We start from the raw sequence: 111491 nt of genomic DNA on the forward strand, positions 1-111491 counted from the left end.
GTGGAGCTGACTGGTACTAATAAGCCGATGACTTGATAACACCCTTATTTTCATCAGTTCGAATTCTTTCTGATGCCGCGTCCACTGAGTGGTTCTCGATGTACGGTCGAGAACCGCAAACGAGAACAATACTTTTCGTTATGCGTATGATTGAAACATCAATAGTGTTTCGGCGGCCATAGCGTGAGGGAAACGCCCGGTCACATTCCGAACCCGGAAGCTAAGCCTCACAGCGCCGATGGTACTGCAGGGGGGACCCTGTGGGAGAGTAGGACACCGCCGGACTCCTTTTAGTCAAAATGGCCACCCAACGCAGGGTGGCCATTTTGCGTTAACAGCCGCAAGGCGAACAAGACCAGAGAGGTCTCTCACACATGTCGCGTCGCGTCACCGCAGCATCCGTTCTCGCCATCGCAGCGCTGGCCCTCGCCGGCTGCACGAGCACGGGTGAGACGGCGCCGGAAGGCGGCGACGAGTACGGTCTCGTCACCCCCGGTACGCTGACGGTCGCGACCGAGGGCACGTACCGTCCGTTCAGCTTCCACGAGGGTGACGGCACCGGTGCTCTCGTCGGCTACGACGTGGAGATCATCGAGGCGGTCGCAGAGCAGCTCGACCTCGAGGTCCGTTTCGAAGAGACGCAGTGGGACGCGATCTTCGCCGGCCTCGATGCCGGGCGCTTCGACCTCATCGCCAACCAGGTGACCATCAACGACGAGCGCGAGGCGAACTACCTCTTCAGCGAGCCGTACACGGTCTCGCCGGGTGTCATCGTCGTGAACGCCGACGACGACTCCATCTCGTCCTTCGACGACCTCGACGGCAAGACGACGGCGCAGTCGCTCACGAGCAACTGGAACGAGCTCGCGGTCTCCAGCGGTGCCAAGGTCGAGAACGTCGACGGCTGGGCGCAGGCGATCTCCCTGCTCAAGCAGGGTCGCGTGGATGCCACGATCAATGACAAGCTGACCTTCCTCGACTACGTGCAGACCGAAGGCGACACCTCGGTCAAGATCGCCGCCGAGACCGATGAAGCAGGGCTGTCGGCGTGCGCGTTCACCCAGGACAAGCAGGCTCTCGTCGACGCGATCGACGGAGCGCTCGACGAACTGCGCGCCGACGGCACGCTCGCCGAGCTCAGCGACAAGTACTTCGGCGCCGACGTCACCGAGTAGTCATGGACCTGTGGGATGTGTTCCTCAGCTCGTTGGGGCCCATCGCCCTCGCCGGGCTCGTGAGCACGATCCCGCTTGCACTGATCTCGTTCGCGATCGGTCTCGCCCTCGCGCTCGGTACCGCACTCATGCGGATCTCCGAGCACCGCATCCTCTCGCTGATCGCGCGGGTGTACATCTCGATCATCCGCGGCACGCCTCTGCTGGTGCAGTTGTTCGTCATCTTCTACGGGCTCCCGTCCATCGGCGTGGTCGTCGATCCCTGGCCGAGCGCCGTCATCGCCCTGTCGCTGAACGTCGGCGGCTACGGCGCTGAGGTGATTCGCGCGGCGATCCTGTCTGTCCCGAAGGGGCAGTGGGAGGCCGCGTACACGGTCGGGATGGGGCGGACGCGCACGCTGACGCGCGTCATCCTGCCGCAGGCGGCTCGGGTGTCCGTGCCTCCGTTGTCGAACACCTTCATCTCGCTCGTGAAGGACACCTCGCTCACCTCGCTCATCCTCGTGACCGAGCTCTTCCGCGTCGCCCAGCAGATCGCCGCGTTCAACTACAAGTTCATGGTCGTGTACCTGACCGCAGCGCTCGTGTACTGGGTGTTCTGCCTGGTCCTCTCGGCCGGGCAGAACCTGCTCGAGAGGAGGCTCGATCGCCATGTCGCCGTCTGAGAGCGCAGCTCTTCCGAGCCGCGCAGGCAGCCCGCTGCTCACAGCCCGTGGTCTGCACAAGAGCTTCGGCTCGAACGAGGTCCTGAAAGGTCTCGACCTGACCGTGCACCGCGGCGAGGTCGTCGTGCTGATCGGTCCGAGCGGTTCCGGCAAGACCACGGTGCTCCGCTCGCTGAACGGGCTCGAGACGCCGGATGCCGGCATCCTCACCGTCGAAGGGGGACCGGAGATCGACTTCGCCGCCCGACCGGGCAAGGCCACGCGCTTCGCGCTGCGCGACCGTTCGGCGATGGTGTTCCAGCACCACAATCTCTTCCCGCACTTCACCGTGCTGCAGAACGTCATCGAGGGGCCGTGGCGCGTTCAGGGGCGCCCGAAGGACGAGGCGATCGCGGACGCGCGGATGCTCCTGGCCCGCGTCGGCCTCGCCGACAAGGAGACCGCCTACCCGCACGAGCTCTCCGGCGGTCAGCAGCAGCGCGTCGGCATCGTCCGGGCCCTTGCGCTGCGCCCCGACCTGCTGCTGTTCGACGAGCCCACCAGCGCCCTCGATCCCGAGCTCGTCGGTGAGGTGCTCCTCGTCATCAAGGAGCTCGCCGACGAGGGCTGGACCATGGTGGTCGTCACCCATGAGCTCGCGTTCGCCCGTGAGGCCGCGGATCACGTGCTGTTCCTGGACGGCGGCATCGTGCTCGAGGAGGGGCCGCCGGAGCAGCTGTTCACGGCTCCGCGGCACGAGCGCACCCGACGCTTCCTCGCGAGGATCCTGCGCCCGCTCGACGGCGGCGACGACCTCAGCCGCTGACCGCCTGCACGACGAGGCTCACGGCGATCGCGATCATGATGACGGCGATCGCACCGTCAAGGATGCGCCACGCGCGCGGGGTGTCGAGCCAGCGGCCGAGATGGCGGGCGCCGTACCCGAGGGCTGTGAACCAGAGGATGCTCGCGCACACGGCTCCCGCGGCGAAGACCCACCGCGCGTCGCCGTGCGTCGCTGCGATCGAACCGAGCATCAGGACGGTGTCCAGATACACGTGCGGGTTGAGCCAGGTCAGGGCGAGCACCGTGAGCGCGACCGGTGCGAGGCGGACGCCCGGCTGCGGCCGCGACCCGGCGTCCGTGTGCAGGCCGGCGTCGGAGCCGCGCAGTGCGCGCCGGGCGGCGAGCAGCCCGTACGCGAGCAGGAAGGCGGCGCCCAGCCACTGCGCGACCACGACGAGCCACGGCATCCGTTCGATGACGAATCCGAGGCCCGCGACGCCCGCGACGATCAGCACCGCGTCGGAGAGTGCACAGATGATCACGACGGCGAGGACGTGCTCCCGCCGGATGCCCTGGCGAAGCACATAGGCGTTCTGCGCCCCGATGGCGATGATGAGGGAGAGGCCGAGGCCGAGACCGGAGAAGAACGCGAGCACCCTTCCACGCTAGAAGACGCTATGCATAAGCACCAGCGAACGATTCTCACCTTCCATTAGCATGACTTCATGGCGTCGATCGCTCCGGAACTCGCATCCACGGTGGCCGCGATCGTCGACGGCGGCAGCCTCGAAGCGGCTGCGCGGGCGCTCAGCATCACTCCGTCGGCGGTCAGCCAGCGGTTGAAATCCCTCGAGCAGCAGCTCGGCCGGGTGCTCGTCGTCCGAGGGCGCCCGGCGACGGCCACGCCCTCGGGCGAGGCGGTCGTCCGCATGGCCCGGCAGATCGCGCTCCTCGAGCACGAGACGCTCGCCGGACTCGGGCTCGACGCCGCGGACGGGCGGGCGAGCATGCCGTTGGCCGTCAACGCCGACTCCATGGCGACGTGGTTCCTCGCGCCGCTCGCGCGGCTGAGCGAGACCCACGACATCGACTTCGACCTGCACAGAGACGACCAGAACTTCACCGCTCGACTGCTCGAATCCGGCGAGGTCATGGCGGCCGTCACCGCGGAGTCGACCCCGGTGACCGGTTGCTCCGTCGCGCCGCTGGGCATCCTCGTGTACGAGGCGGTCGCGACGCCGGCGTTCGTCCGACGCTGGTTCGCCGACGGCGTCACCGATGACGCGCTGCGCCGGGCGCCGTTCGTCGACTTCGATCGCCGGGACGCGCTGCAGCAGCAGTGGCTCGCTGCGCGCGGCATCGAGGCTGAGGGCGTGCCACGGCACTACGTACCGGCATCGCACGACTTCGCCGCGGCGGTCGCCCTGGGACTGGGTTGGGGGATGCTGCCCGGCCCGCAGCTCGCCGACGCGCTGGCATCGGGGGCCGTCGTTCCGCTCGGGGGTGAACCGGTCCGGGTGCCGCTGCACTGGCAGCAGTGGAACCTCCGCTCCGCACTGCTCGACGCCGTCGCCGCCGAGGTCGCCGCAGAGGCCGGGGCCGTGCTCGAGCCCTACCGGCACTGATCGCGGGCGGTCCGGTCGGGGCGGGTCAGTCGGCCAGGGCGAGGGCGCGGAAGACGTCGCGCTCGCGAAGGGCCTCGCGACGGGACGGCGTCTCGGGATGCGCGGTCGGCGGCCGGTTGCCCGTCGTCCGGTGGTAGAGCTCGTCGATCAGGCGGGTCGCGAGGCCGACGAGCTGGTCGATCTCGCGCTCGTCGCGGTCGATCCACACACAGCGCGGCTCGTCGTCCACCGGGCGGAAGTCGTCGTGCTCCTCCCAGACGAACAGCGTCCGGTCGGCGCCCAGAACGTGCTGCTGCCACCACACCTGGCGCAGGTACGTGCGCGGGATCGTGCGCCAGTTCTTGTTGGTCGTCTTGATCTCGGCGAGCAGGATGCGCCCGCCGGCATCCTGGACGATGCCGTCCGGAGTTGCGAGATGACGGTGCTCGACCTCGGCGCGGAAGAGCGCGGATGACGGGCGGATGCCGTGCGTCGCGGCCACCCATGCGGCGATCTCCGGCTCGCGCCGACGTCCGTGGTCGGTGTAGGCGTTGCCGCCGAAACGGGCTCCGCCGCCGAGCTTGGCGTCTGCCGCGCGGATGATCGACTTCTCACCGGAGAGCCCGGCGACATCCGTCGCGGTGATGCCGCGTGCTCGCGCCCGGAGCCAGGCGACCCTGTCGCGGGAGTCCGCGACGATTCGAGCCTGAAGTTCCGGGGTCACCTCTCGAGGCTACCTCCCGCCGCGGACCTCCGAGGCTCTGCCGCGCCGGGAGGCAGGCACGCGAGGCGGTCCCGTCAGCCCACGTAGGGCCAGTGCGGCGGTCCGGTCGACCCCGCCGCGTACTCCTCGAGCGGCACCTCGTCAGCGCGCCAGGCATCCAGGATCGGCTGCACGATCCGCCAGCACTGCTCGGCTGCGTCCCCGCGCACGGACAGCATCGGGTCGGCGTCGAGGATGCCGGAGAGCACTTCGGCGTAGGCGAGCAGCTGCCCGGCGCCGAGGTCGGCCGACAGCGTCACCCGCTCCAGCACGAGCGGGTCGTCCGCGCCGTTGAGGTTGAGCTCCAGCGACACCCGGTCCGGTCCCAGTGAGAGCCGCAGCACAGCACCTTCGGCGGAACCGCGCAGCCCCTCCGGTACGTGCCGCACGGCGCGGAAGCGCACGACGATCTCGCGGGCCGGGTCGCCGATCGCCTTGCCGGAGCGCAGTGTGAACGGCACGCCGGCCCAGCGGGCATTGCGCACTTCGAAGGTCGCCTGGGCGAGCGTCTCCGTGCCGCGCTGCGGATCGACATCCGGCTCGTCCACGTACGACGGCTTGTCGGAGCCGTCGACGCTTCCTGCCGTGTACCGCGCTCGCCACGATGACGTCGTCGGATCGTCGTCCCACACACGGGTCGCACGCAGGACGGCCGAGGTCGCCTCCCGGAAGTCGGCTTCGCCGATCGTGGCCGGCTGCTCCATCGCGACGACCGCGAGCACCTGCAGCAGGTGGCTCTGGATCATGTCGACGAGGGCGCCGGCTCCGTCGTAGTACCCCGCTCGTCCCTCGAGACCGAGCTTCTCGTCGTACACGATGCCGACCGATTCGATGCTATCGGCCGACCACAGCGGTTGGAGAAGGCGGTTCGCGAAGCGCGCGCCCAGCAGGTTCAGCGTGGTCGACTTGCCCAGGAAGTGGTCGACGCGGAACACCTGCGTCTCGGGGACCAGCGCTTCCAGACGCTCGTTCAGCGCTCGGGCGCTGGCCTCATCCGTGCCGAACGGCTTCTCGAGGGCGAGCATGGCGCCCTCCGGGAGCATGTCGGCGGTCATCGCCTCGCAGGCGCGCGCGGCGATCGCCGGTGGGACGGCGAAGTAGAGGGCGACCTGACCGTCCAACCCCTTCAGCAGCCGCTTGAGATCGGCGGCCTTCGTGATGTCGGCCCGGTGGTACTCGACGTCGACGCGGTCCAGGGCGGACTCGGCGTCCACCGTCGCGAACGATGCGCGCACCACTTCGGCGAGCCGATCCGTCGTCCATTCCTCGATGCCGGCGCCGATCACGCGGACCGTCCGGTCCTGCTCCGTGACGAGCAGCTGGCCGAGAGCGGGGAGGAGCAGTCGCGAGGCGAGATCGCCCGTGGCTCCGAAGACGACGAGGGTTGTCGCAGCATCCATGCGCCCACGCTAACCCGAGGTCGTGCGCCGCGGCCAGGGTTTGCGCGTCAAATGAGGGCAGACGCGCACCGAGCGGATTTGGGAAGCCGGGTACGGTGAGGTACAGTTGTCGTAACCGAAGACCGCTGGTCATGGGCGTGCGCGCAAGCGCAGGCCGATTGAAGCACTGCACTGCAGGGGCCCGCGCAGGGACATGATCGTTTCTCCAGGTATCTGGATTCCACGCTCCGTCGCTTGCGCCGGAGCGTTTCTGTTTGCATGCGGCGGTTCAGGTCGGTGCCCCACGCACGTGCGGCATCTCGTACCCACCAAGGAGTGACCATGGCGCAGAAGGATGCATCGGTTGCCGAGCTCACGAAGTCATTCGAGAACTCGAACGCCGTCCTGCTGACCGAGTACCGCGGTCTGACGGTTGCCCAGCTCAAGGAGCTGCGCAACAGCATCCGTCAGGACGCTGAGTACGCCGTGGTGAAGAACACGCTGACCAAGATCGCGGCCAACAAGGCTGGGATCTCCGCGCTGGACGACGACCTCAAGGGTCCGTCGGCCGTCGCGTTCGTGCACGGCGACTTCGTCGCCACCGCGAAGGCTCTTCGTGATTTCGCCAAGGCCAACCCGCTTCTCGTGATCAAGGGCGGCGTGTTCGAGGGCAATGCCCTCACCGCCGACGAGGTCAACAAGTACGCCTCGCTCGAGAGCCGTGAGGTTCTGCTGGCGAAGGCTGCGGGCATGATGAAGGCGACGATGGGCAAGGCTGCCGCGACCATCGACGCGCTTCGCGAAAAGCTGGAGACCGCACAGGCCGCGTGAGCGACCCGCGATCTCGTTCCACAAACCCCACCAATCTAGGAGATACATCATGGCGAAGCTCACCACTGAGCAGCTGCTCGAGCAGTTTGCAGACCTGACCCTCGTCGAGCTCAGCGAGTTCGTGAAGGCGTTCGAGGAGAAGTTCGACGTCACCGCTGCTGCCCCCGTCGCCGTTGCCGGCGCCGGCGCTGCAGGCGGCGACGCCGCTGCCGAGGAGGAGAAGGACTCGTTCGACGTCATCCTCGAGGCTGCCGGCGACAAGAAGATCCAGGTCATCAAGGCTGTCCGCGAGCTCACCTCGCTCGGCCTCGGCGAGGCCAAGGCCGTCGTCGACGGTGCTCCCAAGGCCGTCCTCGAGGGCGCCAACAAGGAGACCGCTGACAAGGCGAAGGAGGCCCTGGAGGCCGCCGGCGCCACGGTTACCCTCAAGTAATCGCGTTTTCGCGCAGCACGAAGGCCCCGGGGCATGCCCCGGGGCCTTCGTCGTCCCAGCACTCGGGTTCAGATGGTTGCGTTGTCGTGACCTTCCAATGGTTGTGGGAGCGCTCTCGGGGGAATAGGTTGGCAGCAGGTGGTCATCGCTGACCCCAGCGCAGGAAGATCTCCTGCGTCACTCTAGGAGGCACTCATGAGTCAGTCCAAGCGGCGCGTCCTGCTCGCGTCCCTTGCAATTCCGACGGTTCTGGGGCTCACGCTCGTTGGCTGCGCCGAGGGCGGGTCCGGCGACGGCGGCGGTGACGCCACGAACAAGACCGTCCGCATCTCCGGAGGCATCACGGGAACAGAGGCCGACGACCTCAACGCGTCGTTCGATAAGTTCACCGAGGATACCGGCATCAAGGTGCAGTACACCGGTGACAAGAGCTTCGAGGGCAACATCGTCACCAAGGTGACCGGTGGCGACGCGCCCGACATCGCCATCGTCCCCCAGCCCGGCCTGCTCAAGACTCTCGTCGACACCGGCAAGGTGCTGGCGGCACCCGAGGCAGTCGAGTCCGCCGTCGACGAGAACTGGTCCGCGGACTGGAAGAAGTACGGCACGTTCGACGACACGTTCTACGCAGCGCCGATGCTCGCCAACCTCAAGGGCTACGTCTGGTACTCGCCGACGAAGTTCGCGGAGTGGGGTGTGGAGGTTCCGGAGACCTGGGACGACATGATCGCTCTCACCGACACCATCAAGGAGAAGTCCGGCGAAGCGCCGTGGTGCGCCGGATTCGCCTCCGGCGATGCCTCCGGGTGGCCGGGAACCGACTGGATCGAGGACCTCGTCCTGCGCCAGTCCGGCCCCGACGTGTACGACGACTGGGTGGCCGGCGACGTGAAGTTCACCGACCCCGAGATCGCCGACGCCTTCGAGGCCGTCGGCTCCATCCTGAAGAACCCGGACTACGTCAACGCGGGCTTCGGCGACGTCAAGAGCATCAACTCCACCGCGTTCGCCGATGTCGCGGCCAAGGTCGCCGACGGCACCTGTGCTCTGACGCACCAGGCATCGTTCCTGTCGGCGAACTTCCTCGACGTGAAGAACGCCGATGGAGAGACGCCGACCGTTGCTCCCGACGGCGATGTCTATGCGTTCATCATGCCCGGTGAGACGGCAGGGGAACTGCAGGTCGAGGGCGGCGGCGAGTTCGTCGCCGGCTTCTCCGACGATGAGGCGACCCAGAAGGTGCTGGAGTTCATGGCGTCTCCCGAGTTCGCTGATGCCCGTGTCGAGCTCGGCGGTGTGATCTCGGCCAACAAGAACGCCGACGCGAGCCTGGCATCGAGCGAGTTCCTGCAGGAGGCCATGGCGATCATGCAGGATGACTCGACGGTCTTCCGCTTCGACGCATCCGACCTCATGCCGTCCACGGTCGGCTCTGGCTCGTTCTGGAAGGGCATGGTCGACTGGATCGACGGCAAGGACACCACCCAGGTGCTCTCCGACATCCAGGCTGGTTACGAAAACTAGCAGTGCCTATTCTCGAGATGTGACGGTTCGCGGGGCCGGGCTTCCAGCTCGGTCCCGCGAACCGCTCGAGCCCAGAGCCGTACTCATAAGGAGTGTCCATGTCGCACACTGCCGCCGACGAGGCGCCTGTCGCGGAAACGCACGCGACGAAAGAGGTGTCCGCGAGACTGCACGGCACCGACGCTCGGGGGCGCAGGATCACGCGCGTCGTCGTGATAGCAGCGTTCGTCCTCATCGCAGCACTGGTCTTCCTCCTGCTCATCAGCCAGCCGGTTGAGGACCCGCAGCGCATCACGATCGGCTTCTCGCTCAACAGTCTGTTCGTCTGGATGGGCGGGCTGCATCCGCTGGTGCAGATCCCCGTCGTTCTCGTGCTGTTCGGCGTCGCCGTGGCGGTCCTGCTCGTGCTCATCGAGTACGCACCCCGGCCCGGCCGCGGCTATTTCGTCATGCGCCTGGTCGCCTGCCTGGCCATTCCCGCACTGGCGTTCCTGCTACTGCGCCCGTACTCCAACGCCGTGCTGTACGTCGTCGCGATCGCGCTGCTCGCCGGTGGCCTGCTGTTCTTCGCCGACTACCGCTCCCGTCAGGGAGCCGGGTACCTTTTCCAGCTGATCCTGTTCATGGCGCCGGCCACGATCATGCTGCTGATCGGGCTCATCTACCCGGCGATCTCGACGTTCGTCAAATCGTTCTTCGACAAGAGCGGCGCGAACTTCGTCGGCCTCGACAACTACTTCTGGGTGTTCACCAACCCCACCGGAACGGCGTCGGTCATCAACACACTCATCTGGGCGCTGCTGGCCCCGACTATCGCTGTAGGCATCGGCCTGGCCTACGCGGTGTTCATCGACCGGGCGCGCGGCGAGAAACTGCTGAAGGTGCTCGTGTTCATGCCCGTCGCGATCTCGTTCGTCGGCGCCGGCATCATCTGGAAGTTCATGTACGACTACCGCCAGGGCGACCAGCTGGGTCTGCTCAACGCAATCGTGACGATGTTCGGAGGCGATCCTGTCAACTGGCTTGCCGTGAAGCCGATCATCAACACGCTCATGCTGCTCGTGGTGTTCATCTGGACCCAGACCGGGTTCGCCATGGTGATCCTGTCCGCGGCCATCAAGGCCGTGCCGGCGGAGCAGATGGAGGCGGCCGAACTCGACGGCACGAACGCCTGGCAGCGGTTCACGAACGTCACGGTCCCCGGCATCCGCTCCTCGCTGATCGTCGTACTCACCACGATCACGATCGCATCCTTGAAGGTGTACGACATCGTCGCGGTGATGACCGGCGGCCGTGACGACACCACCGTCCTCGGCTTCGAGATGGTGAACCAGCAGCAGCGCTTCCAGAGCTACGGGCACTCCTCGGCGCTCGCCGTCGTGCTGTTCATCTTCGTGCTGCCGCTGATCATCTACAACGCCCGATCCATGCGCAAGCAGAGGGAGATCCGCTGATGAGTGCCACGCAAGCCGTCGTCACGGATACGCGCACCAAGCGGCAGGTCGCACGCGACACGCGCCGCAATGAGGCGATCGCGCACAAGAAGCTCACCTCGAAGGGCGCCACCCTCGCCGCCGCGATCATCGCGATCTTCTGGACGATTCCGACCTTCGGACTCCTGGTCACCTCGTTCCGACCCGGCGCCGACACGCAGTCGACCGGATGGTGGACAGTCTTCACCGACCCGGAGTTCACCTTCGAGAACTACATCGAGGCGCTGAATGCCGGAGGCACGTCGACGACGCTGGCATCCGCATTCGTGAACTCGCTCGCGATCACGATCCCGGCAACGGTCTTCCCGATCGTCATGGCCGCGCTCGCGGCCTACGCCTTCGCGTGGATCGATTTCAAGGGACGGAGCATGCTCTTCGTCTTCGTGTTCGCCCTGCAGATCGTGCCGCTGCAGATGGCGCTGGTCCCGCTGCTCAGCCTGTTCTCGGACGGACTCACCGTCGGCGATGTGATGATCTTCCCCGGGTTCGGGCTGAACGATGTCAGCTACAGCTTCGCGCGGGTGTGGATCGCGCATGCCATCTTCGCGCTGCCGTTGGCGACATTCATGCTGCACAACTTCATCGCCGAGATCCCCGGCGAGATCGTCGAAGCCGCTCGTGTGGACGGCGCCGGCCACGGACAGGTGTTCTTCCGGATCATCCTGCCGCTGGCCATGCCCGCCATCGCATCCTTCGGCATCTTCCAGTTCCTGTGGGTGTGGAACGACCTGCTCGTGGCGACGATCTTCGCCTCGCCGGGTGCCCTGCCCATCACCCAGGCGCTGAACTCGTTGTCGGGGACATGGGGGAACAGGTGGTTCCTGCAGTCGGCGGGAACATTCATCTCGATCATCGTGCCGCTGATCGTGTTCTTCGCCCTGCAGCGCTTCTTCGTACGCGGTCTGATGGCTGGCGCGACGAAGGGGTAACAGGAGCCCGCAGCGGCACGTCGCCGTCTACGCTGGAGCATATGCAGTACGCCGAGCACATCGCCGACCTCGTCGGCAACACCCCTCTCGTGAAGCTGCAGCACGTCACAGAGGGTGTGGAGTGCACGGTGCTGGTCAAGCTCGAGTACCTCAACCCCGGCGGATCCGCCAAGGACCGCATTGCGCGACGCATCATCGATGCGGCCGAGGAGTCCGGCGACCTGAAGCCCGGCGGCACGATCGTCGAGCCGACCAGCGGCAACACCGGCGTGGGCCTTGCTCTGGTCGCCCAGCAGCGCGGTTACAAGTGCGTGTTCGTCCTGCCCGACAAGGTGGGCGAGGACAAGATCGACGTGCTGCGGGCGTACGGCGCAGAGATCGTCATGACGCCGACGTCGGTGCCCGCCGACAGCCCCGAATCGTACTACAGCGTCAGCGATCGGCTCGCGGCGGAGATCCCCGGCGCGTTCAAGCCGAACCAGTACGAGAACCCGAACGGGCCCCGGAGCCACTACGAGACGACCGGACCCGAGATCTGGCGCGACACCGACGGCCGCATCACCCACTTCGTCGCGGGCGTCGGGACGGGCGGCACGATCACCGGAACGGGGCGCTATCTGCGCGACGTGTCGGACGACCGGGTGAGCATCGTCGGCGTCGATCCCGAGGGAAGCGTGTACTCAGGCGGCACCGGGCGCCCGTACCTCGTCGAAGGCGTGGGCGAGGACATCTGGCCCGGGGCATACGACCCGACGGTTCCGCACGAGATCGTCGCGGTCGACGACGCCGAGTCGTTCGCGATGACGCGCAGGCTCGCGCGCGAGGAGGGGATCCTCGTCGGCGGGTCCAGCGGCATGGCCGTCGCCGGCGCGCTGCGCGTGGCCAAGGACCTCCCCGCGGATGCGGTCATGGTCGTGCTGCTGCCGGACGGCGGCCGCGGGTATCTGTCGAAGATCTTCAACGACTCGTGGATGCGCTCGTACGGCTTCGCCGACGTCTCCGAGGGCGAGACTGTCTCCGAGGTCCTCGAGATGCGTCGGTCGGCGCGGCAGTCCCAGGGCGTCGGCGGTATCCCCGATCTGGTTCACGTGCACCCCAGCGAGACCGTGCACGACGCGATCGCCACGATGACCGAGTTCGCCGTCTCGCAGCTGGTCGTCCTCAGTGCCGAACCGCCCGTGATGATGGGCGAGGTCGTCGGCACCGTCGACGAGCGCGGCCTTCTGGACCTGCTGTTCCGCGGTGACGCGAAGCCCACCGACGCGGTGGGCGCGCACGTCGGTTCGCCGCTGCCCCTCATCGGCATCCACGCGACCGTCGAGCAGGCGCGCACGGCGCTGGCCGAAGCGGACGCGCTGCTGGTGACCGTCGACGGGCGCCCGCACACCGTGCTCACCCGGCAGGACCTCGTCAGCTACCTCGCGCGCTGACGCGAACCGTAACGCAGCAGCCGGGATCCGGGGCCGGACGTAGGCTGAAGACATGTCCGATCACGCCTTCGCCACCCGCGCCATCCATGCCGGTCAGGAACCCGACCCGGTCACCGGAGCGATCATCCCGCCCATCTACCAGTCGTCCACGCACGTGCAGGACGGCATCGGCGGATTCCGCGGCGGCTACGAGTACAACCGGGCGGGAAACCCCACGCGCACCTCGCTCGAGACACAGCTCGCAGCGCTCGAGGGCGGCGTCAGGGCGCTGTCGTTCTCCTCGGGCCTCGCGGCCGAGGACGCGCTGCTGCGCGGCATCCTGCGCCCCGGCGACCACGTCGTGCTCGGCAACGACGTCTACGGCGGAACGTACCGGCTGCTGACCAAGGTGCATGCGGCATGGGGCATCGACTCGACGATCGTCGAGCTCGGCGACGCCGATGCGCTGCGCGGAGCGCTGCGCCCCGAGACGAAGATCGTCTGGATCGAGACGCCCAGCAACCCGCTGCTGAAGGTCGTCGACATCGCGAAGACGGTCGAGATCGCCCACGCCGCCGGCGTCCTCGTCGTCGTCGACAACACGTTCGCGTCGCCGGCCCTGCAGAACCCGCTCGCCCTCGGCGCGGACTTCGTCGTGCACTCGACCACGAAGTATCTCGGCGGGCACTCCGACGTTCTCGGCGGGGCGGTGATCTTCGGCGACGACCGGTTCGTCGATCCGGTGAAGTTCCAGCAGTTCGCCGTGGGCGCCGTCTCCGCGCCGCTTGACGGCTGGCTGACGACCCGCGGCATCAAGACCCTCGCCGTGCGCATGCGTCAGCACAGCGCCAACGCGCAGGCCATCGCCGAATGGGCGGCGGCTCGGCCGGAGTTCGAGACCGTGTACTACCCGGGTCTCGCCTCCCACCCCGGTCACGAGATCGCCGCGTCGCAGATGAGCGGTTTCGGCGGGATGCTCTCTCTCGCACTGGCTGCAGGGCCGCAGGCCGCTCGTGCCTTCGCCGAGTCGACCGAGCTGTTCCAGCTCGCGGAGTCGCTCGGCGGCGTCGAGTCGCTGATCGGCTACCCGCCGGACATGACGCACGCGTCCGTGCGGGGCACGGAGCTCGCCGTCCCCGAGAACGTCGTGCGTCTGTCGGTCGGGATCGAGGACATCGCGGATCTGATCGCCGATCTCGAGCAGGGTCTCGATCGCCCCACACGCTGAGCGGCGTCCCCCGCGTGCGCCCGGGTATCGGGCACAATGGCGGGATGATGCGTCCGGTTCTGCTGTGGTGGGGGAGCGGCGCGCTCCTCGTCGCTATCGTGCTCGGGGTCGTGGTGACCTGGGGCGGCGTCGGAGCCACGGCCGTGGATGTGGCGTGGAACACGCTGATGGGCCAGATCCGCACCCCGGTCCTCCTCGACATCGCGCACGCGCTCGACCGCATCGGCGGAGGGTGGGTCGCGACGTACCTGATCCCGCTCGTGGTCATCGCGGCTCTGCTGCTCGCTCGACGATGGCGGGCCGCCGTGTTCGCCGCAGCGACGATGCTGATCAGTGTGGCTGTGGTGCAACTGCTCAAGAGCGTGTTCGGGCGCGCTCGGCCCGAGGACATGCTTGTCCTGTCGGACTACGGTTCATTCCCGAGCGGGCATACGGCGAACGCCGCGACGCTCGCGACGCTCGCCGTCGTGTTGTTCCCGCGGTTGTGGGTGCTCATCGTCGCCGTCATGTGGGCGCTCGCGATGGCACTTTCGCGCACCCTCGTCTCCGTGCACTGGCTCAGCGATACGCTCGGCGGAATGCTGGTGGGTGCCGGCGTCGTGCTGCTGCTGGGCGGATTCGCGCTGACGTGGGCGCGCTCGCGCGGACGCGAGCCCGACCTGCCGGGGCGGGAGCCGCCGCGGTGACGATCCTCCGCCCCTATCGTTCCGAGGACCGCGAGGAGGAGCGGATCATCGAACTCGCTTACGTGCGCGGAGTCGGGCCGGAGCCGTACGCCGCCGGGTATCCCGCGCACCTGCACATCGATCTGCTGCCGGAGGCGCAGGGGCAGGGGGCGGGGCGCCGCCTCATCCAGACGCTGTTCACCGAACTGCGTCGCCGCGGCGTGCCGGGCCTGCACCTGGGCATGGACCCGGCGAACACCTCAGCCGCGGCGTTCTCTGAGCGTCTCGGGATGCAGCGACTGCCTGGCGCGGACGGTTCGCTGGTCTACGGCATCCGGCTCGCTGCGCTCGTACCGACCCGAATCCGCAGCACTGGATAAATGAATGAAGGGCCCCCGCTGCGCGGAGGCCCTTCATTCATCTGGCGGTGACGGCGGGATTCGAACCCGCGGTTGCTTGCACAACACACGCTTTCCAAGCGTGCTCCTTCGGCCGCTCGGACACGTCACCAGGGAACAACCTGAACAGTCTAGCCGATCGCGTCGGGCACCCGTGACGCTCCCAGGCTCGCGCGGGACGCCCGGATAGGCTGACCGCATGATTCGGCAGTCGCCTCGACGCACGGTCCCCCGCCACGGACTGCAGAAGCCATCCCGGGGGCGGCGGCTGCTCAAGGCGCTCGGCATCGGCATCGCCGTCGTGCTCGTCGCGGCGATCGGCGTGACCGCGTGGCTGTACATCGACCTCAGCGGCACCTTCGGCGAGGACGCCGTCGAGTTGCAGGGCGAACAGCCCCCGGCGTTCTCGGAGTTCGAGGGCAGCGCGAACATCCTCGTCGCCGGCACCGACAACTGCGAACCCGAGTACGCGGCCCAGTTCGGCGACCGCTGCACCGACGCCGAAGACGGCGTCCGCAGCGACGTGCTCATGGTCGTGCACATCTCCGAGCCCCCGCGGCGGGTCACGGTCGTGAGCTTCCCCCGCGACCTGCTCGTGGACATCCCCTCCTGCACGGACGCGAACGGCGACGAGACGTACGAGGCGTACGGGCAGATGATCAACTCGGCGTTCGGCACCGGAGGCCTGGCCTGCTCGGTGGCGACGGTCGAGAACCTCACCGGGCTCGACATCGGGTACGCGGCATCCATCAACTGGGGTGGTGTGATCGATGTCACCAACGCGATCGGCGGCGTCGAGGTGTGCCTGGCGACGGCCATGAAGGATGCCGATTCCGGCATCGACCTGCCCGCAGGCACCCACGAGCTCAAGGGTGCCGAGGCTCTCGCGTTCCTGCGCGCCCGCAAATCGACCACCGACGGCAGCGACACCGCGCGCATCGGCAACCAGCAGCTGTACATGTCGAGCCTCGTTCGCAAGATCACCAGCGAGCAGGTGCTCAGCGACCCGGCGCTGCTTCTGCGCCTCGCCAGGACGATCCTCTCGGCCGTCGACCCCAGCACGAGCCTGACCAACCCGGTCACACTGGCACAGATGGGGCTCGCGCTGAAGGACATCCCGATCAGCGACTACGTGTTCGTGCAGTACCCCGCGACGACCTCCGTCGTCGACGCCAACCGGCTCGACCCGCTCCCTGACGCCGCTGCAGCCCTCTTCGATGCGCTCGAGAGGAACGAGCCGCTGGCGCTCGCCGACGAGGGCGGCGAGACTCCGGACCCCGAGACGCCGGCCCCGGAGGCGCCCGAGACGGGCACGCCCGCGCCCACGGCTTCCGCGACGCCGGACCAGGAGCCCGTCACCCTGCCGGGGGAGGTGACCGGCACCACCGGCGACACCGAGGGATGCGCAACCGGCCGCGTGTACTGAGCTCGAAGCGGGTCCCGAGCCGCGCCGCCTACAATCTCCAGGTGAGCACACCCAAGATCGTCCTGTTCTACGTCTTCGCGCCCCTCGCCGACCCCGAGGCGATCCGGGTGTGGCAGCGCGACGTCGGCGAGGCGCTGGGCCTGCGGGGCCGGGTGCTCATCTCGCAGCACGGCATCAACGGAACGCTCGGCGGCGACCTCCGTGCGTTGAAGAAGTGGGCGCGCTCGTTCCGCTCCTACGGCCCGTTCAAGACCGTGGATCTCAAGTGGGGCGAGGGGACCGGGCTCGACGCCGACGGTCTCAGCGTGGACTTCCCGAAGCTCAGCGTGAAGGTGCGCGACGAGATCGTCTCGTTCGGGGCGCCGGACGAGCTCCGTGTCGACGAGAACGGTGTCGTCGGAGGCGGCATCCACCTCTCGCCCGAGAGCCTCCACGACCTCGTCGAGTCGCGCGATGACGTCGTCTTCTTCGACGGCCGCAACGCGCTCGAGGCCGAGATCGGCCGGTTCCGCGGCGCGGTCGTCCCCGACGTCGAGACGACCCGCGACTTCGTGCGGCTGCTCGACTCGGGCGCGTACGACGACCTCAAGGGCAAGCCGGTGGTCACCTACTGCACGGGCGGCATCCGCTGCGAGGTGCTCTCGAGCCTCATGGTCTCGCGCGGGTTCGGCGAGGTGTACCAGCTCGACGGCGGGATCGTCCGCTATGGCGAGGAGTACGGGGACGACGGCCTGTGGGAGGGGTCGCTGTACGTGTTCGACAGGCGCGGCTCGGTCGACTTCAGCGATCACGCGGCCGTCGTCGGGGTGTGCGCCGGGTGCGGAGCTGCGACCAAGCGCACCGCGAACTGCCCGGATGCATCGTGCCGGAGGCAGTTCGTCGTGTGCGAGCAGTGCGATGCGGTGCCGTGCGCGCAGCACTGTGCCGTTTCGACTCGCTGACGCTCAGCGATCCCGCCTGGCGACGAGCGAGCGGGGGAGCAGGCGCGCGGTGACGCGGTCGCGCGTGTCGACGCTCCGCCGGAGCTGCGCCGTCACCCGGCGAACAGGCCGTAAGAGATCCCCGGTCGCGGCCGCGACCCTGGCGTAGCTCGACCGCTCCACGGCGTCCACGAGCACGTCGACCGCCGCCGGATCGGCACCGCGCTCGACGAGCGTCGCGCCGCGCATGCGCGGAGTGTCGGCATCCGACACCGAGACGCCCACGTCGATGAGCGTCGCGCGCACTTCCTGCCATGCCGCCGCCGCGTCGCCGTGTCGGGCGCGTCCGGAGCGCGCGGCGCCGACGCCGAGACGCACGAGCATGGGCACGAGCAGCAGGAACAGGATGCCGGCGCCGACGAGGACGACAGGCCCCGGGTCCACCCGCTGCAACGAGTCGCCACCCGGCGTCTGCGACGCCCCCGGGTCCTGCTCGGCGCGCGGAGCGGTCGACGGTTCGCTCGACGGAGTCGCCGACGGCTCCGGCAACGTCGGGTCGGACACCGAGCCGCCCCCCGTGTTCGCGGGGAGGAAGCCGGTCGGGTTGCCGAGCGACGCGGTCGGCTCGAACGGCACCCAGCCGATGCCGGCGAAGTGCACCTCGGGCCAAGCGTGCAGCTGATCGCTGCTGACCGTGTAGATCGTCTCGTCGCCGCGCTTCTCATCCGTCATCGATCCGGGCAGGTAACCGACGACGATCCGCACCTGCATGTCGAGGGCCTCGGCCATGAGCGCGAACGCCCCGGAGAAGTGGATGCAGTAGCCCGAGCGGACCTGGAGGAACTCCTCGACGGCATCCGTGCCCGTCCCGTCGAAGTCGCCGTCGACAGGGGCGTCGAGCGAGTACGTGAACTCGGAGCGGAACCAGCTCTGCATCGCGATGAGCCGGTCGTAGTCGTTGGTGGCGCCGGCGGTCACCTCGCTCGCCGTGTCGGCGATGAAGGCGGGAACCTCGATGTCCGCCGGTGTCGCCCCGGCGGCCTGGATCTGCTCGAGCGTGGGGGCGACGACCTCGGAGGTGACGGTGTAGTCCTCGTCGGCGGCATCCCTGATCGCCGAGGTCACGGTGCGGTTGTCGGGCATGATCTGCCATCCGGATGCCACGCCGACGATCTTCGTGGCCGCATACGGAACGGGCAGCCAGGAGCCGGAGATCCCGGTGACGCGGATCGACGTGCGGCTCTGCACCGTCTCGATCTGCTCGGTCCAGTCGGGGTCGCCGAATCCGTCGGTCACAGCCTGCACGTCGCCGTCGTCGGACGACCAGGTCGAGCCGTCGAACTCCGACAGGGTGGCGATCCGCAGATAGGGGGCGGATGCCGCGCTCGTGGCCAGCGTCATCACCGTGAAGGGCGTGGGGCGGCGCAGGTCCTCACCGAGGCGCAACGACGGATCGAGCTGGGTGCTCGTGCCGACCCCCACCCAGGTCGACGAGATCGGGAGCACCGGGGTGACGACGAGTGCGGCGGCGATCGCCGCAGCGCCCGTCGTGACGGCGAGACCGACGGATGCGCGTCGTGGGCGCCGCCTGTCGTGGCGGACGCTGTGCCGCAGGAGGAACAGCGAGATGACCGCGAGCATGACGAACCAGGGCACGTTCGCGTCGCCGAGCGCGACGATCATCGGGATCGCGCCGATCGCGGTGATCAGGATGATCGCAGGCAGGGCGTAACGCGCCGAGATGAGCTGATCGAGCAGGATCGCGGCGAGGGCGAAGCCGACGGCGAGCATGGTGCGCAGACCCGGGGTGTCGGCCAGCGGCGCGGTGCCGAGACGGACCTCGTCGAGCGCCTGGACGGCGAGCCGACCGAACGCGGAGACGGTCGTGCCGGTGGGGATGATGCCGAGCAGTGCGCCCTGCGGCACCAGCAGCAGCGTGAGCGCGCCCGTGCCGACGACCAGCTGCGCGAGGAACGGCAGTGCGCCGTCGGCGAATCGGCCGCCGCGGATCAACCGGACGACCATGCCCGTCGCGACGATCACGACGATCACCGTCACGCTCAGGATCGACCAGGGCCCGGCGACGACGACGGAGGTGTACGGCCACAGGAGCACTATCGCGGCGCAGACGGACAGAACGGCGGCGGCGAGCGTGCGGTCGCGGGGGCGCATCCGTCGCTCGTAGTCGACCGCCGGGCGACCGGCCGCGCGGGGCTCAGCGCGGAACATGCCCGCCCCCGGGTGCCACGTGGCCGGCGATGGCGTGATCCCACGCGGCGGACACGTCGTCGAGCTCGCCGGTGTACCAGCCGGTGGCAGCGGCGGCTTCCAGTGCGCCGGGCAGGGGCTCGGCGGCGAGGAGGATCGGGGTCCCCGCGCCGCCGTGGCGCAGCAGCGCGGCATCCTCTTCGTCGATCCGGCCGGTGATCATCACGAGCGGGCCGGGAGGGGTTCCGTCGAACAGCGAGACGAGGTCGCGCGTCTCGCCCTGCGGTGTCACCATCGCGAGGGCGACGAGGAGGGAATCCCGATCGTCCTCCTGGCCGCGCAGCGTTCCCAGGGTGCTGCCCGCGGAGTCCCGCACATCGACGCTGTACCCCTCCTGCACCAGGTGCAGGGCGGTCGAGGCGCAGGCGGACACGGCCGCTTCGAAGCCGGGGTCGACCTCATCCGAGTGCGGGGCCCAGCGCCGGCTGGCGCGGTCGAGGACGACGATCGCGTCGGGGCTGGACTCCTCCTCTTCCTGACGCACCATGAGGTTGCCACGATGGGCGGTGGCGCGCCAGTGGATGCGCCGCATGGAGTCGCCGGAGACGTAGAGCCGCGGAGACAGGTTGTCGCTGCCCTGGCCGAGCCGTGCGGATGCCGTGTGCGCGGTGCCCCCCGCGGCGCCGGTGTCTCCGGTCAGCGGTGCGAGCGGGACGACCTCGGGGACGACGGTCACAGTGCGGGTGTCGCCGAAGTCCTGCAGGCGCTGTGCGAAGCCGAACGGGTCGATCGTGCGCAGCGACAGCGGGCCGACGGCCCAGACGCCGCGTCGCACTCCGGTCATCGTGTAGCGGATGCTCGTGCCGTTGTCGGTGGGGAAGTCTCCCTCCGCGTCGCCGGTGACGGCATCCGGCAGTTCGTCGCGCCAGGTGCCGAAGGGCACCCGCAGCGCGCGCAGATCGAACCGCACGGCGACCTGCGACGTCTCGCCGACCGTGAGGAGGTCGGTCGAGATGCGCCGGGTCACCGAGCCGCCCCGCCGCGGCACGTGCACGACGAGGATCCCGAGCACGAGGAGCGCGAACAGCAGCACGGCGACGTACAGCAGGACGGGCGCCGCCAGCAGGTTCGCGGCGATCACCAGCAGGACGCCCGTCAACAGCGCGGCGAGGCCGCGCACGGTCAGGGGTCTGCGCGATCGCATGTCGTCAGGCTCGGGCGGTCAGCGGCACGCGCACGCGATCCACGATCTGGCGCAGCACCGCCTCGACCGGTTGCGCGCCTGCCCTGTGCACGCCGCGGGCCGGGAGCAGGCGGTGGGCGAAGACCGGGATGATGAGGTCGGTGAGGTCGTCGGGGATGACGAAGTCGCGTCCGTCCAGCGCCGCCCACACCTTCGCCGCGCGCACGAGCTGCAGCGTCGCCCGCGGGCTCGCGCCCAGGTGCAGGCTCGGGTCGTTGCGGGTCGCCTGGGCGAGGGCGACGGCGTACTCCTCGACGGCGGGGGAGACATGCACGGAGCGCGCCCATCCGATCATGCGGGTGATGGTCTCGGCATCCGCCACGGGTCGGATCGAGGAGAGCGGGTTCACGCTGTCGCGCTGGCGGAGCATGAGGGCTTCCGCGGCGGCATCCGGGTATCCCATCGAGATGCGCATCATGAACCGGTCGCGCTGCGCCTCGGGCAAGGCGTAGGTGCCCTCCATCTCGAGGGGGTTCTGGGTGGCGACGACGAGGAACGGATCGGGGAGCATGTGCGTGCGTCCATCGACGGTGACCTGGCCCTCCTCCATCGCCTCCAGGAGCGCCGACTGCGTCTTGGGCGAGGACCGATTGATCTCGTCGGCCAGCACGATCTGGGCGAACACGGCGCCGGGCTTGAACTCGAACTCGCGGTCGACGGGGTTGTAGACGCTCACGCCTGTCACGTCGCCCGGCAGGAGGTCGGGGGTGAACTGGATGCGGCGGACCGTGGCGTCGACACTCGCGGCCAGTGCACGCGCCAGCATCGTCTTGCCGACGCCGGGCACGTCCTCGATGAGCAGGTGCCCTTCGGCGAGCAGGCACACGAGCGCGCTGCGCACGGCGTCCTCCTTGCCGTCGATCACCTCGCTGATGGATGCCAGGATCGCCGACGTGTGCGTCGCGAACTGCTCGGCGGTGATCGGGCGCTCTGCGCCGTCGAACGGGTCGGGATCGTCCATGCGCTGCCTTTCGCCCGCCGTCGGGTGTCCCTCCGATCGTATCCCGGCCAGGGGCAAGAGGGTCGGCGGTTCTTCGGGCTCCGCCTGAGCAGGTAGACTGGCCTGCGGCTCTCCGCGTGGCAGCATCCAGGCCAATTCCCCCAGGACGGAAACGTAGCAAGGGTAACCGGGCTCTGCTGGGTGCGCGGAGGGTCCTTTCTCTTTTCCGGACGTCTTTCGCGGACGCCGCGCGGGTCACAGGTTCGCCTGCGAGGATCGACGTGTGACCACTTCTGCTCGTCCGCAGCGCTCTGCCGCCTCCCGGTTCGCCCCGCCCGTGCTGCTGGTCGCGCTGATGTGGGCGATCCAGTTCGCCGACGCGGTCCTGCCCGGCTCGTTCACCGGCTTCGGTCTGCGCTCGTGGGATCTCGGGAGTCTGCCCGGTCTCGTGCTCGGTCCGCTGCTGCACGCGAGCTGGGCGCACCTGATCGGCAACACGCTGCCGCTGCTCGTGCTCGGCTGCCTGGTCGCCGTCGAGGGAGCGGGGCGGTTCTGGCTCGTCACGACGGTCGCGGCTCTCGTCGGTGGTCTGGGCACATGGTTCATCAATGCGCCAGGCACGCTGACCGTGGGGGCGAGCGTGCTCGTGTTCGGTTACTTCGCGTACGTGGTCGTCCGCGTGTTCTCGCCGCGGCCGATCGCGCATCGGCTCGTCTACGCCCTCATCGCGCTGATCGTCATCGTTCTGTACGGCGCATCGATGCTCGCCGGCATCATCGGCGCAGGGCCCGGGGTGTCGTGGCAGGCGCACCTGTTCGGGGCGATCGGCGGCGGCGCCGCGGCTCTCGCGGGAGTGCGCGGGGGCGGGGTCCGGTCCGCGTGAGCCGGCGGACGAAGCGCCGACCGGCGCACCGGCGCGGACTGCTGCCCGGCATCCTCATCGGCGTGCTCGCGTTCGCGGCGCTGCTGGCCGTGCTCATCCCGATGGCGTCCTCGCGCGACCCGCTGTCGCTGTGCGCGACCCAGCCGTCGACCTTTCCGGAATCGGGCGGGGCCGGGTGGGACCGGGAGCAGCTCGAGAACGCGGCGATCATCATCACGACCGCCCGCGATCGCGGCTTCGAGCGCGACGGTCAGATCCTCGGAGTCATGGCCGCGATCGGCGAGAGCAGCCTGCACAACATCGACTACGGCGACTGGGAGACCTCGGGCGTCACGAACCCGGACGGCAGCCGCACCAGCAGCATCGGCCTGTTCCAGCAGCAGGACTGGTGGGGGAGCGTCGAGGAGCGCATGGACCCGGCCGCGTCCGCCGGACTCTTCTACGCGCGCCTCGGCCGTCTCGCCGGATGGCAGGACCTCGAGCCGACCATCGCGATCCACCGCGTGCAGATCAACGCCGACCCGCAGCACTACGCCCGTTTCGAGGAGCGCGCCGCCGAACTCGTCGATGCGCTGTCCGGGCCGTGTCCGGGGTAGCGCACAGGGGCGCACTCTGTCGGGCCACAGCATCCGCGCCCTAAGCTGGATGCGTGGCGCGGAGCATCTACATCACCTCGGCCGAAGGCCATTCCGGCAAATCCACCATCGCTCTGGGAGTCCTCGACGCCCTGATGCGCGTATCACCCCGCGTCGGCGTGTTCCGGCCGATCGCCCGATCCGTCGACGAACGCGACGAAGTGCTCGAGCTCATGCTCGCCCACGACGGGGTGAATCTCGACTACGACGACTGCGTCGGCGTCACCTATGACGACGTGCGCGCGAATCCGGATGCGGCGCTCGCCACGATCGTCGATCGCTTCAAGTCGGTCGAATCCCGCTGTGACGCGGTCGTCATCCTCGGCAGCGACTACACGGATGTCGCCAGCCCCGCAGAACTCGGCTACAACGCACGCATCGCGGCGAACCTCGCCGCCCCCGTGCTGCTGGTGCTGTCCGGGCGCGACCAGCAGAACCGGGCCGAGCAGCTCGGCACGACGACCCCGCGCACGCCGGCGCAGATCGCGCAGATCGCCGCGCTCGCGGTCGCCGAACTCACGGCGGAGCGCGCCGAGCTGTTCGCGGTGATCGTCAACCGCGCTGACCCCGACGCGCTGCAGCAGACGATCGAGGCCGTGCACACGGAGCGGACACCCGTGTGGGCAGTGCCTGAGGATCGCGCCCTGGTCGCCCCGTCGATGCGCGACATCATCGCCGCTGTGGACGGACGCCTCATCAAAGGCGACAACGACCTGCTCGATCGCGAGGCGTACGACGTCGTCATCTCGGGCATGTCGATGGTCAACGTGCTGCCGCGCATCACCGAACGCGCGGTGCTCGTGATCGCCGCCGACCGAACCGAGGTGCTTCTCGCCGCCCTACTGGCATCGGCATCGGGGACGTTCCCGGAAGTCGCGGGCATCGTGCTCAACGGCCCGTTCGAGCTGCCGGAGCCGATCGTGACGCTCCTGGACGGATTCGATGTGAACCTCCCGATCATCGCGACCGACCTCGGCACCTTCGACACCGCAGCCCGCATCATGGGCACGCGCGGGAAGATCACAGCATCCGACCGCCGCTACGACGCGGCGCTCGGTCTGTTCCAGACCCACGTCGACATCACCGAGCTGACGATCGAGATGGGGCTCGCCGAGTCGTCCGTGGTCACGCCGCTCATGTTCCAGTACGGGCTCATCGAGCGCGCCCGCGCCGACCGCAAGCGCATCGTGCTGCCCGAGGGCGACGACGACCGCATCCTGCGCGCCGCCGCGATCGTGCTCGCACGCGACGTCGCCGACCTGACCGTTCTCGGCGACGAGGCCGAGATCAGGGCGCGCGGAACATCGCTCGGCATCGACCTGTCGGCAGCTCAGATCCTCAGTCCGACCGATCCGGAGCACGTCGAGCGATTCGCCGAGGAGTACGCACGGCTGCGCGCACACAAGGGCGTCACACTCGGCCAGGCCGCCGACACCGTCACCGACGTGTCGTACTTCGGCACCATGATGGTGCATCTCGGCCTCGCCGACGGCATGGTCTCGGGCGCCGCGCACACGACGGCGCACACGATCCGGCCCTCGTTCGAGATCATCAAGACGAAGCCGGGGGTGGATGTCGTCTCGAGCGTCTTCCTCATGGCGCTCGCCGACCGCGTGCTCGTGTACGGCGACTGCGCCGTCATTCCCGACCCGACCAGCGCCCAGCTCGCCGACATCGCCGTCTCTTCGGCGCAGACGGCCCAGCAGTTCGGCATCGAGCCGCGCATCGCGATGCTGTCGTACTCGACGGGGGAGTCCGGCTCCGGCGCCGACGTCGAGAAGGTCCGCGAAGCCACCGCGCTCGTGCGCGAACGCGCCCCTGAACTGCTGGTGGAGGGACCGATCCAGTACGACGCGGCCGCCGATGCCGCCGTCGCGAAGGCCAAGCTGCCCGATTCGGCCGTCGCCGGGCGCGCGACGGTCTTCATCTTCCCCGACCTCAACACCGGCAACAACACCTACAAGGCCGTGCAGCGCTCGGCCGGCGCCGTCGCGATCGGACCGGTGCTGCAGGGGCTGAACAAGCCCATCAACGACCTGTCCCGCGGGGCTCTCGTCGACGACATCGTCAACACCGTCGCGATCACCGCGATCCAGGCACAGGGAGGCTCCGCGTGAGCGTCGTCCTCGTCATCAACAGCGGCTCGTCCTCGCTGAAGTACAGCCTCATGGACATGGCGCGCGAGGTGCCGCTCGCCGAGGGTCTCATCGAGCGCATCGGCCAGGAATCCAGCGACATCGCGCACACGGTTCGCCGCGTCGCCGACCCGGGCGAGCCCGCCCCGGCGGTGCTGGATGCCACGCATCGCAGTCAGCGGTCCATCGCCGACCACGACGAAGCCGTGCAGGTGATGCTCGAGCAGTTCTCGGAGCACGGCCCGAAGCTGGGCGAGCATCCGCCGGTCGCCGTCGGGCACCGCGTCGTCCACGGCGGCGCGCGCTTCTTCGCCCCGACGCTCATCGACGACCTCGTGGAGATCAACATCGAGGACCTCTCCGCGCTCGCGCCCCTGCACAACCCGGGGGCTGTCGCCGGTATCCGCGCAGGACGCCGCGCCTTCGCAGACGTTCCGCACGTCGCGGTCTTCGACACCGCCTTCCACCAGACGCTGCCGCCTGCGGCGTACACCTACGCGATCGACCGGAAGATCGCCGAGCGGCACCGCATCCGCCGGTACGGGTTCCACGGGACCAGTCACAAGTACGTCTCGGAACAGGCGGCCGCGTTCCTCGACCGGCCGCTGGACGGACTCAAGCAGATCGTCTTCCACCTCGGCAACGGGGCATCGGTCACCGCCGTCGACGGCGGGCGCTCGGTCGAGACGTCGATGGGCATGACGCCGCTCGAAGGCCTCGTCATGGGCACCCGATCGGGTGACATCGACCCGGCCGTCGTGCTGCACCTCGGCCGCGTCGCGGAGCTCGCAGGCAGTGAGATCGACACGCTGCTGAACAAGCAGAGCGGGATGCTGGGTCTCGCCGGCCGTATCGACATGCGCGAGATCCTCGCCGGTGTCGAGGCGGGTGAAGAGGCCGCGTCCCTCGCCTTCGACGTGTACATCCACCGCCTCCGCGCCTATGCCGGGGCGTACATCGCCCAGCTGGGCGGCGTCGATGTGATCTCGTTCACCGCCGGCGTCGGCGAGAACGCGGCACGGGTCAGGGCCGAGGCGCTCGCGACCCTCGGATTCCTCGGCATCCGGATCGACCACGATCGTAACGAGCGACGGGAGCCCGGCATCCGCCGCATCTCCACGGACGCCTCGACGGTCGACGTCCTCGTCGTGCCGACCGACGAAGAGCTCGAGATCGCCCGTCAGGCGCTGAGTCTGACATGATCGCTGTGCATCCGACCGAAACCGCCCCCGAACCGATGGGAGAACCGCGTGCCTGAGAGCCTGCCGGATCTGCGCCGCGCAGAAGGCGTCCTGTTCGATCTCGACGGCGTCCTGACGCCCACGGCCGAGGTGCACATGCGCGCCTGGAAGGCCGTGTTCGACGGCGTCTTCGCCCAGTGGGGAATCACCCCCGAGTACACGGATGCCGACTACTACGCCCATGTCGATGGGAAGAAGCGCTACGACGGGGTCTCGAGCCTGCTGCGCAGCCGCAACATCGAGATCCCCTGGGGAGACGTGAACGACGCGCCCGAGGTCGACTCGATCTGCGGGATCGGCAACCGCAAGAACGCGGCCTTCGCCACGGCTCTGCGCCGTGACGGCATCGCCCCCTACCCTGGCTCCCTCGCCCTGATCCGCCAGCTGAGGGACGCCGGCATCCCGCAGGGCGTGGTGTCCAGCTCGAAGAACGCCGAGGAGGTGCTCGAGAGCGCCGGCATCCGCGACTTCTTCACCGTCGTCATCGACGGGAAGGTGGCCGAGCGGGATGCGCTGGCGTCCAAGCCGGCACCCGACATGTTCCGCGCCGGCGCCGTCGCGCTGAACGTGAACCCCGGCGACAGCGTCGCGGTCGAGGACGCGCTCTCCGGCGTCGCCTCCGCGTCCGCCGCCGGGTTCTCGACGGTCGTCGGCGTCGACCGCGGCGCCGGTGCCGCAGCCCTCCGAGCCGCCGGCGCCACGCACGTCGTCGACGACCTCGACCGCCTGCTCCTTCACCCGCACACCGACCAGGAGAACGCATGATCAATCGCGACCGCTTCCCCGTCGACCCGTGGCGGCTGACCGAGACCCGCTACAGCGAGGACGGCGTCTCCGAGACCCTCTTCGCCGTCGGAAACGGCTACCTCGGCCTCCGCGGCAACCACATCGAGGGGCGCGGCGCTCACGAGCACGGCACCTTCATCAACGGCCTGCACGAGACCTGGCGCATCCGTCACGCCGAGCAGGCGTACGGCTTCGCCGAGGTCGGGCAGACGATCGTCAACGCCCCGGATGCCAAGGTCATGCGCGTCTACGTCGACGACGAGCCCATCTCGTTCGACGAGGCCGAGGTGCGCGAGTACGCCCGCACGCTCGACATGCGCCGGGGCGTGCTCGAGCGCAGCTTCGTATGGGCGACGCCGTCCGGCAAGCGCATCCGGATCCGCGACGAGCGCCTCGTCAGCTTCGAGGAGCGCCACCTCGCCGTCCTGCGCCTCGAGGTCACGGTCGAGAACGCCGACGCGCCCGTCACGGTGAGCTGCCAATTGCTGAACAGGCAGGACGGCGGCGACGTGTACGCCGGGACTCCGACGGTGGCCAAGTCCGCCGGGTTCGACCCGCGCAAGACCGAGAAGATCACCGAGCGTGTGCTCGAACCCGTCGAGTACTGGCAGGACGGCTTGCGCTCCGCGCTGTCCTACCAGGTGGCTAACTCGGGGATGACGGTCGCACTGGTCGCCGACCACGTCATCGCCACCGACAACGAATACAGCGCCAGGACCCTCATCGAGCCGGACATTGCCAAGAACGTGTTCCGCGTGCAGGCCAAGGCCGGGATCCCCATCACGATCACCAAGCTCGTCAGCTACCACACGTCCCGCGGCGTTCCGGCGAGCGAGCTCGTCGACCGCTGCCGCCGGTCCCTCGACCGCGCGGCCGTCGAGGGCATCGATGCGCAGTTCGATCGGCAGAGCGCCTGGCTCGCCGCGTTCTGGGAGCGCTCGGACGTCATCATCGAGGGGCACGGCGACCTGCAGCAGGCCGTCCGCTGGTGCCTGTTCCAGGTGGCGCAGGCGGCGGCGCGCGCCGACGGGGCCGGTGTGCCGGCCAAGGGCGTCTCGGGCTCGGGGTACAGCGGCCACTACTTCTGGGACACCGAGATCTACGTGCTGCCGTTCCTGACGTACACGAGCCCGCAATGGGCGCGCAACGCGCTGCGTGCGCGCGTGCTCATGCTGCCCGCGGCCCGCCGTCGCGCGGCGCAGCTCAACGAGGCGGGGGCTCTGTTCCCGTGGCGCACGATCAACGGCGAAGAGGCATCCGCCTACTACGCGGCAGGCACGGCGCAGTACCACATCAACGCCGACGTCAGCTTCGCGCTGGGCAAGTACGTCCGCGCCACGGGCGATGAGGAGTTCCTCCGCCGTCAGGGCGTCGACATCGCGGTCGAGACGGCGAGGCTCTGGGCGACGCTCGGGTTCTGGCGCGGCGTGAACGGTGACGCGACCTTCCACATCCACGGTGTGACAGGTCCCGACGAGTACACGACGGTCGTCAACGACAACCTCTTCACCAACGTCATGGCACGGTTCAACCTGCGCTTCGCCGCCCGAGTGGTGCGGGAGATCCAGCAGGACGACCCGCAGGCCTACGCCGGCATCGTCGAGCGCACGGGACTGGATGCCGGTGAAGCCGACGCCTGGGACCGGGCGGCCGAGGCGATGTTCATCCCGTTCAGCGAGGGGCTCGGCATCCACCCGCAGGATTCGCTGTTCCTCGAGCGCGAGGTCTGGGATCTCGAGAACACGCCGAACGACCAGCGTCCGCTGCTGCTGCACTTCCACCCGCTGGTGATCTACCGCTTCCAGGTGCTCAAGCAGGCCGATGTCGTGCTCGCCCTGTTCCTGCAGGGCAACCACTTCACGCCCGAGGAGAAGCGGGCCGACTTCGACTACTACGACCCGCTGACCACGGGCGACTCGACGCTCTCGGCCGTCGTCCAGTCCGTGCTGGCGGCCGAGGTCGGCTACCAGGACCTCGCGCTGGAGTACTTCACGCAGTCGCTGTTCGTCGACCTCGGCGATCTGCACCATAACGCCTCGGACGGTGTGCATGTCGCATCGGCGGGAGGGGTGTGGACCGCGCTGGTGTCGGGATTCGGCGGCATGCGCGATCACGGCGGCGAGCTGAGCTTCGACCCCCGGCTGCCGGCGGACTGGCCGTCGCTGTCGTTCCCGCTGCAGTGGCAGCGCTCGGCCCTGCAGATCACCGTGACCCGCGAGGAGCTGCGCGTGCACGTGCGCTCGGGGGAGCCGGTGACGTTCACGGTGCGCGGGGCGGAGTACTGGGCCGCCGTCGGCACCGATGCGGTCATCGCACTCGAGAACCAGGGACCCGTGCTGCCCGACCGTCCGCGTCTCGGACAGTTCGAGGGCGCCCGCCGGGAGGACGGCACGCGGATCTCGGCATCCGTTCCTATCGTCACCAACGCGATCCCGCTGATCGGCGCGTACGAGGACTGATCCTCATGGCCGGACCACGTCCACAGCGATCTCGGTCGAGAAGGGCACGTGTCGGTGGCACGCCGTAGGCTGGGACGGTGACCACAGCCCTGTATCGCCGCTACCGGCCCGAGAACTTCGCGGAGATGATCGGGCAGTCGCAGGTGACCGATCCGCTCATGACGGCTCTGCGCAGCGACCGGGTCGGGCATGCCTACCTGTTCTCCGGCCCGCGCGGGTGCGGAAAGACCACGTCGGCGCGCATTCTCGCCCGATGCCTGAACTGCGCCGAGGGCCCGACGGACACGCCCTGCGGCACCTGCCCGAGCTGTGTCGAGCTGTCGCGATCCGGCGGCGGGTCGCTGGACGTCGTCGAAATCGACGCCGCCAGTCACAACGGCGTCGACGACGCCAGAGACCTGCGCGAGCGCGCCACGTTCGCCCCGAGCCGCGACCGGTTCAAGATCTTCATCCTCGACGAGGCGCACATGGTCACCCCGCAGGGCTTCAACGCCCTGCTCAAGCTCGTCGAAGAGCCACCGGCCCACGTCAAGTTCATCTTCGCGACGACCGAGCCCGACAAGGTGCTCGGCACCATCCGCTCGCGCACCCACCACTACCCGTTCCGTCTCGTCCCGCCCGCGGCGATGCTCGAATACGTCGAGAAGCTCTGCGGTGAAGAGGGCGTGAAGGTCGAGCAGGGCGTGCTGCCCCTCGTCGTGCGCGCCGGCGGTGGATCGCCCCGTGACACGCTCTCGCTGCTCGACCAACTCATCGCCGGCTCCGACGGAGATTCGGTGTCGTACGAGCGCGCCGTGTCGCTGCTCGGATACACGCACGGCGCGCTCCTCGACGAGATCGTCGACGCGCTCGCCGCGGGGGATGCTGCAGCCGCCTTCCCTGCGATCGACCGGGTCGTGCAGACCGGCCAGGATCCGCGCCGCTTCGTCGACGACCTGCTGGAGCGCCTGCGCGACCTCATCGTCATCGCCGCCGTCGGCGACGGGGCCTCTGCCGTGCTGCGCGGTCTCGCCGAGGACGAGCTGGCGCGCATGCGCGCGCAGGCGAACGCCTTCGGCGCCGCGCGCCTGTCGCGGACGGCGGATGTCGTCAGTGCCGCTCTGGACGACATGACCGGGGCCACTTCGCCCCGGCTGCACCTCGAACTCATGATCGCCCGCGTGCTCAACGCCGCCGGGCAGGGGTCTGCGGATGCCGGCTTCGACTCGCCGAGGCCCGCTGAGCCCGTCCCTGAGCCCGTCGAAGGGTCGTCTTCGGTGCCTGCGGCGCCTTCGCTCAACGCCCCGCATCAGGCTCGCGCACAGGCTGATCCCGCACAGGCCGCTCCCGCGCAGGCCGCTCCCGCTGAGGCCGCTCCCGCTGAGACCGCTGAAACTTCTGCACGGGTCGCCCCGCGAGCCGAAGGCGAGACGAAACGGGCTCCGCGAGCGGAGCGAGTCGAAACCTCGACCCCGGCATCCGACGCGCCCGCGGCGCCGGCATCCGCCCCGTCCGGCCCGGTCGATATCGACCGCATCCGCGCCGTGTGGCCGGCGGTGCTCGGCAGGCTCGAGAGCGTCAGCCGCACGTCCTGGCTGCTCGTCACCGCCGTGCAGCCGCTCGACTACGAGGCAGGCACCGAGGTGCTCACCGTCGGTTTCGCGAGTCAGCAGGACCTCGCCAAGTTCAAGGGGCAGACACCCGGCAACGGCGCATCCGATCACCTCCGCGCGGCCATCGAGCAGGAGCTCGGCGTCAAGGTGAAGTACCGGCCGGCTCCACTGCCGCCGACGGCGTTATCCGAGGCGGCTGCAACCGCACCCGTCCGCACCGCCCCGGCTCAACCCGCCCCTGCTCAGTCCGCGCCGTCTCGGCCTTCGCCGTCGACGGCGAAGGCCGAGAGCTCGTCCCCGGCTCCGGTCACCGATTGGGCAGTCGCCGCGATCCCGACGGACGCCCCGGCATCCGCCCCGCAGCAGCAGTTCCCCGTCGACGACGAGCCGGCCGATGTTGAGGCATCCGGACCGCCCTCGCCGCAGGACGGGCTGGTCGACCGCGACGAGCCGCCGCTCCCGGATGACGATGAGGCGCCGCCGCCCGATGACGAGCCGCCGTATGAGCCTCCGCACGAGGCACCCGCGGCCACGGCTCCTGCCGCTCCGGCCGCGCAGGCTCCGGCCGCCCAGGCTCCGTCCCCGCCGGTTCCGTCCCCGCAGGTTCCGTCCCCGCAGACGCCGGCTCGCCAGGCGCCCGCCGTCACGGAGCGTTCGCCCGGGGGCGTGCAGCGATACGGCGAAGCCGTGATCCGCCAGGTGCTCGGCGCGACTTTCGTGCGCGAAGAGCCCTACGAGCCCCCGATGAGGTTCGCCTGATGTACGACGGCATCGTTCAGGAGCTCATCGACGAGTTCGGTCGGCTCCCCGGGATCGGGCCGAAGTCCGCCCAGCGCATCACGTTCCACATCCTGCAGACGCCGTCGTTCGACGTCGCCCGTCTCGCCGAACTCCTCACCGAGGTGCGCGCGCGTGTGCGGTTCTGCGAGATCTGCGGCAACGTCTCCGAGCAGGAGCGGTGCGCGATCTGCCGCGATCCGCGTCGCAACCCGGCCCTCATCTGCGTCGTCGAGGACGCCAAGGACGTCTCCGCGATCGAGCGCACGCGCGAGTTCCGCGGTCTCTACCACGTGCTCGGCGGTGCGATCAGCCCGATCGCCGGTGTCGGCCCCGACGACCTGCGCATCGCCCAGCTCATGTCGCGACTCGCCGACGGCACCGTGCAAGAGGTGATCATCGCCACGAACCCGAACCTCGAGGGCGAGGCGACGGCCAGTTACCTGAGCCGCCTGCTGCTCACGATGCAGATCACCGTGTCGCGGCTGGCGTCCGGTCTGCCCGTCGGCGGCGATCTGGAGTACGCCGACGAGGTCACCCTCGGGCGCGCGTTCGAGGGCCGGCGCACCCTGTGAGCGCACGGTGCTGGTCGGCTGCGCGAGGCGCGAGGCGCCCGGTCGTGACCGTGTGAACGCCCAGGGCGGGTTCACGCGCAAGGGATGGATCCTGTTCGCCGTCATGGCGTTGGTGTGGGGGATCACCTACCTCTTCATCAAAGAGGCCGTGCACTCGATCACGCCGCCGGCCGTCGTCGCCGGGCGCACTCTTCTCGGCGGGCTCGTGCTGCTGCCGTTCGCGCTCCGCAGCGGCGCACTGAAAGCCGCGTGGAAGCACTGGCCGTGGGTGCTCGCCTTCGGCCTCGTCGAGATGGCGGGTCCCTTCCTGCTGCTCAGCCACGCCGAGACGCAGCTGCCCTCGGGCCTGACCGGGCTGCTCGTCGCCACGGTCCCGCTGTTCGCCGTCATCATCGCGCTGCTCCGGGGCGATCGCACGGCGCTCGCCCCGGTGCGTCTGGGCGGGCTGCTGCTCGGGTTCGTCGGTGTCGCGGTCGTCGTCGCGGGCCCCGGACTCTTCCCGAGCGAGTCGGCCAGCGTCGTCGCGATCGGCGAGATCCTGCTCACGGCGGTGCTGTATGCGATCGCGCCGTTCATCATCGCGCACAAGCTGTCGGACGTGCCCTCGATCGGCACGATCACCCTCGCCCTGTTCGCGATCGGCCTGGGCTATCTGCCCGCGGCGCTGCTGACCCAGCACGAGATGCCGACGCTCCGATCGGGCATCTCGCTCATTCTGCTCGGCGTCGTCTGCACCGCCGTTGCGTTCGTGGCATTCTTCGCCCTGATCCGCGAGGTGGGTCCGGTGCGCGCCCCGCTGTTCACCTACGTGAACCCGATCGTCGCGATCGTCCTCGGCACGATCTTCCTGGCGGAGCCCATCACGCCAGGGCTCCTGATCGGCTTCCCGCTGGTCATCGTCGGATGCTGGTTCGCGGGCACCGGCGGAAGGCTGCGCCCTCGCAAGGAGACGCTGCCTCCGCCGCAGATGCCCTGACCGCGCCCGAGCAGGCCGTCACTTCTCGCTGCGGATGCGCGAGAACAGCGAGATCAGCAGCAGCACGAAGCCCGCGCCGACGAGCATATGGCCGAGGCCGGCGATCCCGGCGATCATCTTCGACGATTCCAGGCCCCGCACCTGCAGCATCCCGTGCCAGATCAGCATCGACGAGGTGAGCACGACGCCGGCGTTGTAGATCCAGAAGAACCAGCGGAACAGCCTGCTCGTCGACACGGCGAAGGTCTTCTCCAGAACGAGCACGATCAGGAGCACGATCATGCCGAGCGTCAGGATGTGCGTGTGGGCGAGGCCGAGCTGGCCCGCCATGCCCTCCTCGAAGCCGTTCAGCTTGGTGAACTCGCGGTAGAAGACGCCCGCGGCCAGGCCCAGCACGGTGTACACCGCCACGGCGGTGAGGAGCTGGAGCTGTGCGGAGCGCGTAACGGCGCGCGACGTTGTCGTGGTGGTGTCTGTGGTCATGGATCCAGCCTCCGCTCGCGCGGCCCCCGCCGGATCCATCGAAAGATCGATATCGGCTCCGGGTGTTCCGGCATCCGCTGCGAGAGAATCGGAGCATGTCCTCGTCGCCCGCTTCCGCAGCGCCGGGCGCCGATCCGGCACGGCAGCGGATGCTCACGGTCGCGCGGTTCGCCCTGCACCTGATCACGGCCATCCTGTCGGCGGTCACCGCGTTCCGCGCGATCGCGACCGGCGTGCCGTTGCTGCCGGCCATGCTCGCGGCCGGTGCGTTCCTCGCCTGGTACGCCACCGGCGCAGCGTTCGCCCGCGGTCGGTTCAGCACGTGGTGGCTCGCGGGGCTCGGCGTCCTGTGGGGCGGGATGCTGCTGATCTCCGCCGAGTTCGTCTGGCTCTCCTTCCCGCTGCTGCTGCTCGCGGGGCACGTGCTGCGGCGCTGGAGGTCTGTGGCGTTCGCGCTGCCGGTGCTCGTCGCGGCGATCGCGGCTCCCATCGTGCATCAGGTGCCGATCACCTTCGCGCACATCGCCGGTCCGCTGCTGGGCGGCGGCTTCGCCCTGGCCATCTCGCTCGGCTACGACGCGCTGCTGCGGGATGCCGCCGAGCGCGAGCGCCTGATCGCCTCGCTCGTGCGGACGCAGGACGAGATGGCCGCCGTGCAGGAGGAGCTCGCCCGCACCCAGCGCGACGCCGGAGCCGCGCAGGAGCGCACGCGCCTGGCGCGCGACCTCCACGACACGATCGCGCAGGAGCTCAGCTCGATGGTGCTCATGGCGCGGAGCGGCGACGCGGAACGCCTGCCCGAGATCGAGTCGCTCGCGCAGCACTCGCTCACCGACCTCCGCCGCATCGTCGCCGCTCTCGCGCCGGCCGAGCTGGAGGGTGCGGCGCTCGCCGCGGCGATCGAGCGAATGCTGGATGCCGTGCGCCGCGACACCGGCATCGAGACGTCGTTGCATGCCGACGCCGACCTGCCGCCGCTGTCGACCGCCCACGAGGTCGCGTTCCTCCGGGTCGCGCAATCCGCGCTGGCCAACGTCCGCCAGCACGCAGGGGCAGCAACCGTGAGCGTGGCATTCGCGGCGGATGCCGGGACGGTCACCATGACCGTGACGGACGACGGCGACGGCTTCACCGTGGGCGAGACGGCCGGGTCGACGACGTCCTACGGGCTGTCGGCGATGCGTTCGCGGCTGCGGGAATTCGGCGGAGCGCTGGAGCTGCGCTCAGCGCCGGGCGAGGGCACGACCCTCGTGGCGGCGCTGCCCGCGTTGCCTTCTCCCCCAGGGGCGTTGCCTTCTCCCCGGGCAGGGGACGGGCGATGAGCGCGAGCATCCTGCTGGTCGACGACCATCCCATCGTGCGGGCAGGGCTGCGCTCCGTCATCGAGGCGCGCGGCTTCACCGTCGTCGGCGAGGCGTCGACGGGGGAGGAGGCCGTGGCGCTGGCATCCGCTCTGCATCCCGACGTCGTGCTGTGCGACCTGCGTCTGGGGTCCGGCACGGACGGTGTCGACACGACCGCGCAGCTGCGCCGGATGCCGAACCCGCCGGCCGTCGTCATCCTCACAACTTTCGACCACGACGCGCAGATCATCCGGGCGATCGAGGCGGGCGCGGCCGGCTACCTGCTCAAGGACGTCGACAACGACACGATCGTCTCAGCCATCAGCGACGCCGCCGCGGGCGCCATGGTGCTCACTCCCGGCGGCGACAGCCGGATCATCGCCGCTCTCCGCGCCCCGCGCGTGACCCTCACGGACCGCGAGCGCGACGTCCTGATGCTCGTCGACGAGGGCGCGGCGAACAAGGAGATCGCGTCGCGACTGTTCATCTCGGAGTCCACGGTGAAGACGCACGTCGTGCACCTGCTCGAGAAGCTCGGCGTCGCGAGCAGGGCGGCGGCGGCCAGCGAGGCGCGGCGGCTGGGGCTGCTCTAGCCGTCACATGCGTCAGGGCGCATACGCGTCGAACGTAGAATGACGCGTGGGCGGATCTGCCCGACATCCCTGGGAGTGAACGTGGCCCTCATTGTGCAGAAGTACGGCGGCTCGTCCGTCGCCGACGCCGAGAGCATCAAGCGCGTCGCGAAGCGCATCGTCGACACCCGGCGCGCCGGTCACGACGTCGTCGTCGCGGTCAGCGCCATGGGCGACACCACCGACGAGCTGCTCGACCTCGCGAACGAGGTCGCCCCCATTCCCGCGCCGCGCGAGATGGACATGCTGCTCTCGAGCGGCGAACGCATCTCGATGGCGCTGCTGGCCATGGCGATCCACTCGATGGGCTTCGATGCCCGTTCCTTCACAGGCAGCCAGGCCGGCATGATCACCGACGACCACCACGGTTCGGCCCGCATCGTCGATGTGACGCCGGTGCGTCTGCGCGAGGCGCTCGACGAGGGAGCGATCGTCATCGTCGCCGGTTTCCAGGGGTTCAACCGCGACACCCGCGACATCACGACGCTCGGACGCGGCGGCTCCGACACGACCGCTGTCGCGCTCGCCGCGGCCCTCGACGCAGACGTCTGCGAGATCTACAGCGACGTCGACGGCATCTACACCGCAGACCCGCGTGTCATCCCGCGGGCGCACAAGCTCGACCACGTCTCCAGCGAGGAGATGCTCGAGCTCGCGGCCAACGGCGCGAAGGTGCTGTACATCCGCGCCGTCGAGTTCGCACGCCGGCACGGCGTGCTCATCCACGCGCGCTCGACCTTCTCGTCGAGCGAGGGCACTTATGTTCTGGGCGAGGGCATGAAGAACCCCCGCGAAAATCAGGGAGAAGTCATGGAAGAACCGATCGTCGCGGGCGTGGCCACCGACAAGGGCCAGGCCAAGATCACCGTGACCGGTGTGCCGGACGTGCCGGGCAAGGCCGCCGAGATCTTCAAGATCGTGGCGAAGTCCGGCGCGAACGTCGACATGATCGTGCAGAACGTCTCCGCCGCCGCCACCGGCCTCGCCGACATCTCGTTCACCCTGCCCAAGGCCGACGCAGCCTCCGCGCTCAAGGCGCTTGCCGCCGAGCAGTCCGAGGTGGGCTTCCACAGCCTCGTCCACGACGACCAGATCGGCAAGCTGTCCGTCGTCGGCGCGGGGATGCGCGTGCACTCGGGCGTCTCGGCGACCCTGTTCGAGGCGCTGTCGACCGCCGGCATCAACATCGAGATGATCTCGACGTCCGAGATCCGCATCTCGGTCGTCCTGCGCGACACCGACCTCGCCGACGCCGCTCGCATCGTGCACACCGCCTACGGCCTTGATGCCGAGGACGAGGCTGTCGTGCACGCGGGCACCGGCCGCTAGAACCCCTCCGAACGAAGGACGAACATGACCCGCATCGCAGATTCCGGACACTCCGTCGCCATCGTCGGCGCCACCGGCCAGGTGGGCACCGTGATGCGCGAGATCCTCGCGGAGCGCTCCTTCCCGATCCGTGAGCTGCGGCTGTTCTCGTCGTCGCGGTCTGCCGGCACGGCGATCGACTTCGGCGGCGTCTCTGTCACCGTCGAAGACGTCGAGACCGCTGACCCCGCGGGCATCGAGATCGCCCTGTTCTCGGCCGGCGCGACCGCGAGCCGTGCGTACGCCGACCGCTTCGCCGCAGCCGGCGCCGTCGTGATCGACAACTCCAGCGCGTGGCGCAACGACCCCGAGGTGCCTCTCGTTGTCAGCGAGGTCAACCCGCACGCCATCGACGAGCGTCCGCGTGGCATCATCGCGAATCCGAACTGCACGACGATGGCCGCGATGCCGGTGCTTAAGCCCCTGGCCGAGGCGGCAGGCCTCGAGCGGCTCATCGTCTCCACCTACCAGGCCGTGTCGGGCTCGGGTCTCGCCGGCGCGCAGGAGCTGCTCGGTCAGGTCGAGGGCGTCCTCGCCCAGGGCGACACGCTGCGGCTCGTGCACGACGGCTCTGCCGTCGACTTCCCCCAGCCCGAGAAGTACGTCGCGCCGATCGCCTTCGACGTCATCCCGTTCGCGGGGAGCCTCGTCGACGACGGCGACAACGAGACCGACGAGGAGAAGAAGCTCCGGCACGAAAGCCGCAAGATCCTCGAGCTGCCCGACCTCCGCGTCGCGGGCACCTGCGTGCGCGTGCCGGTCTTCACCGGGCACTCGCTGTCGATCCACGCCGAGTTCCGCGACGACATCACCCCCGACCGCGCTCGGGAGATCCTGGCATCCGCCCCGGGCGTCGTTCTCGAAGAGGTGCCGACCCCGCTCCAGGCCGCAGGCAACGACCCGAGCTACGTCGGCCGCATCCGCGCCGACCAGTCCGCACCCGAGAACAAGGGGCTCGTGCTGTTCATCAGCAACGACAACCTGCGCAAGGGAGCGGCGCTGAACGCCGTGCAGATCGCCGAGCTCGTCGCCGAGCGCCTCGCGTCCTGACCCCCGCCGCGGGCGAACTAGGATGGACGGGTGACTGAATCCGTCGACGTCGTCCTCATCGGTGGTGGCATCATGAGCGCCACCCTCGGCACTCTGCTGCACGAACTCCAGCCGGACTGGAAGATCGTCGCCTTCGAGCGACTGAGCGATGTGGCCCAGGAGAGCTCGAACCCGTGGAACAACGCGGGCACCGGCCACGCGGCCCTCTGCGAGCTGAACTACATGCCGCAGAACGGCGACGGGCCGCTCGACCCGGCCAAGGCGATCTCGATCAACGAGCAGTTCCAGCAGAGCAGGCAGTTCTGGTCGTCTCTGGTCGAGAAGGGCGTGCTCGACGCGCCGTCGAGCTTCATCAACGCCACCCCGCACATGACCTTCGTGCGCGGTGAGAAGGACGTCGCCTACCTCAAGGACCGCTACGAGGTCCTCAAGGAGCAGCCCCTCTTCGAGGGCATCGAGTTCAGCGAGGACTCCCGCGTCATCAACCAGTGGGCGCCGCTGCTCATGCAGAAGCGCCGCAAGGGCGAGCCGTTCGCAGCGACGCGCGTGCCCGCGGGCACCGACGTCGACTTCGGCGCTCTCACCAAGCAGCTCTTCGACCACCTGTCGGACTCCGGCGTCGACGTGCGCACGAACCACGAGGTCCGCTCGCTGAAGAAGCAGAAGGACGGCAGCTGGACCCTGAAGTACCGCAACAGCCTCGGGCGCACCCCCGGCCGCATCAACGCGAAGTTCGTCTTCGTCGGCGCCGGCGGCTGGGCCCTGAAGCTGCTGCAGCGCTCCGGCATCCCCGAGATCAAGGGCTACGGCGTCTTCCCGATCGGCGGGCAGTTCCTCAAGACGACGAACCCGGCCGTCGTCTCGCAGCACAAGGCCAAGGTCTACTCGCAGGCATCCGTCGGGGCCCCACCGATGTCGGTTCCGCACCTGGACACCCGTGTGGTCGACGGCGAGGCGTCGCTGCTGTTCGGACCGTTCGCGACGTTCAGCCCGAAGTTCCTCAAGAACGGCTCGATGCTCGACCTCGTCACGCAGGTGCGCACCCACAACCTGTGGCCGATGCTGCGCGTCGCGTTCGCGAACCCCGACCTCATCACGTACCTCCTCGGCGAGCTCGTCAAGACGCACCGCAAGAAGGTCGACAGTCTGCGCGTGTTCATGCCTACGGCGAAGGACGAGGACTGGACGCTCATCCAGGCCGGTCAGCGCGCGCAGGTCATGAAGAAGGACCCGAAGAAGGGCGGCATCCTGCAGTTCGGCACCGAGGTCGTCTCGGCCGCCGATGGCTCGATCGCCGGACTCCTGGGTGCGTCCCCCGGCGCGTCCACGGCGGTGCCGATCATGCTCCAGCTGCTCAAGAGCTGCTTCCCCGAGCAGTACGAGGGCTGGGAGCCGACGCTGCGTGAGCTCATCCCGACGTACGGCCACACGCTCAACGACGACCCGGCGGCAGCCGAGAAGTCGATGGCGGCGACGGCCGACGTCCTGGCCCTCTCGAAGTGATTCCGCGCCGTGGCGAAGCTGTACTTCCGCTACGGGGCGATGAACTCCGGCAAGTCCACGGCGCTGCTGCAGGTCGCGTACAACTATGAGGAGCGCGGTCAGCACGTGCTGCTGGCCAAGCCCGAGATCGACACCAAAGGCGCATCGCAGATCGAGAGCCGACTCGGCGTCACGCGCGAGGTCGACTTCCTGATCCCCGCGGGCGGCGACGCTCGTGCGCTGTTCCGGGACGAACGCGAGCGGATGCTGCGGCGCAGCGCCGAGGGACTCATTCCCGCAGACCCCGTCGACGTCGCGTGCCTGCTCGTCGACGAGGCGCAGTTCCTGTCCGCGCAGCAGGTCGACGATCTGTTCCGGATCGCTGTCGAGGACGGCATCCCCGTCATGGCGTACGGGATCCGCAACGACTTCCTCACCCACGCGTTCCCGGGCTCCGCGCGGCTGCTCGCGATCGCGCACTCGCTGGAGGAGATGAAGACGATCTGCCGGTGCGGCCGCAAGGCCGTCTTCAATGGCCGCGTCGTCGGCGGCCGCTTCGTCTTCGACGGCGACCAGGTCGCGATCGACGAGGCCGCCGGCGGGGGAGCGGCACCCGACGTGGTCACCTACGAGTCGCTGTGCGGCAACTGCTACCTCGAGGAGTCCGGCGGCCGCCTCGGCTGAGCGCCCTTGCGTGGTCTGACCACACGGGCTACGCTGTGGTCAGACCACAGGAGGATGCTCATGGCAGAACGCGCCTGGCAGACCGTGCTCGAGCACATCGAGCGGGACCTGCTCGAGGGTCGTCTCGGTCCGGGCGACCGTCTGCCGTCCGAACGCGAGCTCGCCGCTGATCTCGGCGTCGGGCGCTCGAGCGTCCGTGAGGCGCTGCGGGTGCTCGAGGTCATGGGCCTCATCCGCACCGCGACGGGCTCAGGGCCCTCCTCCGGCGCGATCGTGATCGCGACGCCCTCCGGGGGCATGTCGGCGCTGCTGCGCCTGCAGGTGGCCGCACAGGGCTTCCCGCTGGCCGATGTCGTGCAGACCAGGCTCGTGCTCGAGGACGCGGTCGCCGCGTCCCTCGCCTCCGCAGACGTGCGCGACACCGCCGATGCGCACCGCATCCTCGACGCCATGGATGCCGACGGACTCGCCGCAGGGGAGTTCCTCGCACTCGATGCGCAGCTGCACCTCGCGCTCGCCGAATCGGCCGGCAACGCGGTGATCGCGTCCATGATGGCGGGGCTGCGCACGGCCGTCGAATCGTACGTCCTCGCCGGATCCGAGCTGATCGACGACTGGGATGCGATGGCCGATCGTCTGCGCGCGGAGCACCGCGCGATCGTCGCCGCCGTCGACGCGGGCGATGCGGATGCTGCGCGCACCCGCATCCACGACCACATCACCGGCTACTACACCGCCACCGGGCTCACCCCCGCCGGCACCGACTGAGAGGAACGCCATGGTCCAGCGCCAGTTGCCCAATCCCGCCGAGCTCCTCGAACTCATGAAGTTCAAGAAGCCAGAGCTCGACGGCCGGAAGCGCCGACTCGACGCCGCGCTGACGATCGGCGATCTGCGGGCGATCGCCAAGCGCCGCACGCCCAAGGCCGCGTTCGACTACACCGACGGCTCTGCCGAGGGTGAGATCTCGCTCGCCCGCGCCCGTCAGGCGTTCGAGGACGTCGAGTTCCACCCCGGCATCCTCAAGCCGGCGCCCGACGTCGACACCTCCGTCGAGATCCTCGGAGGCCCGAGCGCACTGCCTTTCGGGATCGCGCCGACCGGGTTCACACGTCTCATGCAGACCGAGGGCGAGGTCGCTGGCGCCGGAGCGGCCGCGGCCGCCGGCATCCCGTTCACCCTCTCCACGCTCGGCACGACCTCGATCGAGGGTGTGAAGGCGGCCAATCCCGAAGGCCGTAACTGGTTCCAGCTGTACGTCATGCGCGACCGCGAGATCTCCTACGAGCTCACGCGCCGGGCCGCCGCCGCCGGATTCGACACCCTGCACTTCACGGTGGACACCCCGGTCGCAGGAGCCCGCCTGCGCGACAAGCGCAACGGGTTCAGCATCCCGCCCCAGTTGACGCTCGGGACGATCATCAACGCGATCCCGCGCCCCTGGTGGTGGTTCGACTTCCTCACCACGCCCAAGCTCGAGTTCGCCTCGCTCAGCACCACGGGCGGCACGGTCGGAGAGCTGCTGGATGCCGCGATGGACCCGACGATCAGCTACGACGACCTGGCCGTGATCCGCGACCTCTGGCCCGGGAAGATCGTCATCAAGGGGGTGCAGACGGTCGAAGACGCCGTGCGCCTGCGCGATGTGGGCGTCGACGGCATCGTGCTGTCCAACCACGGCGGGCGTCAGCTCGACCGGGCTCCCGTCCCGTTCCACCTGCTGCCGTCCGTCCGCACCGCGGTCGGTGACGACTTCACCGTGATGATCGACACCGGCATCATGAACGGCGCCGACATCGTGGCATCCGTCGCGCTCGGCGCCGACTTCACCCTCATCGGCCGCGCCTACCTCTACGGCCTCATGGCCGGCGGGCGGCAGGGCGTCGATCGGGCGATCGCGATCCTGCGCACCGAGATCGAGCGGACCATGCGTCTGCTCGGGGTCTCGTCGCTCGCCGAGCTCGAGCCGCGGCACGTGACGCAGCTGCAGCGCCTGGTGCCGGTCGCGCGGGATGCCGCGGAGGCCTTCGCGCGGTAACAGACCTCTCGTCAGCGACGAGACCTCTCCGTATTCACGTGGTTACGGAGAGGTCTCGTCGCTACGGAGAGGTCTGTGATCGCGGCGTGGTGACCGACGTCATCGCGGCGCGGCGACCGTGAGCGTCGGGAGCAGGGCGTCGAGCTCGTCCGCCGTGTGCTGCCAATCGTCGACCGCCACAGAGGGCACACCGAGCGCGAGCACGGGGTAGTCGTTGCCGCCCTCGTCGAGACGGTCGCCGTAGAAGAGCATGTCTTCGAGCGGGATACCGGTGTTCTCGGCGAGTGCGGTCATGCCGTACGCCTTGTCGATGCCCGCTCTCGTGATGTCGATCGACGTCGAGCCACCGGCGCGCACCTCGAGCCCGGGAAGGCGGGCGGCGACCGCGTCACGCAGCCGCAGGCGCTTCTCGCCCGAGGGGTCCCAGGCGTGCTTGGCCTGGCCCGGCGCCTGCTGCCCGAGCGCGGAGAATGTGATCTGCGAACCGCGGTCCTCGAGGATCGCGCCCCACGGGTCCGGCTCCCACAGCCCGAGCCGCTCAGCCTCTTCGCGCAGCGCCAGCAGGGCCGCCGCCTTCTCGTCATCCGACAGGTCGTGCGCGTAGACGGCGACGAAGTCCGAGCCGTCGTGGCGCAGGTAGCGTGTACCGCACGTCGGGAGCAGATGCAGGCGCGCGAGCTCGGACGCAGCGGCATCCCCGAGATGGGCGATGACCTGGGAGCGGAACTGCGTCTCGTTGCCGCCCGAGATGATGGCGACGTCCACGACGCGCAGGAGCGCGCGCAGCTGCGCGGCGATGCGCGGGTCGATCGCACTCTTGGACGGTGCGAGCGTGTCGTCGAGGTCGAAGGCGACCAGGCGCGGGGCTGTCGGGCGAGAGGCAGTCATGATGTCTCCAGGATACGGAAGAAGGCCGCCCCTGGAGGGCGGCCTTCCTGCAACGTCGGGGTGACAGGATTTGAACCTGCGGCCTCTTCGTCCCGAACGAAGCGCGCTACCAAGCTGCGCCACACCCCGTTGCAACCGTTCGAGTCTACAGGGAAATATCTGCAGCGCCGAATCGGGGGCCGTGCCGTGATCAGGCGGGCGTGTCCCGTGCGGTCAGGGTCAGCAGCGTCGCCTCCGGGCGGCACGCGAACCGCACCGGGGCGTAGATCGAGTGACCGATGCCGGCGCTGACGTTCAGCGGGATGCTGCGCCCGCCGTGCGTCCACGCGCTGAGGCCCTTCGCCTGCTTCAGGGGGATGTCGCAGTTCGCGACCAGGGTGCCGTAGAACGGCAGGCACACCTGGCCGCCGTGGGTGTGGCCGCCGAAGATCGCCTGCGCGCCGAGGTCGGTGAACCGGTTCAGCACCCGCTGGTACGGGGCGTGCGTGACGCCGAGCAGGGGAGTGGCGGCATCCCGCTCGCCGAGTCGTGCGATGGCGCCGGGGAGCGCATCGAGATCGTCCCACTCGCGGTGCGCGTCGCTCACGCCGAAGAAGTCGAGACGCCGACCGCCCAGCTGCACGCTCGCGGCGGTGTTGTTGAGGTCTGCCCACCCGAGCTCGTCGCTGAGGAAGGCATCGAGAGCGGACGTGTCGAGGTGCTCGGGGGCGACGTGGGTCTTCGACGGACCGGCGAAGTACAGCAGCGGATTCTTCGGGGTCGGCCCGTGCACGTCGTTGGAGCCGTGGACGAACACACCGGGTACCCCGGCGAATGGCTCGAACGCGCGGCGCAGACCTGCGAGTCCGTCGCGGTGGCCGAGGTTGTCGCCGGTGTTGACGATCAGGTCGGGCTCGAGGTCTGCCAACGATGCCAGCCACTGCTGCTTGCGGCGCTGCCACGGTGCCATGTGCGCATCGGAGATGTGCAGCACGCGCAGCGGAGCGGAACCGGGCGGGAGCGCCGCGGCCGTGGCCTCGCGGACCGTGAACAGATAGCGTTCGATGCCGATGCCCCACACGGCGCACGCGACGCCGACGGCCCCCACCGCGCCGAGCGCGGTGAGGGCCGGATGGGCCGGCCTACGGCTCAATCGTTCCCCGCGCACCGCACCGACAGGGTGGACCCGGGGGGCGCGTCCCCGCTCGCGGGGTTCTGCGCGGCCACATCGTCACCGTTCTTGCAGCCGTTGGCATCCACTGAGAAACCGGCATCCTCGATCGCCTTCTTCGCCTGCGCGAACTTCGACCCGACCACGTTCGGCACCGCGGCGGCCTTCGGCGTGCCGCTGCTCGGCGAGATAGTCACTGTCGTGCCAGTGGTGACGCGGCCCGCCCCGGGGCTCTGCTCGGCGATGAGGTCCTTGGCGACGTCACTGTCGACGGCCGCGCCGACAGTCACGGAGAAGCCCGCGTTCCTCAGCGTGTTCGTCGCCTCTTCGATCGACATGCCCACGACGCTGGGCAGGTTCACGTAGATCTGACGGGTGAGGTTCTTGTCCGGCTGCGGGAATGCGTCGCCGCCGCCGAGAGCCTGGTTCGCGGCGCTCTGCATGTCGCGGGCGACGAGGTAGCGGATGTTCTCCAGCAGGTTGCCGTTGTACATGTAGCCCCACATGTTCGCGTCGCCCTGGGTGCGGCCGACGAAGACGGCGGTGGTCGCCTTCGTGCTGGACTCGATCATCATCGTGGTGATCTTGTTGTGCGATCCGGTCTTGCCGATCACGGGCGTGCCGTCCCACGGGTTCGCCTGCGTACCGGTTCCCCCGGAGGCCATGACGCCCTGGAGAGCGTAGGCCGCGGTGGCCGCGACCTCGGGAGTGATCACCTGTGAGCAGTCCGCCTGCGGGACGTCGAGCTCCTCACCCTTCTGGTTGACGATCTTGTCGACAGCACGGGGAGCGCAGTAGACGCCCTTGTTCGCGACCGTGGCGTACGCGCCGGCCATCGCGAGAGGGGAGATGAACTTCGACCCCAGTACCGAAGCGAACGGCCCGTTCTCCTTCTCGTACGTCTTCGACCCGTCCTTAGCGATCGTCACTCCCATGCGGTCGGCGACTTTGTTGATCTCGCAGAGATCGAGCTTCGCCGCCATCGCGAAGTAGCCGGAGTTCAGCGAGTTGCGCGTGAACACCATCGGTGTGCCCCGATAGCCCGGAGCATCCCGGAAGTTCCCGACGCTCTTCGTGTCGAATCGCCCGCCCTCGCCGGTGCACGAGTCGGTCATCGTCAGCACCTGGTTGTTCCCGTTGACATTCTCGTTGACCGAGTGCCCCTTCTCGAGCCAGTCGATCAGCGTGAACAGCTTGTACGCCGACCCCACCGGGAAACCGCCTGACCCGCCGTGCGCGTTGTCGGAGGCGTATACGAGGCTCGAATAGGCCTGGTCGTCCGTGTTGGTCTCACGGAATTCGGTGTTCTGCGTCATCGCCAGCACGCGGCCGGTCGCGGGCTCGACGGTGACGCCCGCGGCACCGAAGTACTGGTTATCGAAGTTCGGCGGAACGCGGTCCTTGAGCGCCGCGACGGCGGGATCCTGGATCCGCAGATCGAGCGACGTGTAGATCTGCAGCCCGTCGCGCTGCAGTGCGCGCGTGCGCTCCGCACGGCTGTCGCCGAGGGTGTCATCCTCGAGGAGGAGCGACTTGACGTACTGGCAGAAGTAGGCATTGTTGCCGGCCGCGCCGCAGCCTTGCGTGGGGGCGTTGATGTTCGGAACGATGTCGGACGCGTCGGCTTCATCGAACTGCGCCTGAGTGATCTTGCCGTCGGCCAGCATGCGGGTCAGCACGTAATGACGGCGATCCTTGGTCAGCGACCAGCCGTCCGCCTCGCCGTTGACGGCCTCGCCGGCGTCGTTGGTCGTCGTGCCGTCCTTGAGGTCGATGCGGAAGGTGTTCGGGTTCTGCACGATGCCGGCGAGCGTCGCGGCCTGGGCCACGGTGAGACTGGCGGCGCTGGTGTTGAAGTAGTAGCTCGCCGCGGCCTCGATGCCGTAGACCGTGCCGCCGAAGCTCGCGATGTTGAGGTACCCGAGCAGGATCTCGTTCTTCGAGTAGTCCTTCTCGATCTGGATGGCGTAGCGCATCTCCTGCAGCTTGCGCTCGATGCCATCCGTTCCCGTAGCGTTCGTGGCATCCAACCAGCACTGCGCGGTCTCGTCCTCGTACTTCTGCTGGGCATCTTCCCCGTCGCCGAGGAGGACGCCCTGTTCGCACTGCTGCACGAGGACGTTCTTGACGTACTGCTGACTGATCGTCGAGGCGCCGCGCGAAGACGTTCCACGAAGGTTGTCGATCACGGCCTTCGCCGTCGCGCCGATGTTGACGCCGCCGTGCTCGTAGTAGCTCTTGTCCTCGCTGGAGAGGATCGCGTCGTACATGACGGGGCTGATCTGGTCGAACTCGACCTGCTGGCGGTTCTGATCGAAGAAGGATGCAAGCTCGACGGGGTTGCCGTCGGCGCCGGTCGCGTAGACGGTGCTCGGCTCCATCGGCTCGTCCGGCTTCAGGTAGGACGGCAGATTCTCGAACAGATCGAGGGCGCTCGAGCCGGCGGCGCCGGCCACCGCGAGAGCCGGAGTGACCGTGGCTGTGATCAGGATGCCGGCGACGGCGCTCAAGCCGACGAGGCCGAGCAGACCGCCGAGCACGCCTGATGCCGTGCGATTCTTCTGGGGCATACGCTTGATGGTAGGGGAGTTCCCTGAATAACCGCCCTTGACGCACGGATGCCGGGCGTCACCGACGCCAGGAGTGCCATGACAACGTGGGAGTACCTCACCACCCCGCTGCTGATCCACAACACCGCCGCGATCCTCAACAACTGGGGTAAGCAGGGGTGGGAGCTCGTTCAGGTCGTCCAGGGCCCTGAAGGCGGGCTCGTCGCCTACTTCAAGCGCCCGGTGACCGCAGACGGCTCGAACACCGCCGGTCTCGCCGCGGCGGAGCAGGCCGCCCGCCAGTTCGACGGAGGTGTCGCATGAGCGTCGCCGCACGCCTCGCAGAACTCGGGATCGAGCTGCCGGAGGTCGCGCCTCCTGTCGCTTCCTATGTCCCCGCCGTCGTGCACGGCGGTCTCGTCTACACCTCCGGTCAGCTCCCGTTCGCTTCGGGTGAGTTGCCGGCGACGGGCAAGGTCGGTGCAGAGGTGCCCGCAGAGGATGCCAAGGGCTATGCCCGCACCTGCGCCCTGAACGCGCTCGCCGCGGCGGCGTCCGCAGCCGGAGGCTTGGAGAAGATCGGCGGCGTGCTGCGCGTCGGCGGGTTCGTGGCATCCGCCCCGTCGTTCACCGGGCAACCGGGCGTCATCAACGGAGCGAGCGAGGTGCTCGGCGAGATCTTCGGCGACGCGGGACGCCATGCTCGTGCCGCCGTCGGCGTCGCCGTGCTGCCCCTCGACACCCCCGTCGAGGTCGAGGTGACCTTCACGCTGGCGTGACGCTGCGCCGCTGAATCGTCAAGGCCGCGCCGAGACAGCGTCGAACCGACGCAGTCTCGGCGCGGCCTTGCAGTCTCGTGGCTACTTCACCTGGCGCCGGCGGCCTCCGTCCGTGTCACCTCATCAGACGCGCGCCCGGCGTCGCGTCCGGAGCGATGAGCCGATCAGCGCGCCCGCTCCGAGCACGAGCAGTGCTGGCCCGACCCAGAGCGCCGGGCTCAACTCGCCTCCGGTCGCGGCGAGTTCATTGCGCTGCACGGTCACCGCGGCAACGACGGTGAGGCCGATGTCGTCGAAGCTGAGGATGAGGTGGTGCTCCCCGTCCGTGACGCCGGTGAGGTTGAAGCTGCCGGTGATGGCGGCGCTGTCCCACTGGACAGTGCCGAGCGATACCGGGGTCGATCGCATGTTGCCGATGATCGACGACCGCGAACCCTGCATCTTCGTCAGGAATGAGGACATCAGGTCGAACGCTTCACTGCGCTTGTCGGTCAAGCCGGCCAGTCGCAGCACATCCATCTGCTGAGCGTTCGTGACGGCGTCGAGTTCGAAGCGCAGCGTTGCGACGAGGTCGGCAGCGGCCGTTCTCACCTCGGTGGAGTCCGACGTCGCCGAAAGGAGAACGTGCGACTCCTCGGCCGGGCGTGCGGCCGCGATCGCAGTGGCCAGCGACTCATCAGTCGGCCCGGCGACGTATGCGTTCAGGGCCGTGATGGCCGCGTTGAGCGTGACCACGCGGGCGTTGCGTTTCTGCACATCTGCGACCTGAGAGGAAAGCTGCTGGTCGAGCAGCTTGACGCGCTGATCCTGGACGGCGTGCAGAGCCCCTTCGAGATCGAACGCGGTGAGCGAGATTTCGTTCACGGTCACACCCGGCAGCCTGGAGACCACCGGCGACAGCAGCTGGGACGCGGCGGCCGCCTCGTTCGTAGACGGCCGCTCCGCGAGGCCGAGCGCCTGTCCCGAGCCGTTGAGGAGAGGGAATGTGACATTCGGTGTGGCCGCCGCGGCCGCGAGCAGGTCGGCAAGCTCGGGCTCCGAGATGCCGCTGAAAGCGCCGGTGAGGCCGACATCGTCCGGGCGCTGGAAGACCGCGATGTAGGCCTGCTGTACCGGGTCGGTGGTGGGGGTGGGTGTCGGTGTCGGGGTGTCTGTGGGGGTGGGTGTCGGGGTGTCTGTGGGGGTGGGTGTCGGGGTGTCTGTGGGGGTGGGTGTCGGTGTCGGGGTGTCTGTGGGGGTGGGTGTCGGTGTCGGGGTATCGGTGGCTGTAGGTGAGGGGGTCGGTGCCGCGGTATCCGAGATGAGCGCGAAGGAGCGGGTCACATCGACGAGGCTGGGACTCTCTTCGCCTCGGGGAAGCGCGAAGGCGGGATTGTCCGACGGCTGCGCATCCGCGAGCGTGAATCCCGTGGCCGGCTCGAAGCGGATGCTGTAATCGTCGGTGGAGGTCGTCGGCAATGAGCCTGATCGGAATGTGCCGTCTGCGGCGACGGCGACGCGCTGCACTGCCGTGCCGCCACTGAGGATGGTGACGCTCGCGCCCGAGAGGTCGGCGAGAGGGGAGGCATCCGATGTCGCGGTCACCGCGCCGCTGATCTCACCGAAGGAGCCCTCCAGCGGGAGGGTGACGGGATCTCCCAGCGTGGGGTTGAACTCCCTCCTCACCGCGGGTTCGAGGAGGTCGCCGACAGCGCCGGGCCAGGATGCCTCGGCGATGAAGCTGGTGTCCGTCGCGGGTATGCGCACCGACACGGTTCCGTCTGCCGAGGTGGTGCCGGTGGCGATGACCTGGTCGAGCTCGCCGGTGGAGAGCACGGTCACCGTCGCGCCGCCGAGCGGAGCGGATGCCGTCCCGTCGGAGAGAGTCGTCGTGATGAGTATGTGGCCTGCTTCGGACTCCGCGGCGCTGGCGATCGCGGGCAGCCCCACCAAGACAAGGCCGGTGGCTACGGACAGCACACCTGCGGTGCGTAGCGGGGAGAGCAGATTCCGACGTCGTCGTGCCGCGGTGTGGGCCATGGTGATCCCTTCTGATGGTTCATGGCTAAGTATGGACTCAGTCCAAACTTTTACGCAACCCAGGAATATTGACCTAGTCTGGGATGAAGGGAGAGGAGGGGCGGCGATGACGGAAGGGCTCCGCGAGAAGAAGATGCGCGTCGCGCGTCGGGCCATGGAGGAGGCCGCAGTCGGAATCGCCTATGAGGAAGGCGTTCACGCTGTGACGGTCGACCGCATCTGCGAAGAGGCGATGGTGTCGCGCAGCACGTTCTTCAACTACTTCCCCTCGCTCGAGCATGCGATCTTCGGATCCGCTCTGGTCTACGACCCTGTGCTCACCGAGCGCATTTTGAGCGCGCACCGAGACGACCTCGTGATCGCCGCCTCGCGGATCGTGATGGAGACCGTCCGCGGGCAGGGTGGCGACGAACTCCTGCGCAAGCGGTTCGCACTTTTTGCCCGAGAGCCGGGCACGACGACGACGGTGTCGTGGGCGGCCGGGACGAGTCGCGCCGGACTGCAGGACGTGATCCAGAACTGGCTGGATGCGCATCCGGCATCGGCTCGCCTGACGGACGCCGATCACGCCACCGAGGCGCGGATGATCGTGAACTTCTCCATCACACTCGGCGACGAGGTTATGCGGCTGGTGGGTGAGGACGGCGGGGACTTCCCGTTCGACCCCGCCGTGTTTCGCACGGTGCGCGAGCGGATGAGGGCGCTGAGCGTACCCGCACGGTGAACCCCCGCACCGCGATCAGCGGCACGAGGTGTTCGGACCGCCGCTACTTGACCTGTGCCGAGATGATGCTCATGACCGCGGTATCGGCGAGCGTGGTGGTGTCTCCCACTTCACGGCCCTCGGCGACGTCGCGCAGCAGCCGTCGCATGATCTTGCCCGAGCGGGTCTTGGGCAGCTCGCCCACGATGTAGACGTCGCGCGGGCGGGCGATCGCGCCGATCTGCTCGCCGACCCAACTGCGCAGCTGCGTGGCGAGACCGGCCGGATCGTGGGCTGCGAGGTAGCTCTCCTTGATGATCACGAAGGCGACGACGGCCTGCCCCGTGGTCTCATCGGATGCGCCGACAACCGCGGCCTCGGCCGTTGCCTCGTGAGCGACGAGCGACGATTCGATCTCGGCGGTCGAAAGCCGGTGCCCGGAGACGTTCATGACGTCGTCGACGCGGCCCAGCAGCCAGAGGTCGCCGTCGGCGTCGAGGCGGGCGCCGTCGCCGGCGAAGTAGTAGCCCTGCTTCTCGAACTTCTCCCAGTAGGTCTCCTTGTAGCGCTCCGGGTCGCCCCAGATGCCGCGCAGCATGCTCGGCCACGGCTCGGTGATCACGAGCAGACCGCCGTTGCCGTTGCCGACCTCTTCGCCGGATTCGTCCACGACGTCGATGGAGATGCCGGGGAGCGGCACCTGCGCTGAACCGGGCTTGGTCGCCGTGACGCCGGGGAGGGGAGAGACCATGATCGCGCCTGTCTCGGTCTGCCACCACGTGTCGACGATCGGGGCGCTGCCGCTGCCGATGACCTCGCGGTACCACATCCACGCCTCCGGGTTGATGGGCTCGCCGACCGAACCGAGCACGCGGATCGACGACAGGTCGAACTTCTGCGGGATCGCGCGCCCCGTCTTCATGAACGAGCGGATCGCCGTGGGCGCGGTGTAGAAGATGCTCACGCCGTACTTCTGGATGATCTCCCACCAGCGCCCCGGGTGCGGGGTGTCGGGCGTTCCCTCGTACAGCACCTGGGTGGCGCCGTTCGCAAGAGGACCGTAGGTGACGTAGCTGTGCCCGGTGATCCATCCGATATCGGCCGTGCACCAGTAGACGTCGCTCTCGGGCTTCAGATCGAAGACGTTCCGGTGCGTGTAGGCGGCCTGGGTCAGGTATCCGCCGGAGGTGTGCAGGATGCCCTTCGGCTTTCCGGTGGTTCCGGACGTGTAGAGGATGAACAGGGGGTTCTCCGCGGGGAAGGGCTCGGCGACGTGCTCGGCGGATGCCGCAGGCACCACATCGTGCCACCACACGTCTCGTCCTTCCACCCAGTCCACCTCGTTCTCGCCGCGCTTGACGACGAGAACGTGCTCAACCGTCTGCTGCTCGCCGAAGCGGTCGTCGCTGAGCGCCTGGTCGACCGCGGGCTTGAGCGGCGACACCTTGCCCTTGCGGTAACCGCCGTCGGCGGTGATGACGACCTTGGCCCCGGCATCGTCGATCCGCGAGCGCAGGCTCTCGGCGCTGAATCCTCCGAAGACGACCGAGTGGATCGCGCCGAGCCTGGCGACCGCGAGCATGGATGCGACCGCCTCGGGGATCATCGGGAGGTAGATGGCGACCCGGTCTCCGGCGCCGACGCCGAAGCTCTCGAGCACGTTGGCGACGCGCTTGACCTCGTCGGTCAGCTCGGCGTACGTGATGCGCCGTTCGTCGCCGGGCTCGCCCTCCCAGAGCAGGGCGACGCGGTCGCCGTTGCCCGCTTCGACATGCCGGTCGAGGCAGTTGTACGCGACGTTGAGCTCGCCGTCGTCGAACCACTTGGCGAACGGAGGTGTCGACCAGTCCAGGACGCGGGTGAAGGGCGTGTGCCAGTGCAGCAGCTCCCGTGCCTGATCGCCCCAGAAGCCGTCGCGGTCGGCCGCGGCGCGCTCGTACAGGTCCGGCTTCGCGACGGCGGACGCGGCGAACTCGTCGGACGGCGGGAACTGACGGCTCTCGTCGAGGAGGTGATCGATCTGGCTGCTCATGGACGCGCTCCTTTGCGGTGGACGAGGTCGTGCACAGGTCACGACTGTGAGGTGAATCTAGTCTCGCGCATGCCGTGCCAGTACCTCCGAAAGTGGGTAGGCGGGCTCAGCGCAGTCGTTCTGCACCGGGCTGTACGCTGCGCTGATTGCGCACAGGCCGCGGGTTTCCGGCCCCGGCGCGGATGCTGTCGCGCCTACCGTCGGGGCATGCCGCAGCCGTTCGTCATCCGTCCCCGCGCATCTGCCGTGGTGCACGCAACCGGCGAGCGTGCACCGCTGCCTCCCGAGCTGGATGCCGCGCTCGGCCCGCTCGCGGAGCACTGCGCCGATCCCCTCGTCACCGACCTGTTCGTCAACGGCACCGACGGACTCTTCGTCGATCGCGGGTCCGGAGCCGAGCGCGTGCGCGACTGGGCGGCGTCCGAGCGTGAGGTGCGAGACCTGGCCGTGGCGCTGATCGGGGCCGGCGGCAGGCACTTGGACGACCAGTCGCCCTGCGTCGATGTGCGGCTCGCCTCCGGCATCCGCGTGCACGCCGTGCTGTCGCCGGTGTCGGCGTCAGGGACGGCGATGTCCATCCGCATCCCGCGCGTCGGGGTGAGCGATCTCGACGCGCTGGCCGCGCTCGGCGCCTTCGACGCGTCGCAGCGGGCATGGCTCGAGTCGCTCGTGGCGGCCAGGGCGAACGTCCTCATCACGGGAGGCACGGGCACGGGCAAGACGACGCTGCTCTCCGCGATGCTGCGCGCCGTTCCTGCCCGCGAGCGGATCGTGACCATCGAGGATGTCGCGGAACTGCGCCCGGAGCATCCGCACCACGTCGCCCTCGAAGCACGGCAGTCGAATCTCGAGGGCGCCGGCGCCATCACGCTCGCGCGCCTCGTGCGGGAGTCGCTGCGCATGCGCCCTGATCGTCTGGTAGTCGGCGAGTGCCGCGGCGAAGAGGTGCGCGAGCTGCTGTCGGCGTTGAACACCGGGCACGACGGCGGTGCGGGCACGATGCACGCCAGCGGCATCGCCGACGTGCCTGCCCGTCTCGAGGCGCTCGGCGCGCTCGCCGGGATGGATGCCACGGCTCTGGCCCGTCAGGTCGTCAGCGCCTTCACCGTCGTCCTCCACCTCGACCGTGATGCCGGCGGCATCCGCCGTCTCGAACAGGCCGGCAGGTTCCTGCTCCGGGGCGAGCGGCTCGACATCGAGGTCGTGCAGCCATGGTGATCGGGCGCCGCGGGTCCGCAGCCGTCGACACCGCCGAGGCGGCTGCCGTCGCCGTCCGGACGCTCGCCGTGCTGCTGCAGGCGGGATCGGTGCCACTGAACGCCTGGCGCCACCTCGCCGACTCCGGCGATGCGAGTGCGCGCCGGGTCGTCGATCGCTGCGGAGAGGGGCTCCCGCTTCCGGCGGCGATCGAAGCCGAGGGCGGAGCGTGGCGTGACGCCGCTGCGGCGTGGGAGGTCGCGACGACGGTCGGCGCGCCGCTCGCGGAGGTGCTGCGCTCCCTCGCCGAGAGCATGCGGGATGCGGCGTCCGCTGCCGACGACGTGCGGATCGCCCTCGCGGAGCCGGCGGGAACCGCGCGTCTGCTGCTGTGGATGCCGCTGGCGGGGCTGCTGCTCGGATTCGCTCTCGGGTTCGACACCCTCGGCATCCTGTTCACGCATCCGATCGGTATCGCCTGCCTGGTCGCCGGGCTCCTGCTCGTGCTCGCGGCCCGGCTCTGGACGCGGCGCCTCCTGCGACGGGCGCAGCCGGATCCGGGGAGCCCCGGGATGCACGCCGAGCTCGTCGCCGTTGCGCTGTCCGGCGGGGCGTCGATCTCCCGGTCGCTGCGGCTCGTCGACGACACCCCCGCCCGAGACCACCTGCAGGGCGATCGCACGGCCGCGGTGCTCGATCTCTCGCGTGCCGCCGGTGTCCCTGCAGGCGAGCTCCTGCGTGCGGCCGCCGCGCAGGAGCGCCACGACGCCCGGGTGCAGGGGCGACTGCGAGCGGCGAGGCTCTCGTCACAGCTGCTGATCCCGCTGGGCGTATGCACTCTCCCCGCATTCCTCCTGCTGGGCGTCGCACCCCTCATCCTCTCCGTCCTCTCATCCACCCCGCTGCCGATCTGACGGCGGCACACCCAGAAAGAAGGAACACATGAACACCGTCCCCACCCTCACCAGACGCCGCGCGGCGTCGCTGTTCACCGACGAGTCGGGAGCGGCGACCGCCGAGTACGCGATCACGACGATGGCGGCTGTAGCACGCTTTGGGCATAGAATCTCGCCATGACCAAGAAGACACTGCGAGCGGCAATCTACGTACGGCAGAGCGTACGGGAAGACCAGGGCATCGCCCAGCAGATCGCAGAGTGCAAGCGCCGCGCGAAGGGCGAAGGCTGGAGCGTCGTAGACATCTACAACGACAACGCCACGTCAGCGACGAAGGAGCGCGGCGAGGGTACGGACTGGGCGCGGATGCTTGCCGACATCGACGCTGGCAAGGTGGACATGATCGTGTCTGTGACAGCCGCTCGGCTGCTTCGTCGCATGGTCGATGTCTACGAGATCACCAAGCCTGTTCGGGATGTCCGGATCGTCACGCTTCGCGACGGCATCGACACGGCAACTCTCGGCGGTCGGCTCATGCTGACCATGCTTGTTCTGTTCGCAGAGGCCGAGGTTGAGGAGAAGGAAGCTCGGGCGATCCCGTACCGTGCCGCGCGGCGCGAGGCAGGGCACCCAGCACCCGGGCTGGTGCCGTACGGCTATCGGTGGATCCCGAAGCTGGAGCGCGACGAGAAGGGCACCCGGTACGCCGTCGTACCTGCCGAAGCCGACGTGCTCCGGTACATGTCCAAGGAGCTTCTCGGCGGCGCCAAGCTCGGTGAGATCGTCCGCGTGCTGAACGATGACGGCAAGCGCACGCGGAAGGGCGCACGCTGGAGCGCGAGCACTGTTCGCCGGTTGCTGATCTCGCCGTTCCAAGCGGGGATGCTGCCACCGCCGATGGCTGAGGGTGCGCGATACGATCCGTCATCGTTCACGTGGTCCGAGTGCGTCCCCGGTGCATGGGAGCCGATTCTGTCTGAGGATGCCGTGATCGTGGCGCGCGGGATGCTGCTCGATGACAGCCGCCGAAAGCACGACGGCGACACCAAGGCGAAGCACTTGCTATCCGGCGTCGGACGCTGTGGGAAGTGTCATGGTCCGCTGCGGTCAGCGATGACGAAGACCAAGGATCCGGCACGCGGCTATCGGTGCACTAAGGGGTGCTTCCAACGACCGGCGAGCATCATCGAGGCGTGCATCGCCGATGCTGTCATTCGCGTTCTGGGCGCCCCCGGGCTGCTCAAGTGGGTAGACGACGACATGCAAGATATCGACGCTCTGAGAGCGCATGGAGCCGCTCTGGCAGCACGCCGGGCAGAGGCCGAAGGGTTGTACCGAACAGGCAGGCTCAGCGGTGGCACCTTCTCGGCCATGGTTGATGAAATCGACGCCGATGCGGAGCGCGTAGACCATGAGCTAGCCGAAGCTGTCCGAGTGAACCCGCTTGCCGAGTTCGTGAGCGTCGATGACGTGCGGGGCCTCTGGGATGGGCTGAGTACCGGACGACGCCGGGCGATCCTCTCGGCTCTCGTCTTCTCCGTCGATGTTCTGCCAGTCGGCAAGGGGGTACGAGTGCGGACGCTGGAGGAGGCAGTTGGAACCATCGTCATGAACTGGCGTCGAGCAGAGCACCGCGCTAGCTGGGACACCGGCGAGATTACCCATGTCGGGAAGGTGCCCGAGGCCGCCCAGACGGCGATCTCCGCCGCGATCAACTGAGCTTGACGGCTCCACACTCTCGACACTGCCAGCGTTCTCCACGCGATGTCGTGACGGCATCCAACGGGACTAGGCACCGGTCGCAGTTGGGCGCCGCGCCATCGAGATCGTCACCCTCCGAGAAGGGGAGATCATCGGACAGCGGCGGCAGGATCATGGCGACATCGTAGGCGCTCGTACTCCGTGCACAGATTTATCCACAAGGAAATCCCTGCTACTTAGCTGGGAGCTTCCTGTGAGTGCTGGTTTCCAATTTGCTCGGAATACTTCCCCCAGCGACCGATGGCGACCCACAGCGGCCAACAACGCGCCCCGAACCTGTGGATAACCGAGTTCGGAAGTGACGGATGTGTCCGAGGCCCGACGTAGAATCGATAACAGCGAGAAACCCCCTTCTCTTCACCGGATCGGGGGGCTTCTCGTCAACATGGGTGTCACTGCCTTTACAGTGACTGGCGACCTTCGTCCTCAAGGGCGGGGCCAGGGGCCGTTCACAGCTACCAACTGTGGGCGGCCTCTTTACCCCTCAGTTTACGCCATACCCTCTGACATCGCATCTGGCTGCGGGGCCGCGAGCACGGGTAGTCCACGATATTTAGGCACTCGCCTTGGCCTTCGTGATCCGGTAGACCGTCGCGATGCTGACTCCCAGCGTCTTCGCGATCTCGGGCACGCTCTCGCCGGAGTCCCTGAGCGTCTGAGCCTTGCGAGCCTTCGCGCTGTCGGCAACCTTCGGACGACCACCCTTGCGCCCCTGGGCCTTTGCGGCGGCGAGTCCAGCGACAGTGCGCTCCTGGATGAACGATCGCTCCATCTCGGCGAAGATCGCCAGCATCTGGAGCATCGCCCTGCCGGTCGGCGTGCTGGAGTTGAGCCCATCGCTGATCGACTCGATGAATACGCCGCGCTCGGTGAGATCCGCGATGAGAGACGCCACGTGAGCCGTAGAGCGCCCCAGACGGTCCAGCTTGTACACGGTGATCGTGTCGCCCGACCGAGCGTCTGCGAGCAGGTTGGAGAGCGCTGGGCGCTCGGTCTTCGATCCGGATACCCCGTGATCGACGTAGCGATTCCGCTTGAGTACACCGGCCTTGTCCAGTGCCTCATGCTGGAGGGCTTCGTCTTGCTTGCCCGTAGAGACGCGGAGGTAGCCGAGCTTGGCGCCAGTCGAGGTTGTCATAGGTCGATGTTCTCATAAACTCACACCTTTATGCAACTCAATAAGTCATGAGTTCTGAAACTAGAAAATGCGTCGAGCTTGCTTGGATCCTCGGCACGCGCTGGCGCTCGCCGCGTCTCTCACATGAGCATCGTTTTTGAGACGACGAATCCCCCTCCCCGATGAGATGGAAAAGGAGGGGGATCGTGTGCCGCGAAACCCAGGCGCGGCATCCTCTCGGGCCTGAACCGAGAGGAACTGTGGGGTCAGCGGTTGCGCTGCTGCTCGTTGTACTCGGCCACCAGCCGGTCGATGCGCTCGCGTTCGTCGCCGTGGGTCTGCTCCACTAGCTCGCGTTCCTGCTCCGGCGTCCATGCGCTCGGTCGGTGCTGGACATCGGCGGCCACTGCGGGGTTGCTGCGCTCGTTGCGCTTGGCGTCGTTGATGAGTGCCCGTAGGCGTGCGTCGTCATCGTTCATCGTCTACTTCTTCCCATTCAGCCCACGCCTTCAGATGGCGGAGGACGGTCTCATAGCTCTGGCGCTGGTCGTGCGTGCTCCAGAAGCGCCCTGGCAAGCTGTCGAAGGCTTCTTGGAGGTCGGCGGCGAGCTTGGTCAGCGCCAGCCGCTGCCTCGGCGTGGATCTCGCGAGTCTCGTGGGCATGTCAGCCCTCGCTCAACGTGCGCTGGCCGCTGTCGGGCGCGCCGTACAAGGCGTAGATGCGGTTCAACTCGGCCTTGCGCTGTACTGCATCCGCGATCTTGCGTGCCTCATGAACCTCGCGTTCGCGGCGGCGGTAGGTGATCCGCTCGTCGTCCTCCCCGATGTAACGGATCCCCTCGGCCTCTACGTGATCCCCGACGCGGAACCGCACTACAGACCAGCGAGCCAATTGGGCTTCGTCGTCCATATCGAGCCAGCTATCTCCGTTGCGATCAAGGGTCTCGGATCGTTCGACTTCGACAACCTCGCCGCGCAGCGCCGTGCGGCCAGCGGTGGCCCAGATCGCGTTCGGGTTGGATGGGCCGGGAAGGCTCAGGCCGCTGGTGAGGACGGTGATGGTCACCGTGTCGGGCTTCTTCGTGCTCATGACTTCGTTCCTGTTCTGCGGTCGAGTGCCGCTGCAACGTCGGGGAGATCGGCGCGTAGCCGGTCGATCAGTGGTCGGGCGTGCTCTGGTTCGTGCCGTGCGAACTCGCTGAGCGCATGGATAAGGCTCTTGACCTGCTCGGCAAGCTCGCCATAGCTGGCATCCGTGACTTCGAGATCCTGGATGAGCTTCGTCAGCACGTCGACCTCGGCGCGGATCGCGCGTGCTCGGGCAACCGGCGTGCCAGCCAAGCGAGAGTGACGGCGGAGATCCTGCGCGTCGTCGGCGGCCTCGATGAGTCGCGCTGACAAGTCGGTGATGGTGGGCAACCCGTCCGCGATCTTCGCCAGCTCGGTTTTACGAGAAAGTGCGAAGCGCCCCACCGATGCGATGCTCGTCCCGCCCACCGAGCGAACGATATCGGCGTAGCTGACACCATCGTCCAGCATTGACTCGATGCGTGCACGCTGCGGATGATGCTGTACGGTGCTTTTCCTACCCATATGGATCCCCAGTGTTTATGCGGAGTTGCGGCCAAATGATCGGTGGGGAGAAACCACCGCAACTCCATCCCCATGAGCGAGGGAGAGATGATCGAAACAACCCCGCTCGCTACTTACTATCGCTCGTTCGTTCTCGCTATAGAGGTGGGTATCGAGACGATTCCGAATGGCCAAAGGCGCTCGACGGGATCAGAGTTCATTCAAGGTGGCCAGGAACTCCTCGATGTCGAATCCAATCGAACTCAAGCGCTCGTCATATGCATCATCTGCCGCGCCGTCGCGAGCCGAAGGCGAGAGCGACGAAGGCGCGGGCGAGGATTTATCCGAGTCCTTCCGTTCTTGTTCTTGGAGGTTCTTATTATGGGGTTGTGGTTCCCATTGAATAGGGTTGCTACGCCCATTCAATGGGGTTGCTACGCCCATTGCAGAGGGGTTGGTACGCCCATCGCTGTCAGTCTGCTTCAGACGCTGCGGACGCTTCCAGCGCTCACCCAGCTTGTTGCGGTCCAGATCCCGCAGCACTTCGTCAACGCTCGGCGAGTACGTCAGGGTGTACACCTTCACTGGCTTCCCGCCGCCTGGACGCTTCGAAGTGTCGACCACGCGAATGGCGCCGAGGGCCTCCAGCAGGCCGAGCACGCGGCGTACTGACTTGGTCGATGCGCCGGAGATATCGGCGATTGCCACTTGACTGAGTCGGAACCTCTCGCCGGACTTGAAATCCCCTGTGGAGAGAAGGGAATGAGCGACGGCGACGAACGTTGGACGTTCAATCGCGCCTTTGTCGTCGCCGAGGACTTTCCCGGCATTGCGGAGCACCCCGTTGTAGAAGTGCTCGATGTACTTCCTGAAGGTTCCGGCGTTGATTGGGTCGCCGATCTTGTAGTTATGCTTGCGCGCCATGTTCTTGTTCCATCTTCTCTGTGCTCCCTTGTCGGAGGGAGTGCGAGCCGGTCGGTGCGGAGAAGATGGAAAACGCAACCCGACCGGCTCACTCTCGTGACACGGTTTCCGACATCCGCATAGTGGCTTATACGCCTGTGGCTTACTATCGACAAAAGCCCGCGCCACCTATTCCGAGGACTTCTCCTCGCGCTGCTTCTTTCGTTCACGATGCCGCCGCTGGACATCTGAGTTATGCGCGCGGCACCGATCGCAGCGGCATCGGTGCGCCGAGTAGCACGTGGCTTTGTGCGAGTGCTCCGGTGGGCACACGTGACTATCCGGGCGGTCAGCCCGTCGCGGAGTTCGCACGGCGTCCGGTCTCGTGGGCGTCGTATACGTCACCGTGACGGGTCGCGGGTCTGGTTGTCGCTCTGTGGTCGCCCTCGGCGCAGAGGGAGCATCCTCCGGCTTCTGGGCGGCAGCCTGTCGGGCGTCACGTGCTCGGCTTGCTTCATACCGTGCTGCGAACTCGGCGCGGCCCCGGTAGTCGCTGCGCCTGACCTCGCGTGCCGCGTCATCGAGGATCTCCTGGCGCTCTGCCGGAGTCGCCTTGATGATCAGGTAGGCCAGGTATGCGCGGCGACCTTGGGGCAAGTCCAGCGCCTTGAGCGCATCGAGGTGCGCCCGGAGATCTTCGTTAGTGTCCATGCCTATCTATACGTGCGGAGAGCACCGATGTAGAGATGGAGACATACAAAGTTACTTGTAGTATTCCAATATATGTCTGTTTAGTGCGACGATTGCGGCTGTCGCGTTCGCGGGACTGCTCGTCGTGATCATGCGCTCGGACGAGGTGCGCGGCATCCTCACCGACCTCGTGCGCCGAGCCCTGACTGTCTCGTGAGCGCATGCGCGGCTCCTCCCACGACTCCGAGCGCGGCTCCGTGGCCGCCGAGCTCGCCCTCGCCCTGCCCGCCGTCGCGCTGACGCTGCTGCTCGGTGCCGGCGCGCTCGGCGCCGCAGCGCAGCTCGTCGCCGTGCAGGATGCTGTGGCCGATGCCGCTCGGCTCCTCGGCCGCGGCGAGAGCGCAGCGGCTGCGGAAGCCGCGGTGGCGGCATCCGTCGACGGCGCGCGCGTCAGCAGCCACACCCGCGACGAGTTCGTCTGCGTCAGCGCGCGGATCGATGCCCGGCTCGGACGGATCATCAGCATCCCCCTGTCGGCCTCGAGCTGCGCGCTCGCCGGGGGACTGTGATGGCGGGCACGGCGCTGTCGGCCTCCGTGCTCGCGGTGTCCGCAGCCCTCGCTGTCGGGCTCGCCGCGGTCGGCGGTGCGGCGGTGACCGCGCAGCGCGCGGCAGGGGCGGCCGACGCGGCGGCGCTCGCCGCAGCGGATGCCGCCTCCGGAGCCGTGATCACGGACGCCGAGCCGTGCGCGTTCGCCGCGCGCGTCGCCGCAGCGTCCGGAGCGGTGCTCGTCGAGTGCACGCTCGACGGACTCATGGCGACGGTGCGCGTGGAAGCGGCGTACGCTGGACTTGCTGCCGTCTCCCGAGCCCGCGCAGGGCCGCCCGAGGGATTCTGACGGCATCGACCCGAGACCCGCTCACAGTTCTGCTGTGAACACGCCACGACAGTGGTGTGTATGGTGTGCTTCGAAGAAAGGACGCACCCTTGGCTGAAGGCAAGAAGCTCGTCATCGTCGAGTCCCCGACGAAGATGCGGTCGATTCAGGGATACCTGGGCGACGACTACGAGGTGCTCAGCTCCGTCGGCCACATCCGCGACCTCGCTGATAAGAAGGACATCCCGGCCGCCGACAAGAAGGCCTACGGCAAGTACTCGATCGACATCGAGAACGGCTTCGACCCCTACTACGTCGTCTCCGACCGCAAGACGAAGACCGTCGCCGAGCTCCGGCGCGCGCTGAAGAGCGCCGACGAGCTCCTGCTCGCCACGGATGAGGACCGCGAGGGCGAGGCCATTGCGTGGCACCTCCTCGAGACGCTCAAGCCCAAGGTCCCGGTCAAGCGCATGGTGTTCCACGAGATCACCAAGGACGCGATCCAGGCGGCCGTCGGGAACACCCGCGAGCTCGACCTCGCACTCGTCGACGCCCAGGAGACCCGGCGCATCCTCGACCGCCTCTACGGCTGGGACGTCTCGCCCGTGCTCTGGTACAAGGTCAAGACCGGCCTGTCGGCCGGACGCGTGCAGTCAGCGGCGACGCGCATGATCGTCGAGCGCGAGCGCGAGCGCATGGCCTTCGTCTCGGCCGACTACTGGGACGTCGAGGCCTCGGCATCCAGCGGCAGCTCGTTCCGCGTGCGCCTCGTGCGCGTCGACGGTGGGCAGCTCGCTCGAGGAACCGACTTCGACGACACCGGAAAGCTCAAGAAGGCCGTCGTCGTCCTTTCCGAGAAGGACGCGACAGCCCTCGCGCACGCCGTTGACGCCGCCGGCGCCGGCACGGTCACCAAGGTCGAGGCCAAGCCGGGCACGCGCAGCCCGTACGCCCCGTTCACGACCTCCACCCTCCAGCAGGAGGCCGGTCGCAAGCTCTCGATGAGCGCCAAGCAGGCGATGAGCGTGGCCCAGCGCCTGTATGAGAAGGGCTTCATCACCTATATGCGAACCGACTCGGTGGCGCTGAGCACCCAGGCGGTGCAGGCGGCGCGCAGCCAGGCGGTCGCGCTGTACGGCGACAGCGCCGTGCCGCTGAAGCCCCGGGTGTACAAGTCCAAGAGCAAGAACGCGCAGGAAGCGCACGAGGCGATCCGTCCGTCGGGCGAGAACTTCCGCAAGCCCGCTTCCGTGTCCGGCGAACTCGACCGCGAAGAGCTGCGCCTGTACGACCTGATCTGGAAGCGCACGGTCGCCAGCCAGATGGCCGACGCCAAGTACGAGACCACGACCGTCACGATCGCGGTCGATGCCGACGGCCGCAACGCCGAGTTCACGGCATCCGGAACCGTGTACACGTTCAAGGGCTTCCTCGAGGCGTACGAGGAGGGCAAGGACGAGAAGCGCGGCGACGCCGACGCGGACTCTAACCAGTCCCTCCCCGCCGTCACCGTCGGCGACAAGCTCGCGATGTCGGATGCCGAGGCGAAGGGCCACAAGACCACGCCGAAGCCCCGCTACACGGAAGCCTCGCTCGTGAAGGCGCTCGAGGAGCACGGGATCGGCCGCCCGTCGACGTTCGCCAGCATCATCGGCACGGTCATCGACCGCGGCTACGCCACCAAGCGCGGCCAGGCGCTCGTGCCGACCTGGATGGCGTTCAGCGTCGTCCGGCTGCTCGAGGAGCACTTCTCCGACCTCATCGACTACGACTTCACCGCCGCCCTCGAGGACGACCTCGATGCGATCGCCCGCGGCGAGCAGAAGCGCGTCGAATGGCTGCACTCGTTCTACTTCGGCTCGGATGCCCACGTGGGTCTGCGTCAGGTCGTCGAAAACCTCGGCGAGATCGACGCTCGCGCACTGAACTCGACGCGCATCACCGACAACGCCACGCTCCGCTTCGGCAAGTACGGCCCGTACCTCGAAGTGGTCGACCCGGCCAAGCCCGATGAGCGCGGACGCATCGTGAACGTCCCCGAGGACCTCGCGCCCGACGAGCTCACCGCCGAGAAGGCGCAGGAGCTCATCGACGCACCGGTCGCCGGCGACCGCGTCCTCGGCGAGAACCCCGAGAACGGGCGCGTCATCGTCGTCAAGGACGGCCGCTACGGACCCTACGTGCAGGAGAACCTGCCCGAGGAGGACCCGCAGATCGACGAGGCCACCGGCGAGGTCGTCGAAGCGCCGAAGAAGAAGACGGCGAAGAAGGACGCACCCAAGCCTCGGACCGGGTCGCTGTTCCGCTCGATGTCGGTCGACACGGTCGATCTCGACACCGCGCTGAAGCTGCTGAGCCTCCCGCGTGTCGTCGGCACCGACCCCGAATCGGGCGACGAGATCACCGCGCAGAACGGCCGGTACGGTCCGTATCTGAAGAAAGGGACGGACTCGCGGTCGCTCGAGAACGAGCAGCAGATCTTCGACGTGACGCTCGATGAGGCACTGGCGATCTACGCGCAGCCGAAGTACGGCGCCGGCTCCCGCCGGGCGTCCAGCGCGCTCGCCGAGTTCGACGCCGACCCGGTCAGCGGCAAGCCGATCCGCGTGCGCGATGGGCGCTTCGGGCCGTACGTGACCGACGGTGAGACGAACGTGACGATCCCGCGCGGCCAGAAGCCCGAGGACGTCACCTTCGAGATCGCTGTCCAGATGCTCGCCGACAAGCGCGCCAAGGGCCCGGCCCCCAAGCGCGGGACGAAGAAGGCCGCGGCCAAGGTCCCGGCCAAGAAGGCGGCGACCAAGAACACGGCGGCCAAGAACACGGCGACCAAGAACACGGCGACCAAGAACACGGCGACCAAGAACACGGCGACCAAGTCGGATGCCGAGAAGGCGGCCGCCCGTTCGGCTGCGGCGAAGAAGGCCGCCGCGACCCGTGCGGCCAACGCCGCGAAGGCGAAGGCGTGACGAGGCGCTCCGGCCTCTGGATCACCCTCGAGGGCGGCGACGGCTCGGGCAAGACGACGCAGGCGGAGCGCCTCGAGCACTGGCTCATCGAAGAAGGGCGCACCGTCGTGCGCACCCGCGAGCCGGGCGGCAGCGAGGTCGGGCAGCTGATCCGGGAGATCGTACTGCACCACCGCGGCGACATCGCCCCGCGCGCCGAGGCCCTGCTGTACGCCGCCGACCGAGCCCACCATGTCGCGACCGTTGTGCGACCCGCGCTCGAACGCGGCGAGATCGTACTGCAGGACCGCTACCTCGACTCGTCAGTCGCCTACCAGGGAGCGGGCCGTGTTCTCGATGCCACCGAGGTCCGCGACCTGTCGCTGTGGGCCGCCGACGGTGCGCTTCCCGATCTCACGATGCTGCTCGACCTCGATCCGGCGGCGGCGCGGGCGCGCCTCGATTCGGCCGACAAGCCGTTCGACCGCCTCGAGGCCGAGAAGGTCGACTTTCACACGCGCGTCCGCGCGGCGTACCTCGCGCTGGCGGATGCCGAGCCCGAGCGATTCCTCGTCGTGGATGCTGCGGCATCCCCCGACGAGATCGCCGAGGCGATCCGCGCCCGCGTCGCCGCGATCCTGCCTCCCGCCGCCTGATCGCGAGGGCGGGCGGACGCGCAGGTACTGTCGGCAGTGACGGTTAGGCTGAGACCATGATCGCGACCCTCGCCCCGTTCCCCTGGGCGGACGTGTGGGGGCAGGAGGATGCGGTCGACGCGCTGCGGTCGGCGGCAGCCGATCCTGCGGCGCTGTCGCACGCCTGGCTCATCACCGGTCCGCCCGGATCAGGCAGGTCGACCCTCGCCTATGCGTTCGCCGCGGCGCTCATCGCCGACGGGCCCGAGGACGAGCAGACCATGCGGCAGGTCCTCGCCGGCACGCACCCCGATCTCACGGCGCTGCGCACCGACAAGGTCATCATCACGATCAAGGAGGCGCGCGCTCTCGTCGAACGGTCGTACTTCGCGCCATCCGCCGGCCGATATCGCGTGATCGTCGTCGAAGATGCCGATCGCATGGTCGAGCGCACCTCCAACGTTCTCCTCAAGGCGCTCGAAGAGCCTCCCGAGAAGACCGTCTGGGTGCTGTGCGCCCCGAGCGAGGCCGATCTGCTGCCGACCATCCGCTCCCGGGTGCGTCCGCTGCGGCTGCGCGAACCCGACGTCGCCGACGTCGCCCGACTCATCGTCGAACGCACCGGAGCCTCTCCCGAGGTCGCTGAGCAGGCCGCCCGCCATTCGCAGCGCCACATCGGCATGGCCCAGCGGCTCGCGACCGACGACGCGGCCCGCCGCCGGCGCGACAGCACCCTGCGATCCGTGCTCTCGGTGCGCGGCGTCGGGACGGCGGTCGAGGTCGCCGGCGAGATCATCCAAGCCGCGACCGACGACGCCAAGGCGCTCACCGCCGAACGCGATGCGACAGAGCGAGCCTCGCTGCTGCGCACCGTGGGCATCGCAGAGGGGCAGGCGGTTCCCCCTGCCGTTCGCGCACAGGTCTCAGCGCTGGAGGACGATCAGAAGAAGCGCGCGACGCGCAGCCTGCGCGACGGCATCGACCGGGTCCTCACGGACCTGCAGTCGATGTTCCGCGACGTGATGATGCTGCAGTACGACCGCGGCGACGACCTCATCAACAGCGAGCTGCGCACCGAGCTCACCGCATTGGCGTCGGCCTGGCCCGTGGCCCGTACCCTGGTCGTGCTCGACCACCTTGCCGAGACCAGGGATTCCCTGGAGCGCAACGTCGCACCGACGCTGGCGCTGGAGAGTTTGCTCGTGACGATCGCGAGCGGGAGGAAACCGTGAACACTCGACAGACTTCTCGCCTGCGACGGCTCGCGACGATCACGGCCGGGCTGGTCGCGGCGTCCATGATGCTGAGCGGATGCCTGTACTCGATGATCCCCGAAGGGGCCCAGCCCCGCCCCTCGGTCACGAACACTCCCGACACCGAGGGCGTGCCGGCCGAACTGCTGCCGTTCTACGAGCAGACGCTGGAGTGGACGGCCTGCGACCGGGGAGGCGCGACCTTCGACTGCACGTACGTCACGGCGCCGCTCGACTGGGAGAACCCCGGCGACGGTGAGATCCGGTTGTCGGTCGTGCGCCATCAGGCCAGCGGCACGCCGGTCGGATCGCTGCTGACGAACCCGGGCGGACCGGGAGCCAGCGGCCGGGACTTCATCCTCGACAACTTGAGCTACGCCGTCAGCGCCGACCTCGCCGACGCATACGACGTCATCGGATTCGACCCCCGCGGCGTCGGCGATTCCACCGCGGTGCGCTGCTTCGACGCCGCCAGCATGGACGCGTACCTCTACGACATCCCGGCGGCGCCGCGCGGCACGGACGAGTGGGAGGCCGAATTGACCGAGCGCAACAAGGCGTTCGCCGAAGCGTGCGACGCGAACAGCGACGGCATCCTGCCCTTCATCACCACTGTGAACTCCGCCCGCGACATGGATCTCATCCGCGCGGTCCTCGGCGACAAGCAGCTCAACTACCTGGGCTATTCGTACGGCACGTTCCTCGGCGCGACGTACGCGAACCTCTATCCCGAGAAGGCGGGGCGACTCGTGCTGGACGGCGCGATCGACCCGGCGGTCTCGGGCATCGAGGTCGGCACCACGCAGGCCCTCGGCTTCGAATCCGCGCTGCGCGCGTACATGCAGGACTGTCTGGACTCCGGGTCGTGCCCGTTCAATGGAACGCTCGACGAGGCGATGGCCGACCTCGGCGCTCTGCTCGCCGCCGTCGACCGCACCCCGCTCGAGAACGGCGACGGCCGGATGCTCGGCGCCGACTCCCTCATGACCGCGATCATCGCCGCGCTCTACTCCGCCGACAGCTGGCCGTACCTCACTCAGGCGCTCGACGAGGCTCTGCAGGGCGATCCGTACACGGCGTTCGTCCTCGCCGATTTCTACAACGCCCGCGAGGACGGCGCCTACCTCGACAATTCCAGCGAGGCGTTCCGCGCCTACAACTGCATGGACTACCCGGTCGAGGACGACCAGGCCGCCCAGGACGCGGCGGACGCGAAGATCGCCGAGGGCGCCCCGACGATCGCGCCGTACTGGAGCGGCCCGGACCCCTGCGAGGTGTGGCCGTACCCGCCCACCGGAACCCGCGGAGAGATCCATGCCGCCGGCGCAGGCCCCATCCTCGTCGTCGGCACGACCAACGATCCCGCGACCCCGTACGAGTGGTCGGTGTCGCTGGCGGACCAGCTGGAGGAGGGCGTGCTCATCACCCGAGTGGGCGAGGGGCACACCGGCTACAACAAGGGCAACAGCTGCGTGGATTCCGCGGTCGACGCGTACTTCCTGGACGACACCGTGCCCTCCGGCGACGTGAAGTGCGAGTGAGCGCCCCTGGCGTGGCACGATGCATCGGGTGATTTCGCGGTGACGGTGCGGACAGGGTAAGATTCTTGATCGTGCCGCTTTCGTAGCGCACGCCCCGATAGCTCAGTGGTAGAGCATTCCACTCGTAATGGAAAGGCCGTCAGTTCAATCCTGACTCGGGGCTCCACAGGTCCCGTGACGCGTCCCGCGTCACGGGACCTTCGCTTTCGTCCGAGCGCCCGCGTACGCTCGAGACATGGGCAGCGCACTTCTCATCGTCGACGTGCAGAACGACTTCACCGAGGGCGGCGCGCTCGCGGTGACCGGAGGGGATGCCGTCGCATCCGCGGTCTCGGAGCTCCTCGCCGCGCACCGGGGCGACTACGACGTCGTCGTGGCGTCGCGCGACTGGCACGATCCGGCCGGCGACAACGGCGGGCACTTCGCCGATGACCCCGACTACGTCGACACCTGGCCGGTGCACTGCGTCGCGGACACTGACGGCGCCGCCTACGATCCGCTGCTGGTGACCGAGGCCGTCACGCACCATGTGCGCAAGGGGCAGGGCGCCCCGGCGTACTCGATGTTCGAGGGCGTGACGGACGACGGAGCGACGACGGCCACGATCCTGCAGGACCACGGCATCCTCAGCGCGGACGTCGTCGGCATCGCGACGGATCACTGCGTGCGCGCTACTGCACTCGACGCGATCGCGCACGGCGTGCACGTGCGCATCCTCACCGACCTCGTCGCCGGAGTCGGGGCGGAGTCGAGCGCGGCGGCGCTGGGCGAGCTCGCACACGCCGGCGCGGAGCTCGTCGAGAGTGGTTCGCGGCGGTGACGGCACGCTTGGACAGCGGCGACCTGGCGTGGATGCCCGGGCAGGCATGAGCGGGTTCCGCCCTTCCACGATCGCCCGCGTCGTTGATCACGAGCTCGTGATCAAGAAGTCGCGCTTCATCGCCCGGATCGCACCGGTGTCGTCGCCCGAGGATGCTGATGTCGTGATCGCCGCGGTCAGGAAGCAGTCGTGGGATGCTCGGCACCACTGCTCGGCGCAGATCACGGGCCCGCTGGGCGAACGCGCGCGCTCATCGGACGACGGAGAGCCGTCGGGGACGGCGGGAGTGCCGATGCTCGAGGTTCTGCGCCGGCGGGAGCTGACCGACGTCGTGGCGGTCGTGACGCGCTACTTCGGCGGCGTGAAGCTCGGCGCCGGAGGGCTGGTGCGCGCATACTCGTCATCCGTGTCGGAGGCTCTCGACCTCGCGACCGTCCTCGACCGGCGGATGCTCACCGCCGTCGAGGTGAACGTTCCGCACGTCGACGCGGGACGCTTCGACAATCTGCTGCGCGAGTGGGTGCACAGGCGGGGTGGGGCTCTCGACGAGCCCGTCTATGCGGCGGCGGCGTCGTTCGTGGTGTGGGTGCGGCCGGAGGTGGTGCCAGAGCTGGCCGCGGCGATCGCGGAAGCCTCGGCGGGTGCGGTGACGGCCCGGCCGACCGGTGTCGAGAAGCTCATCGACGTGCCCAGGGGTGCGTCATGAGCGGTCACGTCCGCGGCTGCACCGTGACGGTCCGGGCGATCGGCGACAGCTGGGACGTCGGGCTCAGGTCGATGCGGCGAACGCCGCAGTCGGCGCAGACGACGTAGAGGATCGTCCCCTCGCTCGTCGCGTGCCGGGACTCCACGTCCCAGCCGTGCTCGTGCGTGCCGTCATCGACGAGCGGCTCGAGATCGTCGACAAGACGGACCCCGATGCGCGAGCCACGCTGCTGAACAGGCGCCTTGACGAATCGGCCGCGTACCCGCGGTTGACGAACCATGACGGGGAGGGATGGCACCTGCACTACCGCGACGATGTATGCCGTCGATGCCGTTCGTTCTGCGAGCGATCATCAACCTCGGAACGGCGCTGCATCTCGTGACGCGGGGGATGGACAGGCATCGGTCGATGCCAGGCTCCACCGTGCACCAACGTGGTCGCCGATGTCACGCGCAACGGCCGGCAGAGGTTCTGCTCCGTTCGCTGCGCGAACCGTGTGGCCGTGCGTCGTCACCGCGCGCGGCGTCTGAGCTCCGGGGCCGTCGACGCTGCCACCGAGCGCCAGTTCGCGCGAGACGACTTTCTGTTGAAGTCGGTCAACGGCGTGACCTCCTGGCTGGTGCCGCATCTCTTCATGAGCAGACGGTATCGCTGAGGTCTGACTTTGTGCGGTGGGCCCCATGGGGCTCGAACCCATGACCCGCGGATTAACATGCCACTTCGGCTTTCGCCGCCGTCCCCATGGACGTTCGTGGTCTGGACTGTCCCTTCACCCTGGCTTGCGCTTTAGGTGCCACCCGTCCAGTCTCTACACCTTCCGGACTCGCGTCCGGCTTGGCTCGGGATTGCCATCTGGTCTCCCAGGAAGGGTTCCCCGACTTTGAGTGGTGTCATCCCCGGAGTTTCCCCCGAGGCGCTCCTATTTATGTTGAAGTCCGATGCTCTGCCAACTGAGCTAGAGGCCCGCGTATGCGAGTCTATCGGTTCTTCTCGTGACCGGGCCACGCACCGGCGGCGACGACGAGCGCAGCCGTCCCGGTCTCGAGGGTGGGTGCATCCGGTCGACCGGTACGCGTCCATGTCGGCGCGGAGCAGCACTGTCGCGCCGTCGCCGTTCCTCAGGATGCCGACGACACCCGTGCCGCTCGGATGGACTCGTAGCCGATCAAGATGCCGGTAGGACGGCTCACTCGGATGCCCTTCCTCGTCGAGGCTGACCCTTGGCGTGCGGGATGCGCCAGCGGAAGCGCAGCGAGAGCACTCGGAAGGCGAACACGACGGCCGCGGCGATCGTCACCGTGGCCAGGTTCGGAAGCGCCGTGAACCAGGCACCGGCCACGACCGTGGCTCCGATGAACGCCGGGACGGCGTACAGGTCGGAAGAATTGAACAGCTGCGGGTCGCGGTTCGCGACTACGTCGCGCAGGAGGCCGCCGCCGACACCGGTGGTGACGCCGAGCAGCGCCGCGGCGACCGGGTTCATGCCGGCTTCGAGCGCTTTCACCGTCCCGGTCGTGCAGAACAGCGCGAGCCCCGCCGCGTCGAAGATCAGCAGCGGCCGCGAATAGCGCTCGATGCCGTGGGTGAGGAAGAACACCAGTGCGGCAGCGGCGACGGGCGCGGCCAGATGCACGGGTTCGGCGAACGCCGTCGGCGGCACCCCGATGATGAGGTCGCGGATCACGCCGCCGCCGAGCCCGGTGAGGCTGCCGAGCAGCAGCGACCCGACGATGTCGTACCCGCGTTGTACGGCCAGTAGGGAGCCTGAGATCGCGAAGAAGAAGACGCCGACCAGGTCGAGAGTGAGTGCCCAGTTCATGAGGACGCGCCGAGTCCGGTCGATGAGCACATGAGGCCAGGATATGCGGCGCGGTGAGAGCTTCTGCACCTACACACGGATGCGGCCGTCTGCAGCTCTTCTCCGCAGACGGCCGCACCGCGCCAATGCCAGACTCCCCCGTCTGGCAGGTCCGCTCACTCAGCCGGCGGCATGAGGACCGAGTCGATCAGGTAAACGGTCGCGTTGGCGGTCTGCACCCCACCGCAGATGACGTTCGCGTCGTTCACCATCCACATGTCGCCCTCACCGGTGACCTCGAGGTCGGCACCCTGCACAGTCTTGTGCGTGCCGGCGATGTCAGCCGGCTCGATCTGACCGGGAACCACGTGGTACGTGAGGATCGACGTCAGGGCGTCCGAGTCGGTCTTGAGCGAATCGATCGTGGCCGCGTCGATCTTGGCGAACGCGTCGTCCACCGGGGCGAACACCGTGAACTCATCGCCGTTGAGCGTGTCGACCAGGTCGACGTCGGGGTTGAGCTGACCGCTCACCGCCGAGACGAGGGTCGTCAGCATCGGGTTGTTGGATGCCGCGACCGCGACGGGGTCCTGGGACATGCCCTGGATCGAGCCTGCTCCGTCGGGAACCTCTTCCGCGTATGCCTCGCAGCCGGGGCCGACCAGGTTCGCAGCCGGGTCCATCGTCTCGGGCGCAGCCTCTTCCGACGATTCGGGCGCCGAAGACTCCATCGATTCGTCCGTCGAGTCGCCGCCGCTCATGGAACATCCCGCCAGCACGAGCACGCTGGCGAATCCGAGCGACAGTGCTGCGGTCATCTTCTTCTTGGTGCTGAACATCTCTCTACCTCCGGGTTCGGAGCCGCGACATCTCCGCGGCGTTGACTGGTGTTCGGAACCCGCGGCGCTTCGGATGGGAAGAATCTCAGAATTTTTCTCATCAATCCGAACGGGTCCCCACGCCGAAGAACTCGCAACAGAAGCGAGGAGCTCATGGACCTGGTACTCATCGGCCTGCTTGGAGGGCTCATCACCGGCATATCGCCGTGCATCCTGCCCGTCCTGCCGGTCATCTTCCTGACCGGAGGCGCGCAGTCCGCGAGCTTCGACGGCGACGGCGAGGTGATTCCAGCACGTCGCAGTCGCCCGTACCTCGTGATCGCCGGACTCGTTCTGAGCTTCACGCTCGTCACGCTCGTCGGATCATTGATCCTGGGTCTGCTGGGACTCCCGCAGGACGTGCTGCGCTGGGCCGGCATCATCGTGCTGATCATCATCGGCGTCGGGCTCCTCATCCCGAAGTTCGAGCAGCTGCTCGAGAAGCCGTTCCAATGGCTGCCGCGCAAAGAGGTCAAGAATCAGGGGAGCGGCTTCGGAGTCGGGCTCGCTCTCGGAGCCGTATTCGTGCCGTGCGCCGGGCCTGTGCTCGCCGCGATCATCGTCGCCGGATCCACCGGCCAGATCGGCCCTGGAACCGTGCTGCTGACTGTATCGTTCTCGATCGGCGTCGCGATCCCGCTGCTGGCCTTCGCGCTCGCCGGACGCAGCGTTGTCAACCGCATCCGTGCTTTCCGCACCCGCGAGCGGGGGCTGCGTATCGCCGCCGGCATTGCGATGATCGCGCTCGCCGTCGGGCTCGTCTTCAACGTGCCGCAGATGCTGCAGCGGCTGCTGCCCGACTACACCGCCCCGCTGCAGCAGGAGCTCACGGAGAACGACGCCGCAGAGGAGGCCCTAGGCCTCGGTGGCCTCGTGAACGCTGAGAACCGCGACCTCGACAAGTGCACGAACGGCGCGGACGAACTCGAGTCCTGCGGCACGGCGCCGTCGATCCGCGGGATCGAGCAGTGGCTGAACACGCCGGAGGGCGAGGCGATCGACCTCGAGGACCTTCGCGGCCAGGTCGTGCTCATCGACTTCTGGGCGTACTCGTGCATCAACTGCCAGCGATCGATCCCGCACGTCGTCGGGTGGGACGAGACCTATCGTGACAGCGGGCTGCAGGTCATCGGCATCCACTCGCCGGAGTACGCGTTCGAGAAGGATGCGGGAAACGTCGCAGCCGGTATCCGCGATTTCGGGATCGAGTACCCCGTCGCGCTCGACAACAGTCTCTCGACCTGGACCAACTACCGTAACCGCTACTGGCCGGCGCACTACCTGATCGATGCCGAGGGCACAGTACGGCACATCTCGTTCGGCGAGGGCAACTACGAGGCGACCGAGAAGATGATCCGGGAGCTCCTCGTCGACGCGGATCCCGACGTCGAGCTTCCGGCCGAATCCGGCGTTGCGGATGAGACACCAGCGCTCGGCTCGACCACGCCGGAGACCTTCCTCGGGTCGTCCAAGGACGTCAACTACGGCGGCGATGACAACTACAGCGCCGGAACGTCGGAGTTCGTTTTCCCCTCGGATCAGGCGGAGGACACATTCGCCCTCGATGGCACTTGGGAGATCGCCTCGCAGTACGCCGCCCCGGCAGGTTCGGGTGCCGAGGTGCGCCTCAACTATCGCGCCTCCGAGGTGCGGATGGTGCTCGCAGGCTCGGGAGAGGTCACCGTGACCACCGATGACGGCGAGAGCCGAGCGATCGACGTCTCGGGAACCCCGCGGTCGTATCGCCTGCTGCAGGGGGACGCGGGGGCCGGACAGCTGACGGTGAAGATTCCCGAGGGCATTCAGGCCTATTCGTTCACCTTCGGATGAGCCGACCAACGGTGAGTGGTCAGGATGAGGGGCGTTGATACGGCATGCTTGTGGAGATGGTGATCGACGGCGTGGACGTGCCGGAGGACGGTTCGGCGGGAGATCCCGTCGCCGACCTTCTGGTCAGCGTCGCGCGCGGAGACCAGCGAGCATTCGCCGAACTCTACGATCTGCTGTCCTCTCGCGTCTTCGGGCTCATCCTCCGTGTGCTGGTCAACCGTGCGCAGAGCGAGGAGGTACTGCAGGAGGTCTTCCTGGAGATCTGGCAATCCGCCGGCCGCTTCGCTCCGAACAAGGGGCAAGGACGCACCTGGGTTCTCACGATCGCCCACCGCAGGGCGGTCGATCGTGTGAGGGCGTCGCAGTCCAGCTCGGATCGGGACGTCAGGGCAGGATTCCGCGACGTTTCGGTCGCGCATGACAGCGTCGCCGAACAGGTGGAGCTGAGCATCGAGGGCGATCGCGTCGTCACGGCGCTGAGGACGTTGCCCGAACCGCAGCGCGAGGCAATCGTGCTGTCGTACTACGGCGGTTACAGTCAGAGCGAGATCTCTGTGCTCATCGGAGCCCCGCTGGGAACGGTCAAGACGAGGATGAGAGATGGACTCTCACGCCTGAGGAACGAGATGGGGGTGAACGCATGAACGAGAGCGAGTTCGCGGAGCTCGCGGCGGGCCGGGCCCTGCACGCGCTGTCGGATGCCGATGAGCGCCGATATGCGGACGCCCTCGCCGCGCACCCGGAGTGGGCCGCGATCGCCGAGCACGACGCGGAGACCGCCGCGCTGCTGGCCGACGGTTCTCCTGCCGTTGCACCACCCGCCGGCGTCCGCGACGCGCTCCTCGCCCGGATCGCGGTGACCCCGCAGGGGGAGCCGACTTCGCCGACCGGGGTTGCGCCCGATGCTGGGGGCGCTCCCGCAGCGCCGGCGAGCCGCTGGAGCCGTCGCCTGTTCGCGCTCGCCGCATCCGTCGTCCTGATCGTGGGGCTGGGCATCACGGCCGCTGTCGCGATCGCGCAGCTCACCCAGCCGGCATCCGTCGTCGCGCTCGAGAAGATCGCAGCCGCCCCCGACGCTCAGCAGGCCACGGTCGAGATCGGATCCGGTGCGGAGGCGACCGCGCATTGGTCTGCATCGGTCGGCAGCGCCGTACTCGTCACGGACGGGCTCGCGGTGCTGGACGAGGAACAGACCTATCAGCTCTGGCTCGTCCGGGGGGACGAGGCGCTGCCGGCCGGACTGTTCGAGACGGATGGCGGTACGGCGACGGCACTGCTTGACGGCGCCATGCACGAGGGCGATGTCATCGCCGTGACCGTCGAGCAGGCGGGTGGATCGCCGACCGGGCAGCCCACGACGGATCCGATCATCGCGATCCCGACCGCCTGAGCGCGAGTACCCTGGACGGATGCCCGAGCAGTTCCACCGCCCCGTCCGCAGGCCCTCCGCGGCCTTCGACAACCTGGTCGGTTCGGCCGATTCGGCCGAGACCATCCGGGTCGCGCATGCCACGGCATCCGCTCTGCTCACGCGCGCACGCGAGGACTCCAGCGGCGAGAGCGTGGAGCGCCTGATCGCGTTCACCGCACAGCACGGCATCGACGACATCGCCGAGCTGTGGGCGCAGGCACCGGCCGTCTCGCTGCCGGGAGCGCTGTGGCGGCTGTACCTGCTTCAGCTCGCGATCCACACCGATCCGCAGACCTCTGCGCTGCTGTACGAGCGCGGCCGTGTCGAGCTGGGATCCGCGGATGCCGTCGTCGCCGGCGCGCCTGTGCCCGCGAGCCCGGAGGAGCTCGTCGCCTTGATCGACACGATCCTGCGCGGAGTCTTCCGCGGTGACTTCTCGATCGCGCTGGAGCGCGCAGCGGCTTTCTGCCGTGTGCAGGTGTCGGGCGCCACGCACGTCGCGGACGACTACGAGGCGACCGAGCCCGACCGGGCGTCCGAGCTCACCGTACGGGCACGCCGGTTGAACAGCTACGCGGCCGACCTGATGGCGGCTGCCGGGCTGTGGCGGTCCGGCGGCCTGACCTGACCGTCCGCCCCTCGCACCCGCCCCCGTGCGTGCACCGCTTCGGATGCCGGAGGCGACACTGTGCACAGCTTCGGATGCCGGAGGCGACACGCCGTGCGACCGCCCGGGCCGGCGGCGTGTCGTCGTTCACATCCGAAGTCGTGCACGGCCAGGGCCGATGTGGGGATCGGCTGTGGGCAGGAAAGAGAAAGACCGGGCCGCAAGAACGCCTCTCGGCGGAAGGCCGCTCTAAGCGGCAGAAGTTGGAGCCCGGGGTTATGCGGCCCGGCCACTCCAGTGTAACGTCCCCGCGCCCTGGGTATTCCTGAGTGGCCGTAGAGTCTTCTCATGGCCCAGCGCTTCGCTCTGATTCTCGACCCAGCCGATGCCGCTGAGGAGCGCGCCGACTTCTCCGGCACCTTCACGGTGGTGGATGCCGGAGCACCGGCGCTGAGCGTGAGCGAACTGAGCACCCAGCGAGGCGACGGCGTGTTCGAATCGATCGGCGTGATCGATGCGCACGCGCAGGAGGTCGTGCCGCACCTTGAGCGCCTGGCGAACTCCGCCCGGATCTGCGATCTGCCGGCGCCGAACCTGGAGCAGTGGCGTCAGGCGGTCGCCGTCGCCGCTGCGGAATGCCCCGCCGGCGAGTGGGTCATCAAGCTGATCCTCAGCAGGGGAGTGGAGCACGGACCGACACCGACCGCCTGGGTGACGGCCGCACCGGCATCCGACTTCTCGGAGGTGCGTATGGCGGGAGTCTCCGTCGTGACGCTGGATCGCGGCTACCCGCTCGACGTCGCCGAACGCGCGCCGTGGTTGCTCCTGGGGGCCAAGACGCTGTCGTACGCCGTGAACATGGCGGCGCTCCGCGAAGCGCACCGCCGCGGCGCCGATGATGCGATCTTCCTCTCCAGCGACGGTTACGTGCTCGAAGCCCCCACGGCATCCCTCATCCTGCGGTTCGGCGACCGTTTCGTCACGCCGGCGCCGAGCGGGGGCATCCTGCAGGGCACGACGCAGCTCAGCGTGTACGAGTACCTGGAAGGTCGCGGTTTCGAGGCGGGTTACGAACAGGTGCCCGCGTCGCGGATCGCCGAGGCGGATGCCGCATGGCTCGTCTCGAGCGTCCGCCTGGCCGCACCCATCACGGCCGTCGACGGCCGGCTCCTGTCCGTCGACCACGCCCTCACGACGGACCTGAACCAGTACCTCCTCTCGCCCCGCGACTGACGGCACCGTTCGCCTCCGGGGCGTGCACAACTTCGGATGCCGGGGGCGACATGCCGAGCCTCGCACGAGAGCCGCGGCATGTCGAACGCCCGGTCCGAAGTTGTGCACGGGGAGACGGGGTCAGACGGTGTGGCGAGTGGCCATGGCAGCGAGGATCGCGCGTTCGACGGCATCCCAGTCGTGGACGATCATGGCGTAGTCGAAGCGCAGCGTCACGTAGCCCCAGGCGGCGGAGTTCGCGTCCCTGACCAGATCCTTGTGCCGATGGCCCTCGCTGTCGTGGTTCTCCTTGCCGTCGGCCTCGACGATCAGCCATCCGTCGATGAGGAAGTCGACCTTGCCGGTGCCGAAGACCCATACCTGGCATTGCAGGTCCCAGCCGTGATGCCGTATTCGCAGCCGGATCAGCGATTCCAGACCGCTGTCCGCGTCGTCGCGGGAGAACGTGATCAGATCCTGGCCCCGACGATCGATCAGGCGGTGCAAGCGTCGCAGAGCCGGCGCGGAGATGAGACCCTTCCTGCGTGCCGACTCCAGCGCGACGAAGAAGCTGTCTGCGCCGCGGCATCCGTAGACCTGCAGGAGCACTCGTTCGACTGCGGGCAGGCCGAAAGCGGACGGGGCGTCGGCGTGATCCCAGTGCGGTGTGCAATCGCACTCGGCCTTCTCGCCGTGCCCGTACTGATGGCGGTCTCCGCGCATCCACACGTGCACGCCGTCGACATCGTCGAGCACCCAGAGGCCGAGATGACGGGCTGCGGTCTCGCACGCGAGCGAACCGCCGTGCGCGGCAGCATCCACCGCATCCGTGCACGCGTCGACGCCGGCGTAGACGCCTCGGCGCACCCGACGGAGGAGTCCGATGGAGTGCTGCGACTCGATCTCGCGACGCTTGAAGTCAGCGCGCAGTTCGGCATAGGTCCAGATCGCCGGAGCCGAGGTCTCGCACATGAGGTCGAGCCTGCGGCATCCGTCCGTTTCTCTGCGTCGTGATTCGCGCGTTCCGTGGAGCATCCGCCCGCTCGCCACGCTGTGCAGAACAACTCCCCCCGGGCACAACTTCGGACCTGAACGGCGACACGCCGCCGATCAGAGCGATCGTGCGGCGTGTCGTATGCGGCATCCGAACTTGTGCACGGATGCGGATGCGGATGCGGATGCGGCGGTGAAACGGCCCGGCTCAGCCGAAGCGGCCGGAGACGTAGTCCTCGGTCGCCTGCACCGACGGGGTCGTGAAGATCGTGGCGGTGTCGTCGTACTCGATGAGCTTTCCGGGCTTGCCGGTTCCGGCGATGTTGAAGAACGCCGTGCGGTCGGAGACGCGCGAGGCCTGCTGCATGTTGTGCGTCACGATCACGACGGTGTACTGGGTCTTGATCTCGGCGATCAGCTCCTCGATCGCGAAGGTCGAGATCGGGTCGAGCGCCGAGCACGGCTCGTCCATGAGGATGACGTCGGGAGAGACGGCGATCGCACGGGCGATGCACAGACGCTGCTGCTGACCGCCCGAGAGCCCGGATCCCGGCTTCTCGAGGCGGTCCTTGACCTCGTTCCAGAGGTTCGCACCGCGCAGCGACTTCTCGACCAGGGCGTCCTGGTCGGACTTGGCCATGCGCGTGTTGTTCAGCTTGACGCCCGCGAGCACGTTCTCTTTGATCGACATCGTGGGGAACGGGTTCGGACGCTGGAAGACCATGCCCACCTGACGGCGCACGAGCACGGGGTCGACGCCCGAGCCGTACAGGTTCTTGCCGTCGATGAGCACCTCGCCCTCGACGCGCGCGCCGGGGATGACCTCGTGCATGCGGTTGAGGGTGCGAAGGAACGTCGACTTGCCGCAACCGGACGGACCGATGAACGCCGTCACGGTGTTCGGCTTGATGTCGATGCTGACGCCCTCGACGGCGAGGAAGTCGCCGTAGTAGACGTTGAGGTCGTTGACTTCAATGCTCTTGGACACTGGAATCCTTCTTGTCGGGTCGGAGGGCCGCTCAGCGGCCGGTCTTGGGCGCGAACACCTTCGCGATGATTCGGGCGACGAGGTTGAGGACCATGACGACCAGGATGAGCGCCAGAGCAGACGCCCAGGCCCGATCGATGAACGCCTCGGCGGGAATGCCGGGATACTTGGCCTGCATGTACGTGAAGACGGGGAGCGTGGCCATCTGGCCGCTGAACAGGTTCGTGTTCAGGCTCTGGACCATGCCGACCGTGAGCAGCAGTGGCGCGGTCTCGCCGATGACGCGGGCGATCGCGAGCACGATGCTCGTGGTGATGCCGGCGATGGCCGTGGGCAGGACGACCTTGAGGATCGTCAGCCACTTCGGCACACCCAGGGCGTAGGCGGCCTCACGGAGCTCGTTGGGGACGATGCGCAGCAGCTCTTCGGAGCCGCGCACGACCACGGGGATCATGAGCACGGACAGCGCCAGCGAGCCCATGATGCCCATGCGGGTACCGGGGCCGATGAGGAGGGCGAACACCGAGTAGATGAACAGACCAGCGACGATCGACGGGATGCCGGTCATGACGTCGACGAGGAACGTGATGCCGCGCGCGAGCTTCTTGCCCGCGCCGTACTCGACCAGATAGATCGAGGTCATCAGACCGATCGGTACCGAGATGATCGTGGCGGCGAGCGTGATGAGCAGCGTTCCCCACAGGGCGTGGACGGCGCCGCCTCCCGCGCCGACGACGTTGCGCATCGACATGCTGAAGAAGTCGGCGTCGAAGCGCACGAGACCGTTGACGACCACGGTGTACAGCAGCGAGACCAGCGGCAGGAGGGCCACGACGAACGCGGCGGACACCAGGGCGGTCATCAGGCGGTCGGTGGCGTGGCGACGGCTCTCTGCCACGGTGGAGACGATGAAGATCAGCACCATGTAGAGCAGCAGACCGACCACGAGTGTCATGGCGATGTTGAAGTCGGCGGGGTCTCCGCCGCTGTTCGCGAATGCGAAGATCGTGGCCGCGATGGCGAGGCAGACGACCAGCAGCGCCCATGGCGCCCACTTGGGCAGGTGGCCTGCGGTGTTCGAGGAGGTGACGGAGGCGGGGGCGACGGCAGTGGTGCTCATGTCAGTTGGCTCCCGAGAACTCGGCGCGCCGCGAGACGATCCAGCGTGCGATGAAGTTGACCGCGAAGGTCACGATGAACAGGATCAGACCCGCGGCGATCAGGGTGTTGACGCCTTCGTCGTGCGCCTCGGGGAACCGCAGGGCGATGATCGCGGGGATCGTCGTCGGGTTCTCGGGGTTCAGGAGGTTGAAGGTCACGATGCCGAGCGGGGAGAGCACCAGGGTCACGGCCATGGTCTCGCCGAGGGCGCGGCCCAGGCCCAGCATGGCGCCCGAGACCATGCCGCTGCGTGCGAACGGCAGCACCGCCATGCGGATCATCTCCCAGCGCGTCGCGCCGAGCGCGAGGGCGGCCTCTTCGTGGAGGCGCGGCGTCTGCAGGAAGACCTCGCGGCAGATCGCGGTCATGATCGGGAGGATCATCACGGCGAGCACGAGGGATGCCGTGAGGATCGTCTTGCCGGTTCCCGACGGGGTCCCGCCGAAGATCGGGATCCAGCCGAGGTTCGTGTTGAGCCACTTGTAGAACGGCACGAGCATCGGGGCGAAGGTGAGCGCGCCCCAGAGGCCGAAGACGACCGAGGGGACGGCGGCGAGCAGGTCGATGATGTAGCCGAGGACACCGGCGATCTTGCGCGGCGCATAGTGCGAGATGAACAGCGCGATGCCGATCGCGAGCGGCGCGGCGACGATGAGTGCGATGGCGCTCGCGTACAGCGTGCCGAAGACGAAGGGCCAGACCCAGGTGATGAAGGACTGGCCTTCGAGGATGTGGTTGTTCGAGGTGTCGGCCTTGAAGGCGGGAATCGACTGGACGATCAGGAACACCGCCACGGCGGCGAGGGTGACGAGGATGATGATTCCGGCCGCGAGCGCCGTGCCGGAGAAGACGCGGTCACCCACGCGCTTCACGGATCGGGGCGCCGCAGACGGGCGGGTGGTGTCGGGTCCCGTCGTTGTGGTTGTCATCTGAGCGGCTCCACGGTTTCAGAGAGAAGAGCTGGTGTTCGGGTCTTCATGCGGGTGCCCCCGCGGCGCTTGTCGATCCGTTCGGTGAGCGCCACGGGGGCGTGTGACTGTCTCAGTGCGAGCTGAGAGTCGGGTCTTACTCTGCGACGATCGCGTCGATCGCGGCGTTGACCTTCTCGCGGAGGTCGTCCGAGATCGGGGCGCTGCCGGCGGCCTCGGCCGAGACGTCCTGGCCCTCGGCCGACGCGACGTACTGGAAGTAGGCCTTGACGAGCGAGGCGACCTCGGCGTCCTCGTAGTTGACGCAGCCGATCAGGTACGAGACCAGGGCGATCGGGTACGAGCCGGCGGGCGCTGCGGCCGGGTCGACGGCGAAGGCGAGGTCGTGAGCCGAGCGGCCTTCCTCGATCGGCGAAGCGGCGACGAGAGCCGAAGCGGCCTCGGCGGAGTACGAGACGTACTCGCCCTCGACCTCGATCGCGACCTGGCCGAGGCCGGAAGCCTGCGAAGCGTCAGCGAAGCCGATGTAGCCCACGCCGTTGGTGATCGCGTTGACGACACCGGAGGTGCCGTCGGCTGCCTCACCGGTCGAGAGCGGCCACTCGTCGCTGGCCTCGTTCGCCCACACGTCGGGTGCGACGGCCTCGAGGTAGGTGGTGAAGGTCTCCTGCGTGCCCGAAGCGTCGGCGCGGTGGACCGGGACGATCGCCTGGTCGGGCAGCTCGACGCCCTCGTTCTGCGAGGCGATGGCCGCGTCGTTCCAGTTGGTGATGTTGCCGGCGAAGATGCCCGCGATGGTCGCACCGTCGAGGTTCAGGGTGTCGATGCCGTCGAGGTTGAAGGCGACGGCGACGGGCGAGATGTAGACCGGGATCTCGACGATCTCGTCATCGGTGCAGGCGCCGAAGCCACCGGCGGCGATCTCGTCGGCGCTGTACGCGCGGTCAGAGCCGATGAAGTTCGAGGAGCCGGCGATGAAGTTCTCGCGACCCGTGCCGGAGCCGGTCGAGGTGTAGTTGACGGTGGCGTCGGGGTTGGCGGTCTGGAACGCGGCGACCCAGGCCTGCTGAGCGGCCTCCTGCGAGGAAGCGCCGGTGGCCTCGATGGTGCCGGAGACGGTGGACTCGGGAGCATCCGAGCTGCCGCCTTCGGGGGTGGCCTCGTTCGCGGCGCAGCCGGCGAGCGCGAGAGCGGCGACGGCGCCGATGGCGCCGATGCGAGCGATTCGGGAGATCTTCACTGTGGGATCCGTTCGATCGTGGATGGGTTGAGGCCCGGTGCAGGGCACACAGTGACGCTAGGCGCGGCGGTTAACGAGAATCGACCTCGCGGGTAAACGGGAGGTGAACGGAATCGGGCCCGTTGGGGCGGATGCCGGTCACGCCTTGGGGACGTGGGTCTCGATCGAGATGATGCCCGAACCGGGGTTCGTGGCCGACAGATGCGCGACGGAGAACGCGGCGACTTCGAGGGCCGACGCGCTGCCGACGTACGACCCGTGCATCGTCCCGGTGGCGAGGGCGAGCTCGGAGAGGATGTCGGGGAGCACCGGCCCGTGGCTGCAGATCACGGCGGGCTTGCCCGAGCGCACGCGCTTGCCGATGACGGTGCGGACGTCCGAGACGCCGTCCTCCCACGCATCCTGGCTGATGAGCTGGGTCTCCACCGGGCGCCGGTCGAGTGCTCGGGCCAGCGGCGTGACGGTCTGAACGCAGCGGACCGCGTCGCTGGTGACGATCTTGCGGATCCCGAATGCGCGCAGCGACGCGACGATCGCATCGGCCTGTTCCTTGCCCCGGGCGGTGAGCGGCCGTGCGGCATCCGGTCCGTCCCAGTCCGACCTCGACACCGCCTTCGCGTGCCGCAGCGCGATGATCGGGAACGTGCGCAGCGCGCCGTCCGACACCAACCGTTCGAACTCGTCCAGGATCTCGAGGTCCACCGGATAGCTGAGGTTCTTGCGCGCCTTCTTCAGGCTCACCCACTCGAGCGCGGCGATCTCGCGGTTGGGGACGAAGGTGGACTTGCGGATCGCGTCGTCCGTCGCCTCCGCGGCCCAGTAGTGGACGACCTTCTGTCGCTTCGGGCGCATGAAGTAGCGGCTGACGCCCACCGGAACGCCGAGGTGCACCCGGATGCCGGTCTCCTCGTGCACCTCGCGCACGGCCGTCTGGGCGAGCATCTCGCCGGGGTCGACCTTGCCCTTGGGCAGGGTGACGTCGCGGTACTTGGTGCGGTGGATCAGCAGGATCCGGAGCTTGCCCTCGGTCTGGCGCCACACGACCGCACCGGCGGCGTACACCGCCTTGTCGTCGCGGACGACCTGCACCGTCTGCGTCATCGCACCGAGCGGGAACGGCGACGGCGACGGATCTGGCTCATGGTCTTATCCTGCAGATCGACCAGTGGCTTGCCGTCCGCATCAACGGAGTGTCGCTCCCAAACCCCGTCGGCGCCGAGGTGCCATGTGCTCGTCCCGTCGTCCATCGCGAGGTCGAAGAAGTCGAGCAACTCCGATACGTGGTGCTCGTCCGTGACCCGCACGAGCGCCTCGACGCGACGATCGAGGTTCCGGTGCATCATGTCGGCGCTGCCGATGAACACCTGCGGGTCGCCGTCGTTGTCGAAGGCGAAGATGCGGGAGTGCTCGAGGTAGCGCCCCAAGACGCTGCGGACCGTGATGTTGTCGCTCACGCCGGGCAGGTCGGTCTTGATGCTGCAGATGCCGCGGACCCAGATGTCGACCTTCACCCCGGCCTGGCTGGCGCGGTAGAGACCGTCGATGATCTCCTCGTCGACCATCGAGTTCACCTTGATGCGGATGTGCGCGGCCTTTCCCGCTGCAGCGTTCTTGCGTTCGTTGTCGATATGGCGCAGCAGGCCCTTGCGCAGGTGCAGGGGCGCGACGAGGAGCCGCTTGAACTTCTTCTCGATCGCGTATCCGGACAGCTCGTTGAACAGGCGCGTGAGGTCCTTGCCGACCTGGGCGTCTGCGGTGAACAGCCCGAAGTCCTCGTAGATGCGACTCGTCTTGGGGTTGTAGTTGCCCGTTCCGACATGCGAGTAGTGGCGCAGCTGCCCCTCCTCCTCGCGGATCACGAGGGCGAGCTTGCAGTGGGTCTTCAGGCCGACGAGGCCGTAGACGACGTGCACGCCGGCCTTCTCGAGCTTGCGCGCCCAGACGATGTTGTTCGCCTCGTCGAACCGCGCCTTCACCTCGACGAGCGCGAGGACCTGCTTGCCCGCCTCGGCCGCGTCGATCAGGGCCTGAACGACGGGACTGTCGCCGGAGGTGCGGTAGAGCGTCTGCTTGATGGCGAGCACATGCGGGTCGCGCGCCGCCTGCTCGAGGAACGCCTGCACGCTCGTGGCGAACGACTCGTACGGGTGGTGCACGAGGACGTCGCCCTTGCGGATGGCCGCGAACACATCGGCCCGGTTGCTCGAGCCGGTCGGCTGGAAGGCGACCGGTGTCGTCGGCAGGTGCGGCGGGTAGCGCAGGTCGGGGCGATTGACCTTGGACAGCGAGAACAGGCCGCGCAGGTCGAGCGGGCTCGGCAGCCGGTAGACCTCCTGATCCGTGATGTCGAGCTCCTTGATCAGCAGATCCAGGGTCACGTCATCCATGTCGTCGGCGATCTCGAGGCGGATCGGCGGGCCGAAACGGCGGCGCAGCAGCTCGGCCTCGAGAGCCTGGATGAGGTTCTCGCTCTCGTCCTCCTCGATCACGACGTCCTCATTGCGGGTGAGGCGGAAGGCGTGGTGGTCGAGCACCTCCATCCCGGGGAACAGATCGTCCAGATGGTTGGAGATGAGGTCCTCGAGCGGGAGATAGCGGGCGATCTCGCTCGTGCTGGGCACCTCGACCAGACGGGGAAGCATCGGCGGCACCTTGAGGCGCGCGAACTCCTGGCGCCCGGTGCGGGCATTGCGGATGCGGATGGCGAGGTTCAGCGAGAGCCCCGAGATGTAGGGGAACGGATGCGCCGGGTCCACCGCGAGCGGCATGAGCACGGGGAACACGTGGAGTTGGAAGTACTCCGTCAGCGCGGCGCGCTCAGCGTCGTCCAGGCTGTCCCACTCGGTGATCTCGATCCCGGCATCCGCGAGCGCGGGGCGGACGAGCTCGGTCCAGGCCTTCGCGTGCCGCAGCTGCAGTGCGTGCGCCACGCGAGAGATGTCGGCGAGCACGTCGGACGGCGCGCGTCCGACGTTCGTGGGGACGGCGAGGCCGGTGACGATGCGGCGCTTGAGACCGGCGACGCGGACCATGAAGAACTCGTCGAGGTTGCTCGCGAAGATGGCCAGGAAGTTGGAGCGCTCGAGCTCGGGGATCATCGGATCCTCGGCGAGTTCGAGGACGCGCTGGTTGAATGCCAGCCAGCTGATCTCGCGATCGTGATAGCGGTGGTCGGGCAGCAGCGAGTCCGGCGCCTCGATGGCGTCGAAGTCGTCGTCCTCGGCGTCGCCGAGACCGGCATCCGTGATTGCAGCATCGATCATGGACTACATCTTCGCACCGCCAGGTGACGTGCGTGTGAACGAGTCGCCCGCCGCGTCAGGATGCGGATGCGCTGACTGCCTCGTCGTCATGCACGTTGAACCGGTAGCCGACGTTGCGGACGGTGCCGATGATCTGCTCCTGGTCGCCGAGCTTGGCGCGCAGGCGCCGCACGTGCACGTCGACCGTGCGCGTGCCGCCGAAGTAGTCGTAGCCCCACACCTCGCTGAGCAGCTGCTCGCGCGTGAAGACGCGGGACGGGTGCGTGGCGAGGAAGTGCAGCAGCTGGAACTCCTTGAACGTGAGATCCAGCGGGCGTCCGCGCAGCTTCGCCGAGTAGGACTGCTCGTCGATCGTGACACCCGAGGCCTGGACCCTTGTGGGAGCGGCCGTGGATTGCGCCTTCGCGATCGCCAGGCGGATCCGCGCGTCGGTCTCGGCGGGGCCGGCGTCGAAGAGCAGGACGTCGTCGATGCCCCAGTCGTCGGACAGCGCCGTCATGCCCCCCTCCGTGACGACGAGCAGCAGCGGTGCGTCCTGCCCGGTCGCGCGCAGCAGGCGGCACAGGGACTTGGCTCCTGCGAGGTCGGTCCGCGCGTCGACGACGACCACGTCGCTGTCGGGGGCGTCGACGAGCTGAGCCGGCTCGGCGGGGATCCTGCGCACCTGATGGGCGAGCAGTTCGAGCGCGGGCAGGACCTCTCCGGAGGGGACCGAAGACAGAACCAGGATCGAAGCCACGCGTATTCCTTTCGGGTGACGGGACCGCCACCCAGACCGGCGGCCTGCACGGCGCCGTGCGCCCATGATACCGATGCGTCACAATGGAGGCATGTCCGAACCCGCCCTCGCGCCCCGCAACGCCCTCGTCGGAGTCGTCATCGTCTGGGCCGTGGCGCTCGTCGCAGCGGTCGTGATCGGCATCGCCGTTCCCGAGGAATGGCGCATGCATTGGCTGCTCATCGGGTTCGGCGGAGCCGTGCTCCTCTCGTTCGCGCTGCAGCTGTGGTACGGCCAGACGAAGGGGTTCATCTTCCGGGTCGCGGCCAGCACGATCGGCGCGATGCTGCTTCTCGGCCTCGTCTCGGCCGGGTTCGGTCTCGCAGCGCTGATCCCCGCGTGAGCGCTGCGGGGTAGAGTGGTGCCATGGATCTCGTCGCCCTCGAATTCTTCTTCATCGGACTCCTCGGCCTCGCGAGCCTCGCGATCGTGTTCGTCGCCGGCGTCGTGCTGCGGAACCTGTTCCGCGGCCAGCGCTGAGCCTGGCTGACTCCGAGTCGTCATGCTCGAGCTGCCGACCGATCTCCCCGCCGATCTCGCACCGCTGAGTTGGCTCATCGGCGTCTGGGAGGGCACCGGTGTCATCGAGTACACCGCGGGCGATCATCATTTCCAGGGCGAGTTCACGCACCGGGTGAGTTTCAGCCACGACGGAACCGGCCATCTGAACTACTCCGCCACGGGCTGGATGAACGATCAGCAGGGAGACGCGCATGCGCCCCTGGTCGCCGAGACCGGTTTCTGGCGTCTGTCGCGTGCGGCGACGGAGGCGGATGCCGGGCCGGCACTTCTTCCGCCGATGCGCGAGGCGCCCGCGCGCACCGTCGACGACGTCGAACAGTTGCGTGCGGCGTCCGGCGGGTTCCCGATCGAGGTGTCGCTCGCGCACTCGGACGGCGTCCTGGAGCTCTACCTCGGCGAGATCAACGGCCCGCGCATCGACATCGCGACAGATGCGATCGTGCGCCCCGCCGGCGCCAAGGAGTACGGCGCGGCCAGCCGCATGTACGGCCTCGTCGATGGACACCTGCTCTGGGCGTGGGACATCGCGGCGCTCGGTGCCGGGATGGCCTCGCACGCCTCGGCGCGCCTGGCCAAGGTCTGATCGTGTCCCTTCTGCACGACGCGCTCGCCGCGCGAGACGGAGCCGTCGAAGAGGATGGCGTGATCACGCACTTCGGCGATCCGATGCGCGAGCAGCGCCGTCTCGTCGACGGGTCGGCGGTCGCGCTGCTCGACGACCGCGTCGTCATCGAGGTGGCGGGTGAGGACCGTCTGACGTGGCTGGACTCGATCACCTCGCAGGCGCTCACGCGGCTGCGGGCGGGGGAGAGCACCGAACTCCTCGTGCTCGACCCGCAGGGGCGCGTCGAGCATGCGGCCGGTGTGCTCGAGGACGGCGCGACGGCGTGGCTCATCGCGGATGCCGCAGACGCCGCGCCGCTCGCGACGTGGCTGCAGCGCATGGTGTTCCGCTCGCGGGTGACCGTGACCGTCCGCACGGACCTCAAACTGCTCGGCTTCTTCGCCGGCGGTGCGGCCGAGGCTGCGGTGGCCGGGATCGCGGCAGCCCCGAACTCCACACCACTGGTGTGGGCCGATCCGTGGAGCGTCGTCCAGCCGGGCGGCTATCAGTACGCGCAGGTGGCGGAGCATCCGTCGGCCGAATATGCCTGGCGGGTCGCAATCGCTGACGCGGATGCCGCGGCATCCGCCCTGCCCTCGCTCGAAGCCGCAGGTGTGCTCGCGGCCGACGCGCTCCGCGTCGCCGCGTGGCGTCCTCGGTGGTCGGCCGAGGTCGACGAGCGATCGCTCCCGCACGAGTCCGACTGGATCCGCAGCGCCGTGCACCTGAGCAAGGGGTGCTACCGGGGGCAGGAGACGGTCGCGAAGGTGCACAACCTCGGGCACCCGCCGCGCAGACTCGTCGCCCTGCACCTCGACGGCAGCGACGATCTGCTGCCTGCCCGCGGCGACGCCGTCGTCGCAGGCGACGATGAGGTCGGGACGATCACGTCGGTCGCCCGCCACTTCGAGGACGGACCCATCGCACTGGCGATCCTCTCCCGTCGTGCGCCCGTCGGCGACCTCGTCGTGCGGACGGACGGCGGCGACATCGCCGCAGCCCAGCAGGTGATCGTGCCGGCCGATGCCGGCGCCACCGCCGACGTCCCCCGGCTGACGCGCCTGTCCCGGAGGCCGGCGGGTCAGGATCCGCGCAGGGCCTGATCGGTCGGAGCCACGGAGCTCCACGCGACGGTGAGTTCACCGAGCCTCCAGCGTGCGCGTCCGCCGAGAACCGCCCACCCCTGGTCCTTCAGCGCTCCGACGGCAGCGATGAAGCGCTGCGTGACGCCGAACGTCGACATCGGGGAGGCTCGGTCCCATTCGCGATCCAGGGCCACGAGCAGATCGTGGATGCGCTCACCGGGAACATTGCGGTGGATCAGAGCCTTCGGCAGACGCTCGGCGACGATTCCCGGATGCTCCAGCTCGGCCAGTCGCAGCGAGATCGTGAAGCTCGATGGTGCGCCGCTGCCGTCGACATCCACCCAGCTGGCGATACGGCCGATCTCGTCGCAGGTTCCCTCGATGAGCACACCGCCGGGGGACAGCCGGTCGCTCATGGTCTGCCAGGCGGCGCGGACGTCGGCCTCGTCGTACTGACGCAGCACGTTCATGGCGCGGATGATCGCCGGTCGTCTGCCTCCGAGGATCGGCACCTCGAAACCGCCGCGTGCGAACGACACCGGCAGGTCCGCCGCGAACGGCGTGACGCCCGCCCGCACCTCGGCGAGCTGATCGCGCGCCGTCGCGACGCGCGCGGGGTCGAGCTCGAAGCCGACGACCTCGACGTCGGGGCGCACTTTCCGCAGCCGCGTGGCCAGCTCGAACGCGGTCACACCGCTGGCGCCGTACCCGAGATCGACGACCAGTGGATCAGCGGCACGCCGCAAGGCGGCGCTCGCCGCGATCGCGCGGTCGTTGCGCCGCAGCCGGTTCGTTCCGGTCGTGCCGCGGGTAGGGCGACCGAGCGGAGAAGGGGCCATGAAGCCATTCTCCCAGAGCCATAGACTGGAGACATGACCCGCACCCTCATCCTGCTCCGCCACGGCCAGAGCGAGTGGAACGAACTGAATCTGTTCACCGGCTGGGTGGACGTCCGCCTCACCGAACAGGGCAAGGAAGAGGCCCGCCGCGGCGGCGAACTCCTCGCCGAGTCGGGGCTGCTCCCCGACGTGCTGCACACCTCGGTTCTCAGCCGCGCGATCCAGACCGCGAACATCGCACTGGACTCGGCCGACCGGCTGTGGATCCCGGTCAAGCGCTCATGGCGGCTCAACGAGCGCCACTACGGTGCGCTCCAGGGCAAGGACAAGGCGCAGACCCTCGAGGAGTTCGGTCCCGAGCAGTTCCAGCTGTGGCGCCGTTCGTTCGATGTGCCGCCGCCCCCGCTCGACGACGACAGCGAGTTCAGCCAGGTCGGAGACGCGCGCTACGCCGGCATCGACGGCGAGGTCCCGCGCACCGAGTCGCTCAAGATCGTCATCGACCGTCTTCTGCCGTACTGGCACGACGAGATCGTCCCCGACCTCGAAGCGGGCAAGACCGTGCTGGTCACCGCGCACGGCAACTCGCTGCGCGGGCTCGTCAAGCACCTCGAGGGCATCAGCGACGACGACATCGCCGAGCTGAACATCCCCACCGGCATCCCGCTGGTCTACCAGCTCGACGACCAGAACGTGCCCACCGGTCCCGGTCGCTACCTCGACCCGGAGGCCGCTGCCGCAGGCGCAGCTGCCGTCGCGGCGCAGGGCAAGAAGTAGCCCGACGCCCGTGCAACGACGAGACCCCGCGTGAACGACGAGACCTCCTCCTGCTGACGTCAGCAGGAGGAGGTCTCGTCGTTAGGACGGGGTCTCAGGCCTCGACGGCGGGCGCGTGCGCCTCGGCGGCGGCGATGATGTCCGCGTCGCCGACGGCCCAGTCGCCGGTGGCGAGGTAGACGACCTTCTTGGCGACCGCGACGGCGTGGTCGGCGAAGCGCTCGTGGTAGCGGCTGGCCAGGGTCGCGTCGACCGTCGCCGTGGGCTCGCCCTTCCAATTGTCGCTGAGGACCTTCTCGAACACGCGCGCGTGCAGCTCGTCGACCTCGTCGTCGGCGTTGCGGATGACGTCAGCAAGGCGCAGGTCCTGCGTGCGCAGCAGTTCGGACAGCGTGCGCGAGATCTCCACGTCGCGCTCGCCCATCTTCGTGAAAGTGCCCTTCAGGCCCTTCGGGATCGCGCGCTCGGGGAAGCGGAGGCGTGCGAGCTGAGCGATGTGCTCGGCCATGTCGCCCATGCGCTCGAGCGACGCGCTCACGCGCAGCGCGAACACGACGATGCGGAGGTCGCGGGCGACCGGCTGCTGACGAGCGAGGATCTCGATGGCCAGTTCATCGAGGCTGACGGCCAGTTCGTCGATCTGCGCATCGTCCGCGATGACCTCCTCGGCCATCGCCACGTCGCTGTTCGCGAACGCCCGGGTGGCCTTGTCGATCGCGATCGTGACGAGGTCGGTGATCTCCACGAGGCGGGACTGGATCTCCTCGAGGGACTGGTGGAAGACTTCGCGCATGAGCGGCGCAACCTTTCGTTCGGAAATCGGGCGGTTCAGCCCGCCGATGGACGGGCGAGGCGGCATCCGCACCCGCTCAGCGATTCTCTGCGCCGAAGGTTAACGAACGGTGCCCGTTATGTGAATACTACTTCTCGGCCGCCTCAGGTGGCGCGGGATCATGCGGAAGCGGAGGTGAACGGGCCCTACGCTTGAGGCATGACCACGGGAAGTATCGCGCTGATCGCGCTGGCCGTCGGCCTGCTGATCGGCGTCGGGCTTTCGGCGATCATGGTGTGGGCCTACCGGGCCAGGGTGCAGGTCGTCGAAGCCGCTTCGACTCTCGTGCCGCAGGGGACGGAGGACGTCCTCGACAGCATGGACGATGCCGCCTGCGTCGTGGACGCATCGGGACTCGTCCTGGCGACCTCCCACCCGGCTGCCCGTTTCGGGATCGACGTGGGCGCAGTCCTCGAGAACACCGAACTGCGCCAGCTCGCCCGGGCCGTGCGGTCCAGCGGCGTCGCAGCGACCGAGACGATGCGCATCACCCGCTCAGGCGTCGGTCTCGATCCTCGCCTGGTGTCCGTCCGCGCGAGCACCCTCGGCGGACAGCTCACCCTCCTCATGATCCGCGACGTCACCGAGCAGGAGCGCCTCGACCAGATGCGTCGCGACTTCGTCGCCAACACGAGCCATGAATTGAAGACGCCGGTCGGCGCGGTCAGTCTGCTCGCCGAGGCCATCGAGTCCGCCGCGGACGATCCTGCACAGGTGCGCATCTTCGCGTCGCGGATATCGGCTGAGGCGACCCGCCTGGCCCAGCTGACCGGACGCATCATGAGCCTGTCGCGGCTGCAGGCATCCGACGGGGTCGTGGATTTCAGCGTCGTCGCGTTGGACGAAGTGATCACGGCATCCATCGAGGGCCACGCCGTCCAGGCCGATTCGGCCGGCGTCGAGCTCGTCAGGGGCGGCGATCGCGGAGCGCATGTGCGCGGCGACGCGCAGATCCTCATCGAGGCCGTCGGCAACCTCGTGGCGAACGCGATCCTCTACTCGCCCCGGGGATCGCGCGTCGGGGTGGGGGTGACGATCGAGGGGGAGACCGTCGAGATCGCCGTCTCGGACCAGGGCATCGGCATCACCGAATCCGACCGGGAGCGCGTCTTCGAGCGCTTCTACCGCGCCGACGAGGCGCGGTCGCGGCGGACCGGAGGGACGGGACTCGGCCTGTCGATCGTCAAGCACGCGACGCAGCGGCACGGCGGGGAGGTGCGGCTGTGGTCGCGCCCCGGCCGCGGCTCGACGTTCACGATGGTGCTGCCGCGCATCGATGCGACCGCACCGGATGCCGAGAAGAAGACCAAGAAGAAGAAGAAAAAGAACAAGCGCGCGCGCACGGCTCTGGGGGCCGAAGCCGCGCGCATCCGAAACGGAGAGAACGCATGACCCGCATCCTTCTCGTCGAGGACGAGCCGGACCTCGCCGACCCTCTCGCCTATCTGCTGCGCCGCGAGGGCTATGAGGTCGAGATCGCCGAGGACGGACCGGGCGCGCTCGGCGCTTTCCGTGAGCGGGGAGCCGACATCGTCCTGCTGGATCTCATGCTGCCGGGGATGCCGGGCACCGAGGTGTGCCGGCAGATCCGCTCCACCTCCGCCGTGCCGATCATCATGCTCACGGCGAAGGACTCCGAGGTCGACATCGTCGTAGGGCTCGAGCTCGGCGCGGACGACTACATCACCAAGCCCTACTCCTCCCGGGAGCTGCTCGCACGCATGCGGGCCGTGCTGCGCCGGGTCGTCCAGGCCGAGAGCGATCTGGACGAGCGCGTGCTCGACGGCGGCCGCGTCTCACTCGACATCGACCGCCACACGGTGACGGTCGCCGGCTCCGAGATCAACATGCCGCTCAAGGAATTCGAGCTGCTCGAGGTCCTCATGCGCAACTCCGGCCGCGTGCTCACCCGCGGTCAGCTCATCGACCGGGTGTGGGGCAGCGACTACTTCGGCGACACGAAGACGCTCGACGTGCACATCAAGCGCATCCGCTCACGCATCGAGGAGAACCCCGGCGAACCGGTCATGCTCGTGACCGTCCGCGGTCTGGGCTATCGCTTCGAGGGCTGAGCCCGACACGCAAGAGGCCGCCACCCGGATGGGTGGCGGCCTCTTCTCGGTCTTCGATCCGAGGTCAGTCGGTCGGCACGAGGTCCGCGTAGTAGGGGAGGGTTCCGTCAAGCACCGGGACCTCTGCGGTCGCGCCGGTCGCGTCCCCGGACTGGAAGTACATTTCAACGGTCGCACCCGGCTTGACGCCGAGGTCCTCGATGCGCAGCGGCTCGGCGTCCGCGCCCAGGCTCAGCGTGTCTCCGGCGCCCACCCGCACCGTGAGCGGGGCGAGCCCCTCGGCCTCGATCGTCAGGACCTCATTCTGGTCGGTGTCGTTGACGATGGCGGCGACGAGGTTGCCGACGGAGCCGTCCTCGTTGGCGATGATCATCGCGTTGCGGATCTGCAGCGGGCCGTCCGAGTCGGGGATGTTGATCCCGTCGGAGGCCGAATACTGGATCTCGGTGGACTGCGGGGTGATGAACGTGCACCCGGTCGCGCCGAGCAGAACGAGGGCGCTGAGGGCGGCAGACGCTACAAGGCGCGATTTCACGGATCCTCCTGGAGCTGTGGGATATCCCGTCCATTCTACGGGTATCGCCACGGGCAGCAGGGACGCCGCGGGGGCAAACCTTAGCGCATGTCGCCTGTGGTATTCTGGAGGTTGCCGAAAGGACACGATTTTATGCTTTTTGAGGTTGGCGAGACGGTCGTCTATCCGCACCATGGGGCCGCGACGATCATCGAGGTCAAGGATCGCGTCATCAAGGGCGAGACGAAGAAGTATCTGAAGCTCAACGTCACCCAGGGCGACCTGATCATCGAGGTTCCCGCAGAGAACGTCGACCTCGTCGGCGTGCGCGATGTGATCGGCCAGGAGGGCCTCGACCACGTGTTCGAGGTTCTGCGCGCCCCGTTCACCGAGGAGCCGACGAACTGGTCCCGCCGCTACAAGGCGAACCTGGAGAAGCTCGCATCGGGCGACGTGATCAAGGTCAGCGAGGTCGTGCGCGACCTGTGGCGCCGCGATCAGGACCGCGGACTGTCCGCGGGCGAGAAGCGGATGTTGGCGAAGGCCCGTCAGATCCTCATCTCCGAACTCGCACTCGCTGAGAAGTGCGACGAGGACAAGGCCGGCACTCTGCTCGACGAGGTCCTCGCGTCGTAGTCTGAGAGCGTGACTCTCCTTCCTGCGCCGAAGACGGCGATCATCGTCGTCGCGGCCGGTTCCGGCACGCGCCTGGGGGCTTCGGCGCCCAAGGCGTTTGTCGGCATCGATGAACGATCCGTACTGCGTCACGCGCTCGACGGCGTGTTCGCCGCGTCTCCGGCGCAGGTGATCGTCGTCGCCCCGGCGGGGCACGAGGGGGATGCCGAGAGCGAGCTGCGCGCAGCGGCGGGCGATCGCGTCGACCTCGGCCGCGTCGTCGTCGGCGGCCGGACCCGTCAGGAGTCGGTCGCCGCGGGTCTGGGCGCGCTGTGGGGCGACATCACCACCGTGCTGGTCCACGACGCCGCCCGCGCACTGACGCCTCCGGAGCAGATCGACGCGGTCGCTGCTGCCGTGACGGCGACCACTGGGGTCATACCGGCGCTGCCCGTCGTGAACACGCTCAAGCGGGTCTCGGGCGACGACGTCGTCGAGGCGGTCGACCGTGCAGAGCTCGTGGCGGCGCAGACACCGCAGGGATTCCCGCGCGATCTGCTCGAATCGGCGTATGCCGCGGCGCTCGCGGCGGGTGGGGAGTACACCGATGACGCAGCCGTGTTCGCGGCGGCCGGGCATCCGGTCACCCACATCGCAGGATCACCCCTCGCCTTCAAGATCACCCTGACCGCCGACCTCGACCGTGCACGGCAGCTCGTGGCGCAGCCCCAGCAGGCTCCCGCGATCCCGCGCGTCGGCGTCGGCACGGACGTGCACGCGTACGGCGGCGACGGCGATCTGTGGCTGGCAGGTCTCGAGTGGCCGGGGGAGCCCGCTCTCTCCGGCCACTCCGACGGAGACGCCGTCGCCCACGCCATCGTCGACGCGCTGCTCGGAGCCGCCGCACTCGGCGACATCGGCGAGCATTTCGGCACGTCCCATCCCGAGTACGCAGGAGCGCACGGAGGCGTATTCCTCGCCCGGACGCGCGAGATCCTCCAGCGCGCAGGGTTCACGATCGGCAACGTCTCGGTGCAGATGCAGGCGAACAGGCCGCGCTTCAGCGGTCGCCGTCTCGAGGCGCAGAACGCCCTGTCGGCAGCGCTCGGGGGAGCGCCCGTGTCGATCACCGCCACGACGACCGACGCGCTCGGCTTCGCAGGCAGGGGAGAAGGCGTCGCCGTCACAGCGGTCGCGCTGGTGCTGCCCGGTACGCTGGAGCAGTGACAATCCGCCTCTACGACACCCGCGCGCAGCAGCTGCGCGACTTCGTGCCTCTCGACCCCGAGAACATCACGATGTACGTGTGCGGACCCACAGTCCAGTCCGGCCCGCACATCGGGCACGTGCGCGCGGCGCTGAGCTTCGACATCCTGCGCCGTTGGCTGTCGCACCGGTACGGACGGGTGACCTTCGTGCGCAACGTCACAGACATCGACGACAAGGTCATCGCCAACGCGACCGATGCAGAGCCCTGGTGGGCGCTCGCCTACCGGATGGAGCAGGAGTTCGCGGCCGCATATGCCGGCGTCGGCATCCAGCCCCCGACGTACGAGCCGCGCGCGACGGCATCCGTGCCGCAGATGCAGGAGCTGATCCAGGTGCTCATCGAGCGCGGGCACGCCTATCCGGCGCCCGACGGTTCGGGCGACGTGTACTTCGACGTGCGCTCCTGGTCGGCCTACGGCGAGCTGACGAATCAGTCGGTCGAGGCCATGGAGGCTGCGCAGGATGCGGACCCGCGCGGCAAGCGCAACCCGCAGGACTTCGCCCTCTGGAAGGGCGCCAAGCAGGGCGAGCCCGCGGATGCCACATGGGCGTCCCCGTGGGGTGCCGGTCGCCCCGGGTGGCACATCGAATGCTCGGCGATGGCAAAGCGCTACCTCGGCTCCGACTTCGACATCCACGGCGGCGGACTCGACCTGCGCTTCCCCCACCACGAGAACGAGCTCGCGCAGTCGACGGCGGCAGGCGACGGCTTCGCCCGCTACTGGGTGCACAACGGGCTCGTGACCGTCGACGGGCAGAAGATGTCGAAGTCGCTCGGCAACTTCATCCTCGCCTCCGACGTGCTCGCCGAGCACGAGCCGCTCGTGGTGCGGTACGCGCTCGCGGCGGCGCACTACCGTTCGACCCTGGACCTCTCCGCGGCGTCGTACGCCGAGGCCGAGGCGGCACTCGGCCGCATCGAGACCTTCCGCCAGCGCGTGCTGCGCGTTTCCGACGCGGACCTCGTGGCCGCGGCGCCGGGTGCGATCCCGGGGGCCTTCGCCGCCGCGATGGACGACGACCTCGGAGTGCCGCAGGCGCTCGCCGTCGTGCACGAGGCCGTGCGTGCGGGCAACGCTGCTCTGGATGCCGGTGACACGGCAACGGCGGTCGAATCCGCGCGCTCGCTCACGGCGATGCTCGCGGTCCTCGGGTTCGACGGGCCCGGCGCGTCCGTCGCAGGGGGCACCGAGGCATCCGCCCTGGACGCGCTGGTGCAGGAGATGATCGCCCAGCGCGCGCAGGCGCGCGCCGACAAGGACTGGGCTGCGGCCGATCGCATCCGCGATGCGATCGCCGCGGCAGGAATCACGCTGGAGGACACTCCGGCCGGAACTCATTGGAGCATCGATGGCTAAGCCGGGAAACCCCTCAGCGGGCAAGGGCAAGAAGAAGGGTCCCACCAAGGGCACCGGAGGACTCGGTCGCAAGGCGCTGGAAGGCCGCGGACCGACCCCGAAGGCGGAGGACCGCGCGTGGCACGTCGCCGGCAAGCGCAAGGCCGCGGCCGAACGCTATGCCGCCGCGGGCGGACGCGGCCGGCCAGGGCGGCAGGCATCCGGCGGCAACCCGAACCGCACCGCCCGAGCCAAGGACAACACGTCCGACACCGAGACGGTCACCGGGCGCAACTCCGTGCTGGAGGCGCTGCGCACGCGGATCCCCGCGACCGCGATGTACATCGCTCAGCGCGTCGAGATGGACGACCGCGTCAAGGAGATGCTCTCGATCGCGACGCACCGCGGCATCCCCGTCCTCGAGGTCACCCGCCAGGAGCTCGACCGCATGGCCGGATTCGACGGCGTGCACCAGGGCGTCGCGCTGAAGGTTCCGCCCTACGAGTACGCGCACCCGCAGGATCTGCTCGAGAAGGTGATCGATCGCGGCGAGGTCCCGCTGTTCGTGGCGCTGGACGGCATCACCGACCCGCGCAACCTCGGGGCGATCATCCGCTCGACCGCGGCTTTCGGCGGGCACGGGATCATCCTCCCGCAGCGCCGCTCAGCCGGCGTGAACTCGGCCGCGTGGAAGACGAGCGCCGGGGCCGCTGCCCGCATCCCGGTGGCCATGGCGACCAACCTCACCACCCAGCTCAAGGAGTTCAAGAAGCAGGGCGTGTTCGTGCTCGGTCTCGACGGCGACGGCGACGTGTCGCTCCCGGCGCTCGAGCTGGCCGACCGGCCGGTGGTCGTGGTCATCGGCTCCGAGGGCAAGGGGCTGTCGCGCCTCGTCACCGAGAACTGCGACCAGATCGTCTCGATCCCGATCTCGGCGGCCACAGAGTCGCTGAACGCCGGCATCGCGGCCTCGGTCGCGCTGTACCAGATCTCCACATTCCGGGCGGCCGGGCGGAACTGATCCGCAGACCGCGGAATACTTGCCACGGCAGGTTGTTGCTCCCGGGGAGCGCAATCGCGCCCCATCCACGAAGGGAAAACCATGGCACGCATCGCCGTCATCGGAGGAACCGGCTACGCCGGATCGAACATCGTTGCAGAGGCGGTGTCGCGCGGACACTCCGTGGTCTCCGTCGCACGGTCCGTCCCGAGCGAGCGCGTCGAGGGCGCCGTGTACCTCGAGGGCAACATCCTCGACGTCCCGGGACTGCTCGCGCAGCTCGGCGAGGTCGACGTCGTGATCCAGGCGCTCTCGCCGCGTGGCGACATGACCGGCAAGGTCCGCGCGGCGACCGCTGAGCTCTATGCGGCCCTCCCCGAGAACGTGCGCCTCGGCGTCGTCGGCGGTGCGGGCGGAAGCCTCGTCGCCCCCGGTGGCCCCCGCGTGATCGACGCGGGCTTCCCGGAGGAGTTCAAGCCCGAGGCTCAGGAGGCCATCGGCATCCTGGAGGATCTCCAGGCGAATGCCGACGGCAACGACTGGTTCTTCGTCCATCCCGCCGCCGGCTTCGGCAATTGGGCGCCGGGAGAGCGCACCGGGACCTACCGCGACGGCGGACAGGTTCTCGTGACCGACGAGAAGGGCGAGTCCTTCATCTCCGGCGCCGACCTGGGCGTCGCATTCGTCGACGAGATCGAGAACCCGAAGCACCACCGCGAGAACTTCGCCGTCGGCTACTGACTGCGAGTTTCACCACCGCTCTCAGACCAGGTCGCGCCAGTCGACCTCGTCGTCCTCGTCGTCCTCGTCGGGCACAGGAACCGCTCCGGTGACCACGGGGATCGACACGGTCTCGGTCGGCGGCCCCATGATGGTCGCCTCGTCGCGCCGGTGCCGCAGCACGTCGTTGATGTACGAGGTGAGCACTTCGGCGAGCGGGATCGAGCGCCCGTGGCCCTGGGAGAGGTACCACCGGTGCTCGAGCACCTGGTGGAACACCTCGGCGGGTTCGAGCTTCGCCCGCAGCTCGTAGGGGATCGCCCGCACGACCGGCTCGAACACGCGCGTGAGCCACTCGTGCGCGTACATCTCCTCGTCGGCCCACTCCTTGGTCGAGCGGGCGCGGAACTCGTCGAGGTCGTTGAGCAGGCGCCGGGCCTGGTTCTCCTCGACGTCGAGACCGGTCAGCCGGATGAGGCGGCGCTGATGGTGGCCGGCATCGACGACTTTGGGCTGGATGTGCACGACCGTGCCGTCCGTGGTCGTCGCCATCGACATCTCGTCGATGTCGAACCCGAGGGCGTTGAGGCGTTCGACACGCTCGGTGATGCGCCAGGTCTCGTTCGCCGAGAACGATTCCTCGGCGGTCAGTGCTGCCCACAGCGAGTGGTAGGCCGAGACGATGCCGTCGGCGATCGCGACGGCATCCACGCCGTGCTCGAGGCGCCCGCCGGCGGCGAGGTCCATGATCTCGCCGGCGATGTTCGTGCGGGCGAGGTCCAGGTCGTAGAGACGCTGGCCTTCGGTCAGACCCTCCTCGTGCAGCTCGCCGGTCTCGGCATCAACGAGGTAGGCGGCGAACGCGCCCGCATCGCGACGGAACAGCGTGTTCGACAGCGACACGTCGCCCCAGTAGAAGCCGACGTTGTGCAGGCGGACCAGCAGCAGCGCCAGCGCGTCGACGAGACGCGTCGCGGTGTCCGGGCGCAGCACGCGGGTGAACAGGGCGCGGTACGGCATCGAGAAGCGCAGGTGCGAGGTCACCAGAGCTGCAGGCAGGGCATCTCCTGCGGAATCGGTGCGTCCGTCGATCACGGCTACACGGTCGACGCACGGCACGTCGAGCCGTGCGAGGCTGCCGAGCATCTCGTACTCGCGCCTGGCCATCTCGGCCGTGGTCTCCTTCACCGCGACGACACGGCCGGAGAGATCGGCGAAGCGCACCAGGTGGCGGGAGAGCCCTTTGGGCAGCGAGACGATGTGTTCGCTCGGCCATTTTCCGAGCGGCACCGACCAGGGAAGCCCCAGCAGCCCGGGGTCGACCGTGCTGGCGGTGATCCGCAAAGCGTCTTGCATGGCCCTCCTGGATGCCGGGGAAGACGACGCGGCGCGGGTGACCTGCTGGTCAGCCCGCGCCGCGCGTGTGACGAGGTTACGAGGCCGAGACGACCGGCTTGTCGTTCAGGCGGTCGCCCGACTCGAGGTCGAAGGCGTGCACGTGGCCGGGGTTGGCGGCAAGCGTCACGGTCTCGCCGGCGTTCGGGTGGTTGCGGCCGTCGACGCGCGCGACGATGTCGGTGCGCTTCCCGTTGATTTCGGTGTGCCCGTAGAGGTAGCCGTCGGCGCCGAGCTCCTCGACGAGGTCGACCGTCACCGACAGGCCCTTGCCGTCTGCGGGGCCGACCGTGATGTCCTCGGGGCGGACGCCGACCGTGACCTGCGAGCCCGTGGCGCGGCCGACGGTGTCGCGGTCGAGCGGGACGACCTCGGTGCCGAACCGCACGCCGCCGTCGGCGAGGTCGGTGGTGAACAGGTTCATGGCCGGCGAGCCGATGAAGCCGGCGACGAAGACGTTGTTCGGCTTCTCGTACAGGTCGCGCGGGCTGCCGACCTGCTGGAGCAGGCCGTCCTTGAGCACGGCGATGCGGTCGCCCATGGTCAGAGCCTCGGTCTGGTCGTGGGTGACGTAGACCGTGGTGACGCCGAGACGGCGCTGCAGCGAGGCGATCTGGGTGCGGGTCTGCACGCGCAGCTTGGCGTCGAGGTTCGACAGCGGCTCGTCCATGAGGAACACCTGCGGCTGGCGGACGATGGCGCGGCCCATCGCGACGCGCTGACGCTGACCGCCCGAGAGCGCCTTGGGCTTGCGGGTCAGATACTGCTCGAGGTCGAGGAGCTTGGCTGCCTCGAGGACGCGCGCTGCGCGCTCCTCCTTGGCGACGCCGGCGATCTTGAGCGCGAAGCCCATGTTCTCGGCGACCGTCATGTGCGGGTAGAGCGCGTAGTTCTGGAAGACCATCGCGATGTCGCGGTCCTTCGGCGGCACGTCCGTGACATCGCGGTCGCCGATGAGGATGCGGCCCTCGTTGACCTCTTCGAGGCCGGCGAGCATGCGCAGGGACGTGGACTTGCCGCATCCGGAGGGGCCGACCAGGACGAGGAACTCGCCGTCTCCGACTTCGAGGTTGAGCTTGTCGACGGCCGGGCGGGTTCCGCCAGGGTAGAGCCGAGTGGCGTTGTCGAAAGTCACCGATGCCATGATGTTTCTCCTTCACCGGCAGGTACGTGCCGGACGATCCGTTGTGATGGAAGCGGTGGAGAGACCCCACCGCGGCCCGTCGTCGGGCCGGTTTCAGTATGGCACGAAGCGCCCCGTCTGGGTATTTCCCAGCCTGGCTGGATACCATCGAACACGGTCCGGAGCACACACGCAGGCCGTGTGTCCGACGGGTGCCGGGGAACCCGTCCCCGCCCAGATCTTCAAGAGGAACGATGTCGAGCGACGAAACGCCGAACGTCCCCACCCCTCGCACGTCCCGTGAGGCGGTCCGGGAGAAGGCCCAGCAGGTGCACGCCAAGCAGTCGCGTGCCCGCATCATGCGACGCATCATCATCGGTGCCGTCGCGATCGTGGCCGTCGGAGCCATCGGCACCGCCGTCACGATGGCGATCAGCTCGAGCGTCTCGAAGCCCGTCCTGAGCCCGAAGGGCCTCGACGGCGACGGCATCGTCGTCGGCAGCGTCAGCGACATGTCGGCGGAGACCGTCCCGACCACACCCGTGCCGGAGGAGAGCGGTGCGGGCGAAGCGACCTCGGAGCCGGCGCCCACGGCGACGCCCACCACGGCGCCCGTCGACGTGCACATCTATGTCGACTACCTCTCGCCGGGCGCGGGAGACTTCGAGCTCGCCAACACCCGCCAGCTCGCCGGGTGGATCAACGAGGGCGCCGTGACGGTGACCTACCACCCGGTGGCGATGCTCACGGCCAGTTCCAACGGCACGAAGTATTCGCTTCGCGCGGCTGCCGCTGCAGCCTGCGTCGCGACGCATTCGCCTGACAAGTTCTACGCGTTCAACCACGAGCTCCTCGTGGACCAGCCCGAGGTCGACAGCCCCGGTGGCACCGACGTCGAGCTCGCTGACCTGGCCGTCGCGGTCGGCGTCGACAGCGCCAAGGTCGTGCGCGCCTGCATCGAGGATCAGGACTACATCACCTGGGCCAAGAACGCGACCTCGCGTGCTCTCGAGGGTCCGCTGGACGGATCCGACGACCTCGTCCTCACCAGTGCGCCGATGATCGTCGTGAACGGCGAGGCCTATGTCGGGTCGCTCAAGGACCCGGCCGAGTTCTCGCAGTTCGTGCTCACCGTCGCCAGCGAGACCGAGCCGACGCCGGAGCCGACGACGACGTCGTCGCCCACGCCCACCGAGACCCCTGCGTCGTAGTTACCGACTCGTGCGTCCGGCTCGCTAAGCTGGACGCCGTTCGCCGACTTAGCTCAGCTGGTAGAGCACCTGTCTTGTAAACAGGCGGTCGCGGGTTCGAGTCCCGCAGTCGGCTCCGTAGTTCTCCCGGCGTCAGCGCTCGCTGTTCGGCCGACGTCCGCGCCGCGGGCGATCGTGCCAGGCAGCGATGGCCTCCGGCGTCAGGTCATCGCGATCCCAGAGGTATCCCGAGACGTTCCCGATCGGGTCGATGAACGCATCGCTCGCGGGCGAGGCCTCACCGGCGTCCCGGCGTCGCATCGTCTGCCGCAGCGACACCGGCGTCACGCCCAGGAGCTCGGCTACCTCTTCGATGGTCGCGTAGCGCGCCGCGAAGCGCGGTTCCGTCGTCCCGTCGCGCAGTGCGCGGGGACGCGGGCGGTCGTCTTCGGACCCCATGATCTCTCCCGATCTGTGCAGTCAGACCACGATAGCCGACCACTACCATGGCGCCATGGGCGATGCCGTCTCCCGTCTCGATGTGCCAGGGACGTACAACTTCCGCGAGGTCGCGCCCGGGGTACTTGCGCCCGGCGTCCTCTATCGTTCGGATGCGCTGCACCGGCTCGACCGTGCAGGCCGGCGACGCATCCGCGAATTCGGCATCGGGACCGTGCTCGATCTGCGATCGACCATCGACCGCGGTGTGAGCGGTCGTGATCGTCTGCGCGGCACGGGCGCCGTCCGGGTCGGCATCCCGATCGACGGCACACCCCGGCGGATCGATCTCGACAGGATCAGCCTCTCCGGTGTATATCGGACGATCCTCTCCCGCCATCGCTCTGCGCTGGGGCGCATCGTCCGAGAGATCGCGGCGTCCGACGGCGCCGTCGTCGTGCACTGCACCGCGGGCAAGGATCGCACGGGTCTGGTCGTCGCGCTCGTGCTGGAGGCGATCGGCATCGACCGCGCGGTGACGCTTGCCGACTACGCCGCGACGGCGGCGAACCTCGAGGGGGAGTGGACGGAGCGGATGCTGCGCAAGGCGCGCACGTTCCGCGTACGGATCACCGACGAGGTCGTCGCGGTGCTCACCGGGTCGCCGTCCCAGGTCCTCGCCGACGCCCTCGACTGGATCGACGACGAGTACGGCGGCGTGTCCGCGTATCTGGCCGGCGCCGGCGTCGACGACAGTGTGCTGACGGCGCTGAGGGACAAGCTCCTCAGCGCTCGTCCGCCCGCGGCGCAGCGCTGACCCTGCCGGCGACGTCGGCGGACGCGATCAGCGCCTCGTCGATGAGTTCTCGACTCGGGGCTCCGGTGAGCCAGTCCGCACTCATGGCCGGCGGGATGAGCACCGGCATCCGGTCGTGGATCTCGACGAGGTGATCGGGCGCCGGAGCCATGACGATCGAATAGCAGGTGACCCACTCGCCGTCCGGGGTCCGCCCGCGCTGCGTGACCGCGGCCATGCCGAACAGGGCGCCCTCGTCCACGCGGAACTCGTGCCAGACCCGCTCGGGCTTGCGCATCTCGAACCACCCGGTCGTGGGCACGATCGCGCGGCCGCGCATCTTGCCCGGCTGTTCCTGCAGACGCTCGGAGCGGGTGTTGATCGAGGGGAACTTCGACGGCTGTCCGCCCACGAGGAACCCCCACCACGCCGTCTCGAGCGCGGCGGGCCCGTCGTCCGCCGGCACGATGAGCGGGTTGAGGTTGCGCAGATTCCTCCCGGTAGGTCGCAGCGTCTCGCCATCGTTCGTCTGCGCCCACGAGCGCAGTCCTTCGAGGATGTCGGCGTCGGCCTCGGCCAGGAGCTCGACATCGGTGAAGCGTGGATCCAGCCCATAGCTCGCGCACATGCCCGTCAGCGTACCCGCCGCCGCAGACATCGGCGCCGCGCATCCTCGGGTACTGTGCTGAGGTGATCCCGAACCGCCGACTGCCCGCCCCGGTCGCACTCGGCGGGGCCGTGGCCATCGGGGTGATGACCGCTATCCAGGCGCGGGTCAACGGCGTCCTGGGCGTGCGCCTCGGCGACGGCATCGTGGCCGGGCTCGTCTCGTTCACGGCGGGGCTGATCATCCTCGTCGCCGTCACGGTCGCAGTCCCGTCGTCGCGAGCAGGCGCCGCACGCCTGTGGAACGGTCTGCGCACCCGGCACGTGCCCATCTGGATGCTGTGCGGTGGCGCGTGCGGCGCACTCACCGTCTCCACGCAGGGGCTCACCGCCGGTGTTCTCGGCGTCTCGCTCTTCACCGTCGGCGTCGTCGCGGGGCAGACCGTGAACGGACTGATCCTCGATCGCCTGGGCGTCGGCCCCTCAGGCGTCGTCGCCGTCACACCGGGCCGCGTGCTGGGCGGGCTGTTCGCGCTCGCAGCGGTCGGGATCTCCCTCAGCGGCGACGCTCTCGCACGCGCACCCTGGTGGATGCTCGTGCTTCCGTTCGCGGCCGGCGTCGGGATCGCCTGGCAGTCGGCGGCGAACGGTCGGCTCGCGCAGCGGGTGGCGTCGCCGGTGACGGCGACGCTCGTGAGCTTCGCGGGCGGCACAGCCGTCCTGGCACTCGCCGCCGCGCTCAGCGTGGCGTTCACCGGGATGCCGCAGGCCCTGCCCGCTGAGCCGTGGCTGTACCTCGGCGGGGTGCTGGGCTTCGCCTACATCTTCCTCGGCGCGACGATCGTCGCTCACACCGGTGTGCTGCTGCTCGGCCTGGGTTCCGTGCTCGGGCAGCTCGTCACCTCGGTGATCATCGACCTGCTGTGGCCGGCCTCCGCGGGCCCTGCACTGTGGCAGCTCCTGGCGATGATCGGCGTCGCGGTGGCATCGGTGATCGCGGCGCTCCCGTGGCGGCGCCGCTGAACGCTAGCCCTTCGGGTGCTTCTTCGGCGCGTCCGGCTTTTTCGACTTCTTCGACGGCATCCGCGTCAGGAACGCCTCGGCGTCGATCGTCTTGCGCCGTTCGGGCCGGGAGCGCTCCGGTTTGCCGCCGACATAGAGCCAGCCGAGCAGTTCCTCGTTCTTCTCGAGGCCGTGCGCCTTCGCGACCGCGCGGGAGCGCGTGTAGTGCCCCGTGCGCCACAGCACGCCCCAGCCGGCTTCGTCCAGGAGCAGACTGAGCGTGTGCGCGACGCCCGCGGCGACGGCCTCCTGCTCCCAGCGCGGAACCTTGGAGCTCTTGCGGAAGCTCGCCACCACGGCGATCAGCAGCGGCGCCCGCAGCGGCTTCGTCGACGGGCGCGAGCGCTCGGCCTTGCCGATCGCCTTGCCGAGCCGGTGGCGGTCATCCCCGCGCAGCTCGATCAGGCGCCACGGCCGCAGCGACGAGTGGTCCGCCACCCGGCCCGCCGCGGAGATCAAGCGGACGAGATCCTCGTGCGATGGGGCATCATCGGTGACCTTCGACCAGGATCGTCTGGTCAGCGCCGCATCGAACGCGCTCAAGCTTCGGGAGTCTCGGGGCTGAAGTTCAGAGCCAGGGAGTTCATGCAGTACCGGTCGCCGGTGGGCGTGCCGAACCCGTCGGGGAAGACGTGGCCGAGGTGCGAGCCGCAGCTCGCGCAGCGGACCTCGGTGCGCTGCATCCCCAGGGTGTTGTCCTCGAGCAGCTGTACCGCGTCGGGTCGGATCGACTCGTAGAAGCTCGGCCAGCCGCATCCGGAGTCGAACTTCGTGCCGCTCTTGAACAGTTCGGCGCCGCACGCGCCGCAGGTGTACAACCCGGCGCGCGACTCGTCCAGGAGCTCGCCGGTCCAGGCGCGCTCGGTGGCGGCTTCGCGCAGAACCGCGTACTGATCGTCGCCGAGCTCTTCGCGCCATTCGGCGTCGGTCTTCTTCACGCTGTAGTCCATACGTCCTCCTGAGTCGCTTCCATTGTCCCCCGTCCACGAGGCAGGAGGGCCATCATGACGAGAGGTGACGACGGCGGAGGGAGAGAATGGAGCCATGACGGATGCTGTTCGCGAACGCTACGAGCGCTTCGCGCGCGACGAGGCGCCGGGCCGGTCGGACCTCTACACGGAATGGGCGCGGGGTGCGGCATCCGATCCCGAGGTGCGAGCGATCCTCGCGCGCATCCCTGAGAACCGGCGCCAGCCGCCCCTCGTCTTCGCCGTCACCCGGATGCTGGGCGCACCGCTCGACGGATACCCGGTCTGGCGCGCCTTCGTGCGGGCGAATGCGGACGCCGTCGTCGCGGAGTGCGCCGCGCGCAGTGTGCAGACCAACGAGCCGCTTCGTCTCGCCCCGCTGCTGCCCGTGCTCTCGGAGATCGACGGCCCCATCGCGCTGCTCGAGCTCGGAGCGTCGGCCGGCCTGTGCCTGTACCCCGACCGCTACTCCTACCGCTTCGTCGACGAGGACGGACTGCTGCGCGCGAGCCTCGACCCGTCGGGCGGCGTCTCGTCGGTCGTGCTCACCAGCGAGGTCCGCGGTGCCGTGATGCCGGCCCTGCGGATGCCCGAGGTCGTGTGGCGCGCAGGCATCGACCTCGCACCCCTCGACGCCGGGGATCCGCGCGATCGCGCCTGGCTGCAGGGTCTCGTCTGGCCCGGCGAGACCGGGCGCGAGGAGCGGATCGCCGCGGCGCTCGACATCGCGGCATCCGATCCTCCGTCGATCGTGAAAGGGGATGCATCGCAGGTCGCAGCGGTGGCGGCATCCGCCCCGCCGGACGCGACACTCGTGATCACCACGCCCGGCGTGCTCGCGCACATTCCGCGTGCGCAGAGGCTGGCGCTCATCGACCGCGTGCGCGGTCTGCCCGCCCGCTGGATCACGATCGACGCGCCCGCGCTGCACGAGGCATGGAACCCGCCCGTGGACGCCTCGACCTGGCCGGGCTTCGTCGTCGCTCTCGACGGCGACGTGCGCGCCGCGGCGGATCCGCTCGGCGGCTGGTGGGAGTGGCGCGCGAGCGCAGGGCCGTCGCGCGCCTAACCTGGACCCATGCTCGGAGACCTCACCGATCGCGATCGCGCGATCCTCGCCCTGGAGGCGGCCTGGCCGCGCCACGGCGGGAGCAAGGAGGAGGCGATCCGCAGCACGCTCGGCATGAGCCCCGCACGCTACTACCAGCTGCTGGGCCGGCTCATCGACACCGAGCAGGCGCTCGAGCACGACCCGCTCCTGGTCCGGCGGCTGCGCCGGTTGCGCGAGCATCGCGCGGATCAGCGCATTGCGCGGATGCGCGGTTTCGCCGGGTAACATCAACGGGTGCGCCAGCCCGTGAGAGACCGCTTCGACGACGTTTCCCGAACCTCAGGACGTGTGGGGGCGCATCGCGCCGAGGCGCCGGGCATGAACGGCTGGATCGTGCTGCTGTGGTCGGTCGTCGCAGCACTCGTCCTCATCGTCGCCGGCATCTTCGTCGCTCTCGTGATGATGGGGCGGATCACGCTGTTCCCCGTCGCCGAGGATTCCGCGGCGCCTCTCCCGGAGGAGACCGGGGTTGTCGACACGAGCTACTCCGTCCTCATCCTCAACGCCACCGCCGAGGAGGGGCTCGAAGAGCAGGTGCGCGAGACCCTCATCAACGCGCAGTGGCCGGATGAGCTCATCAGCTACGGTCCCGCGGGGCAGCAGGACTTCGCCGAGACCACCGTGTACTACGTCACCGACGACGAGCGCGAGGCGGCGCTGGGCCTCGCCGATCTCATCGGGGGAGCCCTGGTCGACCAGAGCGACATCTACGCCGATCCCAATGACCCGGAGCAGAAGCAGCTCGTCGTCGTGATCGGTCTGGACCGCTCGAGCACTCAGCCGGAATCCACCCAGACGCCCGCCGAGTAGAGGCCGCCCTCACGGCTTGCACTCGATGGGGTCGAGTGCCAGAATGGGCGTTAGCACTCTCTTCCTCTGAGTGCTAAACCGAACGCATACGTCCAGGAGGGACGACAAAACTCATGGCAAAGATCATCGCTTTCGATGAGGAGGCCCGCCGCGGCCTCGAGCGTGGCCTGAACATCCTCGCCGACGCTGTCAAGGTGACCCTCGGCCCGCGCGGTCGCAACGTCGTGCTCGAGAAGAAGTGGGGCGCCCCCACGATCACGAACGACGGCGTGTCGATCGCCAAGGAGATCGAGCTGGACGACCCGTACGAGAAGATCGGCGCGGAGCTCGTCAAGGAGGTCGCCAAGAAGACCGACGACGTCGCCGGTGACGGAACCACCACCGCGACCGTCCTCGCCCAGGCGCTCGTGCGCGAGGGCCTGCGCAACGTCGCCGCCGGCGCCGACCCGATCTCGCTCAAGCGCGGCATCGAGAAGGCTGTCGCCGCGATCACCGAGGAGCTGCTCTCCAGCGCCAAGGAGATCGAGTCCAAGGAGCAGATCGCCGCCACCGCGTCGATCTCGGCCGCTGACAGCGAGATCGGCGAGCTGATCGCCGAGGCCATCGACAAGGTCGGCAAGGAGGGTGTCGTCACCGTCGAGGAGTCGCAGACCTTCGGCACCGAGCTCGAGCTCACCGAGGGCATGCGCTTCGACAAGGGCTACCTGAACCCGTACTTCGTCACGGACCCCGAGCGCCAGGAGGCCGTGTTCGAGGAGCCCTACATCCTCATCGCGAACTCCAAGATCTCGAACATCAAGGACCTCCTCCCGATCGTCGACAAGGTGATCCAGGACGGCAAGGAGCTCGTCATCATCGCCGAGGACGTCGAGGGCGAGGCTCTCGCGACGCTCGTGCTGAACAAGATCCGCGGCATCTTCAAGTCGGCTGCCGTCAAGGCTCCCGGCTTCGGCGACCGCCGCAAGGCCCAGCTGCAGGACATCGCGATCCTCACCGGTGGTCAGGTCATCACCGAAGAGGTCGGCCTCAAGCTCGAGAACACCACGCTCGACCTGCTCGGCCGCGCGCGCAAGGTCATCATCACCAAGGACGAGACGACCATCGTCGAGGGCGCCGGTGAGACCGACCAGATCGAGGGTCGCGTGGCCCAGATCCGTCGCGAGATCGAGAACACCGACAGCGACTACGACCGCGAGAAGCTCCAGGAGCGCCTGGCGAAGCTCGCCGGCGGCGTCGCCGTCATCAAGGCCGGAGCTGCGACCGAGGTCGAGCTCAAGGAGCGCAAGCACCGCATCGAGGACGCCGTCCGCAACGCGAAGGCAGCCGTCGAAGAGGGCATCGTCGCCGGTGGTGGCGTCGCGCTCATCCAGTCCGGCACGAAGGCGCTCGACGCCCTCGAGCTGTCGGGCGACGAGGCGACCGGCGCGAACATCGTCCGCGTCGCCATCTCGGCTCCGCTGAAGCAGATCGCGATGAACGCCGGCCTCGAGCCGGGTGTCGTCGCCAACAAGGTCGCCGAGCTGCCGACCGGTGAGGGCCTCAACGCGGCCTCCGGCGAGTACGTCGACATGTTCGACGCCGGCATCATCGACCCGGCCAAGGTGACCCGCTCTGCTCTGCAGAACGCGGCATCCATCGCCGGTCTGTTCCTCACCACGGAGGCCGTCGTCGCCGACAAGCCCGAGAAGGCCGCGGCTCCGGCCGGCGACCCCACGGGTGGCATGGACTTCTGATAAGCCCAGTCCGTACAGAAGCGCCCCGGCCGTCACGCCGGGGCGCTTCTGCGTTCCGTCGGGGCGGTCAGTGCCGGAACAGGCTCGCGGAGTACTGATCGGCGTCGGAGTACTGCGTCGCCGCGGATCCGAGCGCTGTGCCGATCGAGTCGAGGACCTGCTCGACGTGCAGCTGGGCGGCCGCCCACTGGTCGCTGCATCCCTGGAAGGCGGCCGATGCCGCACCGGTCCAGGACGACTGCAGCTGGGTGAGCTGCGCCTTCAGTGCCTGTGATTCGCTGCGCAGACGCTCCATCGTGGCTCGTGTCTGGCCGTGCGCTGCGAAGACCGCCTCGGTGTCGACGGTGAAGACGGACATGAGAACTCCTCTCGTAGGGAGCTCTCACGCTAAAGGAGCGGTCGTCCGGGCGTTGTGCGCGAACGCGGGACCCGTGGACGGACGGCCGCGGCGCGGGTATGTGCAGAACGGGTCAGACGTCGTCAGGAGACAGCCGCTCGATCGGCTGGGTGTCTTCGAGCAGATGCTCGGGCGTCGCCTGCGCAGGCGCGAGCGGGAGGGTCACGGTGAACGTGGCACCGCCGCCGGGCGTCTCATCGACGCGGACGCTTCCCTTCAGCGCCGACATGATCGACGCGACGATCGCGAGCCCGAGGCCCGATCCACCGGTCTCCCTCGCCCGGGAGGTATCTGCGCGCCAGAAGCGCTCGAAGATCTGCTCGCGGATCTGGGGCGGGATGCCTTCGCCGTGGTCGACGATCGAGATACTGGCCGTGCCGGCGACGCGGTCGGCGTCGACGACGAGCTCGATCGG

110 protein-coding genes, 4 tRNA genes, 1 rRNA gene, 1 other RNA gene and 2 pseudogenes (1 of these 118 running past the window's edge) are annotated in these 111491 nt (G+C 68.5%); 76 read left to right on the forward strand and 42 right to left on the reverse strand.

The genetic code is table 11. From position 1 onward, the window contains the following. The first annotated feature begins 168 nt into the window (after positions 1-168). From rrf to KEC56_RS12400, 4 genes are all read left to right on the forward strand, one after another. Positions 169-285, forward strand: a 5S ribosomal RNA gene (gene rrf / locus KEC56_RS12385). An 89-nt stretch (positions 286-374) separates the two neighbouring features. Continuing rightward, on the forward strand, positions 375-1175 hold the full coding sequence (locus KEC56_RS12390) for a transporter substrate-binding domain-containing protein (protein ID WP_227531190.1): 801 nt from the start codon (positions 375-377) through the stop codon (positions 1173-1175). 2 nt (positions 1176-1177) lie between these two features. After that, positions 1178-1840, forward strand: a complete 663-nt coding sequence (locus KEC56_RS12395) for an amino acid ABC transporter permease (RefSeq protein ID WP_227531191.1) — start codon at positions 1178-1180, stop codon at positions 1838-1840. Then, the gene (locus KEC56_RS12400; RefSeq protein WP_217702927.1) at positions 1827-2645 is read left to right on the forward strand and encodes an amino acid ABC transporter ATP-binding protein; all 819 of its coding nucleotides are present in this window, start codon (positions 1827-1829) and stop codon (positions 2643-2645) included. Before KEC56_RS12395 ends, KEC56_RS12400 begins: the two co-directional genes overlap by 14 nt. On the opposite strand, the gene KEC56_RS12405 is transcribed toward KEC56_RS12400, so the two are convergent. Continuing rightward, positions 2635-3261 carry a LysE/ArgO family amino acid transporter gene (locus KEC56_RS12405; RefSeq protein ID WP_227531192.1) on the reverse strand — a complete coding sequence of 209 codons (627 nt, stop codon included), beginning with the start codon at positions 3259-3261 and terminating at the stop codon, positions 2635-2637. The two genes, KEC56_RS12400 and KEC56_RS12405, sit on opposite strands and share 11 nt — an antisense overlap. Positions 3262-3330: 69 nt before the next feature. On the opposite strand from KEC56_RS12405, the gene KEC56_RS12410 reads away from it, so the two are divergent. After that, positions 3331-4230 carry a LysR family transcriptional regulator ArgP gene (locus tag KEC56_RS12410; protein ID WP_227531193.1) on the forward strand — a complete coding sequence of 300 codons (900 nt, stop codon included), beginning with the start codon at positions 3331-3333 and terminating at the stop codon, positions 4228-4230. Between the two features lie 25 nt (positions 4231-4255). On the opposite strand, the gene KEC56_RS12415 is transcribed toward KEC56_RS12410, so the two are convergent. Continuing rightward, positions 4256-4933, reverse strand: coding sequence for a YqaJ viral recombinase family protein (locus tag KEC56_RS12415; protein WP_175985305.1), 678 nt, complete (start codon positions 4931-4933; stop codon positions 4256-4258). 74 nt (positions 4934-5007) lie between these two features. Then, on the reverse strand, positions 5008-6372 hold the full coding sequence (locus KEC56_RS12420; RefSeq protein WP_227531194.1) for a glucose-6-phosphate dehydrogenase: 1365 nt from the start codon (positions 6370-6372) through the stop codon (positions 5008-5010). A 321-nt stretch (positions 6373-6693) separates the two neighbouring features. Here KEC56_RS12420 and rplJ point away from each other — a divergent pair, with 321 nt between their 5' ends. The 9 genes from rplJ to KEC56_RS12465 all read left to right on the forward strand — a co-directional run bounded on the left by rplJ (position 6694) and on the right by KEC56_RS12465 (position 15243). Next, on the forward strand, positions 6694-7182 hold the full coding sequence (rplJ, locus tag KEC56_RS12425; protein ID WP_175985310.1) for a 50S ribosomal protein L10: 489 nt from the start codon (positions 6694-6696) through the stop codon (positions 7180-7182). 49 nt (positions 7183-7231) lie between these two features. Then, entirely contained in the window at positions 7232-7615 is a 384-nt protein-coding gene (rplL, locus tag KEC56_RS12430) for a 50S ribosomal protein L7/L12 (protein ID WP_175985313.1), read from the forward strand. A 195-nt stretch (positions 7616-7810) separates the two neighbouring features. Further along, positions 7811-9139 (forward strand): ABC transporter substrate-binding protein, encoded by a 1329-nt coding sequence (locus KEC56_RS12435; protein WP_227531195.1) that lies wholly within the window; start codon positions 7811-7813, stop codon positions 9137-9139. Positions 9140-9237: 98 nt separating this feature from the next. After that, the gene (locus KEC56_RS12440) at positions 9238-10593 is read left to right on the forward strand and encodes a carbohydrate ABC transporter permease (protein WP_227531196.1); all 1356 of its coding nucleotides are present in this window, start codon (positions 9238-9240) and stop codon (positions 10591-10593) included. Beyond that, positions 10593-11561, forward strand: a complete 969-nt coding sequence (locus KEC56_RS12445) for a carbohydrate ABC transporter permease (RefSeq protein WP_227531197.1) — start codon at positions 10593-10595, stop codon at positions 11559-11561. Before KEC56_RS12440 ends, KEC56_RS12445 begins: the two co-directional genes overlap by 1 nt. 41 nt (positions 11562-11602) lie before the next feature. After that, positions 11603-12991, forward strand: coding sequence for a cystathionine beta-synthase (locus KEC56_RS12450; protein WP_227531198.1), 1389 nt, complete (start codon positions 11603-11605; stop codon positions 12989-12991). Between the two features lie 52 nt (positions 12992-13043). Further along, the gene (locus KEC56_RS12455; protein WP_175985326.1) at positions 13044-14198 is read left to right on the forward strand and encodes a cystathionine gamma-synthase; all 1155 of its coding nucleotides are present in this window, start codon (positions 13044-13046) and stop codon (positions 14196-14198) included. Positions 14199-14242: 44 nt separating this feature from the next. Next, on the forward strand, positions 14243-14884 hold the full coding sequence (locus KEC56_RS12460; RefSeq protein WP_175985328.1) for a phosphatase PAP2 family protein: 642 nt from the start codon (positions 14243-14245) through the stop codon (positions 14882-14884). Then, positions 14881-15243: a GNAT family N-acetyltransferase gene (locus KEC56_RS12465; RefSeq protein ID WP_372456280.1), complete on the forward strand. Its 363-nt coding sequence runs from the start codon at positions 14881-14883 to the stop codon at positions 15241-15243. The genes KEC56_RS12460 and KEC56_RS12465 overlap by 4 nt, the downstream gene beginning before the upstream one ends. Positions 15244-15285: 42 nt before the next feature. On the opposite strand, the gene KEC56_RS12470 is transcribed toward KEC56_RS12465, so the two are convergent. Further along, positions 15286-15373 (reverse strand) — tRNA-Ser (locus KEC56_RS12470). Positions 15374-15460: 87 nt separating this feature from the next. Between KEC56_RS12470 and KEC56_RS12475 the strand changes: the two genes are divergently transcribed. Continuing rightward, complete coding sequence (locus KEC56_RS12475) at positions 15461-16687, forward strand: LCP family protein (protein WP_227531199.1); 1227 nt, start codon at positions 15461-15463, stop codon at positions 16685-16687. A gap of 41 nt (positions 16688-16728) precedes the next feature. Then, positions 16729-17628 (forward strand): oxygen-dependent tRNA uridine(34) hydroxylase TrhO, encoded by a 900-nt coding sequence (gene trhO, locus KEC56_RS12480; protein ID WP_227531200.1) that lies wholly within the window; start codon positions 16729-16731, stop codon positions 17626-17628. Positions 17629-17631: 3 nt separating this feature from the next. On the opposite strand, the gene KEC56_RS12485 is transcribed toward trhO, so the two are convergent. Genes KEC56_RS12485 through KEC56_RS12495 form a run of 3 tightly spaced genes read right to left on the reverse strand, consistent with a single transcriptional unit; the run spans position 17632 to position 22019 of the window. Then, complete coding sequence (locus tag KEC56_RS12485; protein ID WP_227531201.1) at positions 17632-19836, reverse strand: transglutaminase TgpA family protein; 2205 nt, start codon at positions 19834-19836, stop codon at positions 17632-17634. Then, entirely contained in the window at positions 19823-21019 is a 1197-nt protein-coding gene (locus KEC56_RS12490) for a DUF58 domain-containing protein (protein WP_227531202.1), read from the reverse strand. The genes KEC56_RS12485 and KEC56_RS12490 overlap by 14 nt, the downstream gene beginning before the upstream one ends. Before the next feature lie 4 nt (positions 21020-21023). Further along, on the reverse strand, positions 21024-22019 hold the full coding sequence (locus KEC56_RS12495; protein WP_227531203.1) for an AAA family ATPase: 996 nt from the start codon (positions 22017-22019) through the stop codon (positions 21024-21026). 103 nt (positions 22020-22122) lie between these two features. On the opposite strand from KEC56_RS12495, the gene ffs reads away from it, so the two are divergent. From ffs to KEC56_RS12545, 10 genes are all read left to right on the forward strand, one after another. Then, positions 22123-22219: signal recognition particle sRNA small type (gene ffs / locus KEC56_RS12500), an RNA gene on the forward strand. A 62-nt stretch (positions 22220-22281) separates the two neighbouring features. Continuing rightward, the gene (locus KEC56_RS12505; RefSeq protein ID WP_227531204.1) at positions 22282-22881 is read left to right on the forward strand and encodes a rhomboid family intramembrane serine protease; all 600 of its coding nucleotides are present in this window, start codon (positions 22282-22284) and stop codon (positions 22879-22881) included. Next, positions 22878-23477, forward strand: coding sequence for a hypothetical protein (locus KEC56_RS12510; RefSeq protein WP_227531205.1), 600 nt, complete (start codon positions 22878-22880; stop codon positions 23475-23477). Before KEC56_RS12505 ends, KEC56_RS12510 begins: the two co-directional genes overlap by 4 nt. A gap of 53 nt (positions 23478-23530) precedes the next feature. Continuing rightward, on the forward strand, positions 23531-25633 hold the full coding sequence (gene pta, locus KEC56_RS12515) for a phosphate acetyltransferase (RefSeq protein WP_227531206.1): 2103 nt from the start codon (positions 23531-23533) through the stop codon (positions 25631-25633). Next, complete coding sequence (locus KEC56_RS12520) at positions 25630-26853, forward strand: acetate/propionate family kinase (protein ID WP_227531207.1); 1224 nt, start codon at positions 25630-25632, stop codon at positions 26851-26853. The genes pta and KEC56_RS12520 overlap by 4 nt, the downstream gene beginning before the upstream one ends. 48 nt (positions 26854-26901) lie before the next feature. Then, positions 26902-27657 carry an HAD family hydrolase gene (locus KEC56_RS12525; RefSeq protein ID WP_227531208.1) on the forward strand — a complete coding sequence of 252 codons (756 nt, stop codon included), beginning with the start codon at positions 26902-26904 and terminating at the stop codon, positions 27655-27657. Continuing rightward, positions 27654-30137, forward strand: a complete 2484-nt coding sequence (locus tag KEC56_RS12530) for a glycoside hydrolase family 65 protein (RefSeq protein WP_227531209.1) — start codon at positions 27654-27656, stop codon at positions 30135-30137. Before KEC56_RS12525 ends, KEC56_RS12530 begins: the two co-directional genes overlap by 4 nt. Positions 30138-30214: 77 nt before the next feature. Further along, the gene (locus KEC56_RS12535; protein WP_227531210.1) at positions 30215-32488 is read left to right on the forward strand and encodes a DNA polymerase III subunit gamma and tau; all 2274 of its coding nucleotides are present in this window, start codon (positions 30215-30217) and stop codon (positions 32486-32488) included. Then, positions 32488-33081, forward strand: coding sequence for a recombination mediator RecR (gene recR, locus KEC56_RS12540; RefSeq protein WP_175985348.1), 594 nt, complete (start codon positions 32488-32490; stop codon positions 33079-33081). Before KEC56_RS12535 ends, recR begins: the two co-directional genes overlap by 1 nt. Before the next feature lie 7 nt (positions 33082-33088). Further along, the gene (locus KEC56_RS12545) at positions 33089-34057 is read left to right on the forward strand and encodes a DMT family transporter (protein WP_227531211.1); all 969 of its coding nucleotides are present in this window, start codon (positions 33089-33091) and stop codon (positions 34055-34057) included. Between the two features lie 18 nt (positions 34058-34075). Here KEC56_RS12545 and KEC56_RS12550 read toward each other — a convergent pair whose 3' ends face one another. Continuing rightward, complete coding sequence (locus KEC56_RS12550) at positions 34076-34540, reverse strand: DUF2871 domain-containing protein (RefSeq protein WP_175985350.1); 465 nt, start codon at positions 34538-34540, stop codon at positions 34076-34078. A 95-nt stretch (positions 34541-34635) separates the two neighbouring features. On the opposite strand from KEC56_RS12550, the gene KEC56_RS12555 reads away from it, so the two are divergent. From KEC56_RS12555 to KEC56_RS12590, 8 genes are all read left to right on the forward strand, one after another. After that, positions 34636-35862 carry a sensor histidine kinase gene (locus KEC56_RS12555; protein WP_175985351.1) on the forward strand — a complete coding sequence of 409 codons (1227 nt, stop codon included), beginning with the start codon at positions 34636-34638 and terminating at the stop codon, positions 35860-35862. Next, positions 35859-36476 (forward strand): response regulator, encoded by a 618-nt coding sequence (locus KEC56_RS12560; RefSeq protein ID WP_227531212.1) that lies wholly within the window; start codon positions 35859-35861, stop codon positions 36474-36476. The genes KEC56_RS12555 and KEC56_RS12560 overlap by 4 nt, the downstream gene beginning before the upstream one ends. A gap of 81 nt (positions 36477-36557) precedes the next feature. Beyond that, a complete protein-coding gene (locus KEC56_RS12565) occupies positions 36558-37844 on the forward strand; it encodes an aspartate kinase (RefSeq protein WP_175985353.1) in 1287 nt (428 codons plus the stop codon). A 24-nt stretch (positions 37845-37868) separates the two neighbouring features. After that, positions 37869-38933 carry an aspartate-semialdehyde dehydrogenase gene (locus KEC56_RS12570; protein WP_227531213.1) on the forward strand — a complete coding sequence of 355 codons (1065 nt, stop codon included), beginning with the start codon at positions 37869-37871 and terminating at the stop codon, positions 38931-38933. Positions 38934-38963: 30 nt separating this feature from the next. Next, positions 38964-40436 (forward strand): malate:quinone oxidoreductase, encoded by a 1473-nt coding sequence (locus KEC56_RS12575; protein WP_227531214.1) that lies wholly within the window; start codon positions 38964-38966, stop codon positions 40434-40436. Between the two features lie 9 nt (positions 40437-40445). After that, positions 40446-41099 carry a thymidine kinase gene (locus tag KEC56_RS12580; protein WP_227531215.1) on the forward strand — a complete coding sequence of 218 codons (654 nt, stop codon included), beginning with the start codon at positions 40446-40448 and terminating at the stop codon, positions 41097-41099. Positions 41100-41159: 60 nt separating this feature from the next. Further along, the gene (locus KEC56_RS12585) at positions 41160-41867 is read left to right on the forward strand and encodes a FadR/GntR family transcriptional regulator (protein WP_227531216.1); all 708 of its coding nucleotides are present in this window, start codon (positions 41160-41162) and stop codon (positions 41865-41867) included. A gap of 10 nt (positions 41868-41877) precedes the next feature. Next, positions 41878-43137 carry an alpha-hydroxy acid oxidase gene (locus KEC56_RS12590; protein WP_227531217.1) on the forward strand — a complete coding sequence of 420 codons (1260 nt, stop codon included), beginning with the start codon at positions 41878-41880 and terminating at the stop codon, positions 43135-43137. 99 nt (positions 43138-43236) lie between these two features. Here KEC56_RS12590 and KEC56_RS12595 read toward each other — a convergent pair whose 3' ends face one another. From KEC56_RS12595 to KEC56_RS12610, 4 genes are all read right to left on the reverse strand, one after another. Further along, on the reverse strand, positions 43237-44025 hold the full coding sequence (locus tag KEC56_RS12595) for an HAD-IIB family hydrolase (RefSeq protein ID WP_227531218.1): 789 nt from the start codon (positions 44023-44025) through the stop codon (positions 43237-43239). Between the two features lie 55 nt (positions 44026-44080). Beyond that, a tRNA-Pro gene (locus KEC56_RS12600) sits at positions 44081-44154 on the reverse strand. Positions 44155-44215: 61 nt separating this feature from the next. Beyond that, on the reverse strand, positions 44216-45157 hold the full coding sequence (locus tag KEC56_RS12605; protein ID WP_227531219.1) for a metallophosphoesterase: 942 nt from the start codon (positions 45155-45157) through the stop codon (positions 44216-44218). Further along, positions 45154-47745 carry a transglycosylase domain-containing protein gene (locus KEC56_RS12610; protein WP_227531220.1) on the reverse strand — a complete coding sequence of 864 codons (2592 nt, stop codon included), beginning with the start codon at positions 47743-47745 and terminating at the stop codon, positions 45154-45156. Before KEC56_RS12610 ends, KEC56_RS12605 begins: the two co-directional genes overlap by 4 nt. A gap of 78 nt (positions 47746-47823) precedes the next feature. Between KEC56_RS12610 and sp36 the strand changes: the two genes are divergently transcribed. Together sp36 and KEC56_RS12620 are read left to right on the forward strand one after the other, a co-directional pair. Next, positions 47824-48048 carry a Sp36 family protein gene (sp36, locus tag KEC56_RS12615; protein ID WP_175985361.1) on the forward strand — a complete coding sequence of 75 codons (225 nt, stop codon included), beginning with the start codon at positions 47824-47826 and terminating at the stop codon, positions 48046-48048. Next, positions 48045-48503, forward strand: coding sequence for a RidA family protein (locus tag KEC56_RS12620; protein ID WP_227531221.1), 459 nt, complete (start codon positions 48045-48047; stop codon positions 48501-48503). The genes sp36 and KEC56_RS12620 overlap by 4 nt, the downstream gene beginning before the upstream one ends. Before the next feature lie 123 nt (positions 48504-48626). Here KEC56_RS12620 and KEC56_RS12625 read toward each other — a convergent pair whose 3' ends face one another. Beyond that, complete coding sequence (locus tag KEC56_RS12625) at positions 48627-50522, reverse strand: hypothetical protein (protein WP_227531222.1); 1896 nt, start codon at positions 50520-50522, stop codon at positions 48627-48629. A gap of 106 nt (positions 50523-50628) precedes the next feature. Here KEC56_RS12625 and KEC56_RS12630 point away from each other — a divergent pair, with 106 nt between their 5' ends. Next, complete coding sequence (locus tag KEC56_RS12630) at positions 50629-51246, forward strand: TetR family transcriptional regulator (protein ID WP_227531223.1); 618 nt, start codon at positions 50629-50631, stop codon at positions 51244-51246. A 43-nt stretch (positions 51247-51289) separates the two neighbouring features. Here the strand turns inward: KEC56_RS12630 and acs are convergent, their stop codons facing one another. Continuing rightward, positions 51290-53257 carry an acetate--CoA ligase gene (gene acs / locus KEC56_RS12635; protein WP_227531224.1) on the reverse strand — a complete coding sequence of 656 codons (1968 nt, stop codon included), beginning with the start codon at positions 53255-53257 and terminating at the stop codon, positions 51290-51292. Between the two features lie 207 nt (positions 53258-53464). Here acs and KEC56_RS12640 point away from each other — a divergent pair, with 207 nt between their 5' ends. From KEC56_RS12640 to KEC56_RS12655, 4 genes and pseudogenes are all read left to right on the forward strand, one after another. Further along, complete coding sequence (locus KEC56_RS12640; protein ID WP_227531225.1) at positions 53465-54475, forward strand: TadA family conjugal transfer-associated ATPase; 1011 nt, start codon at positions 53465-53467, stop codon at positions 54473-54475. Further along, entirely contained in the window at positions 54469-55368 is a 900-nt protein-coding gene (locus KEC56_RS12645) for a type II secretion system F family protein (RefSeq protein WP_227531226.1), read from the forward strand. Before KEC56_RS12640 ends, KEC56_RS12645 begins: the two co-directional genes overlap by 7 nt. Positions 55369-55396: 28 nt before the next feature. After that, a pseudogene (locus KEC56_RS12650) lies at positions 55397-55513 on the forward strand (DUF4244 domain-containing protein); the annotation flags it as partial. A 14-nt stretch (positions 55514-55527) separates the two neighbouring features. Continuing rightward, a complete protein-coding gene (locus tag KEC56_RS12655) occupies positions 55528-57069 on the forward strand; it encodes a recombinase family protein (RefSeq protein ID WP_227531227.1) in 1542 nt (513 codons plus the stop codon). 595 nt (positions 57070-57664) lie between these two features. Here KEC56_RS12655 and KEC56_RS12660 read toward each other — a convergent pair. The 6 genes from KEC56_RS12660 to KEC56_RS12685 form a co-directional block, all read right to left on the reverse strand. Then, positions 57665-58249 carry a recombinase family protein gene (locus tag KEC56_RS12660; RefSeq protein ID WP_227531228.1) on the reverse strand — a complete coding sequence of 195 codons (585 nt, stop codon included), beginning with the start codon at positions 58247-58249 and terminating at the stop codon, positions 57665-57667. 245 nt (positions 58250-58494) lie between these two features. Continuing rightward, complete coding sequence (locus tag KEC56_RS12665; RefSeq protein ID WP_227531229.1) at positions 58495-58707, reverse strand: hypothetical protein; 213 nt, start codon at positions 58705-58707, stop codon at positions 58495-58497. Beyond that, positions 58697-58891, reverse strand: a complete 195-nt coding sequence (locus KEC56_RS12670) for a hypothetical protein (protein ID WP_227531230.1) — start codon at positions 58889-58891, stop codon at positions 58697-58699. The genes KEC56_RS12665 and KEC56_RS12670 overlap by 11 nt, the downstream gene beginning before the upstream one ends. A 1-nt stretch (position 58892) precedes the next feature. Next, the gene (locus KEC56_RS12675) at positions 58893-59318 is read right to left on the reverse strand and encodes a hypothetical protein (RefSeq protein ID WP_227531231.1); all 426 of its coding nucleotides are present in this window, start codon (positions 59316-59318) and stop codon (positions 58893-58895) included. Continuing rightward, positions 59315-59821, reverse strand: coding sequence for a hypothetical protein (locus KEC56_RS12680; protein WP_227531232.1), 507 nt, complete (start codon positions 59819-59821; stop codon positions 59315-59317). Before KEC56_RS12680 ends, KEC56_RS12675 begins: the two co-directional genes overlap by 4 nt. Before the next feature lie 189 nt (positions 59822-60010). Continuing rightward, a complete protein-coding gene (locus KEC56_RS12685; RefSeq protein ID WP_227531233.1) occupies positions 60011-60724 on the reverse strand; it encodes a helix-turn-helix domain-containing protein in 714 nt (237 codons plus the stop codon). A gap of 775 nt (positions 60725-61499) precedes the next feature. Between KEC56_RS12685 and KEC56_RS12690 the strand changes: the two are divergent. The 10 genes and pseudogenes from KEC56_RS12690 to KEC56_RS12735 form a co-directional block, all read left to right on the forward strand. Further along, a pseudogene (locus tag KEC56_RS12690) lies at positions 61500-61610 on the forward strand (DUF4244 domain-containing protein); the annotation flags it as partial. Positions 61611-61614: 4 nt separating this feature from the next. Then, positions 61615-61962 (forward strand): TadE family type IV pilus minor pilin, encoded by a 348-nt coding sequence (locus tag KEC56_RS12695; RefSeq protein WP_175985371.1) that lies wholly within the window; start codon positions 61615-61617, stop codon positions 61960-61962. After that, entirely contained in the window at positions 61962-62291 is a 330-nt protein-coding gene (locus tag KEC56_RS12700) for an Rv3654c family TadE-like protein (protein WP_227531234.1), read from the forward strand. The genes KEC56_RS12695 and KEC56_RS12700 overlap by 1 nt, the downstream gene beginning before the upstream one ends. A gap of 89 nt (positions 62292-62380) precedes the next feature. Then, entirely contained in the window at positions 62381-65239 is a 2859-nt protein-coding gene (topA, locus tag KEC56_RS12705) for a type I DNA topoisomerase (protein ID WP_227531235.1), read from the forward strand. Next, entirely contained in the window at positions 65236-65874 is a 639-nt protein-coding gene (gene tmk / locus KEC56_RS12710; protein ID WP_227531236.1) for a dTMP kinase, read from the forward strand. The genes topA and tmk overlap by 4 nt, the downstream gene beginning before the upstream one ends. 56 nt (positions 65875-65930) lie before the next feature. Next, the gene (locus tag KEC56_RS12715) at positions 65931-67085 is read left to right on the forward strand and encodes a DNA polymerase III subunit delta' (protein ID WP_227531237.1); all 1155 of its coding nucleotides are present in this window, start codon (positions 65931-65933) and stop codon (positions 67083-67085) included. Continuing rightward, positions 67082-68647: an alpha/beta hydrolase gene (locus KEC56_RS12720; RefSeq protein ID WP_227531238.1), complete on the forward strand. Its 1566-nt coding sequence runs from the start codon at positions 67082-67084 to the stop codon at positions 68645-68647. Before KEC56_RS12715 ends, KEC56_RS12720 begins: the two co-directional genes overlap by 4 nt. Before the next feature lie 91 nt (positions 68648-68738). Then, positions 68739-68813: transfer RNA gene (locus tag KEC56_RS12725), tRNA-Thr, on the forward strand. Positions 68814-68882: 69 nt separating this feature from the next. Next, entirely contained in the window at positions 68883-69467 is a 585-nt protein-coding gene (locus KEC56_RS12730) for an isochorismatase family protein (protein ID WP_227531239.1), read from the forward strand. Between the two features lie 28 nt (positions 69468-69495). Next, the gene (locus KEC56_RS12735; protein WP_308013017.1) at positions 69496-70173 is read left to right on the forward strand and encodes an IMPACT family protein; all 678 of its coding nucleotides are present in this window, start codon (positions 69496-69498) and stop codon (positions 70171-70173) included. Positions 70174-70177: 4 nt separating this feature from the next. Here the strand turns inward: KEC56_RS12735 and KEC56_RS12740 are convergent, their stop codons facing one another. After that, complete coding sequence (locus KEC56_RS12740) at positions 70178-70453, reverse strand: hypothetical protein (RefSeq protein ID WP_227531240.1); 276 nt, start codon at positions 70451-70453, stop codon at positions 70178-70180. A gap of 120 nt (positions 70454-70573) precedes the next feature. Here KEC56_RS12740 and KEC56_RS12745 point away from each other — a divergent pair, with 120 nt between their 5' ends. After that, positions 70574-70828: a CGNR zinc finger domain-containing protein gene (locus KEC56_RS12745; RefSeq protein ID WP_227531284.1), complete on the forward strand. Its 255-nt coding sequence runs from the start codon at positions 70574-70576 to the stop codon at positions 70826-70828. A 531-nt stretch (positions 70829-71359) separates the two neighbouring features. Here KEC56_RS12745 and KEC56_RS12750 read toward each other — a convergent pair. Together KEC56_RS12750 and KEC56_RS12755 are read right to left on the reverse strand one after the other, a co-directional pair. After that, a complete protein-coding gene (locus tag KEC56_RS12750; RefSeq protein WP_227531241.1) occupies positions 71360-71992 on the reverse strand; it encodes a trimeric intracellular cation channel family protein in 633 nt (210 codons plus the stop codon). Between the two features lie 155 nt (positions 71993-72147). Then, positions 72148-72810 (reverse strand): fasciclin domain-containing protein, encoded by a 663-nt coding sequence (locus KEC56_RS12755; RefSeq protein WP_175985379.1) that lies wholly within the window; start codon positions 72808-72810, stop codon positions 72148-72150. 153 nt (positions 72811-72963) lie between these two features. Between KEC56_RS12755 and KEC56_RS12760 the strand changes: the two genes are divergently transcribed. The 5 genes from KEC56_RS12760 (at position 72964) to KEC56_RS12780 (ending at position 77930) form a co-directional block, all read left to right on the forward strand. After that, positions 72964-74679, forward strand: coding sequence for a cytochrome c biogenesis protein DipZ (locus KEC56_RS12760; RefSeq protein ID WP_227531242.1), 1716 nt, complete (start codon positions 72964-72966; stop codon positions 74677-74679). A 44-nt stretch (positions 74680-74723) separates the two neighbouring features. Continuing rightward, positions 74724-75323, forward strand: coding sequence for an ECF RNA polymerase sigma factor SigK (sigK, locus tag KEC56_RS12765; RefSeq protein WP_175985381.1), 600 nt, complete (start codon positions 74724-74726; stop codon positions 75321-75323). After that, complete coding sequence (locus KEC56_RS12770) at positions 75320-76069, forward strand: anti-sigma factor (RefSeq protein ID WP_227531244.1); 750 nt, start codon at positions 75320-75322, stop codon at positions 76067-76069. The genes sigK and KEC56_RS12770 overlap by 4 nt, the downstream gene beginning before the upstream one ends. Positions 76070-76088: 19 nt before the next feature. Then, complete coding sequence (locus KEC56_RS12775; protein ID WP_227531245.1) at positions 76089-76718, forward strand: DNA-directed RNA polymerase subunit beta; 630 nt, start codon at positions 76089-76091, stop codon at positions 76716-76718. 327 nt (positions 76719-77045) lie between these two features. Further along, on the forward strand, positions 77046-77930 hold the full coding sequence (locus tag KEC56_RS12780; RefSeq protein ID WP_227531246.1) for an aminodeoxychorismate lyase: 885 nt from the start codon (positions 77046-77048) through the stop codon (positions 77928-77930). 120 nt (positions 77931-78050) lie between these two features. Here KEC56_RS12780 and KEC56_RS12785 read toward each other — a convergent pair whose 3' ends face one another. The 8 genes from KEC56_RS12785 to KEC56_RS12820 all read right to left on the reverse strand — a co-directional run bounded on the left by KEC56_RS12785 (position 78051) and on the right by KEC56_RS12820 (position 87222). Continuing rightward, complete coding sequence (locus KEC56_RS12785) at positions 78051-78881, reverse strand: endonuclease domain-containing protein (protein ID WP_227531247.1); 831 nt, start codon at positions 78879-78881, stop codon at positions 78051-78053. A gap of 229 nt (positions 78882-79110) precedes the next feature. Continuing rightward, positions 79111-79890 (reverse strand): phosphate ABC transporter ATP-binding protein PstB, encoded by a 780-nt coding sequence (gene pstB / locus KEC56_RS12790; RefSeq protein WP_175985386.1) that lies wholly within the window; start codon positions 79888-79890, stop codon positions 79111-79113. 31 nt (positions 79891-79921) lie between these two features. Further along, positions 79922-81010: a phosphate ABC transporter permease PstA gene (gene pstA, locus KEC56_RS12795; protein ID WP_175985387.1), complete on the reverse strand. Its 1089-nt coding sequence runs from the start codon at positions 81008-81010 to the stop codon at positions 79922-79924. 1 nt (position 81011) lies between these two features. Beyond that, the gene (gene pstC, locus KEC56_RS12800) at positions 81012-81980 is read right to left on the reverse strand and encodes a phosphate ABC transporter permease subunit PstC (RefSeq protein WP_175985388.1); all 969 of its coding nucleotides are present in this window, start codon (positions 81978-81980) and stop codon (positions 81012-81014) included. Positions 81981-82116: 136 nt separating this feature from the next. After that, positions 82117-83220 carry a phosphate ABC transporter substrate-binding protein PstS gene (locus tag KEC56_RS12805; RefSeq protein ID WP_227531248.1) on the reverse strand — a complete coding sequence of 368 codons (1104 nt, stop codon included), beginning with the start codon at positions 83218-83220 and terminating at the stop codon, positions 82117-82119. Between the two features lie 138 nt (positions 83221-83358). Next, positions 83359-84321: an NUDIX hydrolase gene (locus KEC56_RS12810; protein ID WP_227531249.1), complete on the reverse strand. Its 963-nt coding sequence runs from the start codon at positions 84319-84321 to the stop codon at positions 83359-83361. After that, positions 84318-86483: an RNA degradosome polyphosphate kinase gene (locus KEC56_RS12815; protein ID WP_227531250.1), complete on the reverse strand. Its 2166-nt coding sequence runs from the start codon at positions 86481-86483 to the stop codon at positions 84318-84320. Before KEC56_RS12815 ends, KEC56_RS12810 begins: the two co-directional genes overlap by 4 nt. 55 nt (positions 86484-86538) lie before the next feature. Then, positions 86539-87222, reverse strand: coding sequence for a winged helix-turn-helix transcriptional regulator (locus tag KEC56_RS12820; RefSeq protein ID WP_175985392.1), 684 nt, complete (start codon positions 87220-87222; stop codon positions 86539-86541). 91 nt (positions 87223-87313) lie between these two features. Here KEC56_RS12820 and KEC56_RS12825 point away from each other — a divergent pair, with 91 nt between their 5' ends. From KEC56_RS12825 to ygfZ, 3 genes are all read left to right on the forward strand, one after another. Further along, entirely contained in the window at positions 87314-87604 is a 291-nt protein-coding gene (locus KEC56_RS12825) for a hypothetical protein (RefSeq protein WP_227531251.1), read from the forward strand. Between the two features lie 159 nt (positions 87605-87763). Next, positions 87764-88366: a nitrobindin family protein gene (locus tag KEC56_RS12830; RefSeq protein ID WP_227531252.1), complete on the forward strand. Its 603-nt coding sequence runs from the start codon at positions 87764-87766 to the stop codon at positions 88364-88366. An 11-nt stretch (positions 88367-88377) separates the two neighbouring features. Further along, positions 88378-89490, forward strand: coding sequence for a CAF17-like 4Fe-4S cluster assembly/insertion protein YgfZ (gene ygfZ, locus KEC56_RS12835; RefSeq protein ID WP_227531285.1), 1113 nt, complete (start codon positions 88378-88380; stop codon positions 89488-89490). On the opposite strand, the gene KEC56_RS12840 is transcribed toward ygfZ, so the two are convergent. Then, a complete protein-coding gene (locus KEC56_RS12840) occupies positions 89469-90311 on the reverse strand; it encodes a class I SAM-dependent methyltransferase (protein ID WP_227531253.1) in 843 nt (280 codons plus the stop codon). The genes ygfZ and KEC56_RS12840 overlap by 22 nt on opposite strands. 33 nt (positions 90312-90344) lie before the next feature. On the opposite strand from KEC56_RS12840, the gene KEC56_RS12845 reads away from it, so the two are divergent. Next, positions 90345-91088: a phosphoglyceromutase gene (locus KEC56_RS12845; protein ID WP_227531254.1), complete on the forward strand. Its 744-nt coding sequence runs from the start codon at positions 90345-90347 to the stop codon at positions 91086-91088. 94 nt (positions 91089-91182) lie between these two features. Here the strand turns inward: KEC56_RS12845 and phoU are convergent, their stop codons facing one another. Continuing rightward, on the reverse strand, positions 91183-91881 hold the full coding sequence (phoU, locus tag KEC56_RS12850) for a phosphate signaling complex protein PhoU (protein ID WP_227531255.1): 699 nt from the start codon (positions 91879-91881) through the stop codon (positions 91183-91185). A 198-nt stretch (positions 91882-92079) separates the two neighbouring features. Here phoU and KEC56_RS12855 point away from each other — a divergent pair, with 198 nt between their 5' ends. Continuing rightward, positions 92080-93312 carry a sensor histidine kinase gene (locus tag KEC56_RS12855; RefSeq protein ID WP_227531256.1) on the forward strand — a complete coding sequence of 411 codons (1233 nt, stop codon included), beginning with the start codon at positions 92080-92082 and terminating at the stop codon, positions 93310-93312. Continuing rightward, the gene (locus KEC56_RS12860) at positions 93309-93992 is read left to right on the forward strand and encodes a response regulator (RefSeq protein WP_175985400.1); all 684 of its coding nucleotides are present in this window, start codon (positions 93309-93311) and stop codon (positions 93990-93992) included. Before KEC56_RS12855 ends, KEC56_RS12860 begins: the two co-directional genes overlap by 4 nt. 64 nt (positions 93993-94056) lie before the next feature. Here KEC56_RS12860 and KEC56_RS12865 read toward each other — a convergent pair whose 3' ends face one another. Then, positions 94057-94527: a DNA modification methylase gene (locus KEC56_RS12865; protein ID WP_227531257.1), complete on the reverse strand. Its 471-nt coding sequence runs from the start codon at positions 94525-94527 to the stop codon at positions 94057-94059. A 132-nt stretch (positions 94528-94659) separates the two neighbouring features. Here KEC56_RS12865 and KEC56_RS12870 point away from each other — a divergent pair, with 132 nt between their 5' ends. From KEC56_RS12870 to KEC56_RS12890, 5 genes are all read left to right on the forward strand, one after another. Further along, positions 94660-95142, forward strand: a complete 483-nt coding sequence (locus tag KEC56_RS12870; protein WP_175985402.1) for a CarD family transcriptional regulator — start codon at positions 94660-94662, stop codon at positions 95140-95142. Positions 95143-95151: 9 nt separating this feature from the next. Then, positions 95152-96348 carry a 2-C-methyl-D-erythritol 4-phosphate cytidylyltransferase gene (ispD, locus tag KEC56_RS12875; RefSeq protein ID WP_227531258.1) on the forward strand — a complete coding sequence of 399 codons (1197 nt, stop codon included), beginning with the start codon at positions 95152-95154 and terminating at the stop codon, positions 96346-96348. Next, complete coding sequence (gene cysS, locus KEC56_RS12880; RefSeq protein ID WP_227531259.1) at positions 96345-97748, forward strand: cysteine--tRNA ligase; 1404 nt, start codon at positions 96345-96347, stop codon at positions 97746-97748. Before ispD ends, cysS begins: the two co-directional genes overlap by 4 nt. After that, entirely contained in the window at positions 97741-98748 is a 1008-nt protein-coding gene (gene rlmB, locus KEC56_RS12885; RefSeq protein ID WP_227531260.1) for a 23S rRNA (guanosine(2251)-2'-O)-methyltransferase RlmB, read from the forward strand. The genes cysS and rlmB overlap by 8 nt, the downstream gene beginning before the upstream one ends. 81 nt (positions 98749-98829) lie before the next feature. Then, entirely contained in the window at positions 98830-99468 is a 639-nt protein-coding gene (locus tag KEC56_RS12890; RefSeq protein ID WP_175985406.1) for an NAD(P)-dependent oxidoreductase, read from the forward strand. Positions 99469-99489: 21 nt separating this feature from the next. Here the strand turns inward: KEC56_RS12890 and KEC56_RS12895 are convergent, their stop codons facing one another. Further along, positions 99490-100803 carry a DUF4032 domain-containing protein gene (locus KEC56_RS12895; protein WP_227531261.1) on the reverse strand — a complete coding sequence of 438 codons (1314 nt, stop codon included), beginning with the start codon at positions 100801-100803 and terminating at the stop codon, positions 99490-99492. A 76-nt stretch (positions 100804-100879) separates the two neighbouring features. Further along, positions 100880-101986 carry an ABC transporter ATP-binding protein gene (locus KEC56_RS12900; RefSeq protein ID WP_175985408.1) on the reverse strand — a complete coding sequence of 369 codons (1107 nt, stop codon included), beginning with the start codon at positions 101984-101986 and terminating at the stop codon, positions 100880-100882. Between the two features lie 233 nt (positions 101987-102219). Here KEC56_RS12900 and KEC56_RS12905 point away from each other — a divergent pair, with 233 nt between their 5' ends. After that, positions 102220-103176 (forward strand): DsbA family protein, encoded by a 957-nt coding sequence (locus KEC56_RS12905; RefSeq protein WP_227531262.1) that lies wholly within the window; start codon positions 102220-102222, stop codon positions 103174-103176. A 42-nt stretch (positions 103177-103218) separates the two neighbouring features. After that, positions 103219-103291: transfer RNA gene (locus tag KEC56_RS12910), tRNA-Thr, on the forward strand. A 17-nt stretch (positions 103292-103308) separates the two neighbouring features. On the opposite strand, the gene KEC56_RS12915 is transcribed toward KEC56_RS12910, so the two are convergent. Next, complete coding sequence (locus KEC56_RS12915) at positions 103309-103614, reverse strand: hypothetical protein (protein WP_175985410.1); 306 nt, start codon at positions 103612-103614, stop codon at positions 103309-103311. 55 nt (positions 103615-103669) lie between these two features. Between KEC56_RS12915 and KEC56_RS12920 the strand changes: the two genes are divergently transcribed. Beyond that, entirely contained in the window at positions 103670-104410 is a 741-nt protein-coding gene (locus KEC56_RS12920; protein WP_227531263.1) for a tyrosine-protein phosphatase, read from the forward strand. Here the strand turns inward: KEC56_RS12920 and KEC56_RS12925 are convergent. Beyond that, a complete protein-coding gene (locus KEC56_RS12925) occupies positions 104379-105017 on the reverse strand; it encodes an SOS response-associated peptidase family protein (protein ID WP_227531264.1) in 639 nt (212 codons plus the stop codon). The two genes, KEC56_RS12920 and KEC56_RS12925, sit on opposite strands and share 32 nt — an antisense overlap. 65 nt (positions 105018-105082) lie before the next feature. Here KEC56_RS12925 and KEC56_RS12930 point away from each other — a divergent pair, with 65 nt between their 5' ends. Continuing rightward, positions 105083-106018, forward strand: a complete 936-nt coding sequence (locus KEC56_RS12930) for a DMT family transporter (RefSeq protein WP_227531286.1) — start codon at positions 105083-105085, stop codon at positions 106016-106018. A 3-nt stretch (positions 106019-106021) separates the two neighbouring features. Here the strand turns inward: KEC56_RS12930 and KEC56_RS12935 are convergent, their stop codons facing one another. Beyond that, on the reverse strand, positions 106022-106600 hold the full coding sequence (locus tag KEC56_RS12935; RefSeq protein WP_227531265.1) for a nitroreductase family protein: 579 nt from the start codon (positions 106598-106600) through the stop codon (positions 106022-106024). Then, on the reverse strand, positions 106597-107007 hold the full coding sequence (msrB, locus tag KEC56_RS12940; protein WP_175985414.1) for a peptide-methionine (R)-S-oxide reductase MsrB: 411 nt from the start codon (positions 107005-107007) through the stop codon (positions 106597-106599). The genes KEC56_RS12935 and msrB overlap by 4 nt, the downstream gene beginning before the upstream one ends. Before the next feature lie 94 nt (positions 107008-107101). On the opposite strand from msrB, the gene KEC56_RS12945 reads away from it, so the two are divergent. The 4 genes from KEC56_RS12945 (at position 107102) to groL (ending at position 110679) form a co-directional block, all read left to right on the forward strand. After that, positions 107102-108094 carry a DUF2332 domain-containing protein gene (locus tag KEC56_RS12945; RefSeq protein ID WP_227531266.1) on the forward strand — a complete coding sequence of 331 codons (993 nt, stop codon included), beginning with the start codon at positions 107102-107104 and terminating at the stop codon, positions 108092-108094. Positions 108095-108103: 9 nt separating this feature from the next. Further along, on the forward strand, positions 108104-108361 hold the full coding sequence (locus tag KEC56_RS12950) for a DUF3263 domain-containing protein (RefSeq protein WP_227531267.1): 258 nt from the start codon (positions 108104-108106) through the stop codon (positions 108359-108361). Positions 108362-108454: 93 nt separating this feature from the next. Further along, positions 108455-108946: a LytR C-terminal domain-containing protein gene (locus KEC56_RS12955; protein ID WP_227531268.1), complete on the forward strand. Its 492-nt coding sequence runs from the start codon at positions 108455-108457 to the stop codon at positions 108944-108946. 113 nt (positions 108947-109059) lie between these two features. Beyond that, on the forward strand, positions 109060-110679 hold the full coding sequence (groL, locus tag KEC56_RS12960; protein ID WP_227531269.1) for a chaperonin GroEL: 1620 nt from the start codon (positions 109060-109062) through the stop codon (positions 110677-110679). 67 nt (positions 110680-110746) lie between these two features. Here the strand turns inward: groL and KEC56_RS12965 are convergent, their stop codons facing one another. Beyond that, positions 110747-111037 (reverse strand): WXG100 family type VII secretion target, encoded by a 291-nt coding sequence (locus KEC56_RS12965; RefSeq protein WP_175985419.1) that lies wholly within the window; start codon positions 111035-111037, stop codon positions 110747-110749. 112 nt (positions 111038-111149) lie between these two features. Beyond that, a protein-coding gene (locus tag KEC56_RS12970; RefSeq protein WP_227531270.1) for a sensor histidine kinase crosses the window boundary here: on the reverse strand, positions 111150-111491 show its 3' end. It continues 1362 nt past the right edge of the window; 342 of the gene's 1704 nt are visible here — the last part of the coding sequence; its start codon lies beyond the right edge, outside the window; it ends in the stop codon at positions 111150-111152.

The organism is Microbacterium tenebrionis, from assembly GCF_020682665.1.
Lineage (GTDB): Bacteria > Actinomycetota > Actinomycetes > Actinomycetales > Microbacteriaceae > Microbacterium > Microbacterium tenebrionis.

What these genes read in the sequence shown, in the direction of transcription:
- KEC56_RS12440 (WP_227531196.1), top strand. Translation starts at nt 9,238, where the DNA reads ATGTCGCACACTGCCGCCGACGAGGCGCCTGTCGCGGAAACGCACGCG.
- KEC56_RS12655 (WP_227531227.1), top strand. Translation starts at nt 55,528, where the DNA reads ATGACCAAGAAGACACTGCGAGCGGCAATCTACGTACGGCAGAGCGTA.
- KEC56_RS12815 (WP_227531250.1), bottom strand. Translation starts at nt 86,483, where the DNA reads ATGATCGATGCTGCAATCACGGATGCCGGTCTCGGCGACGCCGAGGAC.
- KEC56_RS12670 (WP_227531230.1), bottom strand. Translation starts at nt 58,891, where the DNA reads ATGCCCACGAGACTCGCGAGATCCACGCCGAGGCAGCGGCTGGCGCTG.
- KEC56_RS12560 (WP_227531212.1), top strand. Translation starts at nt 35,859, where the DNA reads ATGAGCGCGAGCATCCTGCTGGTCGACGACCATCCCATCGTGCGGGCA.
- KEC56_RS12445 (WP_227531197.1), top strand. Translation starts at nt 10,593, where the DNA reads ATGAGTGCCACGCAAGCCGTCGTCACGGATACGCGCACCAAGCGGCAG.
- KEC56_RS12455 (WP_175985326.1), top strand. Translation starts at nt 13,044, where the DNA reads ATGTCCGATCACGCCTTCGCCACCCGCGCCATCCATGCCGGTCAGGAA.
- KEC56_RS12645 (WP_227531226.1), top strand. Translation starts at nt 54,469, where the DNA reads ATGGTGATCGGGCGCCGCGGGTCCGCAGCCGTCGACACCGCCGAGGCG.
- KEC56_RS12855 (WP_227531256.1), top strand. Translation starts at nt 92,080, where the DNA reads ATGACCACGGGAAGTATCGCGCTGATCGCGCTGGCCGTCGGCCTGCTG.
- KEC56_RS12495 (WP_227531203.1), bottom strand. Translation starts at nt 22,019, where the DNA reads ATGGACGATCCCGACCCGTTCGACGGCGCAGAGCGCCCGATCACCGCC.
- KEC56_RS12640 (WP_227531225.1), top strand. Translation starts at nt 53,465, where the DNA reads ATGCCGCAGCCGTTCGTCATCCGTCCCCGCGCATCTGCCGTGGTGCAC.
- KEC56_RS12845 (WP_227531254.1), top strand. Translation starts at nt 90,345, where the DNA reads ATGACCCGCACCCTCATCCTGCTCCGCCACGGCCAGAGCGAGTGGAAC.
- phoU (WP_227531255.1), bottom strand. Translation starts at nt 91,881, where the DNA reads ATGCGCGAAGTCTTCCACCAGTCCCTCGAGGAGATCCAGTCCCGCCTC.
- KEC56_RS12775 (WP_227531245.1), top strand. Translation starts at nt 76,089, where the DNA reads ATGCCCGAGCAGTTCCACCGCCCCGTCCGCAGGCCCTCCGCGGCCTTC.
- rplJ (WP_175985310.1), top strand. Translation starts at nt 6,694, where the DNA reads ATGGCGCAGAAGGATGCATCGGTTGCCGAGCTCACGAAGTCATTCGAG.
- KEC56_RS12730 (WP_227531239.1), top strand. Translation starts at nt 68,883, where the DNA reads ATGGGCAGCGCACTTCTCATCGTCGACGTGCAGAACGACTTCACCGAG.
- groL (WP_227531269.1), top strand. Translation starts at nt 109,060, where the DNA reads ATGGCAAAGATCATCGCTTTCGATGAGGAGGCCCGCCGCGGCCTCGAG.
- KEC56_RS12570 (WP_227531213.1), top strand. Translation starts at nt 37,869, where the DNA reads ATGACCCGCATCGCAGATTCCGGACACTCCGTCGCCATCGTCGGCGCC.
- KEC56_RS12860 (WP_175985400.1), top strand. Translation starts at nt 93,309, where the DNA reads ATGACCCGCATCCTTCTCGTCGAGGACGAGCCGGACCTCGCCGACCCT.
- KEC56_RS12900 (WP_175985408.1), bottom strand. Translation starts at nt 101,986, where the DNA reads ATGGCATCGGTGACTTTCGACAACGCCACTCGGCTCTACCCTGGCGGA.
- KEC56_RS12830 (WP_227531252.1), top strand. Translation starts at nt 87,764, where the DNA reads ATGCTCGAGCTGCCGACCGATCTCCCCGCCGATCTCGCACCGCTGAGT.
- KEC56_RS12585 (WP_227531216.1), top strand. Translation starts at nt 41,160, where the DNA reads ATGGCAGAACGCGCCTGGCAGACCGTGCTCGAGCACATCGAGCGGGAC.
- acs (WP_227531224.1), bottom strand. Translation starts at nt 53,257, where the DNA reads ATGAGCAGCCAGATCGATCACCTCCTCGACGAGAGCCGTCAGTTCCCG.
- KEC56_RS12740 (WP_227531240.1), bottom strand. Translation starts at nt 70,453, where the DNA reads ATGGTTCGTCAACCGCGGGTACGCGGCCGATTCGTCAAGGCGCCTGTT.
- pstA (WP_175985387.1), bottom strand. Translation starts at nt 81,010, where the DNA reads ATGAGCACCACTGCCGTCGCCCCCGCCTCCGTCACCTCCTCGAACACC.
- KEC56_RS12530 (WP_227531209.1), top strand. Translation starts at nt 27,654, where the DNA reads ATGATCAATCGCGACCGCTTCCCCGTCGACCCGTGGCGGCTGACCGAG.
- KEC56_RS12905 (WP_227531262.1), top strand. Translation starts at nt 102,220, where the DNA reads ATGTCGAGCGACGAAACGCCGAACGTCCCCACCCCTCGCACGTCCCGT.
- KEC56_RS12925 (WP_227531264.1), bottom strand. Translation starts at nt 105,017, where the DNA reads ATGTGCGCGAGCTATGGGCTGGATCCACGCTTCACCGATGTCGAGCTC.
- KEC56_RS12400 (WP_217702927.1), top strand. Translation starts at nt 1,827, where the DNA reads ATGTCGCCGTCTGAGAGCGCAGCTCTTCCGAGCCGCGCAGGCAGCCCG.
- KEC56_RS12955 (WP_227531268.1), top strand. Translation starts at nt 108,455, where the DNA reads ATGAACGGCTGGATCGTGCTGCTGTGGTCGGTCGTCGCAGCACTCGTC.
- KEC56_RS12630 (WP_227531223.1), top strand. Translation starts at nt 50,629, where the DNA reads ATGACGGAAGGGCTCCGCGAGAAGAAGATGCGCGTCGCGCGTCGGGCC.
- KEC56_RS12390 (WP_227531190.1), top strand. Translation starts at nt 375, where the DNA reads ATGTCGCGTCGCGTCACCGCAGCATCCGTTCTCGCCATCGCAGCGCTG.
- KEC56_RS12915 (WP_175985410.1), bottom strand. Translation starts at nt 103,614, where the DNA reads ATGGGGTCCGAAGACGACCGCCCGCGTCCCCGCGCACTGCGCGACGGG.
- KEC56_RS12410 (WP_227531193.1), top strand. Translation starts at nt 3,331, where the DNA reads ATGGCGTCGATCGCTCCGGAACTCGCATCCACGGTGGCCGCGATCGTC.
- KEC56_RS12610 (WP_227531220.1), bottom strand. Translation starts at nt 47,745, where the DNA reads ATGCCCCAGAAGAATCGCACGGCATCAGGCGTGCTCGGCGGTCTGCTC.
- rlmB (WP_227531260.1), top strand. Translation starts at nt 97,741, where the DNA reads ATGGCTAAGCCGGGAAACCCCTCAGCGGGCAAGGGCAAGAAGAAGGGT.
- KEC56_RS12715 (WP_227531237.1), top strand. Translation starts at nt 65,931, where the DNA reads ATGATCGCGACCCTCGCCCCGTTCCCCTGGGCGGACGTGTGGGGGCAG.
- KEC56_RS12590 (WP_227531217.1), top strand. Translation starts at nt 41,878, where the DNA reads ATGGTCCAGCGCCAGTTGCCCAATCCCGCCGAGCTCCTCGAACTCATG.
- pstC (WP_175985388.1), bottom strand. Translation starts at nt 81,980, where the DNA reads ATGACAACCACAACGACGGGACCCGACACCACCCGCCCGTCTGCGGCG.
- sigK (WP_175985381.1), top strand. Translation starts at nt 74,724, where the DNA reads ATGCTTGTGGAGATGGTGATCGACGGCGTGGACGTGCCGGAGGACGGT.
- KEC56_RS12945 (WP_227531266.1), top strand. Translation starts at nt 107,102, where the DNA reads ATGACGGATGCTGTTCGCGAACGCTACGAGCGCTTCGCGCGCGACGAG.
- KEC56_RS12420 (WP_227531194.1), bottom strand. Translation starts at nt 6,372, where the DNA reads ATGGATGCTGCGACAACCCTCGTCGTCTTCGGAGCCACGGGCGATCTC.
- sp36 (WP_175985361.1), top strand. Translation starts at nt 47,824, where the DNA reads ATGACAACGTGGGAGTACCTCACCACCCCGCTGCTGATCCACAACACC.
- KEC56_RS12475 (WP_227531199.1), top strand. Translation starts at nt 15,461, where the DNA reads ATGATTCGGCAGTCGCCTCGACGCACGGTCCCCCGCCACGGACTGCAG.
- KEC56_RS12870 (WP_175985402.1), top strand. Translation starts at nt 94,660, where the DNA reads ATGCTTTTTGAGGTTGGCGAGACGGTCGTCTATCCGCACCATGGGGCC.
- KEC56_RS12665 (WP_227531229.1), bottom strand. Translation starts at nt 58,707, where the DNA reads ATGAACGATGACGACGCACGCCTACGGGCACTCATCAACGACGCCAAG.
- KEC56_RS12695 (WP_175985371.1), top strand. Translation starts at nt 61,615, where the DNA reads ATGCGCGGCTCCTCCCACGACTCCGAGCGCGGCTCCGTGGCCGCCGAG.
- KEC56_RS12620 (WP_227531221.1), top strand. Translation starts at nt 48,045, where the DNA reads ATGAGCGTCGCCGCACGCCTCGCAGAACTCGGGATCGAGCTGCCGGAG.
- KEC56_RS12840 (WP_227531253.1), bottom strand. Translation starts at nt 90,311, where the DNA reads ATGGCCCCTTCTCCGCTCGGTCGCCCTACCCGCGGCACGACCGGAACG.
- KEC56_RS12490 (WP_227531202.1), bottom strand. Translation starts at nt 21,019, where the DNA reads ATGCGATCGCGCAGACCCCTGACCGTGCGCGGCCTCGCCGCGCTGTTG.
- KEC56_RS12595 (WP_227531218.1), bottom strand. Translation starts at nt 44,025, where the DNA reads ATGACTGCCTCTCGCCCGACAGCCCCGCGCCTGGTCGCCTTCGACCTC.
- KEC56_RS12550 (WP_175985350.1), bottom strand. Translation starts at nt 34,540, where the DNA reads ATGACCACAGACACCACCACGACAACGTCGCGCGCCGTTACGCGCTCC.
- KEC56_RS12450 (WP_227531198.1), top strand. Translation starts at nt 11,603, where the DNA reads ATGCAGTACGCCGAGCACATCGCCGACCTCGTCGGCAACACCCCTCTC.
- KEC56_RS12825 (WP_227531251.1), top strand. Translation starts at nt 87,314, where the DNA reads ATGTCCGAACCCGCCCTCGCGCCCCGCAACGCCCTCGTCGGAGTCGTC.
- recR (WP_175985348.1), top strand. Translation starts at nt 32,488, where the DNA reads ATGTACGACGGCATCGTTCAGGAGCTCATCGACGAGTTCGGTCGGCTC.
- KEC56_RS12685 (WP_227531233.1), bottom strand. Translation starts at nt 60,724, where the DNA reads ATGGCGCGCAAGCATAACTACAAGATCGGCGACCCAATCAACGCCGGA.
- KEC56_RS12675 (WP_227531231.1), bottom strand. Translation starts at nt 59,318, where the DNA reads ATGAGCACGAAGAAGCCCGACACGGTGACCATCACCGTCCTCACCAGC.
- KEC56_RS12770 (WP_227531244.1), top strand. Translation starts at nt 75,320, where the DNA reads ATGAACGAGAGCGAGTTCGCGGAGCTCGCGGCGGGCCGGGCCCTGCAC.
- KEC56_RS12780 (WP_227531246.1), top strand. Translation starts at nt 77,046, where the DNA reads ATGGCCCAGCGCTTCGCTCTGATTCTCGACCCAGCCGATGCCGCTGAG.
- msrB (WP_175985414.1), bottom strand. Translation starts at nt 107,007, where the DNA reads ATGGACTACAGCGTGAAGAAGACCGACGCCGAATGGCGCGAAGAGCTC.
- KEC56_RS12920 (WP_227531263.1), top strand. Translation starts at nt 103,670, where the DNA reads ATGGGCGATGCCGTCTCCCGTCTCGATGTGCCAGGGACGTACAACTTC.
- rplL (WP_175985313.1), top strand. Translation starts at nt 7,232, where the DNA reads ATGGCGAAGCTCACCACTGAGCAGCTGCTCGAGCAGTTTGCAGACCTG.
- KEC56_RS12750 (WP_227531241.1), bottom strand. Translation starts at nt 71,992, where the DNA reads ATGAACTGGGCACTCACTCTCGACCTGGTCGGCGTCTTCTTCTTCGCG.
- KEC56_RS12700 (WP_227531234.1), top strand. Translation starts at nt 61,962, where the DNA reads ATGGCGGGCACGGCGCTGTCGGCCTCCGTGCTCGCGGTGTCCGCAGCC.
- KEC56_RS12485 (WP_227531201.1), bottom strand. Translation starts at nt 19,836, where the DNA reads ATGTTCCGCGCTGAGCCCCGCGCGGCCGGTCGCCCGGCGGTCGACTAC.
- KEC56_RS12755 (WP_175985379.1), bottom strand. Translation starts at nt 72,810, where the DNA reads ATGTTCAGCACCAAGAAGAAGATGACCGCAGCACTGTCGCTCGGATTC.
- KEC56_RS12810 (WP_227531249.1), bottom strand. Translation starts at nt 84,321, where the DNA reads ATGACGCAGACGGTGCAGGTCGTCCGCGACGACAAGGCGGTGTACGCC.
- KEC56_RS12950 (WP_227531267.1), top strand. Translation starts at nt 108,104, where the DNA reads ATGCTCGGAGACCTCACCGATCGCGATCGCGCGATCCTCGCCCTGGAG.
- KEC56_RS12760 (WP_227531242.1), top strand. Translation starts at nt 72,964, where the DNA reads ATGGACCTGGTACTCATCGGCCTGCTTGGAGGGCTCATCACCGGCATA.
- KEC56_RS12965 (WP_175985419.1), bottom strand. Translation starts at nt 111,037, where the DNA reads ATGTCCGTCTTCACCGTCGACACCGAGGCGGTCTTCGCAGCGCACGGC.
- KEC56_RS12395 (WP_227531191.1), top strand. Translation starts at nt 1,178, where the DNA reads ATGGACCTGTGGGATGTGTTCCTCAGCTCGTTGGGGCCCATCGCCCTC.
- KEC56_RS12895 (WP_227531261.1), bottom strand. Translation starts at nt 100,803, where the DNA reads ATGCAAGACGCTTTGCGGATCACCGCCAGCACGGTCGACCCCGGGCTG.
- KEC56_RS12890 (WP_175985406.1), top strand. Translation starts at nt 98,830, where the DNA reads ATGGCACGCATCGCCGTCATCGGAGGAACCGGCTACGCCGGATCGAAC.
- KEC56_RS12680 (WP_227531232.1), bottom strand. Translation starts at nt 59,821, where the DNA reads ATGGGTAGGAAAAGCACCGTACAGCATCATCCGCAGCGTGCACGCATC.
- KEC56_RS12435 (WP_227531195.1), top strand. Translation starts at nt 7,811, where the DNA reads ATGAGTCAGTCCAAGCGGCGCGTCCTGCTCGCGTCCCTTGCAATTCCG.
- KEC56_RS12555 (WP_175985351.1), top strand. Translation starts at nt 34,636, where the DNA reads ATGTCCTCGTCGCCCGCTTCCGCAGCGCCGGGCGCCGATCCGGCACGG.
- KEC56_RS12460 (WP_175985328.1), top strand. Translation starts at nt 14,243, where the DNA reads ATGATGCGTCCGGTTCTGCTGTGGTGGGGGAGCGGCGCGCTCCTCGTC.
- KEC56_RS12660 (WP_227531228.1), bottom strand. Translation starts at nt 58,249, where the DNA reads ATGACAACCTCGACTGGCGCCAAGCTCGGCTACCTCCGCGTCTCTACG.
- KEC56_RS12785 (WP_227531247.1), bottom strand. Translation starts at nt 78,881, where the DNA reads ATGTGCGAGACCTCGGCTCCGGCGATCTGGACCTATGCCGAACTGCGC.
- KEC56_RS12625 (WP_227531222.1), bottom strand. Translation starts at nt 50,522, where the DNA reads ATGGCCCACACCGCGGCACGACGACGTCGGAATCTGCTCTCCCCGCTA.